96 protein-coding genes, 1 tRNA gene and 1 pseudogene (2 of these 98 only partly in view) are annotated in these 115,343 nt (G+C 35.3%); 74 read left to right on the top strand and 24 right to left on the bottom strand.

All coding sequences use genetic code 11. The features are described 5' to 3' along the window. The 9 genes from AC57AW_RS17845 to AC57AW_RS17805 all read left to right on the top strand — a co-directional run. Window positions 1-585, top strand: the final stretch of a protein-coding gene (locus AC57AW_RS17845; RefSeq protein WP_496352956.1) for an ATP-binding protein. Its footprint begins 732 nt before the window's first position; the window shows 585 of its 1,317 coding nt (coding positions 733-1,317); its start codon lies beyond the left edge, outside the window; it ends in the stop codon at window positions 583-585. A 77-nt stretch (window positions 586-662) separates the two neighbouring features. Further along, window positions 663-1,232, top strand: coding sequence for a hypothetical protein (locus AC57AW_RS17840; protein ID WP_496352955.1), 570 nt, complete (start codon window positions 663-665; stop codon window positions 1,230-1,232). Further along, on the top strand, window positions 1,229-1,669 hold the full coding sequence (locus AC57AW_RS17835; RefSeq protein ID WP_496352954.1) for a lysozyme: 441 nt from the start codon (window positions 1,229-1,231) through the stop codon (window positions 1,667-1,669). Before AC57AW_RS17840 ends, AC57AW_RS17835 begins: the two co-directional genes overlap by 4 nt. A gap of 311 nt (window positions 1,670-1,980) precedes the next feature. Next, on the top strand, window positions 1,981-2,820 hold the full coding sequence (locus tag AC57AW_RS17830; RefSeq protein WP_496352953.1) for a hypothetical protein: 840 nt from the start codon (window positions 1,981-1,983) through the stop codon (window positions 2,818-2,820). A 13-nt stretch (window positions 2,821-2,833) separates the two neighbouring features. Next, window positions 2,834-3,853 (top strand): hypothetical protein, encoded by a 1,020-nt coding sequence (locus AC57AW_RS17825; RefSeq protein WP_496352952.1) that lies wholly within the window; start codon window positions 2,834-2,836, stop codon window positions 3,851-3,853. Continuing rightward, window positions 3,853-8,343 (top strand): hypothetical protein, encoded by a 4,491-nt coding sequence (locus tag AC57AW_RS17820; RefSeq protein ID WP_496352951.1) that lies wholly within the window; start codon window positions 3,853-3,855, stop codon window positions 8,341-8,343. Before AC57AW_RS17825 ends, AC57AW_RS17820 begins: the two co-directional genes overlap by 1 nt. 794 nt (window positions 8,344-9,137) lie before the next feature. Then, a complete protein-coding gene (locus AC57AW_RS17815) occupies window positions 9,138-9,989 on the top strand; it encodes a hypothetical protein (RefSeq protein ID WP_496352950.1) in 852 nt (283 codons plus the stop codon). Window positions 9,990-9,991: 2 nt separating this feature from the next. Next, on the top strand, window positions 9,992-11,410 hold the full coding sequence (locus tag AC57AW_RS17810) for a hypothetical protein (protein WP_496352949.1): 1,419 nt from the start codon (window positions 9,992-9,994) through the stop codon (window positions 11,408-11,410). A gap of 1 nt (window position 11,411) precedes the next feature. Beyond that, window positions 11,412-14,039 carry a pyocin knob domain-containing protein gene (locus AC57AW_RS17805; protein WP_496352948.1) on the top strand — a complete coding sequence of 876 codons (2,628 nt, stop codon included), beginning with the start codon at window positions 11,412-11,414 and terminating at the stop codon, window positions 14,037-14,039. A gap of 305 nt (window positions 14,040-14,344) precedes the next feature. On the opposite strand, the gene AC57AW_RS17800 is transcribed toward AC57AW_RS17805, so the two are convergent. Next, window positions 14,345-15,061, bottom strand: a complete 717-nt coding sequence (locus AC57AW_RS17800) for a hypothetical protein (protein WP_496352947.1) — start codon at window positions 15,059-15,061, stop codon at window positions 14,345-14,347. Between the two features lie 763 nt (window positions 15,062-15,824). Here AC57AW_RS17800 and AC57AW_RS17795 point away from each other — a divergent pair. Continuing rightward, a complete protein-coding gene (locus AC57AW_RS17795) occupies window positions 15,825-16,496 on the top strand; it encodes a hypothetical protein (protein ID WP_496352946.1) in 672 nt (223 codons plus the stop codon). 85 nt (window positions 16,497-16,581) lie between these two features. Here the strand turns inward: AC57AW_RS17795 and AC57AW_RS17790 are convergent, their stop codons facing one another. Together AC57AW_RS17790 and AC57AW_RS17785 are read right to left on the bottom strand one after the other, a co-directional pair. Next, window positions 16,582-19,533 (bottom strand): type I restriction enzyme HsdR N-terminal domain-containing protein, encoded by a 2,952-nt coding sequence (locus AC57AW_RS17790; protein ID WP_496352945.1) that lies wholly within the window; start codon window positions 19,531-19,533, stop codon window positions 16,582-16,584. 164 nt (window positions 19,534-19,697) lie between these two features. Next, the gene (locus tag AC57AW_RS17785) at window positions 19,698-19,931 is read right to left on the bottom strand and encodes a helix-turn-helix domain-containing protein (RefSeq protein WP_002977873.1); all 234 of its coding nucleotides are present in this window, start codon (window positions 19,929-19,931) and stop codon (window positions 19,698-19,700) included. Between the two features lie 214 nt (window positions 19,932-20,145). Here AC57AW_RS17785 and AC57AW_RS17780 point away from each other — a divergent pair, with 214 nt between their 5' ends. From AC57AW_RS17780 to AC57AW_RS17770, 3 genes and pseudogenes are all read left to right on the top strand, one after another. Beyond that, a complete protein-coding gene (locus AC57AW_RS17780) occupies window positions 20,146-20,691 on the top strand; it encodes a hypothetical protein (protein ID WP_496352944.1) in 546 nt (181 codons plus the stop codon). A gap of 575 nt (window positions 20,692-21,266) precedes the next feature. Beyond that, window positions 21,267-21,779, top strand: a pseudogene (locus AC57AW_RS17775) (GNAT family N-acetyltransferase); the annotation flags it as partial. Next, window positions 21,762-22,238, top strand: a complete 477-nt coding sequence (locus tag AC57AW_RS17770; protein ID WP_496353890.1) for a GNAT family N-acetyltransferase — start codon at window positions 21,762-21,764, stop codon at window positions 22,236-22,238. The pseudogene AC57AW_RS17775 and the gene AC57AW_RS17770, both read left to right, overlap by 18 nt. Here AC57AW_RS17770 and AC57AW_RS17765 read toward each other — a convergent pair. Continuing rightward, window positions 22,230-23,087, bottom strand: a complete 858-nt coding sequence (locus AC57AW_RS17765; protein WP_496352943.1) for a LysR family transcriptional regulator — start codon at window positions 23,085-23,087, stop codon at window positions 22,230-22,232. The genes AC57AW_RS17770 and AC57AW_RS17765 overlap by 9 nt on opposite strands. Before the next feature lie 212 nt (window positions 23,088-23,299). Between AC57AW_RS17765 and AC57AW_RS17760 the strand changes: the two genes are divergently transcribed. The 3 genes from AC57AW_RS17760 to AC57AW_RS17750 all read left to right on the top strand — a co-directional run bounded on the left by AC57AW_RS17760 (window position 23,300) and on the right by AC57AW_RS17750 (window position 28,150). Next, window positions 23,300-25,804 (top strand): PIG-L family deacetylase, encoded by a 2,505-nt coding sequence (locus AC57AW_RS17760; protein ID WP_496352942.1) that lies wholly within the window; start codon window positions 23,300-23,302, stop codon window positions 25,802-25,804. Between the two features lie 100 nt (window positions 25,805-25,904). Further along, window positions 25,905-27,596 (top strand): sodium:solute symporter family protein, encoded by a 1,692-nt coding sequence (locus tag AC57AW_RS17755; RefSeq protein WP_496352941.1) that lies wholly within the window; start codon window positions 25,905-25,907, stop codon window positions 27,594-27,596. A gap of 35 nt (window positions 27,597-27,631) precedes the next feature. Beyond that, on the top strand, window positions 27,632-28,150 hold the full coding sequence (locus AC57AW_RS17750) for a DUF2911 domain-containing protein (protein ID WP_496352940.1): 519 nt from the start codon (window positions 27,632-27,634) through the stop codon (window positions 28,148-28,150). A 167-nt stretch (window positions 28,151-28,317) separates the two neighbouring features. Here AC57AW_RS17750 and AC57AW_RS17745 read toward each other — a convergent pair whose 3' ends face one another. Next, on the bottom strand, window positions 28,318-29,280 hold the full coding sequence (locus tag AC57AW_RS17745) for a LacI family DNA-binding transcriptional regulator (protein WP_496352939.1): 963 nt from the start codon (window positions 29,278-29,280) through the stop codon (window positions 28,318-28,320). 241 nt (window positions 29,281-29,521) lie between these two features. Between AC57AW_RS17745 and AC57AW_RS17740 the strand changes: the two genes are divergently transcribed. The 9 genes from AC57AW_RS17740 to AC57AW_RS17700 all read left to right on the top strand — a co-directional run bounded on the left by AC57AW_RS17740 (window position 29,522) and on the right by AC57AW_RS17700 (window position 41,708). Beyond that, window positions 29,522-31,939 (top strand): TonB-dependent receptor domain-containing protein, encoded by a 2,418-nt coding sequence (locus tag AC57AW_RS17740; protein WP_496352938.1) that lies wholly within the window; start codon window positions 29,522-29,524, stop codon window positions 31,937-31,939. Window positions 31,940-31,989: 50 nt separating this feature from the next. Further along, window positions 31,990-33,111 (top strand): glycoside hydrolase 100 family protein, encoded by a 1,122-nt coding sequence (locus tag AC57AW_RS17735; protein ID WP_496352937.1) that lies wholly within the window; start codon window positions 31,990-31,992, stop codon window positions 33,109-33,111. Between the two features lie 57 nt (window positions 33,112-33,168). Beyond that, complete coding sequence (locus AC57AW_RS17730; protein ID WP_496352936.1) at window positions 33,169-33,807, top strand: uridine kinase family protein; 639 nt, start codon at window positions 33,169-33,171, stop codon at window positions 33,805-33,807. Between the two features lie 3 nt (window positions 33,808-33,810). Beyond that, window positions 33,811-35,214, top strand: a complete 1,404-nt coding sequence (locus AC57AW_RS17725; protein ID WP_496352935.1) for an MFS transporter — start codon at window positions 33,811-33,813, stop codon at window positions 35,212-35,214. Window positions 35,215-35,702: 488 nt separating this feature from the next. Next, entirely contained in the window at window positions 35,703-37,133 is a 1,431-nt protein-coding gene (locus AC57AW_RS17720; RefSeq protein ID WP_496352934.1) for a phage tail-like protein, read from the top strand. Window positions 37,134-37,775: 642 nt separating this feature from the next. Next, window positions 37,776-38,207 carry a transposase gene (locus AC57AW_RS17715; protein WP_496352933.1) on the top strand — a complete coding sequence of 144 codons (432 nt, stop codon included), beginning with the start codon at window positions 37,776-37,778 and terminating at the stop codon, window positions 38,205-38,207. Window positions 38,208-38,371: 164 nt separating this feature from the next. Next, window positions 38,372-38,698 (top strand): helix-turn-helix domain-containing protein, encoded by a 327-nt coding sequence (locus AC57AW_RS17710; protein ID WP_496352932.1) that lies wholly within the window; start codon window positions 38,372-38,374, stop codon window positions 38,696-38,698. An 870-nt stretch (window positions 38,699-39,568) separates the two neighbouring features. Beyond that, window positions 39,569-40,591, top strand: a complete 1,023-nt coding sequence (locus tag AC57AW_RS17705; RefSeq protein WP_496352931.1) for a phage tail-like protein — start codon at window positions 39,569-39,571, stop codon at window positions 40,589-40,591. Window positions 40,592-40,676: 85 nt separating this feature from the next. Then, window positions 40,677-41,708: a phage tail-like protein gene (locus tag AC57AW_RS17700; RefSeq protein ID WP_496352930.1), complete on the top strand. Its 1,032-nt coding sequence runs from the start codon at window positions 40,677-40,679 to the stop codon at window positions 41,706-41,708. A 79-nt stretch (window positions 41,709-41,787) separates the two neighbouring features. Here AC57AW_RS17700 and AC57AW_RS17695 read toward each other — a convergent pair whose 3' ends face one another. The 9 genes from AC57AW_RS17695 to AC57AW_RS17655 form a co-directional block, all read right to left on the bottom strand. Then, window positions 41,788-42,402, bottom strand: a complete 615-nt coding sequence (locus AC57AW_RS17695; RefSeq protein ID WP_496352929.1) for a response regulator — start codon at window positions 42,400-42,402, stop codon at window positions 41,788-41,790. Between the two features lie 2 nt (window positions 42,403-42,404). After that, on the bottom strand, window positions 42,405-45,296 hold the full coding sequence (locus AC57AW_RS17690; RefSeq protein ID WP_496352928.1) for a sensor histidine kinase: 2,892 nt from the start codon (window positions 45,294-45,296) through the stop codon (window positions 42,405-42,407). 247 nt (window positions 45,297-45,543) lie between these two features. Beyond that, window positions 45,544-46,590: a serine hydrolase domain-containing protein gene (locus tag AC57AW_RS17685; RefSeq protein ID WP_496352927.1), complete on the bottom strand. Its 1,047-nt coding sequence runs from the start codon at window positions 46,588-46,590 to the stop codon at window positions 45,544-45,546. Window positions 46,591-46,747: 157 nt separating this feature from the next. After that, complete coding sequence (locus AC57AW_RS17680) at window positions 46,748-47,872, bottom strand: helix-turn-helix domain-containing protein (protein ID WP_496352926.1); 1,125 nt, start codon at window positions 47,870-47,872, stop codon at window positions 46,748-46,750. 324 nt (window positions 47,873-48,196) lie between these two features. Continuing rightward, entirely contained in the window at window positions 48,197-48,736 is a 540-nt protein-coding gene (locus tag AC57AW_RS17675; RefSeq protein WP_496352925.1) for a DUF3575 domain-containing protein, read from the bottom strand. Between the two features lie 89 nt (window positions 48,737-48,825). After that, window positions 48,826-49,509, bottom strand: coding sequence for a helix-turn-helix domain-containing protein (locus AC57AW_RS17670; protein WP_496352924.1), 684 nt, complete (start codon window positions 49,507-49,509; stop codon window positions 48,826-48,828). An 890-nt stretch (window positions 49,510-50,399) separates the two neighbouring features. Beyond that, window positions 50,400-50,840, bottom strand: coding sequence for a hypothetical protein (locus AC57AW_RS17665; protein WP_496352923.1), 441 nt, complete (start codon window positions 50,838-50,840; stop codon window positions 50,400-50,402). A 58-nt stretch (window positions 50,841-50,898) separates the two neighbouring features. Then, entirely contained in the window at window positions 50,899-51,627 is a 729-nt protein-coding gene (locus AC57AW_RS17660; protein ID WP_318849110.1) for a pirin family protein, read from the bottom strand. Between the two features lie 78 nt (window positions 51,628-51,705). Continuing rightward, complete coding sequence (locus AC57AW_RS17655) at window positions 51,706-52,281, bottom strand: isochorismatase family protein (protein WP_496352922.1); 576 nt, start codon at window positions 52,279-52,281, stop codon at window positions 51,706-51,708. A 588-nt stretch (window positions 52,282-52,869) separates the two neighbouring features. On the opposite strand from AC57AW_RS17655, the gene AC57AW_RS17650 reads away from it, so the two are divergent. After that, complete coding sequence (locus AC57AW_RS17650) at window positions 52,870-53,448, top strand: Crp/Fnr family transcriptional regulator (protein WP_318849108.1); 579 nt, start codon at window positions 52,870-52,872, stop codon at window positions 53,446-53,448. Between the two features lie 43 nt (window positions 53,449-53,491). Here the strand turns inward: AC57AW_RS17650 and AC57AW_RS17645 are convergent, their stop codons facing one another. Continuing rightward, complete coding sequence (locus AC57AW_RS17645; RefSeq protein ID WP_496352921.1) at window positions 53,492-53,890, bottom strand: winged helix-turn-helix transcriptional regulator; 399 nt, start codon at window positions 53,888-53,890, stop codon at window positions 53,492-53,494. Window positions 53,891-54,017: 127 nt separating this feature from the next. Between AC57AW_RS17645 and AC57AW_RS17640 the strand changes: the two genes are divergently transcribed. The 4 genes from AC57AW_RS17640 (at window position 54,018) to AC57AW_RS17625 (ending at window position 57,829) form a co-directional block, all read left to right on the top strand. Beyond that, window positions 54,018-54,455 (top strand): nuclear transport factor 2 family protein, encoded by a 438-nt coding sequence (locus AC57AW_RS17640; RefSeq protein ID WP_496352920.1) that lies wholly within the window; start codon window positions 54,018-54,020, stop codon window positions 54,453-54,455. A 139-nt stretch (window positions 54,456-54,594) separates the two neighbouring features. After that, window positions 54,595-55,473 (top strand): helix-turn-helix domain-containing protein, encoded by an 879-nt coding sequence (locus AC57AW_RS17635; protein WP_496352919.1) that lies wholly within the window; start codon window positions 54,595-54,597, stop codon window positions 55,471-55,473. 82 nt (window positions 55,474-55,555) lie between these two features. Further along, the gene (locus AC57AW_RS17630; RefSeq protein WP_496352918.1) at window positions 55,556-56,752 is read left to right on the top strand and encodes an MFS transporter; all 1,197 of its coding nucleotides are present in this window, start codon (window positions 55,556-55,558) and stop codon (window positions 56,750-56,752) included. Window positions 56,753-56,782: 30 nt separating this feature from the next. After that, window positions 56,783-57,829 (top strand): alpha/beta hydrolase, encoded by a 1,047-nt coding sequence (locus AC57AW_RS17625; protein ID WP_496352917.1) that lies wholly within the window; start codon window positions 56,783-56,785, stop codon window positions 57,827-57,829. Between the two features lie 4 nt (window positions 57,830-57,833). On the opposite strand, the gene AC57AW_RS17620 is transcribed toward AC57AW_RS17625, so the two are convergent. Next, entirely contained in the window at window positions 57,834-58,730 is an 897-nt protein-coding gene (locus AC57AW_RS17620; RefSeq protein WP_496352916.1) for a helix-turn-helix domain-containing protein, read from the bottom strand. Window positions 58,731-58,889: 159 nt separating this feature from the next. On the opposite strand from AC57AW_RS17620, the gene AC57AW_RS17615 reads away from it, so the two are divergent. The 5 genes from AC57AW_RS17615 to AC57AW_RS17595 all read left to right on the top strand — a co-directional run bounded on the left by AC57AW_RS17615 (window position 58,890) and on the right by AC57AW_RS17595 (window position 63,370). After that, the gene (locus AC57AW_RS17615) at window positions 58,890-59,651 is read left to right on the top strand and encodes an SDR family NAD(P)-dependent oxidoreductase (protein ID WP_496352915.1); all 762 of its coding nucleotides are present in this window, start codon (window positions 58,890-58,892) and stop codon (window positions 59,649-59,651) included. Window positions 59,652-59,668: 17 nt separating this feature from the next. Then, window positions 59,669-60,850, top strand: coding sequence for an NAD(P)-dependent alcohol dehydrogenase (locus AC57AW_RS17610; RefSeq protein WP_496352914.1), 1,182 nt, complete (start codon window positions 59,669-59,671; stop codon window positions 60,848-60,850). Window positions 60,851-60,887: 37 nt separating this feature from the next. Next, complete coding sequence (locus AC57AW_RS17605; RefSeq protein WP_318849101.1) at window positions 60,888-61,637, top strand: SDR family NAD(P)-dependent oxidoreductase; 750 nt, start codon at window positions 60,888-60,890, stop codon at window positions 61,635-61,637. 152 nt (window positions 61,638-61,789) lie between these two features. Then, window positions 61,790-62,299, top strand: a complete 510-nt coding sequence (locus tag AC57AW_RS17600) for a cupin domain-containing protein (protein WP_496352913.1) — start codon at window positions 61,790-61,792, stop codon at window positions 62,297-62,299. Between the two features lie 72 nt (window positions 62,300-62,371). Further along, complete coding sequence (locus tag AC57AW_RS17595) at window positions 62,372-63,370, top strand: carboxymuconolactone decarboxylase family protein (protein ID WP_496352912.1); 999 nt, start codon at window positions 62,372-62,374, stop codon at window positions 63,368-63,370. Window positions 63,371-63,382: 12 nt separating this feature from the next. Here AC57AW_RS17595 and AC57AW_RS17590 read toward each other — a convergent pair whose 3' ends face one another. Beyond that, a complete protein-coding gene (locus AC57AW_RS17590; RefSeq protein ID WP_496352911.1) occupies window positions 63,383-64,279 on the bottom strand; it encodes a helix-turn-helix domain-containing protein in 897 nt (298 codons plus the stop codon). Window positions 64,280-64,474: 195 nt separating this feature from the next. Here AC57AW_RS17590 and AC57AW_RS17585 point away from each other — a divergent pair, with 195 nt between their 5' ends. The 5 genes from AC57AW_RS17585 to AC57AW_RS17565 all read left to right on the top strand — a co-directional run bounded on the left by AC57AW_RS17585 (window position 64,475) and on the right by AC57AW_RS17565 (window position 68,923). Continuing rightward, a complete protein-coding gene (locus AC57AW_RS17585) occupies window positions 64,475-65,326 on the top strand; it encodes an aldo/keto reductase (RefSeq protein WP_496352910.1) in 852 nt (283 codons plus the stop codon). 180 nt (window positions 65,327-65,506) lie between these two features. Next, a complete protein-coding gene (locus AC57AW_RS17580) occupies window positions 65,507-66,493 on the top strand; it encodes an alpha/beta hydrolase (protein WP_496352909.1) in 987 nt (328 codons plus the stop codon). 21 nt (window positions 66,494-66,514) lie between these two features. Next, the gene (locus tag AC57AW_RS17575) at window positions 66,515-67,255 is read left to right on the top strand and encodes a carboxymuconolactone decarboxylase family protein (RefSeq protein ID WP_496352908.1); all 741 of its coding nucleotides are present in this window, start codon (window positions 66,515-66,517) and stop codon (window positions 67,253-67,255) included. A gap of 18 nt (window positions 67,256-67,273) precedes the next feature. Continuing rightward, a complete protein-coding gene (locus AC57AW_RS17570) occupies window positions 67,274-68,374 on the top strand; it encodes an alpha/beta hydrolase (RefSeq protein WP_496352907.1) in 1,101 nt (366 codons plus the stop codon). Window positions 68,375-68,461: 87 nt separating this feature from the next. Beyond that, the gene (locus AC57AW_RS17565) at window positions 68,462-68,923 is read left to right on the top strand and encodes a cupin domain-containing protein (RefSeq protein WP_496352906.1); all 462 of its coding nucleotides are present in this window, start codon (window positions 68,462-68,464) and stop codon (window positions 68,921-68,923) included. Between the two features lie 115 nt (window positions 68,924-69,038). Here the strand turns inward: AC57AW_RS17565 and AC57AW_RS17560 are convergent. Continuing rightward, window positions 69,039-69,115 (bottom strand) — tRNA-Arg (locus tag AC57AW_RS17560). 60 nt (window positions 69,116-69,175) lie between these two features. Between AC57AW_RS17560 and AC57AW_RS17555 the strand changes: the two genes are divergently transcribed. The 3 genes from AC57AW_RS17555 to AC57AW_RS17545 are packed head-to-tail and all read left to right on the top strand — an operon-like array spanning window position 69,176 to window position 72,954. Beyond that, entirely contained in the window at window positions 69,176-70,222 is a 1,047-nt protein-coding gene (locus tag AC57AW_RS17555; RefSeq protein WP_496352905.1) for an ABC transporter substrate-binding protein, read from the top strand. Window positions 70,223-70,265: 43 nt separating this feature from the next. Continuing rightward, complete coding sequence (gene mtgA, locus AC57AW_RS17550; protein WP_318845181.1) at window positions 70,266-70,910, top strand: monofunctional biosynthetic peptidoglycan transglycosylase; 645 nt, start codon at window positions 70,266-70,268, stop codon at window positions 70,908-70,910. A gap of 13 nt (window positions 70,911-70,923) precedes the next feature. Further along, entirely contained in the window at window positions 70,924-72,954 is a 2,031-nt protein-coding gene (locus AC57AW_RS17545; RefSeq protein WP_496352904.1) for a transporter-like protein, read from the top strand. A 59-nt stretch (window positions 72,955-73,013) separates the two neighbouring features. Here AC57AW_RS17545 and AC57AW_RS17540 read toward each other — a convergent pair whose 3' ends face one another. The 3 genes from AC57AW_RS17540 to AC57AW_RS17530 all read right to left on the bottom strand — a co-directional run bounded on the left by AC57AW_RS17540 (window position 73,014) and on the right by AC57AW_RS17530 (window position 75,297). Then, window positions 73,014-73,307 (bottom strand): hypothetical protein, encoded by a 294-nt coding sequence (locus AC57AW_RS17540; protein WP_318845183.1) that lies wholly within the window; start codon window positions 73,305-73,307, stop codon window positions 73,014-73,016. 151 nt (window positions 73,308-73,458) lie between these two features. Further along, a complete protein-coding gene (recF, locus tag AC57AW_RS17535; RefSeq protein ID WP_496352903.1) occupies window positions 73,459-74,538 on the bottom strand; it encodes a DNA replication/repair protein RecF in 1,080 nt (359 codons plus the stop codon). Between the two features lie 3 nt (window positions 74,539-74,541). After that, window positions 74,542-75,297, bottom strand: a complete 756-nt coding sequence (locus AC57AW_RS17530) for a UbiA prenyltransferase family protein (RefSeq protein ID WP_318845185.1) — start codon at window positions 75,295-75,297, stop codon at window positions 74,542-74,544. A gap of 18 nt (window positions 75,298-75,315) precedes the next feature. Between AC57AW_RS17530 and AC57AW_RS17525 the strand changes: the two genes are divergently transcribed. The 21 genes from AC57AW_RS17525 to AC57AW_RS17425 all read left to right on the top strand — a co-directional run bounded on the left by AC57AW_RS17525 (window position 75,316) and on the right by AC57AW_RS17425 (window position 97,302). Further along, window positions 75,316-81,225, top strand: a complete 5,910-nt coding sequence (locus AC57AW_RS17525; protein ID WP_496352902.1) for an alpha-2-macroglobulin family protein — start codon at window positions 75,316-75,318, stop codon at window positions 81,223-81,225. 144 nt (window positions 81,226-81,369) lie between these two features. After that, complete coding sequence (eco, locus tag AC57AW_RS17520; protein WP_318845187.1) at window positions 81,370-81,858, top strand: serine protease inhibitor ecotin; 489 nt, start codon at window positions 81,370-81,372, stop codon at window positions 81,856-81,858. Window positions 81,859-82,257: 399 nt separating this feature from the next. Next, window positions 82,258-83,676 (top strand): TolC family protein, encoded by a 1,419-nt coding sequence (locus tag AC57AW_RS17515; RefSeq protein WP_496352901.1) that lies wholly within the window; start codon window positions 82,258-82,260, stop codon window positions 83,674-83,676. A gap of 11 nt (window positions 83,677-83,687) precedes the next feature. Beyond that, a complete protein-coding gene (locus AC57AW_RS17510) occupies window positions 83,688-84,644 on the top strand; it encodes an HlyD family secretion protein (protein WP_496352900.1) in 957 nt (318 codons plus the stop codon). Between the two features lie 61 nt (window positions 84,645-84,705). Then, window positions 84,706-85,914: an ABC transporter permease gene (locus AC57AW_RS17505; protein ID WP_496352899.1), complete on the top strand. Its 1,209-nt coding sequence runs from the start codon at window positions 84,706-84,708 to the stop codon at window positions 85,912-85,914. Window positions 85,915-86,257: 343 nt separating this feature from the next. Beyond that, window positions 86,258-86,713: a DUF1569 domain-containing protein gene (locus AC57AW_RS17500; RefSeq protein WP_496352898.1), complete on the top strand. Its 456-nt coding sequence runs from the start codon at window positions 86,258-86,260 to the stop codon at window positions 86,711-86,713. A 10-nt stretch (window positions 86,714-86,723) separates the two neighbouring features. Then, complete coding sequence (locus AC57AW_RS17495; RefSeq protein WP_496352897.1) at window positions 86,724-87,194, top strand: hypothetical protein; 471 nt, start codon at window positions 86,724-86,726, stop codon at window positions 87,192-87,194. Between the two features lie 2 nt (window positions 87,195-87,196). Further along, entirely contained in the window at window positions 87,197-87,601 is a 405-nt protein-coding gene (locus tag AC57AW_RS17490) for a hypothetical protein (RefSeq protein WP_496352896.1), read from the top strand. Next, window positions 87,598-87,969, top strand: coding sequence for a VOC family protein (locus AC57AW_RS17485; protein ID WP_184555178.1), 372 nt, complete (start codon window positions 87,598-87,600; stop codon window positions 87,967-87,969). Before AC57AW_RS17490 ends, AC57AW_RS17485 begins: the two co-directional genes overlap by 4 nt. Window positions 87,970-88,026: 57 nt before the next feature. Beyond that, on the top strand, window positions 88,027-88,476 hold the full coding sequence (locus tag AC57AW_RS17480; protein WP_318845193.1) for a VOC family protein: 450 nt from the start codon (window positions 88,027-88,029) through the stop codon (window positions 88,474-88,476). Between the two features lie 168 nt (window positions 88,477-88,644). Next, the gene (locus AC57AW_RS17475) at window positions 88,645-89,037 is read left to right on the top strand and encodes a DUF1398 domain-containing protein (protein WP_496352895.1); all 393 of its coding nucleotides are present in this window, start codon (window positions 88,645-88,647) and stop codon (window positions 89,035-89,037) included. 131 nt (window positions 89,038-89,168) lie between these two features. Then, entirely contained in the window at window positions 89,169-89,846 is a 678-nt protein-coding gene (locus AC57AW_RS17470) for a DUF2490 domain-containing protein (RefSeq protein WP_496352894.1), read from the top strand. Window positions 89,847-89,922: 76 nt separating this feature from the next. Next, window positions 89,923-90,927: a bestrophin family protein gene (locus AC57AW_RS17465; protein WP_496352893.1), complete on the top strand. Its 1,005-nt coding sequence runs from the start codon at window positions 89,923-89,925 to the stop codon at window positions 90,925-90,927. 80 nt (window positions 90,928-91,007) lie between these two features. After that, the gene (locus tag AC57AW_RS17460; RefSeq protein WP_318845197.1) at window positions 91,008-92,621 is read left to right on the top strand and encodes a Na+/H+ antiporter; all 1,614 of its coding nucleotides are present in this window, start codon (window positions 91,008-91,010) and stop codon (window positions 92,619-92,621) included. Window positions 92,622-92,794: 173 nt separating this feature from the next. Next, window positions 92,795-93,220 carry an SRPBCC family protein gene (locus AC57AW_RS17455; protein WP_496352892.1) on the top strand — a complete coding sequence of 142 codons (426 nt, stop codon included), beginning with the start codon at window positions 92,795-92,797 and terminating at the stop codon, window positions 93,218-93,220. Between the two features lie 3 nt (window positions 93,221-93,223). Further along, the gene (locus tag AC57AW_RS17450) at window positions 93,224-93,730 is read left to right on the top strand and encodes a GNAT family N-acetyltransferase (protein WP_496352891.1); all 507 of its coding nucleotides are present in this window, start codon (window positions 93,224-93,226) and stop codon (window positions 93,728-93,730) included. Further along, a complete protein-coding gene (locus AC57AW_RS17445) occupies window positions 93,727-94,110 on the top strand; it encodes a VOC family protein (protein ID WP_496352890.1) in 384 nt (127 codons plus the stop codon). The genes AC57AW_RS17450 and AC57AW_RS17445 overlap by 4 nt, the downstream gene beginning before the upstream one ends. Before the next feature lie 35 nt (window positions 94,111-94,145). Then, on the top strand, window positions 94,146-95,168 hold the full coding sequence (locus AC57AW_RS17440) for a glutaminyl-peptide cyclotransferase (protein ID WP_496352889.1): 1,023 nt from the start codon (window positions 94,146-94,148) through the stop codon (window positions 95,166-95,168). 92 nt (window positions 95,169-95,260) lie between these two features. Continuing rightward, entirely contained in the window at window positions 95,261-96,223 is a 963-nt protein-coding gene (locus AC57AW_RS17435; RefSeq protein WP_496352888.1) for a hypothetical protein, read from the top strand. A gap of 24 nt (window positions 96,224-96,247) precedes the next feature. After that, window positions 96,248-96,862 (top strand): deoxynucleoside kinase, encoded by a 615-nt coding sequence (locus tag AC57AW_RS17430; protein ID WP_318845203.1) that lies wholly within the window; start codon window positions 96,248-96,250, stop codon window positions 96,860-96,862. 89 nt (window positions 96,863-96,951) lie between these two features. Then, window positions 96,952-97,302: an ArsC/Spx/MgsR family protein gene (locus AC57AW_RS17425; protein WP_318845204.1), complete on the top strand. Its 351-nt coding sequence runs from the start codon at window positions 96,952-96,954 to the stop codon at window positions 97,300-97,302. A 38-nt stretch (window positions 97,303-97,340) separates the two neighbouring features. On the opposite strand, the gene AC57AW_RS17420 is transcribed toward AC57AW_RS17425, so the two are convergent. From AC57AW_RS17420 to AC57AW_RS17410, 3 genes are all read right to left on the bottom strand, one after another. Next, window positions 97,341-97,811: a hypothetical protein gene (locus tag AC57AW_RS17420; RefSeq protein ID WP_496352887.1), complete on the bottom strand. Its 471-nt coding sequence runs from the start codon at window positions 97,809-97,811 to the stop codon at window positions 97,341-97,343. Between the two features lie 63 nt (window positions 97,812-97,874). Beyond that, window positions 97,875-98,180, bottom strand: a complete 306-nt coding sequence (locus tag AC57AW_RS17415) for a DUF493 family protein (protein ID WP_318845206.1) — start codon at window positions 98,178-98,180, stop codon at window positions 97,875-97,877. A 40-nt stretch (window positions 98,181-98,220) separates the two neighbouring features. Further along, window positions 98,221-98,892, bottom strand: coding sequence for a DUF4197 family protein (locus tag AC57AW_RS17410; RefSeq protein ID WP_318845207.1), 672 nt, complete (start codon window positions 98,890-98,892; stop codon window positions 98,221-98,223). Between the two features lie 365 nt (window positions 98,893-99,257). On the opposite strand from AC57AW_RS17410, the gene AC57AW_RS17405 reads away from it, so the two are divergent. From AC57AW_RS17405 to AC57AW_RS17360, 10 genes are all read left to right on the top strand, one after another. Continuing rightward, window positions 99,258-102,074, top strand: coding sequence for a SusC/RagA family TonB-linked outer membrane protein (locus AC57AW_RS17405; RefSeq protein ID WP_496352886.1), 2,817 nt, complete (start codon window positions 99,258-99,260; stop codon window positions 102,072-102,074). A 10-nt stretch (window positions 102,075-102,084) separates the two neighbouring features. Next, on the top strand, window positions 102,085-103,503 hold the full coding sequence (locus AC57AW_RS17400) for a RagB/SusD family nutrient uptake outer membrane protein (protein WP_496352885.1): 1,419 nt from the start codon (window positions 102,085-102,087) through the stop codon (window positions 103,501-103,503). 75 nt (window positions 103,504-103,578) lie between these two features. Beyond that, the gene (locus AC57AW_RS17395; RefSeq protein WP_496352884.1) at window positions 103,579-104,973 is read left to right on the top strand and encodes a glucoamylase family protein; all 1,395 of its coding nucleotides are present in this window, start codon (window positions 103,579-103,581) and stop codon (window positions 104,971-104,973) included. Window positions 104,974-105,012: 39 nt separating this feature from the next. Next, the gene (locus AC57AW_RS17390) at window positions 105,013-105,720 is read left to right on the top strand and encodes a carboxylesterase family protein (protein WP_496352883.1); all 708 of its coding nucleotides are present in this window, start codon (window positions 105,013-105,015) and stop codon (window positions 105,718-105,720) included. Between the two features lie 79 nt (window positions 105,721-105,799). Next, window positions 105,800-108,127: a beta-glucosidase BglX gene (bglX, locus tag AC57AW_RS17385; RefSeq protein ID WP_496352882.1), complete on the top strand. Its 2,328-nt coding sequence runs from the start codon at window positions 105,800-105,802 to the stop codon at window positions 108,125-108,127. Window positions 108,128-108,221: 94 nt separating this feature from the next. Continuing rightward, the gene (locus AC57AW_RS17380) at window positions 108,222-108,620 is read left to right on the top strand and encodes a hypothetical protein (RefSeq protein WP_496352881.1); all 399 of its coding nucleotides are present in this window, start codon (window positions 108,222-108,224) and stop codon (window positions 108,618-108,620) included. Between the two features lie 121 nt (window positions 108,621-108,741). Then, window positions 108,742-109,152 carry a hypothetical protein gene (locus AC57AW_RS17375; RefSeq protein ID WP_496352880.1) on the top strand — a complete coding sequence of 137 codons (411 nt, stop codon included), beginning with the start codon at window positions 108,742-108,744 and terminating at the stop codon, window positions 109,150-109,152. A 320-nt stretch (window positions 109,153-109,472) separates the two neighbouring features. After that, window positions 109,473-111,101 (top strand): T9SS type A sorting domain-containing protein, encoded by a 1,629-nt coding sequence (locus AC57AW_RS17370; protein WP_496352879.1) that lies wholly within the window; start codon window positions 109,473-109,475, stop codon window positions 111,099-111,101. A 4-nt stretch (window positions 111,102-111,105) separates the two neighbouring features. Beyond that, complete coding sequence (locus AC57AW_RS17365) at window positions 111,106-114,567, top strand: hypothetical protein (RefSeq protein WP_496352878.1); 3,462 nt, start codon at window positions 111,106-111,108, stop codon at window positions 114,565-114,567. A 13-nt stretch (window positions 114,568-114,580) separates the two neighbouring features. After that, window positions 114,581-115,343: the 5' portion of a hypothetical protein gene (locus tag AC57AW_RS17360; protein WP_496352877.1), read on the top strand. The gene runs 179 nt beyond the window's last position; the window shows 763 of its 942 coding nt (coding positions 1-763); the start codon lies at window positions 114,581-114,583; its stop codon lies off the right edge, out of view.

Below are 115,343 nucleotides of genomic sequence, written 5' to 3'. Positions count from 1 at the left end.
GCCAGTCTTTTAGGGAAATATACCAATCGCCCTGTTTTCAGAGTAGATGTTTCTATGCTGGTTTCAAAGTACATCGGAGAGACAGAAAAACAATTAGCGAAACTGTTCGACAAAGCGGAAAATAAAAACTGGATTTTATTTTTTGATGAAGCAGATGCTATTTTCGGAAAACGAACCTCTGTAAAAGATGCTCATGACAAATATGCCAATCAGGAAGTTTCTTATTTGCTGCAAAAGATAGAAACATTTTCAGGACTTATCATTCTGGCCTCCAACTTTAAAAATAATATGGATAAAGCCTTTACGCGACGCTTTCATAGCTGCATACAATTCAATAATCCAAAGCATGAAGAGCGTCTGCGTATCTGGCAGCAAAACGTACCTGAACAATTACAACTTGAAGATATTGATTTGGAACAAATTGCCCAACACTATGAATTAACCGGTTCTAATATTATGAATATCATACAGGATGTAAGTTTAAAAACAATTGCATTAGATGAACCTGGTTACAAAGTAAGTGTAGACATGTTATTAGACAGCATCAAAAAAGAATACGTAAAAGAAGATAAAATATTTATGTAAGAACTTGAAATTCAATCCAATTTCCTGGAATTGAAATCAAAATTATAAACCTGTTCAATTTTTAAAAACTAAAACTAATGAAAGCAAAGATTCTGCTATTGATCATATTGAGCAGCTTTATGCTGGGCTGCCGAAGCAAACACAAAATCACAACCACTTATAAAGAAAATACAAAAGAAACAGAAAAAGTGAAAGTTGATTCTTCAAGCTTACACAGCTCACAATCAACTCAAAGCAAATCCGCTGATGTGAAACTGGAGGAAAAGACCAATGAAATATCCGGAGATTTATTAATTAAAGGGAAATCAGATACATCTAATCCCTTTGTTTTCCATAATGTGATAGGACGTGATACCGTTCAGAGTATTTCCATCATGGGAAATGCAGAATACTCCATCAGCAACCATTATGCAAAGAGCAACCATGAAAAAGCAGAGGTTAGGAAAGAAGAATCTATCCAAGCTATTCACGATTTAACCCAGAAAGTGAGTTCAAAAGAAACCATCAGAGAAGTGGCTTCAAAAGTCTCGGAAGAAACAAAAAAAATTCAGTCAAATGGATTTGAAATCGCAGCCTGGATTTTCATTACAATCGTTGGAATCACTTTAATACTCATCTTTTTCACCTATAAATATTTTAAGCCATGAAAACATCACAAAAAGGAATCAACCTGATTGTATCATTTGAAGGATTCAGTTCAAAACCTTATCTGGATTCGGCAGGAATTCCAACAATTGGGTATGGGAACACCTACTATCCCGGAGGAAAAAAAGTAACCATGAAAGATCCTGCAATCAGCAAAGAAAAAGGAATAGAGTTATTTTCAGCAGTTTTACCGACTTATGAAAAAATCGTCAACAGTAAAATTAAAGTAATCCTTTCTCAAAATCAATTTGATGCTCTCGTATCACACACGTACAATACAGGAGGATCAGATGGACTATTTTCTCTGATTAATAAAAAAGCAGAAGAGCAGGCAATCAGAAATTGGTTTACCACGAAATATATTACCGCCGCCGGAAAAACATTAAACGGACTCATCCGCAGAAGAAAGGCTGAAGCTGATTTATTCTTCTCTAAATAAACAATTCCCACTTAATAGTTGGGGGACATTAAACCAGATATTATCATTGGAAATTAATCTCCAAAGTCACGCTGTTTCAGAGAGTGGCCTTTGTCGGCTTCAAACTGTTCATACAGCTTAAATTTCACGCAAAGATTTTAGAGCATCATTGTAATATGGGGATCAGTTTCATTGATTCTTTCTAGTGAATGTATAGCCAAACAACTTCATCAGCAACGATATTGCTTTCTGTGGCCTACTTTAAAATACCATGCAGCAGACATAACCTTTAGACCTTCCCCAATTATCAATTTATCAAAACTAATTATCAAATGAGTACACCATTACATACAATTTTCAGTTGGTTTGAAACTGGAGATTTCCCCACAGAAGCGGAGTTTAAAGAAACGTTTTTATCTTTTTATCATAAAGATGACCCAATCCCTATGAAAAGTATTGAAGGATTTGAAGAAATCTTTCAATTATTTGCCAGTGCAGAAGCATTTCAAAAACATTTAACAGATCCAGCAGCTCATTCAGAATATTTGGCTTTACTAAATGCCGGTAATCTAACCCCAACTCATGTTGAAAGCTGGAAAAATAAGCTTGGAATTAAAAATGCTGCTACGGTTGACAGTTATGATCAGCTAGGGAATGTATATACTAAAATACAGGTAGACGGCTTTGTGGATGAATTGAAAGATGCAGATAAAGACTTAGCATCTGATATAGAAAAGATTAAAAAGATATTGTTGTCTAATGACCTTTCTTTGGATGAACTCCAGGAAATAATCGATTTCATTAAAAAAAGTCGTGAGGATATTGAAGTATTAAAAGCTGTTTCAGGGCAGACTAGTGAAGATAAAGTAAAGCTGTTACTTGACTACAATGCATTAGGCAGCCCGAAAAATCAACAAGACTTTAATAAGCAGATCTATGATAAGGTTTTGCTCATATCAGAGACCCCTACAAGTGCAGTGGTACAAGTGGCAGGAAATGCAGTATTCCCTAATACCCTTGAAACGGAAAATGTGATCATTCAGGCCCGGGATAGTGTCACTGGTAAAAAAATAAATGTTGACGATTATGCCACCAATCAAACCATAGAGGTTAAGATGATAGGTGTCCTCGTTAATCCCATTAATATTCTCATTTTAAAAGTTAAACCATAAAAAATAAAAAACTATGAATAATAACGCAATAATAAGTAATAACGCACATCAGGATAATTTTTTTGGTGAGCTGCAACGTACCCGATTTCATTACCATACTTCATTTCCTGATACAACTGGAGTTCCTGCTGGTTGGATCATTGATTATAAGGGACAGTTGCATCAATGGAACGGAGCAGAATGGATTAACCTGGCTCAGAATTACGTACATCCTGAGTATCCGCTGACCAATAATCCGTTTCAGACAGATCAAACAAGCGGGCTTCTATTGCTAAGTCAGATCCTGACCAATAGTTCAGGACATGTTATTAAAGTAGCAGGCCGAAATCTTACCAATGCAGATATCGTTTCTATTTTTCTGAATGACGCGACTCAGTCAGGTACCTATACATGGTCATCCAATAAGATTAAAACTTATATTGAAAACTTAATAGGACAAAGTCTTACAGGAGCATTGATTTATCAGCCTGGAGGCTATATTCCTTCTACAGCTGAAGGTTCAATGACGACTCCGTTACCCGTGACATCAGCTACCATTAAAACAGGTATGGTGTGGGTGATTACAGCAAATGGCTGGGTAGGTAATGAGCCCGTTTCTGTTGGTGACCATCTTATTGCTAATACTGATAATGCTTCCAATGCGCCTAAAAATTATCAGATCATAGAAAAAGGTATTCCTGACATTGTAGATGCTACAGATTCGGTGAAAGGACTGATTCAAATCGCCACAGATGTTGAAGCTATTGCAGGATTCGATCCTACTAAAGCAATGACTCCAAAATCTACGAAAGCTGTTTTGGATGCAAAAATTAAATCCAAAACATGGCAAATCGGAGATGGCTCTTCCGTTACTTTTCCCATTACCCATGGCTGGAATACCCTGAATGTTGATTACATCTGTTATCGTAATACTGATAATAGAAAAATAAATGTAAGCTGTGTGGCTACATCGGCAAATGATGTAGAAATAGATGTGTTGGCACCTCTTACCCCGAATGAATATAGAATTACTTTAACTGCAAGATTAGACTAATGATTGCTCCTGAATATTTTAACAATCACATCGCTGTAGAAGGCGAAATAATTGTGAAAAGTGTTCCAAACGATGCAGGTTCTGTAATGGTTTGGAATTCTGTGACGAAAAAAATCAGCACAAGAACCCATGCGGAAATAGTTGCTGATTTAAACTTAGTGACAACTAATACCTATCAAGAGATACCAGTAAGAAAAACATTCTCAGGAGCTACAGGCAATGCTTACGATTCAGTTGCTTTAGAATTAAGAGGTAATGGCACATCTGATACAGTTTACCCCGCAATTTCTTTTCATCAGCCGGGGCTTTATGCTGCTACACTGCAGTATCGGTCAAATGGTTATCACTTTATGAATCTCAATGGTAATGCTTTTGATTACGTTAGGGCGGCTGGGTATTATAAAGACGGGTCAAATAATGAAAGATTTCTTACAGGTGGCGGCGGAGATTACGATTCCCGAAGAAAAGAAGACTCCTGGTATCATTCAGGAAGAAACTTTCCACAGGGAACATTCATTGAAACTGATGTAGACTATTCTGTAGACTATGGAGATCAATTCCTTTTAGAGATTAAAGGTAATATGTACGGAAGTGATCAGCCTTTAGATTGTAAGATCCAGGGTTATATCTATAACGGGACTATTATTTCTCATAGCGGCTATTCTACATTATATTACTGGAATGGGATTACAGCCTTAAATTTAAATGGTAAGCTTTGTTTTTGGTTTACTCAATTGTCATATTGGCAGGGATTTGATGTGAAATTAACTGTTGGGTATGGAGGTTTAGACCAGGGGAGAAACCGGGTTATTTCAGTTTCGGATCATCCGGACCCGGGAGGTACCAAAAGAGTTCAGATCAATCTTAAACATTTACTTACGAAAGAGGAGTTAGCTTCTGATGGTACATTTTGGGAGAAAAAAAATGTGGGAGGTTTTTGGGCATTAGATTCGGATAGGCCTATAGCTGGGCTCAATGGAAATGGAGCACAAGTAATGTTGTCCGGAGGATTGTTAGCATCAGATTCTTATACAGATAAAGATTATATCCCGGTTAACGGCCTTCATTCAAAAGGTTTTGTACAAACTGATGAAGGATTTCAAAACAGGTTCTACAAAGCAGATGAAAGAAATAGAATCTGGTCATTTGCAAACGCAGATACTTATGGTCTTTCCTATTATCAAGGAAGTGCCAATAGCTTGAATGAAGGTATAGGTTTCCATTTTGGAGATCCGGATCATCCTACCCATTTTCTCGGGCGGTCTGGTCAGATTTATTCTAAACAAGGTATTTATTCTACTTCATTTAATACAGGAAATAACCAGGTTTTAAATTATACTAGTCCATCTACACTCTATATAGGAAATCCTACTATTAATACTATTGTAGAATCTAATAACAGTGATATAATACATCATAAAAATGGAGTCAATGGTGTGGTTTGGGATGCTCATAATTTAGATCCGGCAACTTTTGTTAATGCATCAGCTTTAAATAATTATGTTCCCTACAATGGCGCAGCACAGGATGTTAATCTTGGGGCAAAGGATTTGGAATTTGAAGGAGGAGGATCTATAAATAAACACCAAAATAATGTAAGAATATTTAATAAAGTTTATCAGGGTAATTACGGTGATGGAGGACATACAGGTATTTTAGCCATTAAAATGCCTCAAGCTTCATCAGAGCATGCTATGTTTAGTATTGATATTAACATTTATGGATATGAAAGTCAGTACTTAGGTAAAGTGAATGTAGCTTTCTATAAATATGTATCAGGAACTATGGTTACTAATGGTTCAAAAGCGATATGGGAAGTAACTGATAATTTCCCTACCACTACCGCAAGAATCGGAATTGGAACTGATGGATACGTTAGTATTTTATTAGGAGAATCAAATACATTCTGGAATGGGTACTTTTCATTTGAAGTAGCTAAAGTGGAAGTTAAATACGGAAACTATAATCTGGATTGGAATGTAGGATGGTCTCATGCAATAGAATCTAACTTTGACTTATATCCTGCCAATATCATTGTTTTACCTTCTGATGTAGTCGCTACAAGAAGTTGGTTAACTAATTTTGCAGACAGCAGTTATATTCCTAAAGCAGTTCAACTGAATGATAACTTCAATAGCCTTGGAGGTCATTCCAATTCTGGAGTTTATAGAGCAAACAGTAACGCAGGAGGGGTTCAGCATTTATATAGTCCTATGTTGCACATGGGAGCTGAAGATACCACATCACAGTTGCAGATAAAATATAATGATGGTAATGCAGACGCAGGAGAATTAGCTTATAGAAGTGGGCACAATGGAAACTGGACACAATGGAGAAGAGCCTGGGATAATGTAAATTTCAAACCAGGTGATTACCAGACCAGAAATACGGATGAAATTATATCAGCAGCAAAATCCTATTATAACAGAATACCTTTCAAACTAAAGAATAGTTCATATAAATCCTGGTCAATACAGAAACCTACCAATAACAATTTAATATTGGCTCCTTCTGTTACAAAGAATGCGGAAGATTGGGATGTAAGTAATGGTATAGAATTCACGGATGCTGGCCAGGTTTTATCAAAAGGTTTTAATAAAGTTGGGTATAATGATAACTATATCTTAACAGCAGGCGGTGGCCAGAGATTGGCCTCAGATTTTGTATCATCTACAGACTTAGGAAACTATCTCAGAAAAGATGGCGGTACTATGACAGGTGCTTTTAATATAGAGTCTTCGGCTATGTTAGGTAAGTGGAAAAGTACAGCACAAACAGGGAATTATCTGACCTGGCAAAAATATGATGGGGCTAAAGATATAGCTTATATTGGAGCTGATGGAGGTGCTGCCACATGGGGTGGGACCGGAGAAAATTTTGTAGTTAGAGCTGTAAATGATGGTGATTTATTATTAAATTCGGATAATGGTGCTGTTAAAATTCAAGGAGGTATTCCCTGGACTACAAACAATTTTAATCCCGGAGAATACTTAGCGAAAAGAGGTAATCATCAGGATGCAACTGCAGTAAAAACAGATTTTCCTTTAAGTGTTACAGATTGGGCCACAGGTACCGGATTCCCTTCTACTTATGGTAACTCCTTACACATTGCAGGAAATAATAGTTGGTATCATAGAATAGATTTTCCTTTATTCAGCAATCATTTAGAGTATTGGCAGGCTGTAAATACAACAACCATGACGAAAAAAGGAAATATTCCTTTGCTGTCAGATGGAGAAGCGCTTTGGACTAATAATAATTTCAATCCTGATGCTAAGGTTAATTCCGCAGAAAATGCTCAGACACTAGGATTCTCAAGTGGTTTATCAGCAGGTGCCCCTTATATATACCATAAGACAGATGGTTATGTATTTCTGGCTACTCAATCTTGGGTGTCATCTAATTTTACGAGCCAGACTTTGTCAATTCAACCTGAGGAGGAAGGCGGTCAATGGATAAATCTAACCAATTCAAACGGAGTCTTTGCTACAAATTACTTTGTTACTTCAAGAGATGGTTCAAGAAACCCGGATACAGTTGTTACACCTAATGGAAATAGTCGTAGGGTTAGATTTGATTTTATTCAGGCCGGACATGTTGGAGGAACTGGAAATTATGCAGGTGTAATGACTTATGCTCCTTGGGATGGTACTTCTGCATCAACGGGGGATTCTTCATACCAATTAGCTTTTGCCAATCAAACTGAGGTCAATGGAGAAGGAATACCTATGCTTAAAATAAGAAAGGGGATTGATGATAAATGGTCTGGTAAGTGGTTTAAACTGTGGAGTGACGCAGATTTCTCACAAAGTAATATTGACAGCTGGAATTATATGTACAACAATGGTATTATTGTTAACAAACAATTTACTAATCAGACAGGTAACGGATTAATGGTTGTTGATAATTATAATGGTGGAGAATCCGGTATATATAATGAAAAGGATAAATACTATTTAGCGGTATTAAAAGATGAATATTATAAATATTCAAGCAGCTTTAAGGGTTGGGAAGGTATTAATTTCAATAGAGGAAATAAAAATATTGGTATAGGTACAGAAGCTAATGATGCAGATAAACTAAATGTTTCAGGATCGGTAAAAGCTACTGAAAACTTTAAATCAAAGGATGAAAAACCTAACACTTTATTTATTCCGGACGGAAGTTTATCACGTCTTGATGATGAGATTACCAATGAAAAATCCAGAATGAGATTATCCCATGGGATGATTGAGCAGCAGTCAGGAGTTCAATATTATGATTCTGACAATAGAATGTTGGTAATCAGATGTATATATGGTGAGCATTTTGTATTAGGAAAATGTTTCCGCGGTCAAAGAATATTGGTGTTAAATGCTAGTGATAATTGGCAGGGATTCGACATAGAAAGTGCAGGGTATTCATATAAAATACCACCATATAGCTCTATCCAATTGTTTGTCTGGGATGAAAAAACAGTTTATAAATATGCAGAAAATAAGATGTATTAAAACTGGAAATTCAAAAACAAAAGAATCTATATTCAAAGATGTGAAATACATCATTTGCTAACTTTTTCAATGCAGACTTTTTAGGCATAAATAATTCGAATAATTCAATGTTTTCTGGCAGATCTTGAAATGAATTGTATTGTACTGAAAACTTTCTCATGCATTTAGATTAATGTGTTTACAATGACTGGTCATAACTAATATAAATGACGTCACTTGCATTAGAGTGGCGTCATTTGGATGCTTGTGGTCAGGACGCATTATCTTCAAACACTTTGATTGATGATTAGATTTGTTTGAGCTTGTTGAATGGGAAGTTTACTGCAACTACAGAATGGAGAGACCAAAAAACTTTCACAGAAGCTTTAAAAACAAGAATTTTGAACATTGTAATTGCAGAACAATATCATTCCGTTTCACAAAAACAAGTCTACTGCAACTACAGAATGGAAAGGTCAAAAAACTTTTATAAGAGCAAAAGAAAAATGAAATTTGAGCTCTGAAGAATATGAATAATCATTGAATTCAAAAAATACTATACTAAGAGAGTGATCAGGAAGTATTGTAGAAAAAATGTAGTGATGCTGTTGATGTCAAATAAAGTTATAAGCATTGACAAAACGTATGGTTTTCTTGATGATGCATAAATAATTCACTAATTGACGGGGTGATAAAAGAAGAGCAAAACCAAAAATCACTCAAAAATATAGAATTCCATTCAAAATGATCAGCCTGTGAATAAAATAGGTTTCCGAATGATCAACTGTATCAAAAACTAATTTTCAATAATCAAAATGAGTATACCATTAAATATAATTTTCAGTTGGTTTGAAAAAGGTGATATTCCTACAGAGTATCAATTTAAGCAGACCTTTTCTTCATTCCGCCATTTAGATGAAAAAATCAAAATGGATGAGGTGGCAGGCTTATATGAAGCTTTTCAAAAAACACTGCCTGTCCTTACTTTTACTAATCATCTTGAAGATGAAAACGCACATATTTCAGTGCTGGCAAAACGTAATGCATCTAATCTTACGGATGCCAATGTAGAGGAATGGAAAGAAAAATTAAAAATCAGATTAGCCGCTACTATCGATGGTAGTGAAGAGACTGGGAATGTCTTTACAAAAGAGCAGATCAGAGAAATAGTCAATGTATTTCAGGCAAAAGATGATGAAATGCTTGAATATATTAGGAGAATTAATGAAATATTAGCTTCTGATGATGCCAATCTTGATGAACTTCAGGAAATCGTAGACTATATCAAAGACAACAGGGAACAGATAGAATTGCTTAAAGAGGCTGTTGCCAGAAGCATTTCAGATGATAAAATCAACCTTGTCGGGATTTATTCAAACTGGGGTGCTGTTACTTATCAAAATCAGTTTAATGATTTAGTCTACAGTAAAATTAAAAATATCGAAGACGCGGCCAGCGCCGAAAAAATTAAACATGAAGAGAGAGTTAGAGGAGACTCCAGGATAAAACATGATCTTGATACCCTAAGTTTTGTAATTGATGCTTACGACACTGTTACAATGTTTACAATACCCATTAAGGTAAGAAGAATAGACACCAATACTATAGAAGTGCTATTTGACTCATTACCACCCAATATAATTCAGTTAACAATTAAAAAAATATAATTATGGACATTAAATACGCTTATTATCGAAGCTCTGTTGGATATAAAATAGAGGGGAAAACAGACAATGATATTTTAACCGCTGGAGGCGGAACAAGAGGAATCAATTCTTTTTGGCATGATGGAAACTTAAATCCGTTAGATTACGTACCAAAAACGCGAACTTTAACAATTAACGGTACAGCCTATGATTTGTCAGCAAACAGATCATTTACAACACCAGATACCATTACCCGTCTGAAAGGGGGTACATCCGGTACATTGGTTTCCGGAGATGTTACCCTTGCAGCAGGTGCTAATATGGCCGTTAACCAGACCGGAAATACAATCACATTAGTCTCTACGGACACAACCTACAGCGCAGGGAATGGTTTGACATTGTCAGGAACTTCATTTTCCTTACCGGTTACTACTTCAGGTACAGGAAATGTGGTTACGGGAATTACCCAGACAACCAATGGATTAACGGTGAATCTGGGTTCTATGCCTACTTCATCAGATTTGGCTAATTATATTCCGGTATCACAAAAAGGAGCCGCAAATGGGGTTGCTGCACTGGATGCTTCAGGACTGGTACCTGCATCTCAATTGCCATCTTATGTAGATGATGTTTTGGAGGGATATTATAAAGCTGCTGACGGAAAATTTTACAAAGAAGCGGGTTATACTACCCTTATTGCTGGTGAGACAGGTAAAATTTATGTATCTCTTGATACCAACAAAACGTACCGATGGACTGGAACAACGTTCGTTTATATCACCTCTGGGGCTGTAGATTCTGTAAATGGATTAACGGGTGTTGTAGTCTTAAACAAATCTCATGTAGGCTTAGGGAATGTTGATAACACGGCAGATGCAGCGAAAAATGTTCTTTCCGCTACAAAATGGGCTACAGTACGAACGATTACACTTTCAGGTGTTACCGCCACGGCACAAAACATTGATGGTTCCGGAAATGTAACGGTACCTATTACGGCTGTTCCTGCGACATTATTAACTGGAACTGCAGCAGTCAATACAACCGGATCAGCTGCAAAATTAACAACACCAAGAACAATTTCTGCTTCAGGTGACGCTACATGGACAGCAACTTTTGATGGTTCAGCAAATGCTACTTCAGCGTTGACATTAGCTGCAACAGGAGTAACTGCCGGAACTTATGATGAGGTGACTGTTGACTCTAAAGGTAGAGTAACCGCTGGAAGTAATAATGTAAAATCATATACAACTGCTATTTCCGGAACAGCAGGTGTGGTACACAATTTAGGGACTAGAAATGTAGATGTTGCCATGTATGATACGGTAACCTTTTACAAAATAGATGGTAGAATAAAATTAACCGATCCGAATAAAATAGATGTTGAATTTGATTCTGCTTTACCTAATGCTGTATCCATAACAGTAACGCGTAAAGATATTTAACATGGATGTAAAATACGCATATTATAACACTTCTAAAGGCTATAAAGTAACGGGCGGCACAGCTGCCCAGTTTTTAAAGGCAGATGGTTCTCTGGATAACAACTCTTATGTTAATAAATCAGGAGACACGATGAGTGGCACGCTCACATTAAATCAGGCCGTAAGCAGTACAATAAGAAAAGATTTATCTTCGATAACGGCAGCATCAGGGTTTACCAGAGATATTTTACAGTTAGCAGGTTCTAATGGCGTAGTGGATACTGTTGCGTGGTTTGGCGCAGTAGAAGCAGATGGAACTGTAAAGATGTCGTATGGTTATTTCGGTGCAACAACTTACAATGCTACTAAGGCGCTCCTCTGGACATCAGATCAGAGAGTAGGAATTGGATTAAGTGGATCATCATTACCGCTGGATGGATATAGGCTGCATGTTTCCGGGAATAGTTATACATCCGGTAATATAGGAGTAGCAGGAATAATTAACAGTACAGCGGGTGAACTTCAGGTTCAAAGGCAGGGAGTAAACAGAATTAGAACAGGTTCTGCATTTACATTAATTTCAGGAGATGGAGCTTCGGGAATCGTTTATTTAAGACCTCAGGGAGATTCAACAAGTGCAGGTCAGGTAGTGATCAATGCTAATAACACTCAGTTTGTAGATGCTTATAATTTGTTATTTGGCAGTCAAACGGCTGCAGGATCTTCTATTTTCCATACTAATATGGCTAATTCTACCCATGGTTATGGGATGTGGTTAGCCCATAATTTACAATTTGATGGTACTGATTTTATCCAGCCAAGAGGATCATTAAATTCATTGGGACTTACAGTGAATAACCATAAAACTTTTTCATTTAATTATGGGAGCGCCACTGGTACCAATGGTAGTGTTCCTGCATTAACTGAGGTCGTGAAAATTAGTAATACCGGTAAAATTACAACGTTAAATGACGGAACTTCTTCTGATTGGATATCAGCATATAATACAGGTCTTGTTTACAGAGGTGTTTTAGGTCCTACCGTAGATTTAAACAGTATTACTTCTACAGGATGGTGGGTTCAGACAGGAAATGCAAATGCTACTTCTGCAAATAATTATCCTGCAGGTTTAGCAGGTCAATTAAGAGTTTACTATACTTCAACACATATCGTTCAGGAATATACTACTTATGCTAATAATAATGATGTGTACAGGAGGTACTACTTTAGTGGAACCTGGTATCCCTGGACAAAAGATTGGGATTCAAATGATTTTTCTGCAGCCAATATAAACAACTGGAATACCGCATTTAATTGGGGAAATCACGCTAATGCAGGATATCTTTCCAATGCTGTATTATCTAATTACTACACAAAAAGTGAGTCTTTAAATACATTCGTTGGGAAAAATGGAGTAGAAACAATAAGCGATACCAAGACATTTACCCATAGCCCTGTTATTCCGGCAGGAACTTTAGAGACTCATGCAGTCAACATAAAACAGCTAAATACAAAAGCTAATGGTCAGGAAAATGCTATGGCTGTGGGATTTTCGTCCGGAAATGTACCTACTTCAGATGGAAATGCATTTCCGTATATGTATCATAGCTCGGGATTATATGTAGCATTGGCAACACAGTCTTATGTACAAACAAACTTTTTAAGTACCCCGAATGGTACATCCGTTGTTATTTCAGGTTCAAATCTGAATAATTACCTTAAAACAGGCTTTTACAGGGGAGTGGGATTAGCCAATGCGCCTTTAAATAATAACGGCTGGTGGTATGTGGCCATTGAAACCCACGATGGTACCTGGGTAAAGCAGACTGCAACTTCATTTGGGTCAAGTAATACGGGGAATATAACCTACCAAAGGACTATGAGCGGAGGCAGCTGGTCTAATTGGGCGCAAATCTGGACTACTCAGGATTTTAGCATAGGAAGTATTCAGCAATGGAATTATATGGCTCAGTACGGATTACAGCTCAATTCGGACTTTACAGTAAATACCGGATCAGGTTTAGCAATTTCAGATAACCATATGAATACTGGTGAGTCAGGTATTGTAGATATTCATCAGAAAAGATTTTTAGCAACCAAACGAAATGAATATTATTTTTATGGTTCTGAGTATAATGGATTTGGAGGGTTGAATTTTCATACGGAGTCAAGTAGCTTCGGAATGGGAAGAGAGGCTAATAAGGATGATAAGTTAACAGTAGAAGGCACCATAAAAGCCAGTAAGAATTTTAAATCTGAGGATGAAAACCCGGATACAATGTTTATTCCTAATGGCAGAACAGCGAGTCTCAAAGATGAAATTATTAATGATCAGTCTGATCCTAAGAACTATGCCGTTAGATTAGATCCACATGAATATGAGTTCTCTTCCAGCAATCTTAGCATAGATGATAGAAACAGGCTTATCCATGTTATTGGAGAACAGATTAAAATGGTGGTTAATTTCAAAGAAATTTATCCCAAACAGCAGATCGTTATTTATAACTTTGACAGTGGAGGTACCATGGGAGTTGATGTATATGGCAAAAGAATATATAATATTAGCCCAAACTGTTTCCTTAGATTGTATGTAACAAAATCACGAAGAATAATTGCAGAACAGGAACAGGTCTGTAAGTTTATCTGGTAAGAAATAGAATAGTTATTCTACGGAATACAGATTAAAAACTTCTTACAATACTGTAAGATAAAACCCACAGTCAGAAGATGAAAGTCTTCAGATTGTGGGTTTTTGTGTTGTATTACATGAGAGCGGCAAATATAAAATGAGTGTTTTCTACTAGGGAATAAATTGCTTGAATAAGATTTTTTTGTCTCCCAAATTGAAGCACATAAAGAGCTATTAACGAATATAAAAAAATCACCACTTTAAATAAGTGGCGATTGTATTGTGTGCGGCCTCGGTGGGCTATCTTATACCTTATCTCTTTGTTTTTATTTTAGATCCTCAAATTCCAGATAGAGTATTTCAGGATTGCTAAAATTGATGTTTTTATATTCTTTAGTACCCGTACATTTTTCTGATAAAGATTGAGTTTCTTTAGCTTTACTGGTAACCATTGCTATTTCACCATTCTGTAATAAAGTTGCTACAGCCTTATTTTTGATATCTATTTTTGAAAGTTCATCAAAGTCCGGACGATTTAAGATCTGATGCGCTAAAAACTGCTGCTTTTGATCTCCAAATAAAATATAGTGGCAAGGTTGGCCTTCGCTTTTGTCTTTATTTAATTGATGGAAATACAGTACTTTGGTAATTTCCACTTGCGCATCCTTGATGATCAGCTCTCCGCCCCGTTCAAAATGACCACGGTAAATATTAGCTTTAAATGTTTTTATATCATTCATAATACCTGGAAGAACAAATTTTTCAGGTTCTATGGTATACAGTTTAACCTCAGGATGGGTCAGCTGATCTTTTTTATAACTTAAGGTAGAAGTCTGATCCAACTGAATTTTCAGAATGACCTGATAATCATGGGGAGCATAAAAAAGCGGAAGATGAGATGCATATTGAGTATCGTTTCCCAGTAAAACCATACCGTGAATTCCCGGATGGTCTTTCATATCATGTTGTTGAGAAAAAAGAGCCACTGAGCTGTTCAGCAGAAACATAAGGATAATGCGGGATAAAATAGGGTAACTATTCATTTCTTGTTTACAATATTTTTGCAAAGATACATTCGAAACCCCTATTAGAATCTCACTAAAAGAGTATGTTTTTATGATATTTCCCCAGAAAGAACATACAGCAGCCAAAGACCCCCTGGGATAAAAATGATCACAAGAGCCGAAGGATATGTTTGAAATTATTTTTTGAGTAAAAAGATTAGCCCAAAGTATAGGAATAATTCTGCTTTATTTTAAGTGATCAAAGTGATGAGGCTGTCCCAAGAGTGTCATTCTGAACACTGGTTGAAAATCTGCGAACGTAGTTCAGAAATGCAGTGAAGAATCTCATGTGTTTGGTTATCAATAAGATTCTTCCTTCGTTAGAAATCGAAGATTCGACGTAGTCAATGACAAAGCCAAATTATTTAACTTTTGAGACAGCCTCTAATGAAGCTTTATGATTATCCATACGCTTCAACGAATCAACATAGTTGATTCTATCCTTAGCTCCCTGAAGATATGCAAAATAAAGCTAAAACTTTGCGTTAGAAAAACACGTCACCAGTACATTATATTTTGAATCAAAAAATCCTTAAAGAATGTCATTTTAGATAAAGATTTGCAAAAGAAGCAGAATTAACATTTTTATAAAATAGAATCAGGCACATCCAGGTATTTCATGTTGTATTTTTTTCTATATTTAAAAAAAGTAAGTATCTATTTTACTAATGTTTAGAAAAATGGCCTGTGTTTGTATTCTGCATTCTAAAACATGCCTGTAAATATAATTTAAAAGAAAACAATGCCGATAAACTCATTACCTCCGGACGGAGGCCTGTTATATAAAGAAACAGATATGGCTCACTTTTTCCCTGAGCCCTTAAACGCAATAACAGCTGTATTTTTTTTAGCCATAGCCATTTTCTGGACCCTTAAACTGAAGGGTAATTTCAAAAAATATCCTTTTTTAACCTATTGCCTGGTATTATTATATATTGGTGCCATAGGAGGAACGGTTTACCATTCATTCAGACAGTGGCCGGTATTTATTATGATGGATTGGCTGCCCATTATGGTATTATGTCTGTCTGCCGGGTTTTATTTTATAGCGCAGAGTACCAGATGGTATTATGCTGCTGTAATGGTTCTGGGGTATGCACTCCTTATGTTCGCTTTAAGAAACTGGATTTTGGCAGATAACCCTTCTCTTTTTATCAATGTCAATTATGCAATTATGGCTTCTTTTGTAGTTTTCTCGGTACTACGATATTTGATCTATACCCAATGGAAAGCTGGCCAATGGGTGGGCTTTGCTGTTTTGTCGTTTGTTTTTGCATTAACCTTCCGTATCGCTGATAAATGGGAATGGTTCAGTTTTGGAACCCACTTTTTATGGCATACTTTCGGGGCAATAGCGACGTTTTGTATGTTTAATTATATCAGTCTTACGCAGAATGTAATGAGAAAAATATAGGTGGGTTTCCTATGTTGTGTTAAGTTTCCCGACTTTGGAGCAAGGGATATTGAAAAAAGTTAGAGATGATTAAAAAAGATGAATTTTAATCAGTATTTTTTTTAATGATCTTTTCTAAATCATATCTAAGCAATTTATAAACCCAATTTCTAACAATACAAAAATCATCTGCTTTTGGGATTTTTATACCAGGTATCAAGTTAACCTTATCTCGGTTTTCATTTACCAAAATGATATCAAGTGAAAAAGGTCTTAAAAAAGAAATTTCGTCTTCTTCAAATGCTTTTTCAAGTGACTTATTATCAGTGTAATGAAAGTCAATTACCCCATTCTTAGAGGGACGATAGCTGAACATACCCCATTTAATAATATCAGAATCTTGCATATAGAAAAAGTATTCATGTGGTATATTTTTATAAAACAAAAATTTTTCTTTAAAAGTTGGGAAAAAATCTTCAACGAATTTTTGATAAGCAAATTCTAAATGTTTAAAAAAAGTCTCTATATATAATTTTGCCTGATCTTCACTGTATTGAAAAACTCTTACTTTATTAAAATTTTGGCCTTTAATTTCTTCACAATATTCTTTTGTTTGAATAATTGTTTTGTCGGGATATGGCAAATGATGATTTTCGACTTTATCATATCCTCTTTCAAGTAAAATGTTTACGATTTTAAACATTTTTTCAAAAATCCCAATTTCGCCTCCAAAAAATAGTTCAGGAATATCAATATTTGTTCTAAAGGCTTCTTCAATTTTTTGTTCAAGTTGAGGTGTAGCTAACCCTTTCCTATATGCATAATGAGAATATATTCTAAGTTTATATAGTTTATCCCTTAAATCTTTCAAATCTATGGGATATATTAAATTAAACCTTGGAATAAAGTAGTCATTTAATTTAAAATCATATCCTAATTTTTTATGGTAATAATATAGTATTAATGATACCTTTTCTAAAAGTAAAATATCGGAATCATATGTAATTAATTTATCACTTTGGACAATAATTTCTTTTAATTGCTTAAAAATATTTCTTTTTATAAGCTTGTCTTGATCTGAAATTAAAAAAGAGTTGATACTTCCGTGTACAGTATTAATTCCTAATTTTAAAAAACCATCATTATTCAAATCTAAGAAAAGATTTCTTAAATTTTCAAATCTAATTTTTTGTAATGAATCGGATTTTAAATGGAATAGGGCGTAACCTTCGCCTTTCAAAAGATCTTTAGGAAGGACAATCCCAATATTACCATCTGTTTTTGGATCAAATAATTTTTTGAATTTTTTGAATTTTTTTTCTAAGTAGGAATTATAGCCACTTACATATTTAAAAGCCTTATCCTCTTTAAATTTTATCAAAGTATACCTATGGGAAGTTTTAGCATTTTCGATATAAAAATTGATGGCGCTCTGACCAATGTAATTTTCATGAAACTCTTCAAGGATATTATAAAACTGAGCATCATTTAATAGGTCAAGTTTGTAAGTGTGGAAGCAAATAATATAATCTCGAACTTTAGAATAATAAAAATTTACATTATAAGACTCCTCTTTATTAGACCTAATAAGTATGTTTCTTGAAAAGAACTCTTCTGGTAAGTTATCATCAATCGCAAAATTTAATTTTTCTAAGAGATTATTGACATCCAATCCGTCATCTTTATACTTTTCTAATGAAGTATTATGATTCATTAGTATTCTTCCAACTTTTGCAAGAATTCTTATACCAGATTGAAAACGTAATTCTGTTTTTTCAAGAGACTCCTTGATATAGTTTTTGATTAATTCTTTGTCGTCTATTTTATCAGGGATTTGTTTATGATTATAAACTTCACTGAATATTCTTAAGAAAAATCCATTTCTTAATTCATTTGATAGGAGTTTAGAAATATCTCCTTTTAAATTGAAGCTATTTTTATATAGTAGAGTGATATCTTTAAGTTCATCGTCATTAAATTCTTTCAATAAGAATCCAGGATTATTATTTACATCACTTATTCTCTGATGGAATTTACACAGTTCTTCAAAAAGATGGGTATTTGTTCCTTTTATCTTTAAAATGCCATCCCAAATGTTTGATTTACAACTTATACAAATCTTAACTTGACTTAAGTTTCTACAGATAAGAGCTATTTCACTTAATTCTAATGAAAGATTTGGGTTAGTACTTTCATCTATTGCATCAATGAATATTAAAATTTTTTTATTTAAAAACCTTCCTAATTCATCAAGCTTTTTTAAAATTAGGCTACTGTCGCTTTTACTCGAAAAAACTCCATTTAAATCTTGAGCAATATGTTCTAGTGGTGATTTATTAATTATAGCAGCATTGTAAAAGAATACAAATTTATCTTCTAAATTTTGGATAGCTAATGAACACATTACATTTGTTTTGCCAACACCTGCATGCCCTACTATTCCAAAAAAAATTGCATCCGAGCTAATAAATTTATTAAAGACTGTTAATAATTCCTGTCTTTGATGGTAAAGTTCTTTCACAAATTTAGAAGACGGAGTATTAATATCTCCAACAATCGGTCCCATTCTATCTTGAATTTGATTCTTACAAAAGAATTTCAGATTTTCAGAAGAGAATGAAACAAACTTTTTAAGTGCCTCATATCTTATTCTTAGCTCCTCATCACTTGAAAGTGTATAATCATTTTTCCAAAAAGCTGATTCTTCTGAAATTTTTTTACCGGTTAATTCAGATCTGGATACAGAATCAAAAATTTTTGTTAGTTTTCCATTAGTAATTATAGTGAAAGGTGCTATATCGTCCAAAAGAGATCTTGCATATGAGATACCTTGATCTATATCATTTTGAGTTATAGAAATAGAGTCATTTTTTAATTCAATGATAAATAGATTTCTACCATTTCTCTTACATAAAATATCTGATCTTCCTTTAATAGTTTGTTGAGTTTTGCCAAGTCTTATGGTAAATGATTTTTCCAACGAAATCTCAGACTGGTCAAAACCCAAGTCATTCAAAAATGGTAAAAGTAATTTTCCTCTAATCTCTTCTTCGTTCATTAGTCTATTTTTAAATCATCTTAATAACTATGGGAATTAAGATAATATTCAAATATACAAATACATAAATGTTGTTGCAATAAATATTTATTTGATCATTGGATAAGTAATTAATGTATAATTAGAAGATTCTCTAAGAAAAAAAATCCCAACTTTCGTCAGGATTATTCATTTATAAGTTTAAAGAAATCAGATAAACTAATTTTTCTTGCTTCACATATTTTAAAAAGTGTTTCAACAGGTATTCTGTAAGTTTCTTCACTTTTAATTTTTCTAATAGTGCTTTCTTCTACACCATGATTTTTAGCAAAGGAATTTTGTGACTTGCCTTCTTGAAGCCAAGGTATTAACCATTTTTTTGTAATGTATGAACAAATTTTTTCGTTTATATCTGTCATAGAACAAATGAAATAATTAAATAATAAAAAATTACGGTCGATCGACCGTAATTAAATTTCTTTTCTTACATTTATAAAAAAATAACCCATTAAGGAAATTGAAGAAAGATAAAGCACTTCGCTTGAAAATAGCTTCAGCTATGATCTTAATGTGTCTTAATCGCTTAAAAATCTTAATGGTTAAGAAAAATTTCAACAATAAAAAATACAACACATGAAAAAAAGCAGAACAAATTTTGATCCTCAGTTTCGGGCAGAAAAGAAGAACTCCGGGTTGCAGCTGATGGAAACTTTCTTTCAGTTCAATGAGCTGGATGTTTCCAAAGAAAGACTCAGCAACATTATGAATTATGCAGTAAAGAGAAATAGCTGGATCAATGAAGATCCGGCGGTGATCTTTGAGTTTTACCAGTCGATGAGGTCGTTGATCCGGGCAGGATATCTCATGATGCTAAAGGACAGAAAATGGACGGTTGATACTCAGCCGGAGAAGATTTCCCCATTGGTTCTTGGCTTGCTTTCGGAGAAGGAATACCGGAATCCTCTGTTGGTTTTCAAAACAGCATTTAGGGAATACACCATCAAAGAATTTGATTACTTTATGTCCGGAATTGTCTATTTCTCAATGGGTGTCTATGAAAATCTACCGGAAAGGAATATCGTGATGCCCTACATTCATACCGTTAAAATACTGGATGCCTCACACCTTATTCTTCAAAGGAAGAGAGAAAAGAAGATGGCTGACACTACTTTAGAATAGGGGCAAATGCAAAACTTAGGAAATAGCATTACTTGTAGTATTTAAACCATTAAGAAAAATGAAGAGGATAAGATAAGTTAAGATTCATCTTTGATGAATGAAGAAGACAGCTTTATCAATAGCTTTAGCTATATTCTTAACTTTTCTTAACGGCTTAAAAAATCTTAATGCTTCAAATATATTCAATCATTTTTGAAACTGTTGATTCGTCGAAGCGTATGGATAAGGATATCACTTCATCAGCGATAAAGTCGCCTCGCTTTGCCTCCTTACAATAAAGCAGAATTAGTAATGAAACTTTGCGTTTCATCTTTGTAATCAATCAAAAACAGCTGAGAATAGTTTAAATCTTTATTGCCATATAACCTCAATCAAAAGGATATCCATTAATGCAAAAATCAAATCAAATAATCAAAAAATAGCATTTTTTCGCATTATTCAACTCGCTAATTTTGCTGCAATAAATTGATTGAGTTGAGTTGCGCCTTGGAACGATGCTGGACAAAGATTCTATCATCGTCTTGGGGCAAAAGAAAATAAGGATGGGTTGAATTACGAATGGAATGTATAAAGAAATGGAAATTAGCATAACAAAAATTAAGGAAAACGAAATAGCAGTATTACAGGAGATTGGCAAAAAAACGTTCTCTGAAACCTTCGCTGAGAATAATACAGAAGAAAGTATGACGCAATATCTTGAAACAAGTTTTGCAACGGAAAAGCTTAGTGCTGAGGTGAGCGATAAAAACTCTGAATTCTACCTGGCGAGGGTAGATGATAAGGTTATCGGATACTTAAAGCTCAACACCGGATCTTCACAAACAGAAAGTAAAGGTGATAATGCACTTGAAATTGAAAGGATATATGTTTCTAAAGATTTTCACGGAAAGAAAGTGGGGCAGGCCCTTTATGACAAAGCGATAGCTATTGCTAAGGAAAAAAATGTAGATTATGTTTGGTTGGGCGTTTGGGAAAACAATGTACGGGCGATTGGATTTTATGAGAAAAATGGATTTAAAGAATTTGACAAACATATTTTCAGACTTGGAAATGAAGAGCAGACCGATATTATGATGAAACTGGATTTGAAAACCAACGCATCGAAAATTAAATTTTTTGTAAAATCATTCGAAGAATTATCCACTATTGAACTCTACAAAATATTAAAATTAAGAAGCGAAATATTTATTATAGAACAAAACTGTGTGTATCAGGATATTGATGATAAAGATTTAAAATGCCATCATTTGATGGGTATGGTGGATGGAAATCTGGCAGGATATACCAGAATTGTTCCTCCCGGTTTAACGTATGAAGACGCTTCAATTGGCCGTGTGGTGATCGGTTCGGAGTATAGAGGGTTGGGACTGGGAAAACAGCTGATGGAACATTCTATCCAAGGCTGTAAAGATATTCTTAAGGAATCAACCATTCGAATCAGTGCGCAATTGTACCTGTTGAAATTTTACAATTTTCTTGGCTTCAAAGAAGTAGGAGAGTCTTATGATGAAGACGGAATTCCGCACATAGAAATGGTTTTACACTAATTCCAGAATGTTTTTTAGAATTGGATTAGGGTCGTCTTTTCGCCATTGAATGTACAAATCAGTAACAAAGGGAAGCGGTATAAATCGGATTCCGGTATTTTGATGAAGATGATAAGAATGCGGCAGAATTGAAATGCCTAATCCATTTTTAATCAGTGAAATAATCGTAGATCCAAACTCACAGCGAATATAGGATCCAAGATTGATTTTATAAAAATTGAGAACTTCCTGAACCAGTACATCGTAGCTGCTGCCGTCATCGCCTGTTGTTAAAAGAAATTTTTGCCCTTTCAATGTTTCTTCAGAAATATCAGCAAGGGTTTTAAAATGATGATTTTCGGGAACAACGAAAGATAGATTTTCATGGCATAATTTCTTTTCATTAATCGCTGAATACGTATTGACATCCCGTGAAAATGCCAGATCTATCTTGTAATTTTTAAGATAATCTTCCTGGATGTCATTCGTCAGCTGAAACAATTCCAGATTAAGATTGGGAAAAGCTACGGAAACTTTTTTTATAAAATCAGGCAGCACCGAAGAAGAAATAGAGTCGGGATGCGCAATTCTTATCGTTCCGGATTCACCTAAATGAATCTGTCTGGCCAACTGATGAAAAGATTCCATCTGGCTCAGTTCTTCACCCCATTTTTCCTGCAAAAACTTTCCTGCAGGAGTAAGTTTCACATTTCGCTTATCGCGGTAAAACAACTGAACACCCAGTTCACTCTCTAAAGACTGAATGTGTCGGCTCAGAGCAGATTGTGTAATATTCATTTTCGCGGACGTATTCCAGAAATGAAGCTCTTTTGCCAATGCCAGAAAATATTTAAGCTGTTGTATGTTCATTAATGCAAATTAATCATTAGTTGAGCAAATTTAACAAGTAAATTGAATTAAAAACCAGTCAAGCAAAAATTTTCTTATTGATAAGACTTCTTGCCATTTAACTTTAGGCATTAAAAACAATCGAAGTTGACATAGCAAAAAGAGTGTTGCTTTTTCTTTTAAAGTTGAAAGAGAAACGATTTACTTATATTTACCCCGCAAAGCAAATTCATATGTTCAAAAGAGTAATTACTGTATGTGTCCTTAGCTTTTATACGGTTTTTTGTTCGGCCCAGCAGGTTCGGCCTTCAAAATCATCTGAAATTTACCGTGAAATCAAAACCCTTAAACACCTTCCTAAAGTTTTATACCTTGCGGCTCACCCCGATGATGAAAATACAGGATTACTTTCCTGGTTAATCAACGACCAGAATGTAGAAACGGGTTATCTGTCTTTAACCAGAGGGGATGGCGGTCAGAATTTATTGGGTACAGAGCAAGGTGCTGCATTGGGATTAATCAGAACGCATGAGCTTTTGGAGGCAAGAAAGTTAGACGGCGCCCAACAGTTTTTTACCCGAGCGATTGATTTCGGGTTTTCTAAAAATACGACTGATACCTTTAAACAATGGGATGCAGACAGTATTACAGCGGATGTGGTTTGGGTTATCCGTCAATTCCGTCCGGATGTGATCATTTGTCGTTTTCCTCCTACTGCTGCGGCAGGTCACGGACAGCATGCGGCTTCGGCTGTGGTGGCAGAAAAAGCTTTTAAGCTGGCAGGTGATAAAAATGCTTTCCCGGATCAACTAAAATATGTGAATGTATGGCAGCCAAAACGCGTATTGTGGAATACTTTCCGATTTGGCGGGGTCAATACAACTGCTGAAAATCAACTGAAAGTTACCGTTGGGCAATATGATGCGCAATTGGGAATGGGTTACGGTGAACTGGCAGGATTAAGCAGAAGTTTACATAAAAGCCAGGGTGCGGGAACACAGTCTGTAGCCGGGATCAGAACCGAATATTTTTCACACGTTATCGGCGATCCTGCAAAAACAACCCTTTTTGATGGAGTAACTAAAACCTGGACTTTACAAGGAAATGCTGATATTGACCAGTCATTGGATAAAATTATTTCCGATTTCAATTTCAATAAGCCGGACCAGAGCTTGCCTGCGTTGCTTGCTTTGCGAAAAAAGGTCATGGCGATCAATGATTCAGACCTGAAAAAGGATAAAATTAAATCCCTTGACAATATTATTTTAAGCTGTGCCGGGTTTATGGGCGAGGTCGTTACCAATCAGGCTGAAGCTGTTGCCGGGGATAAACACAATTTTAGGCTGAATTTGATTTCAAGAGCTGTCAATCCTGTCGTTCTGGAAAATGTAAAATGGTTAAGCCAATCTGAAAGCTTTAACAGAGCACTATCAAAAGATTCTTTAATTACTATTCAGCATGACATCCAGATTCCTGCAGATGCAGCGCTCACAGAACCTTATTGGTTAGCAAAACCAGCCAAGGATGCAGCTACTTTTTCAGTGCCGAATGATACTTTAATCGGTTTGCCAGAGGCAGAATCCCCACTCAATGTTTTGCTTGGTTTAAAAATCGGTTCGGAAAAGTTTCAGGTTAAACTTCCTTTATCTTTCAAGAAATTAGATCCGGTGCGAGGTGATGTGGTAGAAGCCTTGCGTATTGTTCCTGCATTGGAACTGAAATTTACACAACCCCTTTATCTGGTCAAAGAAAACGAAGATTTACATTTGAGCTTAAATGTTAAGGTTAATTCCACCAAACAGTTCAACAATGGTAAAGTAAACCTGATGTATAACGGAGAGCGATTAGGCGGCGGTGATTTAAAATCGATCAATGGGAAAGATTTTACCGTTGATTATGTTATTCCAAAAAATAAATTAGCCTCAATAAACTCATCTCGTTTACAATTGGATGCCAATTTTGTTGCAGATGGAGTTACTTATAATAAAAAACAAATATTAATTCAGTATCCGCATTTGCCTTCCTTACAATATTTTGCACCTGCTGCTGTAACCGTAATGAAAGGTGATATTCAGACGAAAGTTAAAAAAGTGGGTTATATAGAAGGTGCCGGAGATTTTATTCCTGATTTTCTGCGCATTGCAGGTATTCAGGTAGATGTCCTTAAAGACGAAGATTTTTATGGCAGCACAGATGAATCCGGCGGAAATGGCAGTCAAAACAAGCTGTCTCAATATGATGCCATCGTATTGGGTATTCGTGCCAATAACACGGAAAAAAAGCTGGGTCGCTGGATGCCGTTTTTATGGTCTTATGCAAAAGCCGGAGGGAATTTGGTGATGCAGTATAATACCAACCAGGATACAACCGTTGACAAATTGGGAATGTACAATTTCAGTATTGCCAATAAGCGTGTTACCGAAGAAAATGCTGAGGTTACGTTTTTAAATCCAAATCATAAATTACTGAACTTCCCAAACAAAATTACTGCAGATGATTTTAAAGGCTGGGTACAGGAGCGTGGCGCCTATTTCCCTGCTCAATGGGATGCTGCATATGAACCGCTTTTTGAAATGCATGATACCGATGAAGAGCCTCTGCAGGGATCAACTTTATATGCAAAATACGGGAAGGGGAATTTTATTTATACACCGTTGGCATTTTTCAGACAGTTACCTGCTGGAAATGTTGGGGCGGCACGTCTATTTTTAAACTTTTTATCTGCACAGAAAAACTGATGAATAAGAAACTTAAAAATTGGAATACCTGGTATATACTATTGGCAGCTGCATTAGTATTACAGATCGCATTTTATTATTGGTTTACTAAATTCTGGGCATGAGTACTATAGATTGGACAGTTCTTATTTTTACACTCGTTGTAGTGGTGGTGTATGGCGTATTCATCGGCCGTGGCCAAAAAAGCAATGAATCCTACCTGAAAGCAGATAACAAAATGCCCTGGTATATTGTGCTTATTGGTATTATGGCGACGCAGGCAAGTGCTATTACATTTCTTTCAGCGCCGGGCCAGGCTTATACGGACGGGATGCGTTTCGTTCAGTATTACTTTGGGCTGCCTTTGGCGATGATTGTGATCTGTATTACTTTCATACCGATTTTTCAGCGCTTGAATGTTTATACGGCTTATGAATATTTAGAAAACCGTTTTGATAAAAAAACAAGAGTACTTACTTCACTGCTTTTTCTTTTTTCCAGAGGCTTATCAACGGGAATCAGTATTTACGCTCCAAGTATCATCTTATCAAGCGTTTTAAACTGGAATATTTATTTAACCAATGTTTTAACAGGGGGAATTCTGTTGATTTATACCTATGTTGGCGGTGCCAAAGCAATCGCTCACACCCAAAAATTACAGTTTCTTATTATTCTGGGAACAATGGCTTTTGCAGGTTTTCTGCTCATTCAGAATATGCCTAACGGAATTGGGTTTAAGGATGCGCTTTATCTGGCGGGGAAATCCGGGAAGCTTAATGTAATTACTACAGAATTTGATTGGAAAGATAAATACAATATCTGGAGTGGCTTAATTGGTGGTTTTTTTCTGGCACTTTCTTACTTTGGGACGGACCAGAGTCAGGTGGGCAGGTATATTACTGCGAAAGATAATACCAACGCCAAAATGGGCTTGCTGTTGAACGGATTGGTTAAAATTCCGATGCAGTTTGCTATTCTTCTGATTGGTGCTTTGCTTTTCGCATTCTTTTCTCTGAAACCGGCTCCGATTTATTTTAACGAACGCTCTTATCAATATTTAAAGGAAACAAAACCAGAACAGGCTGCCGTTTTTGAAAAAGAACATCAGGATTTGCAACTAAAATTTAATGCAGAATCGAAAGAAATTCTAAAGCTGAAAGAAACTCATTCTCCCCAACTTAATAAAACAATTCAGGATTTTAAAAACACACAAACCCAGGTGAAAGCACTTCACGGCAGGGTAGAAGAAGCTATTAATCATTCAAACTATAATGCGGAGAAAACGGATACGAATTACATTTTCCTGTATTTTGTGAAAAATACCTTGCCTGTAGGAATGATCGGATTACTGTTTGCCGTCATTTTTCTGGCCAGCTGGGGTTCCATTTCGGCAGCACTGAATTCTCTTGCCGCCTGCTCATTGAAGGATGTACATTTGATATTCAGAAAAGAAATGCCTAATGATGCAACCGAATTGAAGTACAGCCGTCTGCACACGCTGGCTTGGGGGATTTTCTCAATTGGTGTAGCCATGTTTGCCACGCAGATGGGTTCCCTTATCGAAGCGGTGAATGTATTAGGTTCTCTTTTCTACGGCCCGATATTGGGGATTTTTCTGGTTGCATTTTACTATAAAAAAATCACAGGCTCAAACGTATTTATTGCTGCAATTTTATCAGAAATTACGGTTATTGCCGTATATCAGTTTGATATCGTTTCTTTCCTTTGGCTTAATGTAATTGGGGCGGCAGCGGTCATTGTATTTTCTGCAATAGGGTTGCTGTTTTATAAGCAGAAAACAGTAAATTCGTAAACAAATAATAACAAAAACAAACAAATAAAAATATTATGAAAACGATTATTAAATCTGCTACTGTACTTTTTGCTGTAATGGCACTTTCAGTGAATGCGTTTGCACAGGATACTAAAAAACCTGCCAGCCCTCCGGCTACTGCTACAGGAAAAATTAAAGATGCAAACATTACCATAGCCTATAGCAGTCCTTCTGTTAAGGGGCGTACAATCTGGGGTGGTTTAGAAGCTTATAATAAAGTGTGGCGTGCAGGTGCTAATGAAGCAACTACTTTCGAAACGGATAAAGACGTTACCGTTCAGGGTAAAAAACTTCCTGCAGGTAAATACAGCTTTTTCTTAATCCCTAAAGAATCCGGAACCTGGACTGCAATTTTTAACAAAGAGCCAAAACAATGGGGTGCTTATAAATATGAAGAATCCAAAGATGCTTTGCGTGTTGATGTAAAAACAAAGGCTTTACCAGCAACACAGGAAACTTTAGTGTATAAAATAAACAATAATGGATTCACAATGGATTGGGATAAAATCTCAGTTCCTGTAGAAGTAAAATAAATGTAAATACAAGAAATTAAAATCCCGTTAATCCGGGATTTTTTTTGTTTGAAATTTTGATATGGTATCAAAGATTATCATTGTAATTTCAGTGATATTGACTGTCCTGTCTTACTTTGTAAACTGTATGTCATTTTAATTGATACATCATAATCTTATCAGGTAACTTATAGATGAAAAGTAGTATTGGGAGATTCGCCCTCCTTATTATTGATTAAGCTAATCAATTTTATTGTCGCAGAAGATCCCATTTCATATCCGTTATTAATTTGATATTCGTAGGTTTCATCAAGATATTTAGGAAGAGTTCCTTCGCTTATTGCGACTACTTTTTTATTGGTATTGTTGAGATTCCTTTTAATTAGTGAACTGTGAAGCCCCATTAATGTTTCATCACTCATTGCAAAAAAGCCATCAAACAATTCAATGTCTGATAATAAATCTAATTTCTGCTTGACGATGTCAGCTGACTTACCAAACACAATTTGTAATGAAATCTCCGTTTCTTGCTGGATTACTGCTCTGAAAGATTTTAATCTGCTTTGGGTTATTTCAAGATTTTCGTCACCAAAAATAGCCAATACATTTTTACAGCCATGATTGATCAGTTTCTTGGCAGATTGCTGAGAATTTTTCACATTGTCAAAAATTACTGTTTGAAAGAGATCCTGGGGAACGGTTTTATCAAAAATTACAACCGGAATATCCATATCTTTCACTTTTCTTAGATGTTCGCAATCTTTAGTTTCATTGGTTAAAGAAATTAAAATGCCATCTACTCTGGAATTAATGCAGGTTTCGATATGACCTTTTTCAGTCTCAAATGAATCGTTGGATGACAATATAAAAAATCTGTATCCCTCACCGTTTAATACCTGTGATATGCCATTTATAATTGATGGTACAAAAAACATGGTTATTTCTGGAACAATAAGACCAATTATTTTGGATGATTTCTTTCTGAAATTGATGGCAAAATCATTGGGAACATAATTAAATGTCTCTGCTGCTTCTCGTACTTTGATTTTCACAGAACTACTGATATCAGGATGATCCTTCAATGCTCTCGAAACAGTGGAGGTACTAATATTAAGCATTTCAGCAAGGTCTTTTATAGTCGTTCTTTTCATTTTGATTGTTCATCTCAATTATCGGGAGAAATTAGGAATAATTAATCATTAGTATTTTGTTAATATCTGTTAAATTAAAGCGATTAATTTCTTAATTAAATGTTAATGTGTTTAAAAGTTATCAACCGCAACCGTTTGCGCAACCGTTTGAAATTAATAGACCGTTAACAGTCTGTTTAAAATGATTTTTTGATACCCTAAAAAAAATACTTTTGAGACATAACAAAAAGCTCAGATAATTATGGAATCAAAGATAATAAAGAAATTACTGATTTTAGGGACGATGAATGTGGCAGCATTTATGTTTTCTCAGACTGCGGTAACGGATACGGTATCTACCAGAAACAAGACTATAGATGAAGTAGTCATAACGGGTAATTCTAATCCTAAAGCTTCAATCAAAACCAGTACTTCAATTTCTACTTTAAAGCAGGCAGATATTATCAATGCTGCACCAAGAACCACTGCCGAAATTTTCAGAACAATTCCCGGAATACGTGCTGAATCTTCGGGAGGTGAGGGAAATTCCAATATCACGGTAAGAGGTGTTCCTGTTTCTGCAGGAGGTTCGAGGTATCTTTTGATTCAGGAAGATGGTCTTCCGGTGATGCAATTCGGGGATATTGCTTTTGGAACTCAGGATCAGTTTACAAGATTTGATTCTTTTGTATCCCGTGTTGAAGCCTTGAGAGGAGGTTCTGCCTCTGTTTTTGCATCCAATTCACCGGCTGGGATCATCAATTTTATTACAAAAACCGGTGAAAAAGAAGGTGGAAGCATTACGCAGCAGGTGGGATTGAATTATCAAAACTTTAGAACAGATATAGACTATGGAAGACCTCTCGGTAAAGATTTTTACATAGGAGTGGGAGGCTTCTACAGAGCTGGTGACGGCCCCAGAAAAACAGGATACACTTCCAATAACGGGGGACAGTTCAGGTTATCTTTATTAAAGAAATTTGAAAAAGGAAGCATCAGAATTTACGGTAAATATCTCGATGATCGTACAGCCGCTTATATGCCTATGCCTGTAGCTGTTTCCGGCTCAGATTCTAATCCGGATTACAGTTCTCTCAGCAATTATAATATTCTGACAGGTGCTCTGCAGTCATCCAATTTCAAAAATGATGTTACTTTTGGCGGAAACGGACAGATATTGAAAAGCGATATCCGTGACGGAATGCATTCAGTATCCAAAACGATTGGACTGGAATTTAATTATGATCTGGGATCCAGCTGGAAAATAGAGGCCAAGGCAAGATATGCAGCAAATGATGGTCAGTTTTTAGCTCCTTTTCCGGCATCGGTGGGAAGTAAGTCAGAAATTTTAGAATCTGTGCCGGGATATGGCAGCGCAGTATATGCGGGAACCAATACGGCAGTTGATAGTAATGCAAAATATATGAAGACTGTATTATTCAACACAAAACTGAATAATCTGAACAACTTTTTCAGTGATGTGAATATCAGCAAAAGATGGAAAAAGATAAAGTTGAATACAGGAGTTTACAACAGTACACAAAACATAAATCTTTCATGGAATTGGAATACCTATCTGATGGAAGTTTCTGATAATAACGCTCGTTTAGTAGATGTTGTAAGCAACACAGGAACTAAAATAACAGACAATGGACTTCTTAACTATGGTGTACCTGCTTTTGGTGGTGTAAACAGAAATTATGATACCAAATACTCAGTGGTTGCTCCGCACGTTCAGGTGGAAATAAATCCAATTGAAAATCTGACTTTGGACCTTGGAGCAAGATATGATTTCGGAAATGTTTCAGGGAGCTTTTCAGGGACACAAAATATAAAGAGAGCAATAGATATTAATCAGAACGGTACTTTGGAAACTCCGGAATTACAGGTAGAAGTTGTTAACGGAACTGTTCCTGTTGATTATAAATATGGTATTTTCGGATACTCATTTGGAGCTAACTATTCTTTAAATTCTCATAATGCAGTTTTTGCAAGGGTAAGCAGAGGGGGAAGTGCTTCGGCAGACAGAATTCTTTTTGCAGGCTATAACTATACAAATAATAATGATCCTGCTTTAGATGCTGTAAAAGTGAATAAACTGAATCAGATTGAAGTAGGGTACAAATTAAGAGGCTCAAACTATTTCTTAAACACAACCTTATTTCAGGCAAGAACGATTGAAGCAAATTACGAAGCTACAACGCAGCTCAGAACAGAAAATAAGTATGAATCATTTGGAATAGAGCTGGATGGATTTTATAAAATCAATAAGAATTTTGATATCAAAGCCGGATTAACCTATACTCATGCTGAAATTAAAAATGCGATTGATAGAACCATCATAGGAAATATGCCGAGAAGGACTCCGAAATTTATGTATTCATTCAATCCCAATGTGAATATTGAAAAATTAAGTTTCGGTTTCTTTGCCGTCGGATCTACAAAAGCTTTTACTCAGGACAGCAATAAGCTTATTATGCCGGGTTATGTGATCATAAATCCTTACATCTCGTACAGATTACTGAAAAATGTAACGCTTAATGTCAATGCTAATAATGTATTCAATGCACTGGCTATCACAGAGGCCGAAGAAGGAACTTTACAGGGAACCAACGGAATCATCAGAGCGAGAACATTACCAGGCAGAACTTTCGGGGGAAGCATAAAATTTGATTTCTAATTAATTGAAACGCTTCATTACAAATTATTTTCATTTTATAATAAGATTACATGTTTACACAACAAGCCTTACAAGTCATAGAACAAGCTATTTCAGAACAAGGGATTCTTGCATCTTCCGAGAAGAAAGATAACTATGCAAGAATCTGGTCCAGAGATTCTATGATGACGGGAATTACGGGGATTTTAATTAAAAACCAAATGATCATTGATGGTTTGGAGAAATCAATAAAAACACTTGCAGATCATCAGGCACAAAACGGACAGATTCCTTCCAATGTTTATGGGGAACAGAGAAGTTATGGTACTCTTGTCGGCAGAACAGATGCAACAATCTGGTGGATTATCGGAACCTGCGAATACATCATGTATTCTAAAGATGAAAATCTTAAAGAAACTCTAAAGGAAAAAATATACAAAGCTTTTTCATGTCTGAAATCGTGGGAATTTAATCAGAGAGGCCTTTTGTATAGTCCGTTAGGTGGAAACTGGGCAGACGAATATGTTACATCAGGGTATGTTTTGTATGATAATGTTCTTCGGTATTGGGCCCTGAAAGTTGCATCGGAAGTATTTGAAGATGACCATCTGAAGTCTCTTGCCGTGACAACCAAAAAACTGATCGAAAATAATTTCACGAAAAATAACTTTAAAGACCCTAAATACCATGAAACAGCCTATCAAAAAGCCAAAGCAAAACCTTATTTATGGGCATCTTTAAATGCCAATGGTTATGATGAACGTTTTGATCTTGCAGGAAATGCTTTAGCAATTCTTTTAGGATTTGATTTAGAGCTGGATGGTTTCAATGAATTTTTAAATCAGTTAAATCAAGAGTTTGATCACTGGATGCTTCCTGTATTTTACCCGATTATCTTTCCAAAAGCCCCTGACTGGCGTTTGCTGGAAAACAATTACAGCTATGAATTCAAAAATCAACCCTATCAATTCCATAACGGAGGTTCTTGGCCCATTTATCTTGGGTGGCTTTGTCTGGGATTAAGGAAAAGAGGGTATAACGAAATTCCTGACAAAATTATTAATCAATACGAAACACTTCTCAGTGAGAAGGGCTCAAGTTTCAGAGAGTATTATTCGACGGATCAATTGATTCCATTAGGAACAAATCAATTATGTTTTTCAGCTTCAGGGTATCTTCTGATGAAGATTTAATGCTAGAAATTAATCAATTGTAATAGAAAACTATTTATTTTTAAAACAGATTAAGAGATGATTGGAGATGTAATTAATTTGGAGCAGAAGCATTTGGATACTGCGGGAAATATCTACAGAATTATAAAGCAAAATGATAACCACACTGAAAAATATGTGATAGGAATTTGCGGAGAAAGCGGCAGTGGGAAATCGGTCACCGCCTTCGCTTTGAAAAAAGTTTTGGAAGAAAACGGGATTAAAACTTTCGTGATTCAGATGGATGACTATTTTAAACTTCCTCCTAAAACCAACCATGAGAACCGGCAGAAAAGTCTGGATCATGTGGGAATACATGAAGTTCATTTAGATGTAATTCAGGAAAATATAAAAGCATTTAAAAAAAGAAAATCTATTATTGAAAAACCTTTGATTCATTATCAGAATAATTCTGTTTCTAAAGAAATTATCAATACAGAAGATGTAAAGGTTCTTATTATTGAAGGTACCTATATATTGAGTATTGATGAATTTGATTTTAAAATTTTTATCGATCGGAATTATAAAGATACCTATAAAAACCGAATGGAAAGAAACCGTGATGAACAGAGTGATTTTGTAGAAAAAGTATTAGATATTGAGCATAATATTATCCGTAAGTTCAAAGAAAAGGCAGATATTGTTCTTGGAAATAATTATCAAATTGTAAAGCCGTAAATTATGAATAAGAAAATAATTCCTAAGCTTAGTTTTTGGCAAATCTGGAATATGAATGTCGGTTTTTTCGGTATTCAATACAGTTTTGGACTTCAGCAGACCGCTGTAAATCCGCTGTATTCTTTTTTGGGTGCTCATGCAGATCAGCTTCCAATTCTCAATCTGGCGGGACCGGTTACGGGATTATTAATTCAGCCGCTTATAGGAGCTATAAGTGATAAAACCTGGAGCGTGAAATGGGGGCGTAGAAAACCTTTCTTTTTGCTTGGAGCTATTTTTTGCAGTTTAGCTTTGTTTGTCTTTCCATTTAGTTCCTCAATTTGGATGGCAGTAGGGCTATTATGGATTTTGGATGCCGCTAATAATACCGCAATGGAACCGTACAGAGCTTTTATTGGAGATAAGCTTCCGGAAGCGCAGCAAACTTATGGCTTTCAGATGCAGAGTCTTTTCGTAGGGGGTGGAATTACCCTGGCCAATCTGTCATTATTTGTTTTTCAGAAATATTTTGGAGCAAGTTCAGAAGCTGGAGGCATTCCTGCATGGGTTTATTATTCGTTTTTTTTAGGATCGTTTTGTTCCATAGCTTCTGTGGTGTGGTCGGTTTATAAAACTCCTGAGATACCACCAACCAAAGAAGAGCTTATACAGTTGAAAGCCGAAAAAGAAAATGATACGGTTTTCACACCGTTTACGGATATTTTTAAAGCTATTGTCCATATGCCAAAAATACTTTGGCAGCTGGCTTTAGTCTATCTTTTTCAATGGTATGCACTATTTTGTTATTGGCAGTTTGTGACTCCAATGATTAAACAAACCTTATATCACGTTTCTGAAACTGATGAACAAAAAGCCGGTCATTTTATTGAGCTTTCAAAAAAAGGACTTTCTGTGGCTCAGAGTGATGTATCCTGGGCAAAAAACATCCTGCATCTGGTAGAAACAGCTGTTGGTCAGACGGGACTGATGAACGGCTTTTATAATTTTATCACCATGATCTCAGCATTGCTGCTGATTCCGTTGGCATTTAAATATTCAACCAAAAATGTATATGCTTTTTGTCTCCTAGCAACGGGAATTTCACTGTTGATTTTACCCTTTATTCATAATGAGTATCTAATTTTATTACCAATGGTTCTATTTGGAGTAGGCTGGGCTGCGATGATGGGATTGCCTTATTCTATGGTTTCTCCTTCCATACCTTCAGAAAAAAGAGGGGTGTACATGGGGGTTATCAATATGATGATTGTTATTCCTATGCTGATCCAGACGGTGTCATTTGGGTTTATCTATAAAAATTTTCTGGGTAATAATCCTTCAAATGCTATTATCATGGCTGGTATTTTATTCTTATTGGCATCTTTATCTTTAACCCTGATTAAGATAAAGAAAAGACCTCTTGTTTAATTAGTAAAACTTCTACTTTATAAAAAACGAAACTCTTAATAAAAAATGGCGCTACTTTTCTTAAAGTGGCGCCATTTGGCTGTTTAAATCTAGAAAGACATGGGTGAGAATAGGCATTCTTGTCAATCGTGTCTTTTTTTTAATACAAAATGTGTCTTTATTTTATTATATCGACGTCTTAATCTTCATACAAGCTGAATTCTTAGAAAAAAGCAATTAATAAATATCTTTGACCAGTTGAAACAATGCTGTTGAAAAAAGATTTATTCCCTTATGTTGCTTGTAGGATTTGCATTTATTTAACTGTTCCCATAGATATAATAGATGCAAAGCCTGCGCAACAATTATAATTATTGAGACTGAATTCGGGATAATTCTGACCATATATTTTATACTATGAAATCTGAAACGGATAATCAATTTCAAGACAAAACAACTTGTCTTAAAGGGTATTAAATCAATTTATTAAAATAATAACACGAACTTAAATGAAAAAAAATGTTTACTTTCTATTAACAGCCATTATTTTTGGTTGTAATATTCATGCACAAATAGGTATCAATATCAGTAACCCCAATGCAACTCTTGATGTGGTTGCCAAGACAACAGACGGAAGCAAAGCTGAAGGAATTCTTACTCCGAGACTGACAGGAGATCAAATACAATCAGCTGATAGTCAATATACCATATCCCAAAAAGGAATGTTGATATATGCTACTGTACCGGTCACTTCCGCAAGTCCTAAAACGGTTAATATTACCTCCGATGGATATTACTATTTCGATGGAAATATTTGGCAAAAAATGACGGGAGGAGGATCAGCCGGTACCAACCCCTGGGATTTAGAAAACACAATAACAACAGCGACACTGAACAATCAGAATATTTATCAAAGCGGCAATGTTGGAATAGGTAATTTCTCTTCGGCTAAGCCCATTGCAAAATTAGATGTGCGTGGTGCTGTACGAGGCGGGGCACCACATGCAGATGAATTAAGTGGTACTTCGCTAATCGGTACAAACTCTGTTGCATTAGGTTTTGAAAATAAAGCTTCCGGTCCAACTTCATCTACAATTGGCTGGAAAAATATTGCTAGTGGAGACAGGTCTCATGCAATAGGAACTTTAAGTATAGCGAGCGGCGATTATTCTTTCGCTGCAGGACCCCAAAGTTCAGAAGCCAGCGGATATGTATCAACGGCAATTGGGTTTTTTGCGAAAGCTAGCGGCTATGGTTCAACAGCAATTGGTATACAGCCTGAAGCAAATAATATTTACAGTGTTGCTATTGGTTTGAATGCCAAAGCTAGTGGTACTTATGCGATGGCTTTAAGTACGCACACTGCAACTGCAAGTGGAGGGCAATCGATAGCAATTGGTGGAGACACAACGGCCAGCGGAGAATTTGCAACAGCGATGGGGCGAATGACCACTTCCAGTTCTTTGAATGAAACGGTTATGGGTACAAGAAATGCTATTGCTACAGGAACGGCAGGCAGCCCGGTGCTTACAGATGCTTTGTTTCAGCTTGGTAATGGTGCTCTAGGTTCTTTTCCGACATTTAATAATGCACTTACCATACTTAAAAATGCACATACTGCAATAGGTGTAAATGGTGCAGAAGATACAGCAAAACCAACCGAATTGTTAGATCTCGGTGGTAATGCAACATCTGGTAATGGAGGTTTAAGAATTAGAAATATTAATTCTGTCGCTTATACAGGAACCTCGACAGACAGAATCGTGGTAGCAAATGCAACTGGTGTATTAAAAACAGTGGCAACAGCTTCACTTTCTGCAGCCGATTTTAGTTTTAGCTCGCTTCCTACTTATGCTAATGACTCTTCAGCCGGAGCTGGTGGCCTAGAAGCAGGTAAGTTATATAAAACTGCCAGCGGAGAGATCAGAATTAAATTATAGTGAGATATTCTACTTTTCTGACCTTTTAGAAAATTATACTATTTAAAAACTCAGTAGTTTGTCTTTCGTTTAGCCAAATGTTTTGACAAAGATAAGCTGCTGGGTAAGTACAGTTTACTTTCTTTTTATGTGGATAAAGCTTTCTACAGAATCAGTTTTCATATAGCAGATGAGGCAGTCTTGGTTTTGGTGTATTGGGATATGTTTTTGTATAGCTTCAAAGATAATTCTGCTTTTATCTCATGTTTATCCAATATTACAATCATCAATTAAATACATCAGTAAGCCATGGGGATATAAGTTCTTTTAAATCTCACATAATATCTTATATGGTAGGCTATGGAGAAACTGCAATGTCTATAAATATCCAGCTGGCAACATTAAATACTAATTTCTTTGTTTATTTAGGACACTAAAATAATTTAATGTACAATCAGTATCAACTCGAAGTTAATGTAAAAGCTGTTAAGTTCAAACTGTTCCATTTATCTTTTCTTGTATAGAAACCATATTCCAACTTGTTGGTAATAACTTGTACTGCACTGCTTAAACAAGCACTCGCAGGTGATTTTAACAACACTGTATTGGTGGGAATCTAGATTATTCAAGATTTAACATTGTAAAAAAATAAAAATAAGAAGAATGAACTTTAAAAAGATCCACATTGGTTCAATCATCTACAAAAGAGTCACAGAGTCCGGAATAGAAACAGACCGTATTTGCAATTTTTTCAAATGCTCAGACGATCAACTTACAAAAATGTACAAAGCTGAGACTCTAGATAGCGGATTTATTTTAAAATGGAGCAAGCTCCTGGAATATGATTTTTTTAGAATATACACACAACATCTGATATTATATGCACCCCATGGCCATACTTTCTATAATAATGTTGATCAGAACAAAACACAGGATCTTCCCATTTTTAGAAAAAACATCTATACTAAAGAACTAATAGATTTTATTTTGGAACTTATCTCAACTGGTGAAAAAACTAAACAACAAATTATGTCAGAATACAGAATTCCTAAAACAACACTTTATAAATGGCTGAGTAAATATAAAGAATATTAAAAATTGATCAACAAACAACATATATGAAAAAACGAGCTGTCTTTTTGTCTCTCTAATGATAAGCAGTATGACCTTTTACAAAGTTAGCAATGTATCATTTGGATATCTTATCATAATAATTTCAATAGGGCTGTATAGCTAAATATAATCTATAAAAATACCCAATGGAAGATATTACTCCAGATTACAAACGTATCTACCAAGATCTCCTTGATAAAAAATACCCGGATAAAAAACAACAATGCAATAATTTGCTGGATAAAGAAAAACTTACTTCCTTAGATATTATCGAATTAAATAGAAGAATTTTTGGAGTAGTAAATCAATCGGCTGAAATGTTTAATCAAAGACATCGCTCCTACACCCAATCAGATATATTAAAAATATTGGATTATCAAAAGAAGAAAAATATAAATAATTCTCAGTTAGCACAACATTTCAAGCTCAGCAGAAATACGATAGCCAAATGGAAGAAACTTTTTTCAATATAGTATTATTTGATGTTCTTACTGTAGTTAAATCAATACTGGCTACAACGGATACTCTGGTATTTGATAAGTTTATTCCTGCTGAGTAAATAGATGTAGTAAAGTAACAGATTGCGGAAGTAGTACCGGCTGGTAGGATTGGGAGAGTTGCCGTATTTCTAGCTTCAAAAGGCTCTTCATTTTATGCTTGGTGCTGAACTACTTGTCGATGTAGGTATGACTTATTTGGTAAAATAATATTCATTAAGTCATTTGCCCGAGATGATTGAGTTCCGGTAATTCGCAAAATGCTATTTCAAATATCAAAAAATGCCGAATAACGATAAAGTTATTTGGCATTTTTTATTTAAACAAGCAAAATCCAAATTGGGAGTAAAAAGCTTTATTGATCTTTTTAAAATCTACAAAAATAGGGGATGAGAATAGATATTCTTGTCAATCGTGTCTTTTTTTTAATACAAAATATGTCTTTATTTTATTACAGTAATGTCTTAATCTTCGTACAATCTAGATTCTTAGAAAAAGCAATTAGTCAATACCTTTGACCAGGTTAAAACATGTTACTGAGAAAAAAATTATTGCCTTGTGTTGCTTGTAGGATTTGCATTTATTTAACTGTTCCCATAGATATAATAGATGCAAAGCCTGCACAACAATTATAGTTATTGAGCCTGAATTCGGGATGATTTTAATGATACATTTTATACTATGAAATCTAAAATGGATAATGAATTTTAAGACAAAATCACTTGTTTTAAAGGTTTTTAAATCACTTGATTAAAATAATAACACGAGCTAATACAGGACATTTATCCTTATCTAACGATCAAGTTAATGAAAATAATTTCTATTAAATATTTCAAATTCCGTATTATGAAAAAAACAATATTTCTTATCTGTGCCTTGGCTACAAAAATTTTGTTTTCGCAAATAGGTATCAATACCAGTACCCCCAATGCAACTCTTGATGTGGTCGCCAATACAACAGACGGAAGTAAAGCTGAAGGAATTCTTGCCCCAAGACTTACAGGGGATCAAATACAATCGGCTGATATTCAGTATACCATATCTCAAAGAGGAGTGTTGGTATATGCTACCGCACCGGTCACTTCTTCAAGCCCGAAAACGGTTAATATGACCTCCGATGGATATTATTATTTCGATGGGAATATTTGGCAAAAAGTACTGAATCAAAATACAAATATCTATACTTCCAATGGGACTCTTGAAGCCAATCGTACGTTGGCAATGGCAGATAAAACCTTGGCTTTTACTTCTACGGCTACTGCCGGAACAAGTCACTTTCAGGTTGATGGAAATACGTTAAATATTGATGCCGTTGCTCATAGAGTAGGACTGGGCGTTGCAGCGCCTACAACAAAATTACATATCGATAACGGAACAACTCCCGGAGCCATCAGAATTGTTGACGGGACACAAGGTGAAGGGAAAATTCTGGTATCAGATGTAAATGGAGTAGGAACGTGGCGTGAAAGCAGTGGATCAGCAACAGTTATTCAATCAAATTCTGGGTCGGTTACAAGTCTTTTGCCAGCAGGAACTTTAATATATACAGGAGCTAATGCAGTTGTTACTATTCCCGGATATTATATGATTTCAAGCCGTCTTATCACAGATAAAGCGCCTATAGGATGCGGAGGTTTTTTAGCTTTTAATTTAAGCCAAAGCCCGACAGCAGCAGTTAATAATGCTTTTCCTGTTCAGGATGTGCATGTAACTGGTTCTTTTGCTAACGACTTTATTTATACATCCAATATCGCTCTTCTTCAGGCGGGAACTTACTATATGCGGGTACGTACTGCGGGTGGTTGTACATCAAATAGCACAAGAGGTACTTTAGCGCAAAACGGCTTTACGCTTACTTTATTGAAATAACTATATCATCAGTACATCAATACAATGTCTTCTTATAAAATTCTTTTGAAGAATTATTTCTTGTACCTAATATTAAATTAAGATTATGCAAAAAATCATATTATTAATAAGTATTGTAAGCTCTCAAATCTTTTTTTCACAAATAGGTTTTAATAATACTGCTCCAAAGTCAACTTTAGATATTACATCAAAAACATCAGATGGCAGCAGGCCTGAGGGGCTTATTGCACCCCGTCTCACCGGAGATCAGATAAAAATAGCTGATAATCAATATAATGCAGTTCATACTGGAACATTGATATATGCTACGGCAGCTCCCACTACTTCAAGTATAAAAACAGCCAATATAACTTCGCAGGGTTACTATTATTTTGATGGAAACATCTGGCAAAAAATAGTTAATCAATCTGACAATCTGTATAATTCTAATGGAATTCTTCAATCTGACCGTACCGTAACAATGGCTGATAAAACTTTGAATTTCGTCTCTAATGCAACTGCCGGAACCAGTCATTTTCAGGTAGATGGCAATACATTAAATATAGATGCTGTCAACAATAGATTGGGATTAGGAACTGGAAGTCCTACCACAAAATTGAATATTAATAATGGTACAACTCCCGGAGCAGCCAGAATTGTAGATGGTACACAGGCAGAAGGAAGAATTATGGTTTCGGATGCAAATGGAACGGGAACCTGGCGTGAAAGTACAGGATCAGGGGCATCGGTAGTCATCAATTCAAACGTAGGTCCTGTTACTCCCATTCCTCCATCAGGTGCTATGCAGTATGTAGGAACCAATGCTGCCATTACCATACCGGGATATTATATTGTTACTACACGCTTGATTACGGATAAAGCACCTGCTGATTGTGGCTTTTTTATAGCTTTTAATTTAAGCCAGAGCCCAACAGCATCTGTAAATATTGCATTTCCAAATCAGGACATCCATCTGGCATCGGGATATACTGGTTTTGATTTTATATATACTTCTCAGATCGCTTATCTGCAGGCTGGAACTTATTATATGCGTGTCCGTAGTGGCGGTGGGTGTACATCCAATGTAGTAAGATCTAATTTCGGAGAAAATAGTTTTACTTTAACTTTATTAAAATAAATTCAAAAGATCATAAAAGAAACACCGCAAGAAAATTTTGCGGTGTTTTTTTTATGATTTGTGTTCCAGAATCATAATTTTAGTCTAAGCTTTTGTAAATCTTAAAAAGATCAATGAGATTATTTATTCCTAGTTTACTATAGATTCTTTTTTTATAAGTACTCATTGTGCCGGCTTGGATTTTAAGTTCATTAGCAATTTCCAGATTGCCGTTTCCCTCACCTAAAAGCTTGAAAACTTGAAATTCTCTTTCTGATAATACTTCTTTAATATCTTTTTTTTGTGGTTCGTTTGAAAGAAGCTTCACAATTTGAAAAGGATAATAATAACCTTCTTCGAAAATTGATTGCGTTGCTTTGATTATAGTTTCATCATTGCTCAACTTATTTAAATATCCTTGTGCTCCTTCCTGAACATATTCCAGGGCAATATTTTCTTTAGATGATGAAAAAATCATAATTTTAATATCATCCTGAATTTTTTTTAATTCTTTGATCATATGTTTAAATATACTGCCCTCCATTTCAATGTCCAGCATGATCAGATCAAACCTCTCTGCGATAAGTTTTTCTTTTGTTTCGTGGTAATTTTCAGCAAAATCAATGAAAATATTAGGGAATTTGGATTCTAAAGCCATTTTGGTTCCCAATCTTACGACATAATGATCGTCGGCAATTAGTATTTTTTTATTCATAATCAATCAATTTTTAAGAAAATTTTTACGATAGTTCCTTTAGGGATATTGTTTTGGAAACGGATCCCTGCATTTATTTTTTTGATGAGTTGAAGGACCATGTGTAATCCTAATCCATAATTTTTAAAAACAAAACCTTCTGTTTTTGTACTTTCAAAGATTTGAGAGTAATATTTTATCTGACTTTCGGACATTCCTGTACCTGTATCTAAAATAGCAATTTCAACGGTGTCATTTTGTACAATTGAGGTTATACGAATTTCACCGTTTTTTGTGTTTTTTACAGCATTATCTATTAGATTATGTATAATAGCTGAGAGTATATTTCTATTGGTTTTGATTTCGAGATTGGGATCACAAAGGTTACTGATAATTGTATTAGTACCTAAAGCAACTTGTTCAAAAAGAAGTTTTTTATCTTGGATAAGATCATACAGCGAATGTTCCTCATCTAAAACGTTTTCTTCTTTATACAATTCATTGTATTCTTTTAATTGTGATGTGAATCTGAACAATTGCTCAGAAGTTTTATATATCCCATCAAAATATTGCTTCTGAATTGTTGTATCATCCGTATCACGAAGTCTTTGAGATATTGAAGCCAGGAATCTTATTGGGGTTGCAATATCATGGCTGATGCTCTCCACAATTTTTTGCTGATATTCTGATTCATTCTTAAGCTTATCAGTCGTGATTTTTAATTCCTCATCTCTGCTTTCTAAATTATGTTTTAATGTCCTGACCATTCTTTTTAGAAAGTTTGTCTGTATCTGAATCAGGATAATTAACGCAACTCCTAAGATGATCAGTAAAGCTTTAAACCATATTGTTTGATAAAAGAAAGGTTTAATTTCTATAATAATTTTTTTATAGGCAAATTTTCCATTTTTAGAGATTAAAAACCTGATATTTAAAGTATAATTTCCCGGAGGAATATTGCCTAAGATAAATTTTCTGTCAGTTTTTATTTCTTCCCATTTGCTGTTTTGGCTATTTTCAAGCTTAGATTCTATGTAAAGATTTTTAATATTTTGATAATAAGGGAAATCCAAAAAAATATCAGCACTTGTGTAATCACTTTTCAAACGCAGTGTGTCCTTAAAATGAATTTTTTCTTTCCCAACCTTAGCTCTTTCTATAAAAAGCTGATTGTTTTTCGGATAATAGGTTTTAATTTTATCAGGATTAAAAAACACAAAGCCCACCATTGAAGGCAATACAAATTCTCCATTTTTCAAGATATTTCCGCTTGGGTTGGCGCTTCCGTTGAATTCGTTATTCAGTAGACCATCTTCTTTGGTGTAACGATAATACGTTACTTTTGAGTTTTTATTTTGGGCATAATTTAAAAGTGCTTTCTCGGAAACTTTAAATAAACCATTATTTGAAGAAATCCAGAAAAAGCCGTAGCGATCTTCCAGTATATGATGGGCACTGGAAATATATCCGTCTTTATCATCAGGCATTCTGATGGCATTTCCGTTTTTAATAAGATAAAATCCTTTATTGTGAGTAGTAAACCAAAAGTTTCCATTTTTCGTCTGTTGAATTTCCTTTATCGGTAAATCTTTAGCAAAATACTTTAGAATCTTATTGTTAGAAATAGAAAGAAGATAAATTCCCTGAGTTGTTCCTACATAAATAGAATCTTTATTCAATTCTTTAACAAAGTTAATATTGGCTTTAAATCTAAAAATATTTCTTGCTTTTTTGAATTGGTCATTGGCAAATATGTTGAGGTAATAATATTCATATTGACTATCCGCCATGTTTACTGCAAAATTGCTGTTTATTTTAAAAATTCCTTCAACATTTCTTCTGGGAAAGACTATAGAATCGTGTGTTTGGTAGTGTGAAGATTTGTATCTCCGGTGTATTTTATTAAACTCTACATACAGCAGATTATGTGAGTTATCATACAAAAGATAACGTCTGTCATAGTTGAAATCCGCAGCATAGATTTTATTTACTTTGTCTTTATAATATTCGAATCCTTGTTTTGAAATAATTGAATGAGGGGTAAAAGGCAAAGCTTCATAAACAAACTCACCAGAAAATGGGACATTTTTCTGTGGAGTATAAAAATCTGATAGGGTTATGATTTTCAGGCCTTTCAAAACATTTCCAAGATAAAGCTTATTGGATTCTTCGTCATAAAACATACAATATAAAAGCTCTTTTTCAATTTTTTTATACTGCATAAGAAATGTAAGGGTAAGTATACCATTAGATATTTTACTTCGATAAATATTACCGTTATTGATGACAAAAACCTGCCCTGTACCCTGATGCCAATATATTTTAGATTCAGGATCATTGTATAATGAGGGTTGGTTATCATACGAAACAATTCCGTTTTTTAATATAATCGTTTTTCGGTTTTTTTGATCTGGCAGGAAAATGGTATTTTCATGTTTAAAAGCATTTCTAAGCTCTTTCATGAGAAAAGGGAACAGAATTTTTTTTTCCGGTTTATTTTCTTTCTTATAAATAATGTTGTGATTATTAAAAAAATATGTTCCTGAATTTGAGATGATATAATAACAATTGGTCTCCGGGAAAAAATTATTAATAAAGCTACTTTTATAATATCTTTTATACTGTACATTATTACCCATTGAGTACGTTTTGGAAATCTTTCCAGTAGGCAGCATTTTTACAGTTCTGTCTGATATTAATACACAATTCTCATCATTATTATTAAAACAAATTAAATCTCTGCTTTTAGTACCAAGAAAGCTTCCGAAACTGAGATTACTTGTTTTAAAGTTATTATACAATAAAAAATTGTTTCCATCATATCTCAATATACCACCATCAGTTGATAACCATATAAAACCATATTTATCTTTTGCAATATCCTTTATACTGTTTTGAGGGAGTCCCTGATCCATACCAAATGATTGGAAAGTATATCCTTGTGCTGAAAAAAAAGTGTTAAAAAAAATAAGGATAATGCAGGCTAGCTTCACTAACGGTAGGTTTAAATTATGCAACAAATATATTATAAGTTTTTGTTATTTGTCATTATTATTGCGTCATATAGAGGCTTATCATAATTATGAAAGGTTTACCTTAGACAGCTTGCTTAAAAACTGTAAATGTTCAAATCTCATTTCGTAAGCAATTGTTATGTGCTGTTTATTTTACCCTTATATCGTCATACAAGTTATCAACTACTTTTTCTAAAACTTCTCCTGTTTCATTAAAGCTGGTGTTTGTCAATATGGCTATCCCTATATTTTGTTTGGGATAGATCATAAACCAATTTTGCATTCCATAGATACCTCCGTGATGTCTGTAAATTAATTCATTACCATTTTCTATGATATACCAATGATAGCCTTCCCAAAAATCAGAACTTTCTTTATATAATTTTTTATGAGATTCATTGACAATAAGATTTGACTTGTCGAGTTGCAATTTCATATATTTCACCAGATCTGTAGTCGTAGAGTGCAATCCTGAAATTCCACCCCATAAAGTTCTATTGAAGTTAGGCATTATCTCATTTTTATCATTATAACCTTTTACCAATCTTCCTCTATCATTTTCATTGAGTATAAACTTAGTTTGGCTCATTTTATTTGGTTTCAAAACAAATTCAATTACTAATTCCTCAAAAGATTTTTGATACACTTTTTCAAGTATATAGGCTGTTAACTCTGGAGCTGTGTTAGAATAAGAATATGTTTCTCCGGGTTTCGTTTCAATTTTGATTAGTTTTAATCCCTCAAAAAAAGCCTCTTTATTTTCACTTTTTATGGGGAAATTAGGAAATCCACTGGTATGGGTGATGAGGTGCTTGATTCTTATAGGTTCATCTTTAAATTCTAAATTGGGATAAGGCCCATTAAGATAGATTCTAATGTCATCATCTAAATTTATTTTTTTATCAAGTACGGCTTTAGCAGCCATGTAACCTGTAAAGGTTTTGGTTACAGAAGCCAATTCATAAAGTGTAGAATTGTTGGGTTTGTTTCCTTTTCCAATAGTTAATTCTCCAAAATGTTTTATTGTGGATTTTCCATCTTTAAGCACTGCAATGGAAACAGAATGAAATCTTTTATCCTTTAATAACTGAAGAGCATTTTTTGTAATCGCATTTTCAACATTCCGCTTATTAATAAGTGAATTACTTTTACAGCCCAATAAGGCAAAAAATAAAATAGGGGTTAAATATTTCATATTTTCTAAGTTTTAATTTAACATTCATAATCTGATGCAAATGTGCTGTAGAGAATCATGAAAAAAGTCCGTATAAAAAAGTAGAACTCATTTTAATGAATAAAATGAGTCCGATTATCTGCAATCCAGAGTTCGAGTATTTACAATCGTTTAATTGTCAATTGTTTCTGTATGCTGTTGGGGTTTGGTTTGTATATTTTTTAAAAGAGGTATGAAAAGAAGATTTTGAATTGAAACCCACTTCATATAAAATTTCTAACACCGTATATTCTTTTTTCATGGGATCTTTCAGAATGGTCATTGCTTTTTTAACACGGTATTCATTCACAAAATCAAAAAAATGCTGATTGATATGATGGTTAATTAAAACAGACAGCTCACGAACAGGAATGTTCACCTGATTTGCCAGTTCCTGAATCGTTAATGAAGGCTCTAAGAAGGGTTCTTTTTCAACCATGAATTTTTTAAGCTGTTCGATCTGAAAACTTTTTGTTTCGTCGGTTTTATTTTCTGCTTCCAGGGTTTCCGCAAAATTATTTGTCGGTTGTAAAGTAGAATCAATTCTTCGGAAAAGCTCAGGATAATTTAATGCCTTTAATATAAACCAGCACGCAGCCAATAAGAAGGAAGTTCCCGCCACAATATGTATCCAAATAAATAGATCGTTATATGTTGTATATCGTATGGTGTTTTTAAAAATAATACATATATGGATGAAGAGTAAAATCATTGTAAACTGAAACAGCCATTTATATAATAAGGTGTTTGGATTAGTATAATTTTCAAGATAAATCTTCCTGTATTTTTTAAGGACAAGAAATACACCGACGATATAAAAGAAATACTGCAGTTCTCCGATGAGTTGATAAAAAAACATTTCAGGAGAGTGCCACATACCTTTAAAAAAAACTTCTTTAGCAGAACCTTCTGCAAGATAAAGTCTTGGAACTAAAATTAAATTGGCAACAATGAAAGGGATTAAATGCAGTAAATGCTTTCTTTTTAAAGTGAAATCAGTGTAGCAAACTGCATTAACGTACAGATAGAAAAGAGGCATTACCAATAAGTAAGCAGATATTTTGAAGGTTTTCAGATTATAACTATCAACAAAAAGGTGCATGAAAATTCCGCTGATGTCAATGGCATTAATGATAAGGAATGCTGCAAATAATCTGTTTTCTAGTTTTCTTTCTGTTTTTACCGTTAACAAAAATACGGCAAGCAGCAGCGATACAAAAACGGCAATCGCAGCAATAACTTCCAGAAAACTTAATTTGTCCATTTAATCTTTTTTGTAAAAATAGGATATAAGTAACAAAAAGAAATGATTGTCCATCATCATTTCTCAAGTATTGTATTTTGATTATGTTTTCATCACCTAAAAACAAGTATTCTCTTAGATAAAAAAGGCGCCAACGATATTGATTTGGCGCCATTTGGTTGTGGTGACAAAGACGAGCGTATCTTCAAAGACTTTTATCAATGATTTGGTTCAATTGCTTTATCCTCGCACGAATATTTTACGAATAATATGATTTAATTTGTATCAAGGTAATAGGATCTTTGTGGAAAATAAAAGTCTCGTGATACTTAGACGTATTTGATTTTAAAATCGGTAACCAATACTCAGTCCCAGCTTTAAAACCTGATCGTGATCTGTTTTATTTGCATTGAAAATAAGTCTTCCGTAGGCTGTATTGGCTTCAAAAACAAATCCTTTCTTTGTAATCAGTTTCCATCCAAGACCCGCACCTAATGCAAGATCATAAACATCTTTACCTTCGGTGAAAGTCACGTTGTCTGCGGCATATATTTTTTTTCCATCAATTGAAGTAAGCATTCCAAATCCTTCGACAAAGAAACCGGATGCATATTTTTTTCCAAAATAATACCTGTAGTAGGGGGAGATATAGTAATTCATATCATCATTTGTTGAATACCCATATACCTTGAATGCAGAAATTCCTAATGATGAATTTTTGTTGAGAAACCGTTCATAACCAACTTCGAAGGCACCGGATAAGGGCGCGAGTAAATTTAATTTAATTTCATTGTTTTTCTGATAAGGATTTGCATCAGCTTCACTTTGAGCATTGACAGAATAAAAAGCAAACAAAATAATGAGCTGTAAAAGTTTTTTTTTCATAAAAAAGTTATTTGAATTATTTCGATGCAAAACTCAAATAATAAAAATTAGAACGGGTTTCAAAAGCTTAAAAATGTACAAAATGGTACTTATTTGATGGTATTTTTATATTCATTAGGTGTCTGACCGGTAACTTTTTTAAATGCTTTAAAGAAAGTTGTTTTTGAAGTAAAGCCGGCTTCCAATCCCATTGTCAGCAGATTATAGTTTTCATATTCCGGATTTGATATCATTTCCTTCACGGCTTCCACCCGATATTGATTGATATAATGAGCAAAGTTATCTCCTGTTACTGTGTTTACAATTTGTGAAACATATCCAGGGCTGATCCCTAGTTTTTCAGCTACTTTTTCTCTGTTTAAAGTACTGTCGGTATAAATGTGCTCGTCTTTACAAAGAAGTTCCAGTTTTTGAAAATAAAGATTGTCAGCCGTTATAGATTCTCTGGATTCTTCTGCCGTGTTATGTTCTTGCGTTATACTATTTTCTGCAACTTGCAGATCGGGATGTATAATAACCAAATCGTTGTTTAGAAAATGGTAGACAGCATCTTTGTTTTTGGCAAGCTTGTATTTATAAATGCCTATATAGGCTGTCCAGTGCATGATAAATGTTGCTGATAAAGCTAGCCCACTCATGGTAGAGGAAATGTCTATTCCAAAAAAGAAGCCAGTCATATACGTTATGAGCCAGGTAGATAATAATAAATAGAGAGTAGTTAATAAGGTAAGTACCCATTTTTTCTCTTGTGGGTCTTTTAAGTGCCTTATCATAAAATAAGAGTAAAAAGGTGGAAACAGGATGATGATAAAGGCAAATAAAAGCTGAATTACTCTAAGTATATTCATTATGAAAAAGCCTGAATCTGCGATTTTATAAATTCCTAGAATATCATTAAGATGGTATATAATAGTAAAAGTAGAGGAGTAGGCAAACGGAATGTAATACAAATAAGTTTTTTGTCTGTTCTTTACAGTATCATCAATTCGGTTTATTATAAAAAGGAAGATGAAAACAGGTAGTAAAAATATCCACTCAATATAGTCCAGAAAACATAGCAAAGGATAGGACTTAAATGCTCCTTCAATTTCAAAAACATAATTCAGTAAAACAATGGACAGTGTAAATAGTAAGCAGGCTAAATATTTATTTGAATTACTATTGAATAGAGAGGACTTTAAAATGACTACGCCTAAGACTATTCCCTGAAAAATAGCAATATTTAAAAGTGTTGTATAAATCAATTTTTTATAAAAGTTGTTTTAAAGATTTTGTTTGGCATACCATGGTTAAATATAGCTCTTTCGTACGAATTGATAAAAAAGAATTTTTTATGATGCGGATAGCTTTTGTTCTGGTGAATAAAAAAAAGCACCACCTTTATTAAAGTGGCGCCATTTGGCTTTTGGTGACCAATACGAGCGTATAGTCAAACACTTTTATTGATGATTTGGTTCGTTTGAGCCAAATTAAAAAAGAATTAGCTATCTCCAATCTAGTATTTAACTTCTTGTAGCTATATATTCTATTTCATTTTTTTCTTTAAGTGAAACCTAGTAATAAGGGGTTAAAAACACTTATTTACTATTGTCTTTTTTTATTTCTAATCTTAATGAATTTCTTTTACAAAATTTCTTTTAGTGAATTCCTGATTACTTTTCTTTTAATCTATACTTTTGATCAAATCATTAAATTCTTTTAGTTTAATAGGTTTGAACAGTAGAAGAGAATCATTGAAATAAATTGTTCCATCCATGTAATAAGGTATTGACATGTAGGAGGCAGGATCTCCGTTTCCTAATTTCAAATCTTTTCCAACCACTAAAAATGCTATAGGGTCGACAGTCTTTATATTATGCCTTGATATATAAGTATATCGACCTTTTAACGTATCTCCAAATATTGATCCAGTTATAGTGCCACTATCTTTGGTGTTATCGTGATGTTTAACTTGATATTTTCCGTAAAAAGAACTTTTTTCAATATTTACATTTAGTACAGCTGTATCTTTTTTATTTTTAGAGATAGATTTGTAATAATTATCTTGTTTCTCATTTTTACAACTAACGAGAGTAATTGCAAGTAAGATATAAATTAACCTCATAATTAGAATTTTTAATTAATAGATTTAAGGTGATTATAACTGTCAGATTAAGTATTGACTAATTCAATTTATTTCCGCTGAACATCCCCGTATTACTGTATTTGGCTTCTTTTTTTATCTGAAATAAAACCAAGTCACTTTCTTTAATGGCTTCAAGAAACAAATTTTCTTCCAGAATTACACTGTCTCCTTTTGCAATGATTTCATTTCCGATTTTAATTTCGCCGTTAAAGCAATAAATAAAATTGATGACTTTCTCATTCCCTTCAGGAACTTCCACTATTTTATCCTTTTGCAGCCTGATGTCAAAAATATTAGTTTCCACTCTTAATTTCAAAGAAGAATCAGCTCTGTTTCCGGCAACCAGCCTCCAGATGTTTTCACTGAAAATACTTTCAAATTGATGAAATTGAACTTGCGGTGGTAAATCATTTTCAGAAGGTCGCATAAAGATTTGAAGCATTTCAACATCTTCTTCGGCACTTTCTTCGTGTGACACTCCACTTCCGGCATTCATGAGCATCATATAAGAATTGTTCAGATGTTCTTTTTTATCCGTGCTGTCAAGATGAACCATCTTGCCGGAACGGATATAAGAAAAGATCTCATCATTCTGATGTGGATGCATTGGAACTAAACCGGGAGGTTTAAATAAAGCATGATCAATTCTTCCAATGGTTAAAAATCCAGTATCGTTTTTTCCGAGATTGGTTCCCGGATACAATATTTCAACGTGAAATGTCTGGTTGCCGTGTGTATGTTTTTCTGAAGCTCTAATGATTTTCATAAGATAAGTTTTAATTTTAAAAACAAAGAAACACCGCTTTTATATTTTGAAACGATGTTTCTTTTTGTAAATCAAATTTTATTGATAGTTTAAAATTCCAATTAGTTTTCCTCCGTTCAGGCTTGTCCAGTCAATTGCCAGCTCCGAAATAATCTGGTCAACAGTAGTGATAATTGCTCCCGCCTGTCTCATTCTTTCCAAAGCTAAATTATCTCCATATTGGGTGTAAGAAGCCGATGCATCTGCAGAAACCTGTACTTCATAACCTTCATCCAACATCTGTAGAACTGGGAAAGTCACACAAATTTCTGTCGTAACACCTGCTACGAAAAGTTTTTTTCTACCTAGGGCCTTTACAGCTTCATTGAAACCTTCGTGATGCATTGCATTTACTATTCCCGGACGTTTGATTCGGGCGTCATACGCTTCAGGTAATATTTCCTGTAATTCAGGAATCAAAGGCCCCTGAGCGTGGTCTTCCATACTTGATGTCAAAATAACAGGAAGATTTAAGGCTTTTGCAATTTTTGCCAGTTTAATGGCATTTTGCTTTACCAAATTAATGTCGTGAGAATGTGTCCACGCCATTGTTCCTACTTGATGATCGATAAGAAGTATCGCTGCGTTTTCTGGGTTGAATGCTTTTGTGTGCATAGTAAATGTATTTAAATTAATATAATTTTATTCTGTACTTCAGCAGCATAAGTGCTTATTGTACAGGACAAAATTAGGCTGAGTTGATTCCTGAAAACGATGATATTTGATACAAAAAACCTGTGACAAATGTCAATGGGTTTTATTAAAGTTTTGATTTTTAAATATTTAATGGGGTTGTATGCTATTGGAAGTTGGTTTTAAAAAAAAAGAATAGAAAAATCATTTGAAATAAAAATTGCCAACTCTTTGAGAAATGCTGCCTAACTGTTGCTTTGTTCCAAGCTGCAACTTTCTACCGTGAATAATGACAAACAATTTTAAAACATATTATTATGGCAGGTATTAAAGCATTAAATCCGGGAAACTATCGGAAAAACAAAAAAACTTTTCCGAAATTGGTGTTTATTTCTAAAAATTAATCATATTTAGATTAGAAATTTAATTCTGAATAAAAATCGCCCTGAAAATCGAATAGGGTGATTTTTTAGTTTTTGTATTTTCAGATTAAATATAATTGATGACAATAAAACGAAATTTTTTAAATTTGGTAAATAATGATTTTCTTAATCGCCCCAAGAAACTAAAATGCACGAACCACTTTTTGATTATATAGAGCGCTACAGCAATTCAAGTCTTTCCTCAGAGGAAAAAGAAAATATCCAGTCGCTGTTGTTGCCCAAAAAATTAAGAAAAAAACAATATTTTCTTGAAGAAGGAAATGTTTGTCAATATACAGGTTTTATCCTAAAAGGTGCAACGAGACAATTTAGCGTAGACAGTCACGGGATTGAGTACATTCTGCAATTGGCGGTAGAGAACTGGTGGATTGTTGACCGACAAAGCTTTATGAATCTGACACCTTCCAAATATTATATCGAAGCTTGGGAAAACACTGAATTATTGATTTTACCAAGACCTAATCTTGATGCTTTTCTGGAGATTCCGTCAGTGAGAGATATGTTCTGGAAAATGAGCGAAAATAACCATATTGCTTCCCAAAAACGTATGGATGATGCGATAAGCCTCAATGCTTTGGAACGCTATGAAAGTTTTGTTCAGCTTCATCCCGATATGATTCAGAGATTTCCTTTGCATCAGATTGCTTCTTATTTAGGAATTTCCCGTGAAACGCTCAGCAGAATCAGAAAGCAGAGTCTTCGATAATTGAGTTCTGTCCCATTGATTGTGGCAAATTTTAATAATTGGATTATTTCTCTTTCGATTTTTCCGAACCCATTTCAGCTTTCACCTTTTCCCGATGCTGAATTCCCCATCGTGTCATTGCACCAACCAATTCTTCTAAAGTCTGACTGTAGGGTAGGAGCTCATATTCAATCGTTACAGGATAACCGTTTTCAACTTTTTTGACAATAAATCCATTCAGTTCCAGGTCTTTCAATTCGCTGGAAAGTACACGTGCCGAGATTCCGATGACTTGCTTCTGAATTTCTGTAAATCGCTTGTTTCCTCGCGCCATTGCGATAATTATCATCAACTTCCATTTTCCGCCGATAACATATAAAGCATCCGAAACTGCTGTTAAAACGGTATGGCATTCTTCCGTGAATGCCTTGTTATCTATTTGATTTTCTGTTGGTTTTTTCATTATTTCTGCAATTGTTAGTTGGTAACCTTTAGGTAACAACTAATAAAATGTAACCAAATATAATATAATTTTGTACAAGAATAATTACAGAAAGTAATTTTAAAATTTAATTTTAAACAACAAAATTATGACATTAGAAGTTTTAAAAACCAAGCAGGATTTAAGAGACTTAATTGACAATTATGCTTACCTGGGTGATGAGTGGAAAATCTCAGAAGTTATGGATTTATTTACTCCGGACGTTATTTATAAAGTTTATATGAATGGGGCTTTGGTTGCAAACGTTTCGGGTAGAGAAAGTATGGAGAGTGATTTTAATCTGCACGCTTCACAAGTAAAAACCTATTTCACATTAAACGGTCAGCATTCTACAAAAATCGACGGTGAAATTGCAATGGGAATTTCATTTTCTCAGATTAAAATGATTCGGGAAAATGAAGGTAAGGATGTTTTAACAGATTATAGCGTGAAATATGAAGACATATATGTTTTCCAAAATGAGAAATGGCTGATTAAAGAAAGAACCGGGTATTTCGTAATGATCGAATCGAGAACTATTTCATAATACGAAATTGTAAAGTATTAAGTCTTTTCAAGATTTTTTTTAAGCGATAGAATTTTTTGTTTCGACAGAGAATTCTATTGGCGTTTTACTTCTATAATTATTTTAAAACTGATTAGTTTGATTTTCTTAACTTTGAAAAATGAAAGAAAAGGTAGAAAGAGTTGTTTCGGAGTTTAATACTGAATTAAAACTAAAAGGTTTCCGTGCATTCCAGATTGAGCAGGACGGAAGCGAAACCCGTGTCTACAGCAGAAAAGAATTCTATAAAATCTGCCTTACGACTGGGAAAAGTAAGATTCATTATTCTGATAAAAGTTTTGAGCAGGAAGGAACGGTGCTTTTTTTCGGAAACCCGCATATTCCATATTCATGGGAAACCATTTCAACAACTTATAAAGGCTATACCATTCTTTTTTCGGAGGAATTTTTTAAAAATTCTGAACGCTCCGAAAGTTTACAACAGTCTTCTTTCTTTAAGATCGGGGGAACTCCCGTTCTGAAAATTACGGAAGAGCAGAGACTCTTTCTCAATACCATTTTTCAGAAGATGATTGCAGAGCAGGAAAGTGATTATGTATACAAGGATGAATTGATACGCAATTACATAAGTCTTATCATTCACGAATCTCTGAAGCTGGAACCTGCAGAAGATTTTGAGCAGAATAAGAATGCGGCATCAAGATTATCATCCGTTTTTCTGGAGCTGTTGGAAAGACAATTCCCCATAGAAACTACAGACCAATCTCTGTCACTGAAATCAGCTCAGGATTTTGCAAAAAACCTGAATGTTCATGTCAATTATCTCAATCGTGCGGTAAAAGAGGTTACCGGAAAATCCACAACGGCACATATCACGGAACGCATTCTCACAGAAGCAAAAGCATTGCTGCAACATACGGATTGGAATGTGTCAGAAATAGCTTTCGCTCTTGGATTCGATTATCCGACTTATTTTAATAATTTCTTTAAAAAACAGACCGGAACTAATCCAAAAGCATTTCGTTTGACGGAAGTTTGAATTTCTTAATTTTTGGTTTGATAATCGTTATCCTCTGAAAGCAATCCGAAAGTAACTTTGCTCTATCATAATGAGAAGTTATATGGAAAGTAAAAATAGCGGGATTGGGATCAAAAAAATAGCTTACGCAGGTTGTCTGGGTGCGGTCAGTATCATAAGTACCGAGTTTGGGATCATTGGTATTTTACCACAAGTGGCCTCACATTACAAGATCGGAATTGACACCGCTGGTTTATTGCTCAGTGCGTTTGCCTTGACAATCTTTCTTATCGGACCCTTTCTGGTTCTTCTAACGTCTGGTATTGATAGAAAAAAGATGATGCTTTGGGCCATTTCTCTTTTTCTAATATCCAATATTATTTCAGCATTTGCACCACCTTTTTGGCTTTTGGTTGTGTTGCGAATCTTTCCTGCAATTTTGCAACCTGTCTTTTTTTCGGCGGCAGTTGGAACTGTTATCCGTTCTTCATCAAAACAAGAACAGCATAAATTGATGGGAATTGTAATTGGCGGAATTGCTTTAGCGCAGGTAACCGTTATTCCATTGAGTACCTATGTGTCGAGTCTTTACGGATGGCAAATCAGTTTTGTTATTCAGGGAATTATTTCACTCATTGCTTTAGCAGGCATTTTTACCTTCATTCCATCAATGCCTGTAAAAGAGAAACTATCCTATGGAAGCCAGTTACTAATCTTAAAAAAACCAAAATTTATTATCAGTATTGTATTCAATGTACTGTTGATTTCGGCTTGGTTCTCAACGTATAGCTATTTCGCCGACTATTTAGGAAAAGTAAAAATGATGAATGGTCAACAAGTAAGTTATATGCTTTTGCTTTTCGGTATAGCTGGAGTAATTGCCAATTGGTTATCAGGAAAATTACTGTCAAAGAATATTGTTCGAACAACCGCATTTTTCTTATTAGGAACCATAGTATTACCTGTGATTTTGCAGTTTTCAGGGGAGAATTTTTATGTACAACTTGTTGTGGTTGCAATTTGGGGAATTATGTACGGTCCAGCTTTCTTAACTGCAATTTCTTATATGATTGATGCCGCGCCAGAAGCGCCGGAATTCGCAAATAGTCTCCAGTCTTCTTTTGGAAATCTGGGGGTTTCCACTGGAACAATTGTTGGCGGATGGTTTATTGCCAATGTGGGAATTTTTTCTATTCCGTGGGTGGGAGCAGGCTTTGGAATATTAGCCATTTTAACTATGGTAGTCCGAGAAATATTCGATAAGCAAACAGAGATAAAACTAAAATCTGCGACTTCATAAAGCTTACCTAAAAAATTAACAAAAATAAAAATGAAAAAAACAATTCTATTCACCGTGCTTTTTTTGGCAATCGTCGGGAAATCTTTCGCACAAAATAAAAAATCAGATTCAAAGAAAATGGAAACAACAGAACATTATACATTCAAACTAAGCGATAAGGTAACAAGAACCGCTGTAACTTTCAAGAATCGCTACGGAATAACACTTTCCGGAGATTTATACCTTCCAAAAAATGCTGGAAACGAAAAATTGGCAGCATTGGCAATCAGCGGACCGTTTGGTGCGGTGAAAGAGCAATCTTCCGGTTTGTATGCCAATCAAATGGCGGAGAGAGGTTTTGTAGTGATTGCTTTTGACCCTTCTTACACAGGTGAAAGTAGTGGTGAACCAAGAAATATAGCTTCGCCAGATATAAATACCGAAGATTTCAGTGCGGCAGTTGATTTCTTAGGACTTCAAAATAATGTCGACCGAAATAAAATCGGAATCATCGGCATTTGTGGGTTTGGAGGAATGGCGCTGAATGCTACTGCGATAGACAAACGAATAAAAGCCGTTGCGACTACAAGTATGTACGATATGACGAGAGTGATTTCAAAAGGATATAACGACATTGTCACACTAGAACAAAGAACAAAAACGCTTGAAGATCTGAGCCAACAAAGATGGAAAGATGCAGAAACTGGCGAACCTGAATATCCGAAAAGTCATTTACCTGAAAAATTAAGCGGCGATGAACCTCAGTTTGTAAAAGAATATTATGATTATTACAAAACGCCAAGAGGATTTCACGAGCGTTCGGTAAATTCAACAAAAGGGTGGAGGTTAACAAGCGCTATTTCCTTTATGAATATGCCGTTGTTAAGCTATATTAAGGAGATTTCACCAAGACCAATGTTGCTTATTGCAGGTGAAAATGCACACTCAAAATATTTTTCTGAAGATATTTATAAAATGGCTGCGGAACCAAAAGAATTGATGATTATTCCGAGTGCAGTGCACGTCGATTTATATGATAAAATGGATGTGATTCCTTTTGATAAGTTGGATACTTTCTTTAAAACAAATTTGAAATAGTTTATCAGTTCAGACTACGATACTCAATAGGCGATAGTCCGGTACTTTTCTTAAAAGCCCTTGTAAAATGTGCCGGATATTTAAAGCCCAAATCGTAAGCAATTTCGTTGATTGTCTTTTGGTTTTCAATAATTTTCTGCTTTGCCAAAGCCATTACTTTCAGGTGGATGTATTCTAAAGCCGTTTTGCCAGTGTCTTTTTTAATTAAATCGCCAAAGTAATTGGTAGAAAGATTGAATTCATTGGCAAAATGAGCCACAGATGGAAGTCCGATTACTTGAGGTTTATCAGATTGAAAATAGTCGTTCAGTAGCTTTTCAAAACGCACAACGACATCATTATTGACTTCAGTTCGGGTGATGAATTGCCTGTCGTAAAATCGGACACAATAATTTAAAAAAAGTTCAATATTATCGACTAAAAGCTTTTTGCTGTGTCGGTCAACGCCTTGTTCCAGTTCGTAAGTGATTTTCTCAAAACAGTCCAGTACAATTTTTCGCTCTTTTTCAGACAAATGCAAAGCTTCGTTTGATTGGTAGGAAAAGAAGGCGTAATCATCTATATGACTGCCCAAAGAAGTACCTCTTATCAAATCGGGATGAAAAAGTAATGCATAGCCTTGAGGTTTATAGTCGGTATTGATGTCCACATTAATGACCTGACCTGGAGCAACAAACACCAACGTTTTATCCTGATAATCATAGGTGTGTTTACCATATTTTAAATCACCGCAAACAATGTCTTTTAAATAAATGGTGTAAAAACCAAAATTCATTCTGGATGCATAGATTTCCGGCACACGTCCGTCAAAATCCATAATACTGACCTGCGGATGCAGATTTTGTTTATGATAAAAAGCATCGTGTTCACTTACGGTATCAAGTCTTAGTATTTCGTCCATTTTTTATAATTAAACAGTACAAATTTATCAAAATATCCCTTCCTTGAGTTGCAATCAGTAAAAGTGGTAGCACAATCCGTGGAATGTGTAAGTGCTGTAAACTAATAACATAGGAAATTTGCATTATAGTTTTTAATAACAACATTAAATATGGATTTTATGAAATCAATGGAAGGTAAAGTTGCCCTTGTAACAGGTGCAGCACAAGGAATAGGATTTGCAGCGGCAAGAGCTTATGCAGAGGCAGGAGCATCAGTTGCGTTGGCTGATTTGAGTGAAGAGCTTTTGAATAAAGCAACAGAGCAATTAAAATCAGAAGGTTATGATGTGATTGCAATCGTGTGTAATGTTTCTGATGATGCACAAGTTGAAGCAATGGTCAATAAAACGGTGGAAACCTTCGGAAGATTGGATGCGGCATTCAACAATGCGGGAATTCAAAATGAATTGGCAGGAGCAGCTGACCAGACAAGAGAAGATTTTGACAGAGTAACAGGTGTAAATCTTGGTGGTGTTTGGAGCAGTATGAAATATGAATTGCAGCAGATGAGAAAGCAAGGCTCAGGTGCTATTGTAAACTGTTCGTCAATTGGGGGAATTCTAGGCGGTAACCAAAGAGGTACTTATCACGCAGCAAAACACGGTGTAATTGGATTGACTAAAAGTGCGGCGATTGAATATGCTAAACAAGGAATTCGCATCAATACCCTTTGTCCCGGAATTATCCACACGCCAATGTTGGACGGAATGATCAACGGTGGCCAACAGGATGTACTTGATGCTATGTTGGAAACTGTTCCCAGCGGTCGTTTGGGTCGTCCCGAAGAAATTGCCAATGCAGTAGTTTGGTTGAGCAGTGATGCGGCTAGTTTCGTGGTGGGTCACACAATGGTTGTTGACGGTGGTTTCAGCATTCAGTAATTTAAATCAATATAGAAATGGAAAAGGATAATAAAAGTTCAAGAAGAAAATTTATTCAGCAGACTGCGTTAGCAAGTGCAGGTTTGATGCTGATAAATCCGCTCGACATTTTAGCACAAAATAATCCATCAAAAAGTATGAGTAAAAATATAAAATCCAGAGGCTACGCAGGAAAAGACGAAAACGGAAAACTTGAAAGTTGGAATTTTGAACGCAGGTCTGTTGGTGACAATGATATTTTAATAGAAATCAAATATTCAGGAATCTGCCATTCGGATATTCATACGATTAAAGGTCATTGGGGAAAACAAGCCTATCCGCAAGTTCCGGGTCATGAAATTGCAGGATTTGTGACGGCTGTCGGGAAAAACGTAACCAAATTTAAAGTCGGTGACAAAGCAGGCGTTGGCTGTATGGTCGATAGCTGTATGAAATGTGAAAGCTGTAAAAATGGCGAAGAACATCACTGTGAAACTACAGGCATGATAGGAACGTACGGCGCACCGGATAAAACATCGCCTTCCAGAATTACGCAAGGTGGGTATGCCAACAACATTGTTGTAACAGAACATTTTGCTATTAAAATTCCAGAAAGTATGGATCTGAAATATGCTGCACCATTGCTTTGCGCGGGGATCACAACGTATTCGCCAATGATGAAAATCAATTTCAAAAAAGGCGACAAAATTGGTGTAATTGGCATTGGTGGTTTGGGACATCTTGCTGTGAAATTGGCGGTTTCAAAAGGTGCTGAAGTGTACGCTTTTACCACTTCACCTTCAAAAGTACACGACATCAAAAGTTTTGGTGCGAAAGAAGTGATTGTTGTGAAATCGGCGGAAGATTTAAAAGCTTACAATGGCAAGTTAGATTTTATGATTTCCACGGTTCCGTATGCTTATGATATGTCGCCTTACATCGATTGTGTGAAAAAATACGGCTATTTTACACAGGTCGGACAACCGATAAACGGAGAATTAACGATTAATAATTTTAATATGATTTTCAATCGTGTCAACTTTAACGGTTCTCTGATTGGTGGCATTCCGGAAACGCAAGAAGTAATGGATTACTGTGCAGAAAACAAAATCTATCCTCAAATACAAGTTATTAAAGCCAGTGAAATCAACGATGCATGGAACAAAGTTGTGAATAAAGAAGCACGTTACCGATATGTGATTGATGCGACAACTTTCTAAGTTTAAATGAAATATAAATTACAAAATCAAAAATAAAATGGAAAACCAAGTAATATTCATAACTGGTGGCGCAATCGGAATGGGACAAGCAGTTGCTGTTATGGCAGCTGAAAGAGGTGCAAAAGTAGTGGTTGCAGATATTAATGAAGATGCGGCACAAAAAACAGTCGAAAAAATAAAAGCTTTTGGAGGCGAAGCTTCCGCGGTGAAATGTGATGTTTCATCCGCCAAAGATGTAGAATTTGCCATTAATTTTGTGGTAGAAAAATACGGAAGACTGGATGCTGCATTCAATAATGCAGGAATTCAGCCGCGTCCTTCTAAACTTGCAGACTTACCAGAAGATGAATACGACAGAGTAATGAGCATTAATCTAAAAGGTACTTTTCTAACGATGAAATATGAGCTTTTGCAAATGCAGAAACAGGGAAGTGGTGCTATTGTCAACAATTCTTCTATCGGCGGATTGGTTGCAGGAGCGGGAAGAGCAGCTTATCACGCCACAAAACACGGTGTTTTGGGATTGACGAAAAGTGCAGCCGTAGAATATGCGCCAGAAGGAATCAGAATCAATGCGGTTTGTCCCGGAACAATTGAAACGCCAATGGTCGAAGAAATGTTTGCGTTGGGCGACCTTGACGAAAGTGCTTCTAAAGATTGGGCGCCCATTAAAAGATTAGGCAAAGCAAGTGAAGTGGCAGAAACAGTGCTTTGGTTGTTCAGTCCGGCTTCCAGCTATATTATCGGTCAGCCGATTTCTGTTGATGGCGGAATCAGCATTACATAAAATTAGAAGGGTTTGTTTCGGCAAGCCCTTATCTGTTTATCCACTCAAATCAGTAAAAATGGTAAGCAATTCCGTAATCAATATAACTAAAAATGATTGTATTGTCGGAACTTTGTCATACGGCTGATTTTGAGTAAATTATATTCGAAATAATGAAATATTTAACCATCATTCTTTTAGCGCTCAGTCCAACTGTAATCGCACAAAATAAAGTAAATTCAAACAAAATAAAACTTAACAAAATGAGTTCAAACATTCCTACAATAAGTGATTTTCCGACAGGTGAAGAAAACACTGGTTTTGCACAATATTTTATTGGTAAATCATATCTGGCGCCTCTTACAAGCAATAAAGAATTGAATGTTCCCCTTTCCAATGTCACTTTTGAACCGGGTTGTCGCAACAATTGGCACAGTCACACTGGCGGACAGCTTTTGATTGTTGTAGGTGGCGAAGGTTTATATCAGGAAAGAGGAAAATCCGCACGACGTTTAAAAGCTGGTGATATTGTGGAAATTGCTCCGAATGTTGAGCATTGGCACGGTGCAACTGCCGAAAGCTGGTTCTCGCATTTAGCAACGAATGGTAATCCGCAAACCAATCAGAATACTTGGCTGGAAGCTGTCTCTGATGAAGAATTTGCCCAAGCCAACAAAAAATAATGTTTTACAATGAGCAAAAATAAGTTTCTACCATGGATCATTCTTTTTGTTCTCACATTAAGTATAACAAAAATGAATGCACAAGAAAATAAAACCAATCAAAATCTGAATGCTAAAGAACAAAATCTGGTAAAGATTTCTTCACTTACAGCAACTGGAAATCTTGAAATTTTGAAAGTTCAATTGAATGCCGGTTTAGATTCAGGTTTGACGATTAATGAAATTAAAGAAGCGTTGGTTCAATTATATGCATACTGTGGCTTTCCGAGAAGTCTGAATGCGATAAATACTTTTAAAACAGTTTTAGACGAAAGAAAATCAATAGGTATTAATGATATTGAAGGAAAGAAAATCATCATTGAAAATAATGTAGCCGATAGATACGAACAAGGCAGAAAAACACTTGAAGAACTCACAAAAACTCCACAATCCAAACCGGCATCAGGTTTTGGAGAATTTGCTCCAAGAATTGATGCTTTTCTGAAAGAACATTTATTTGCTGACATTTTTGTGAGTGATGTTTTAACTTATCAGCAAAGAGAATTGGTAACGATTTCTGCTTTGGCTTCCTTGGATGGAGTAGAAGGACAGTTGCAATCGCATATTAATATCGGAAAGAATACCGGAATTACTGAAAATCAATTAGGACAATTGGTTGATTTGATCCAAGAATCTGTCAGTAAAACGCAGGCAAATACGGTTCGGAAAATTATCGAAAAACCACTTGTTCAGATTATCGAAAATGATATGATGGTTCGTATTTCCGAGATTGAAATTGTTCCTGAATTTTTGAAAGAATATAATTCTATTCTGAAAGAGGAAGCTTCTACTTCAGTAAAATCAGAGAAAGGTGTAGTTGCTATTTTCCCAATGTATCAAAAGGAAAATCCAGCTCAGGTAAGGATTGTAGAAATCTATGCTGACAAAGAGGCGTATCAGTTTCATTTGCAGACACCCCATTTTTTGAAGTACAAGTCGTCAACTTTAAAAATGGTAAAATCCCTAAGATTAATAGATATGGAAAGTCTTGACAAAGAGACGATGTCTAAGATTTTTAGAAAGATAAATTAAAATTAATGCATTTCAATTCAAACTTCTATATTCATTAGGTGTAACTCCAGTTCTTTGTTTGAAAAGTCTGATAAAATGCTGTGGATATTTGAATCCTAGTTCGTAAGCAATCTGAGCAATAGATTTATCAACGTTGAATACTCTTTGCTTGGCTACATCAATAATTTTATTTTGTATATATTCCTGTGCTGTTTTTCCTGTTTCTTTCTTGATGAGGTCTCCGAAATAGTTGGCTGAAAAATGTAATTCATCTGCACAATATGCCACAGATGGAAGTCCTACAGTATTAGGTTTCTCAGATGAAAAGTAGCTGTTTAATAATTCTTCAAATTTTTGTAAAGTACCTTTATTCACATTTTCCCGGGTAATAAACTGGCGGTCATAAAAGCGGTCACAATGATTAAGAAAAAGCTCAATATTTGATGTGATGACTTTTTTACTGTGTTTATCTACTGGGCGGCTCAATTCAAATTGAATATCAGCGAACATTTCCAAAACCATTTGTTGTTCTTTTTTAGAAAGGTGTAACGCTTCGTTGGTTTGATATCCGAAGAAACCATATTCAAAGATGCTCTTACCTAAAGAAGTTCCCTTGATTAAATCCGGATGAAAAACCAACCCGTGTCCCAAAGGCTGGTAAATGTCTACTTTATTTTCTACATCAACAACTTGACCCGGAGAAACAAAAACCAATGTTCCTTCCTGATAGTCATAAGTTGCCCGACCATATTTCAGATCACCACATTTTACATCTTTTAAAAAAATACAGTACAGATTAAAATACATTTTAGATCCTGTTCTTCTATGCGCTTTCGAAAAATCTATCACACTTACCAAAGGATGAAGTGTCTCGTGATTATTAAATTGATTATAATCGTTTACTGTTTCAAAATAGAATGATTGGCTCATAACGGTATCATTTTCTAATGCAAATCTAAAGATAAAAACAACCTCTTTTTTACATTCAGAGTCAGAACAGTAATATTGGTTATCAATTCCGTAATCTGTCTACCGATATGCTTATCAATAGGTTGGAAATTTGCAATAACAAGTTGATTAACCAATTTTTATTCTTTGTGAAATAAAAATTAAATAAGATAAAAAATGAAAAAAGTAATATTGAACAACGGTGTAGAAATGCCAATTTTAGGATTTGGAGTATTTCAGGTGCCAAATCCTGCAGAATGTGAAAAAGCTGTTATTGATGCAATTGACACAGGTTATCGATTAATTGATACTGCTGCATCTTACGGTAATGAACAAGCGGTTGGTAATGCCATTAAAAACAGCGGAGTTGCAAGAGAAGATTTATTTATCACTACAAAACTGTGGGTACAGGATACAGGATATGAAAAAACGTTAAAAGCTTTTGAAAAATCATTGAATAAACTTCAGTTGGAATATCTGGATTTATACCTTATTCATCAGCCATATGGAGATATTTTCGGATCTTGGAAAGCAATGCAGGAATTGTATGAGCAAGGAAAAGTAAGAGCAATAGGTGTTTCCAATTTCCATCCAGACAGGATTGCAGATTTGATTGCCAATAGTGGATTTACACCAGCAATCAATCAAATTGAGACCCATCCTTTCCATCAACAGGTTGAAACACAAAAATTTCTAATTGAAAATAACGTACAAATAGAATCCTGGGGACCTTTTGCAGAAGGAAAGAATGGTATTTTTAATAATGAAGTTTTAAAAACAATCGCAGAAAAATATAACAAATCTGTAGCTCAGGTCATTTTGAACTGGTTGACGAGTAGAAATGTTATCGTTATTCCAAAATCTGTAAGAAAAGAAAGAATGACTGAAAATTTTGACATTTTCGATTTTGAGCTTTCTTCTGAAGATATGAACGCTATTGCAACTTTAGATACTGCTTCCAGTCTTTTCTTTGACCATAGAGACCCTAATATGGTTAAATGGTTAAGTGAAAGAAAATTGGATTTGTAGTAAAACTCACCCATTGTAAAATTTAAATTTTACCGAAAGAAATTGTATTCATTTTCTTTTCTAAATTATTGATAATTAACTTTAAAAGAATGAGCAATGACAAATAAAATAATGAAATATTTAAGCTTAATCATCTTAATTTTAGTCTCCAATTTCTTTGTTAAAGCACAACATAAGGTGATGCAAAAACCTATTACTATTGCATCACAAGGCAATTTCTCAGCTGGAGGGACGATTATTAAGAGTGACGGGATTTTCGATCCGTTACAACCATGGAATGTTGCCCAAGGTGGACAGACGAGGCATGGAGATCACGCTGATGTTTTTTACCAAATTCCTGTAAAACCTAAAAGACTTTCGATGATTTTTTTGCACGGTTATGGACAGTCTAGACGAAGCTGGCAGACAACAGCGGATGGAAGAGAAGGCTTTGCTAATATATTTTTAAGAAACGGTTATAGTGTTTATCTTGTCGATCAACCAGGTCGTGGAGAGGCCGGGCAGACTACAAAACCCGGACAAATTAGCGGTTTGCCAGATGACCAGACTTGGTTTACCCAATTTCGAATTGGTCTGTACCCCAAATTCAATGAAGGAGTTCAATTTCCAAAAGACAGCATTTCTGTGGATCAATTTTTCCGTATGATGACACCGAATACAGGAAATATAGATGAAGTAGCGATTGTGAATGCAATGTCTTCAGTTATGGATAAATCCGGAAACGGAATTCTTTTCACACATTCGGCAGGAGGTTCACCCGGATGGAAAACAGCCATTAAAAATGAAAAAATTAAAGCTGTCGTTGCTTATGAACCTGGAGGATTCACCTTTCCGGAAGGCGAAGAACCTGAAGGAAACCGAGGAGGAAAAGGTGTTCCGATGCAAGATTTTATGAAGCTAACCAAAATACCAATTGTAGTTTATTACGGGGATTATATTCCAACTGAAGAAACTAATGCAGCATCACTAAATTTTTGGAGAAATGTTTTAGCAACTGCAAGGCAATGGGCAAAAGTTGTCAATAGTTACGGTGGTGATGTTACTATTGTACATCTTCCTGAATTGGGAATCAAAGGAAATACTCATTTTCTAATGTCTGATTTGAATAATGTAGAAGTTGCAGGGCTATTATCAAAATGGTTGAAAGAGAAAGGTTTGGATAAGTAATTAATCTTTAAAAGTAAAATAATGAAACAATTCAAGTATTTCACTCTAATAATCCAGATAATGATTGTTTCACTTTTTGTAACCGATATGAAAGCACAACAATTGCCAGCACAAAACAATCATTTAAATGAAAAGGATAAAAGTACCATTGCTATTTCCTCATTTACAGCACAAGGTAAATTAAAGGAATTAAAAGGTAGCTTAAATTCCGGTCTTGATTCGGGTCTGACTATTAATGAAATAAAAGAAATTTTGGTACATACTTATGCTTATTGTGGTTTTCCGAGAAGTATAAGAGGTTTACAGACTTTTATGGAAGTTCTTGATGAAAGAAAGGCAAAAGATAGTAATGATATTGTTGGAAAAGGAGTTTCTATTGTTGATAGTGAAAACAACAAGTATGAACGGGGAAAAGAAATTCTTGGTCAACTTACTCAAACAAAGCAACCGGATAAACTTTCGGGCTATTCAGCATTTGCACCTGGAATAGATACATTTCTAAAGGAACATCTGTTTTCTGATATTTTTGAGAGAGATGTCTTGACTTATGCACAAAGAGAATTGGTAACGATTTCTGTAATCAGTGCTATTGGTGATGCAGAACCAATGTTGCAATCTCATTTAGGTATTTCATTAAACGTCGGATGGACACCACAACAGTTGAATGAATTTGTTGCTGTTGTCAGCCCCACTATTAATAAAGAAAAATCAAATGCAGCAAAATTTGTTTTGGATCAGGTCTTAAAAAATAGATCAAAATAAGCTGCCAAATATTGAAAAATGAAAAAGATAACATTGTCATTGACAGTATTAATTATTGTAGCAACAAGCTTTAATATTAATGCACAAACAAAAAATAATACTCAAATTAAAAAGCCAAAAATGGAAAAAATTGAAGTAATCAAACGTAATAATCCTTTTGGATTGGTTTATGATGGTGCGATCACAGAAAATGTAACAGGAAAAGTAAATATCCATCCTGTAAAATATAAATTGAATGGAATTGATATTGCAGCCAATGTTTACACGCCGGCAAGTTATGATCCTTCAAAAAAATATGCTGCGATCACTGTTGCACACCCAAACGGAGGTGTTAAAGAACAAACAGCGGGACTGTATGCACAACGCTTAGCAGAAGCAGGCTATATTACCATTGCAGCAGATGCGTCTTATCAGGGAGCAAGTGGGGGAGAACCTCGTCACACCGATAAACCTGTTTATAGAACAGAAGACATTCACGGAATGGCAGACTTTATTTCCCAATATCCCGGAGTTGATATCAATCGAATCGGCGCATTCGGTATCTGTGGCGGCGGAGGCTATACTTTGAAGGCAACTCAATCAGATAAAAGATTTAAAGTGGTTGCTACTTTAAGTATGTTTAACTCCGGTGAAGTACGAAGAAATGGATTTCAAAATTCGGGATTGAATACTATTCAGGAGCGTTTGAAACAAGCTTCCGATGCAAGGGCAAAGGAAGGAGCAGGTGGTAAAATAATATATTCAGGCGTGGCAAGCATTACCGATGAAGAAATTCAGAAAACAAATACTGATCTCTATCGCGAAGGGTATATTTATTATTATCGAACCAATGCTCACCCAAATTCGACTTTTTTATATCCCACAAGCAATTTGTTAGATTTAATGACTTGGGATGCTGCGGACAATATGGATTTGATTAATCAGCCTTTATTGATGATAACTGGAAGTAAAGCTGACACCAAATATATGACCGATGAAGCTTTTCCGAAAGCAGTCAATGTAAAAGAGAAAGAACTCTTCATTATCGATGGTGCCACGCATATCCAAACGTATTGGAGACCTGAATATGTTGCAAAAGCGGTAACCAAACTGACGGAATTTTTTGGAAAAAATCTATAAAGACATGAAAGTTTTACTATTAGTTACAGCAGAATAAATTAAGACAAGCCCTCTATTTATTAAAGAATTAAGATTAAATATATAAATATGAAACAAATAGTTACATTACTTTTATCAATATTAATTGTATCGAGCTGTTGTAGTAAGTCCACATTAGAAATCAGAACGCCCACTATTTTCCCGAAAGGTGAAAAAGTAACCAACAGCAATTTTACAGGCAATGTCTGGTTGCAAATGCTGGGTCAGGATGAGCAGTCATTTAATACGGGTGTGGGTAATGTAACTTTTGAACCCGGATCGAGAACCAAATGGCATCTCCATCCCGGTGGACAGATTATCCTCGTAACTGATGGTATAGGATATTATCAGGAAAAAGGACAGCCGAAAAAGATTTTACACAAAGGCGATGTTATCAAATGTCCGGCAAATGTTGAGCATTGGCACGGTGCAACTAAGAATTCATATTTTGTTCAGGTTGCAGTTACTGATAATAAGAATGGTTCGGTAATATGGTTACAACCTGTGACAGAAGAAGAGTATCATAAATAATGGAGAGAAGATTATTAAATTCTAAGAAATATTTATCTCTTATATTTAGAAATGATGTACTGTCAATTATAATAAAAACGGCGCCACTTGTTTAAAAGTGGCGCCATTTGTCTTTTGGTGACCTCGACAGGATTCAAACCTGTAACCTTCTGAGCCGTAATCAGATGCGCTATTCAGTTGCGCCACGAGGCCTTGTGTTACCTTGTCGTTTAAAGGTTTGCAAATATAGCACTTTTTTCCGTTCTTTGAAAGATGAAACAAAGAATTTTACTTTTATTGACGGTTTTTGCGCTAACAGCTTGTAAAAGAGAATCAAAAATTTCGTCCTCAGATTGGACCAATATCTCTGCCCGTACTCAGTTTAAGGAACACGATGGTACCTTGGAGCTAAAATCAGGGAATTTTACATATAATTTCAAACAAAATCAAACTCCATTTAAGAAAATCATTTTGTTGAATGCGAGTATGGCAGGATATATTTCAGAGCTTGGAGCAGAAAATTTAATCATAGGAGTTTCCAGTCCGGAGTATATTTATTCAGAAAAAATTCAGAATCTGCTTAAAGAAGGGAAAATTCAAAATGTAGGTAGCGAGCAGAAATATGATGTAGAAAAGATTATCTCCATGAAACCGGATGCTATTTTTACCAATCATATTGCCAGTTTTGACAATACTTACGAACTGTTGAAAAATAATGGTATTCAAGTGGTGTTTTTGGATGAATACATGGAGCAGAAGCCTTTGGAAAAAACGGCTTATATCAAACTTTTTGGAGAATTTTTAGGAAAAGAAAAAGAGGCGGAAACAAAATACCAGGAAGTTGAAAAAAATTATAATGATCTGAAACAGCTTGCATCAAAGGCTAAAGAAAAACCTGTGGTACTTGCGAATGAAATGTATGGGAATGTCTGGTACCTTCCAGGTGGAAATACCTCTGTTGCCCATTATATTTCAGATGCCAATGCCAATTATATCATGAAGGACAATAAGGATGAGAAAGCATTGACAATGAGTTTTGAAGAAGTATATGCTAAAGCAGGAGGCGTTCAGTATTGGGTGAATGCAGGAAGTCATGTTTCAAAAAAAGAAATGCTGAGTATGAATCCTTTCTATGGGAAACTGGATGTATTCAATAAAGGGAAAATTTATACCATAGCAGGAAAAGAAAAACTGAAAGCCAATGATTTCTTTGAAAGTGGTGTGGTAAGAGCAGATTTGATCCTTAAAGATTATATTAAGATCTTTCATCCTGAACTTTTACCGGATTATCAGCTTACTTACATGAAAGAATTGCAGTAACTCGTACTATTTCCTTATTTTTGCCTTTCCTTTTTATAAAATTATGTGGAAAAAAATTAAACAGCTTATCTTCATCATTCTTGTTCTGAATGTAGTTTTTATTATCTGGGGCAGATTCTTTAATCCGCCCATTACCCTTACCCAGATAGGAGGTCTTTTTGAATACGGAAAACTGCACAGGGATTATATTTCCTATGACGAAATGGGAAACAATGTGAAAAAAGCCGTAATAGCTTCAGAAGATCAAAAATTCTTTGATCATGATGGTTTCGATTATACAGCGATCGAAAAAGCGATGAAATATAATGAGAAAGGTAAAAAAGTAAGAGGAGGAAGTACCATTTCCCAGCAGACTGCAAAAAATGTGTTTCTTTGGCAGGGAAGAAGCTGGGTGAGAAAAGGGCTGGAAGCAGTGTATACTTTTATCATCGAAAAAGTGTGGAGTAAAGATATTATTCTTGAAAGATACCTGAATTCTATTGAAATGGGGCAAGGCGTATTTGGAGTAGAAGCGGCAGCGCAGTATTATTTTGGAAAGTCATCTAAAGATCTAAGTGCTTCAGATGCAGCCTGGATTGCCGCGGTATTGCCTAATCCAAAAAAATATGACCCTAAAAGCCCATCTCCCTATTTGAGAAAGAAACATAATTGGATTATGAGACAGATGAGGAATGTGAGTTTGAAATAGTATCTTTGTACTAATGAAATTCTTTAATTCCAGCACAAACTTTGAGTCAGTTCTTAAAAAATATTTTTCTTTTAAGAATGAAACCCTTTCTTTAGAACCCTTTGCAGAGTTTTTAGAGAGTATCAAAGAAGCAGACTTTACAGATGTGCTCAATTTTTTCAGAAGCAATCCTAATTTTGCTGAGAACTTTAAACATTACATCCATAATATTTTTAAAGGAAGACCTTTTAATCTTTCACTGACAGAAGCTAATATTCTTTCAGAAAATGCCTTCTTTCCTGAGCTTAAAAAAAGAATCCTGAACAAGGTTTTACCACCCGTTGAAAATGAAAAGACGGTATGGTATATGATCGATAATGTGAGTCTCAGACCAAAGAAGGATTTGAAATATCTGCATAATCTCCCTGAAAACGAGATTGATGAATTTTTAAACATGCTGGGAGCTTCAGATTTTATTCTGAAACCCAATGTGAAAAAAGAACTCATTTTCTCTATGAATATTCTTTCCTGGAGGGTTACAGGGATGGCTATGGAGGTGGAAGTGGTGAGAATGGCTCCGCAGTACAGAAATTTGGACAATCCGTTTCTTGCCCTTCAGAATGAGCTGGAAACATTAGCTGAAGACCTGATAAAAGATCCTCAGTTACAGCTGCATTCCAAAGACAGCAGATATAAGCAGATTAAAATCTATGCAGAACAATGCCTGGAATTTGTGAATATTGCGTTTAAAAATTCTGCCAAATATGGTATTTCCGGAAAGATTAACCAATCCCTGCTTAAGATCCGTCAGCAGACTGAACGAATTTATGATATCGTACAATTGTTGGTCATTGATACTGATGAAGATGTCCTGATAAAATCTAAGCAGTTGATCTTTAATATTCTGAGCTATAAATCTCATAAAAATAATATTTCTGATCTCATTAACGATAGTACAAGGCTTATTTCTCACCTTATTACCAATCATACCGCAGAAGCGGGGGCTCATTATATTACTTCTACCCGGAAGGAATATATGACAATGTTTTACAAGGCGAGTGGCGGAGGGATTATTGTAGGAGCACTATGTGTTCTGAAAATGCTGTACGGATATATCCCGGGAAGTGATTTTTCACACGCTTTTCTATACTCAATGAACTATGCAATGGGATTTGTGATGATCTATCTGATGGGCTTTACCCTTGCTACAAAACAACCGGCTATGACTGCTGCTACCATGACGAAAGTATTGTCTGAAGAAGGAAATGCCCAAAGAAATAATACTGAGTTTGCCCATTTGGTATCCAAATTATTCCGAAGTCAGTTCATTGCCTTTGTAGGAAATGTATTGCTTGCCTTTCCGATAGCGCTTGCTATTATTTACGGGCTGGATGTATTTTTCTCACAAAATCTGGCGGTAGACAGATCTGATAAATTATTAAAAGATCTTGATCCTTTTAAATCAAAAGCAATTCTGCATGCAAGTATTGCTGGGTTTTATCTTTTTATTTCAGGGATTATTTCAGGAAATATCGGAAACAATTCCGTGTTTTACCAGATTCCGGAAAGAATTGCTAAAAACCTTTCAATCAGAAGCTTTTTCGGAAAGAAATTCGCAAAAGGACTTTCAAAATATTATGCTAAAAACTGGCCTGGAATTGTTTCCAACTTCTGGTTCGGTGTGTTCCTTGGGGCAACAGCTCCGGTAGGGATGTTTTTTGGCCTCGATTTAGATATCAGACACATCACCTTTGCAGCTGGTAACTTTGCATTAGGGCTCTATGGAAAAGATTTTTCAGTAGATTCCTATACCTTCTGGATGTCTTTTGTAACCGTTTTCCTGATCGGTTTCTTCAACTTCCTGGTAAGTTTCAGCTTATCCATGTTCCTGGCATTCCGATCCAGAAAGATGAATTTCGGACAGGTAAGTGAGATCTATAAAGAAATTTTCAGATACTTTATGAAGCATCCACTGAAATTCTTCCTGCCATTAAGCTCCAGACTGGATAAAAAGGCAGATGATCTTATGAGCAGTACCATTTCTAATAAATCTGAAGAACATTAATTAAAATAAAAAATGCTACCCGATGGTAGCATTTTTCTATAGGTATGCATTTTCTGCCTTTATAAAATCTGAAGGTCATGAAATTTATCTTCTCCAAATTTATCCTGAAACTTTTTGAGATAAAAGCTTTTACGCATTTTAAAATCATGTTTCAGTAAAGGGGAATCAATTTTAATAATAATACATTGGTTTTCTATATTGACACTTCTTATTTCCTTGAAAAGACTTTCGTCAAGATACTCTTCAAGGAAGTCTTTAATGTCAAAAGCTACAAGTTTATGTTCAAAACCATAAATTCTGGCAAAAGATTTTACCAGTTCAGAGGATTGATATTCACGTTTTTTCTTCTTCATTGTCGTGGTGCGGGGTTGGATGCGTGATTCGGGTTTTAGAGTTCCGTGATTTGGGAATGATAAGTTAAGATAAAAAATACTATAGAATGAGAATCAAATTCAAATGTTTCTTTTTTTGATTCAAAATTCGGGGCTTACCTATCTTAAGTAGTTATACCTCAAAAATTATACTCTCCTCATTAATTTTCTTTACTACACTTTCAGTACGTTCCCTATGAGTATCTGTAATGAATATCTGTCCAAAGCTTTCTTTGTTGACCAGTTCAATCAGCTGCGAAACTCTAGTGTCATCAAGCTTATCAAAAATATCATCAAGCAGAAGAATAGGCGTCTTTTTGGTAAGTTCTTTTACAAGACTCATCTGAGCCAGTTTTAGAGAAATAAGAAAGGATTTCTGCTGTCCCTGAGATCCTATTTTTTTGATCAGAACATGATCCATTTCAAAAAGAAGATCATCCTTATGAATTCCCTTCGAGGTATAAGTAACCATACGGTCTCTTTCAAGACTTTCTTTTAAAAGAGTTTCAAAAGAATCTTCCAGCAAATGAGATTCATAAATGACAGATACCGTTTCTTTTCCGCCGGAAATAATCTCATAGAAATTCTGAACAATAGGGTTGAGCTGTTCTACAAATTCTTTTCTTTTATTAAAAATTTTAGTTCCGGATCGGGTAATCGGGTCATCATAGATTTCCAGTGAATCTTTATCCCATGTTCTGTTCTTGGCAAAATATTTCAGTAAAGCATTTCGCTGCTGAATCGTTTTCTGATACTGAATCAGATCAAAAAGATATTCAGAATCCGTCTGGCAGATCATAGCATCCAAGAATTTACGTCTGCTTTCTCCGGAATCTGAAATAAGATTAGAATCATAAGGGGAAATCATAACACTTGGAAGATAACCGATATGATCTGCAAGTCTGTCATAGCTTTTATCATTTTTCTTGATCACTTTTTTAGCTTCCTTCGGCTGGGTAACTCTGATGATATCTTCACTGTCCTCATTCTGAACTTCAGCATCAATGGTAAAAAAATCTTCCTCTATTTTGATATTGTTGAGATCAGTATTTCCTAAAAAACTTTTCCCTACGGATAAATAATGCAGAGCATCCAGAATATTGGTCTTTCCCACACCGTTATTGCCCACAAAACAGTTGATTTGCGGGGAAAATTCAAATTTTTTCTCAGAGTGGTTTTTGAAATTGTAGAGGGAAAGCTTTTTGATAATCATTCGTCAAAAATACTCCATTATTAGTAAAAATAAAAAAGGAAGTGCAGAACAAGTTTCCACCCCGAATGAAAAATAGGTGTCATCTCTTTTATTTTCAGAGAAATAAATAAAAATATAAGTTATAATGCTTGCCATAAAAAAAGCCAGAGCATATTGTAGATCGAGATAAAAAATTCCGATGAAATTGCTGATGAAAACAAGTGTGTAGGCAATGTATTTGGTATTTTGTACCCCTATCAGCATAGGAAAAGTTTTTACCGTGTCACTGTTCATGTCCCGGATATCAAAAGGAAGCACAAGCGCAGTGATAAAGAAAAAGCTGATCAGAAAAATGGGAATACTGAATTCCGGAAGGGTGAGCCAGCAGTTGACCAAGGCCCAAACTAATCCAACATAGAAAACTTTTAGCAGGGGGATTTTCCGGATATAAACATCAAGAAAAAAGCTGTTATAAAGCAATCCCAATACTACAATAATGAACCACTTCAAAAGCCTTATTTCATTATGGTTGTGAATGATTAAAAAGGCACAGACAATTCCGGCTATTGCATTTACAATGACTATTTTAAAAAAATATTTTGTGTATTGATATTTAGTATACAGATAACCACTGAAATAAGTGATGAAAATAAACAGAACCGTAGGTAAACGGAATGTGTTTTGCTCTTTCATGAAAAATACTGCAAAAAGAGTTCCCATAAGAGAGACATAAAGCTGGCTGTCTATGACAGTTTTTTTCAGTATTTTTAAAATGTTCATTTATCAAAATTAATATATATGAAAAGATTTTCCAAGATTTTTATGCTTTTGCTTCTAATGCTAAGCTTTTCAACGGTATCCGCACAGAAATATTACGATACCCAATGGAAAAAAATTGTTGAAAACACTACGAAAGGAGCTTATAAATCTAATCTTCCCATTATTTTAGACATACAAAAACAAGCCATGAAAGAAAATAATGCCTTCGAACTGATCCGTTCTCTGAAAGCGGAGTTCAGTATTGTAAACCAAACGGTGGACGATGACCAGAACGATTCCGCTTCTCAATTTTTTAAAAAACTTAAAGATGCAGAAGGCAAACTGAGTGGGGAAGGGAAATTGGTATACAAAGTTTTACTGAATGGCTTTTTTATGGATCATTACAACCAGAACTCATGGAAAATAAACGGAAGAACCAATATCAACTCTCAGGATGTTGCACAGATTGAAACCTGGAGTAAGCTTGATTTTAAAAACTATTTGACAAAAAGTTACCAGGAACTTGATCAGGAAAAACCTGAAATGAAAAAGATTTCCCTGGAAAAGTATAAAAATATATTTTCTGGAGCGAGTGATATCGCCTATTTTCCAACATTGGCTGATTGGTATGCAGTGAAGAAAGTAGAATTTTTATCTGAAAACAATATTTTCACAAAAAATGAACTGACAGCAAATCGTACTACAATTAATGCCATTTATGATGAATTAATTGCTCAGAATACCGGAAATGCTAAGCTGTATTTCATGAAAGAAAAGATTACAGAGAATTGTAATTTCAATCACTGTAAAGATAAACTTCAACAGCTTCAGAATTTGTTGAAATCTGATGTAGAAGGAGATTACAAAGTGATGATTATGGGAGATATCATGGATGAACTGACTGGTCAGAAGAAATCTAAAGAAGCTATTGCAGTAGCTGCCCAGGCTAAAAGTGAATATCCGAAATCTCCATTCATTGAGAATATCAAAAGTAAAGAAGCGCAGATTGTAAATCCATATCTGACTTTAAAATATGAAGCTCAGACTCAGAATAACCTTCCGATTCATTTTGTTGCCCAATATCAGAACGTGTCAGAATTTACCCTGAATATTTATGAAGTAAAAGATGATTTTACTTCACTGCTTCAATATGTTCAGAACTCTTATTCCAATACTTTCGGAAAACTAAAAAAGAATCTGGTAAGAAAAGAAATATTTCAGCTTCCTGACCCTAAGGATTATCAGAACCATAGCACTTCAGTGGAAGTGAAACCACTTCCTTCAGGCGTATATGTAGCAGAATTTACGGTTGCCGGAGCTGACATGAAAGATTCAGACTCCAGACAGAATTTTTACTTTCTGGTGTCCGGAAACAGAATTATTTATCAGTCTAAAACAGACAGAAAGCCCCTTTCTGATGAGTTGAAGCTGGTGAACAGTGAAAACGGTAAACCTGTGACGAATGAAGGACTTAGATTTTATGAATTTGTTTCCAATAAAACTTTAAATAAAATTGAAGGAACAACCAATGGAAACGGAGTATTTAAATTTCCTGCTACAGAAAGCAAAGATTATTACAGAACTTTTCTGATTCAACAGCCTAAGACGAACGATTTCCAGATTATGCAGGTCTATGGAAACAGAGGATCTGCTGAAGATTATAATCCTAACAAACAAACCCGTTCAACAGCTCAGATTTTCATTGACAGAGGAATTTACCGTCCCGGACAGACTGTTTATTTCAAGGTTATTAATACGAATCTCAATAAAGAAGTTGAATCTGTTCTTTCAGGATTAAAACAAAAAATAACTTTACTGAATGCCAATAGTGAGGAGGTTTCTTCTCAGGAATTGACCACCAATGAGTTTGGTTCCTATCATGGCAGCTTTATCCTTCCGAAAGGAAAACTGAACGGTAATTTTTACCTGAGAATAGACGGAGAAAGCCAGGGATATAAAAATTTCAGAGTAGAAGAATACAAAAGACCAAAGTTTGAAGTAACGTTCGATCCTGTAAAAGATGAATACAAATACGGACAAACCATAGAACTGAAAGGAAAAGCAGTAATGTTCTCTGGTGTTGCACTGAACAATACCACAGTAAACTATGAAATTAAGAAACAGAATATCAGATGGAGATATTTCAGCTGGTATCCACAGGACAATGATAATGAAAATTCAATTCTTGGCGAAGCAAAGACCAATGACAAAGGGGAGTTTACCATTCGCCTGGAGCTTAAAAAAGATGAAAAACTGGAAGGAATACAAATTGATAACTATGCCATCAACGCATCTGTTACAGACATCAACGGGGAAACGCAGACCGCGAATACCCAATTGAAAGTAGCTTCAGTTTCTCATTACATTCAGGCAGAAAATATTGCCAATACTTTTGCTGATGAAAATGTAAAAGTAAAGGTAGAAACCAAAAATTATAATGAACAGAATCTTAAAAAGGCCTATCAGGTTAAGTTATCAAAACTGACCACTCCGGATAGAATTTTCAGAGATAATTTCAAATCTGATGTTCAGAACCTTCCGAAATATTCGAAAGAAGAGTTCATCAGCAAATTTCCACATGATCTGTTTGATAAAAACGATGAAATCAAAAATTGGAAAACGGAAAAAATATTGGTTGAAAGACAACAGCAGCCGTCTTCTGACAATTCTCAGCTTGCTACCAATCTTGAATTAGGAAAACTGGAAGCTGGTGATTATCAGCTGGAACTTTTCAATATCGAAGGGAAAGACACGATAAAAAGTGCTCAGTATTTCAGTGTTTGGGATAAAACCTCTTTAAAGCCTTCTCAAAAGCCTTTCCTGACGGTTATTGCTCCGAAAGAAGAATTGTTAAGAGGAGAAAAAGCTAAAGTATATGTTTTCTCAGCAATTCCTGATGCATTGGTCAACGTGTTTGTGCAGGATGGATCTGGAAAAACGGTTTCAGAAGTTCATCAGATGAAAAAAGGAATATTGGAATATACCACTGAAATTCCTAAAGATAAAAGTGTATCAGACCTGAACCTTCAGTTTCAGCTGGTAGCATTCAATGATGTGAATACAGAATCTGTTTCTTTAAAAATAAAAGACACAGAAAAACCTTTAAAAATTGAAACGGTAACTTTCAGAGATAAACTGGAACCAAATTCTAAAGAAAAATGGACGGTAAAAGTAACCGGAAATGATAATGAAAAGATCAATGCTGAGGTATTGGCCAATATGTATGATATGTCTCTGGATCAGTTTGCTGCAAATAGCTTTAGTTGGAGAAAATTGTACACACCATTTGTGATCGTTACTTCTTATGGCATTAACAATTACCTGCAACAGCAAAACTATCAGAAAAGACTGAGATATTTTGAAGACAGAAATGTGCAGGTTCCACAGTTCAACTGGTTTGATGGTGACTTTAACTATTATTCTATTTCAAGAGAAACAGTTGTTGGAATTAGTAATCAGGAAGGAGTGAAATCTCCTGCTTATGCACCACCGCCATCACCCATTGCAGGAGCGAAATTTAAAACAGCAAGAGCTTCCGTTGCAGAAGATAAAATTGAGGTTATGCAGAATGTTGTTCCTGAGCCTTTAAAAGCTCCAAAAATGGATGCAGCAAATGAGGAAGTTTTGGATAAAGTAGCTGTACGTAAAAATCTGAACGAAACCGCGTTCTTCTATCCGGATCTGAAAACCGATGACGAAGGAAATGTAAACTTTGAGTTCACTTCTCCGGAAGCGTTGACAAAATGGAAACTGATGTTCCTGGCTCATACTAAAGATGCAAGAGCAGCCACATTGGAAAAAGAAGTGGTAACACAGAAAGAATTCTCTGTGACGCCAAACTATCCAAGATTCCTGAGAGAAGGTGATGAACTGAATCTGCAGTCAAAACTTTCAAACCTTACAGATAAAAAACTGAATGGTTCTGCCGAGCTACAAATTCTGGATGCCTTTACCAATGAGAATATTTCTTCAAAATTTGGAATGAGTTCAGGAGTACAAAACTTCAGTTTAAATGAAAAAGGAAACAGTGCATTAACATGGAAATTGAAAGTTCCGGATAATGTTTCCTCTGTTATTTTCAAAGTGGTTGCTAAGGCTGGTCAATATTCTGACGGTGAGCAGCAGGCAATTGCTGTATTGCCAAACAGAATGTTGGTGACGGATGCTGTTCCTGTTTTTGTGAAAGAAGGAGAAACCAAAACATTTGTATTGGATAATCTTAAAAACAATACATCCACAACAGCTTCTAATGTTTCCAACACGTTAGAATTGACAACCAATCCGATCTGGGAGATCATGTTTGCGCTTCCAAGTTTGAAAAATGATCAGAATAACTCAGCAGATGTAATCTTTAACAAATGGTTTGCGGATGTGCTGGCTTCAGAAATATTCAAAGCTAATCCGAAAATGAAAACGGTTTTTGAAGAATATCAGAACAAAGGATTATTACATTCAAATCTTGAAAAAAATCAGGAATTGAAACAACTATTGCTGGAAGAAACCCCTTGGGTACTGGAAAGCAAAAATGAAGCAGAACAGATGCAGAAACTGGCATTATTATTCGATGTCAATACGATGAAAAATTCGATTAATCAGGATTGGGACGATTTCAAAAAACTACAAAACCCTGATGGTGGATTCTCATGGTATCCCGGTTATCCAAGTTCTTACGGTACTTCATTGTACATCCTTAAAAACTTAGGAAAAATCAATTCATGGTTAAAAGATAATGTGAAAGATTACCAAAGTGCCGATCAGAATGCTATTACAGCCAAATTGATTCAGTATGTAGATAATGAGGTGAACAAATATTTTGATGCGAAAAAAGGCAATGTCTGGAACAACTGGACGATGGATTATCTTGATACCAGAAACTATTGGGAAAAGCAATATCCTTTAAAAGGAAAAGGGGCTGCTTTGAAAACATTAGTAAAACAAAAAGCAAAAACAGCGAAGATCACAGATTTCACATTCTTCGGACTTCACCGTGCAGCATTATTAATGAATGATTATGGTCTGAAAGAGGTGTCTGATAAATTGATGACCTATCTTAAAGAAACGTCTACAGATACAAAAACACAAGGGGTTTACTGGAAGCAAAACCTGAATGACTGGGGATGGTTTGGTTCTAAAGTCGTTAATCATGCCGGAGCATTAGAAGCGTTCAATAAGTTGAAGTCTAATGACCAAAATTTTATTGAGGATATGAAAATCTGGCTGGTAACACAGAAAGAAGTCAACTCCTGGGGAAGTTCAAGAGGAACTGCAGAAGTGATCTTTACTATTTTAAATTCAGGAAAATCATGGACCGGAGCAGAAAGTGATAAAGCTACCATCATTTGGGGCGGAAAAGAACTCGTTCCTCAGACTCAGGCTACAGGATATGTGAAGTCGGCAGTAACAACAGATGCTGTAGATAAAAACTTAGCAACAGTAACTGTTACAAAACCTGGTCCCGGAATTGTTCAGGGAGGATTGTTCTGGCAGTATTACGAAGATCTCGATAAAATCAAATCTTCTGAAAATTATATTTCCGTGATGAAAGAACTGTACAAAAAAGTAAAAACCGTAAACGGAGAAGAACTTCAGAAAATCTCTTCTGAAACGCCGTTGAAAGTAGGAGATAAAGTAACGGTAAGAATGATCCTGAACACAGACAGAGCCATGGAATTTATCCATATTAAAGATATGCGTGCGGCAGGATTTGAACCTACGGATGTATTGTCCGGATATCAATGGAAAAATAATCTTGGATACTATCAGTCGACCAAAGATGCTTCTACCAACTTCTATATTCAGTACATGCCAAAAGGAAAATATGTTTTTGAATACGATGTGGTGGCCAATGCATCAGGAAAATTTTCCAACGGAATTACAACGATGCAGAATTACTACGCACCACAGATGAATGCGCATACAAAAGGAAGTAATGTAACAATTTCAGAATAATTTATAAAAACTGCAGTAGAACTTACTGCAGTTTTTTGTTTACAGATTTCAAATAAAAATAGAATTAAATCGAAAAATCAAACAATTGTTTAATCTTGGAATGGTTTTTGAAATTAGGTTAGTATAAATTAAAAAATTATAAAGATGAAATTTTCTAAAACTTTAATTACAGGATTGGTATTGATGGCTGGAGTAAATGCTTTCGCACAAAAGAAAGCAGAAAAGTTTGAAAAACTAGAGATTGAAATGTTCCCAAAAGCTAAAGAAGGATATAAACAAGTCTATATTCAGCTTCCCGTAGCAAAAAACGAAAACGATTTAAAAGTTGAGCTTTTTGTAGGTGCTGAAAAAATGTTAGACTGTAACAACTATTTCCTGATGGGTGAAATGAAAACTCAGGATCTTCAGGGATGGGGATACAACTATTATGAAGTAGAGTCTAAAGGAGAAACTGCCGGAACCCTGATGGGCTGCATGGATAAAAAAACTACTAAAAAGTTTGTTACCCTAAAACCTGAAACAGTAAGATACAACAGTAAACTTCCATTGGTATTCTATGTGCCAAAAGACATTGAAGTACGTTACAGAATTTTACGTCCGGATGCTGCCATGAAAAAAGCAGTTCAAAAGTAAATCAGCTTATTATAATTATACAGAAAACTCCTCACAGCAATGTGGGGAGTTTTCGTTTTTTTATTAGTATCAATTTGGAATTAATTGAAGATGTTGTTTTGTCATTCCGCAGGAATCTAAATTTTAAATCTCAGAATAAAATACTAAAACTTGTTTTTCCGATCGAATCCTTTTATTTCCTGATAAAATTGCTTTAGAATTATTGTTGAAAAAGTAGAGTTATAATTTTTTTCAAAATTTTTTGGGTTTTAATTAACATTTAAACGCTTTGCCCAAAACTTTATTTTGTAGCGCTTTAAACTTAAACATATTTTAAACATACTTTAAATTCACCGTATTGTAGAATTATCTTGAAGGATTTTACTTTTTTTTGCATTATATTTGTTGTAAACATAAACCATGAAAAACAATTTATTGATTTTTACGTTTAGTTTTTTTGCGTTCCCCGCTTTTGGTTGGGCACAGTCTGCGCCGGATTTTAAAGAACTTCTGGATAGTGCTATGGTTCGGGACTCGAATCTCAAAATGCAGGTTACCCAAAACAAACTTACCGATCTTGACGAACACAAACTGAAAGACATCTTTCTTCCTACCCTGGAATTGAGTGGTAAAGCCGGGTATCTCAACGGAACAGCAAGACTGACGTCACCGGAACTCAATCTCGCTCCCTTTATCAATATTCCGGAAGGAGCGTTTAACAATAATTTCAATGTATCAGGATTTTCAGGTATTGCCAAGGCAGATGCCAAAATGCTTCTGTATTCAGGAGGGAAGGTGAAGTACATGAAGAAGGCTGTTGAAGAAAAGAAGAAATCTGAAGATATTCTGCTGGAGAAAACAAAAGATGAGGTGATTGCCAGTATTTCCAGAGCATATGATCAGCTAGCCCTGATTCATCAGTCTAAAAAAGTGTTGGATGAAAGCAAAAAAAGGCTTGATATCAACAGAAAAACGGCAGATAAAGCGCTCGGTTACGGTTTGATTACTCCTTATGATCATAAGAAAATAGAACTGGCTCAGGCCACCTTAGATGCCAAAATGGTAGAATATGAAGGGAAGAAAGAACTGCTTCTCACCCAGCTTTATATTTTAACAGGAATCAGCAGAGACAGACTCAGAATGATTGATCCGATATTGTCTCCGGTAGAATTGCTTGCCGCAGAAAGAGGAATAGAGCAAAGAGCTGAAATCCGTGCACTGGAACATGGAATCAGTGCTGCAGATTATAAAATAAAAGCGGAAAGAACATGGATGATTCCTAAAGTACAATTGATGGCTTCCGCCTATTATATCGGCTTGTATGGAAACAGAATCAAATCTTCAGAAAATGTAATCCCGGCCGTTCCAATACTTGGATATGAGGGCAAAAAACTAGACTGGAGACCCAATAATATTAACATATTTCCCTTGATTACAGCAGGTGTAGGATTTAAATGGGAAATTTTTGACGGAAAAGAAGGAAAGCATGCTGAAGAAACAGCCAAAGTCGGAAAAGAAGTATTACAGAACCAGAAAGAAGACGCATTGAAAAAACTGACTTTGAATCTGGCTAATAATCAGACCAATTATGATATAGCTTCCGCCCAGATCACCTTAAAAGCCAAAGAAAAAGAATTGGCGAAAAGCGCACTCGTACAGGCCGAAAAAGAATTCAGATACGGAATGAGCAAATCTTCACAGCTTATTGATGCGGAAAATGATCTTGAAGCTTCTGAACTGGAATATCAGAATGCCATTTTCAACCAGAGAAGAGCGGGAATAGAACTAATGAGGTCTACCCAGGAGCTGGATATCACCAAATTTTATTTAATCCCTTAAAAATTTAAATGATGCATAAAAATATATCTATACTCTTCGCTGCTCTGTTTTTCTTGGGGAGCTGTGACAAAAAAAATGAAAAAATCAAAGAACCCGAAGGAAAAACTAAAAAGGATGTGATCTCTTTTGCTCCTAAAGTGACCGGAAGGATTGTAAAAATATATGTTTCCGAAGGCCAGACTGTGAAAAAAGGTGATACTCTAGCACAGCTTGATGTACCGGAGGTTTCTGCTAAAATAGCACAGGCTCAGGGTGCGGTAAGTGCGGCCACGGCTCAGGAACAAATGGCTAAAAATGGAGCTACAGCCGATCAGCTGAGACAGCTTCAGGCCAAATATAAAGGTTTAAAAGAACAGTATGAATTTGCCCAGAAATCTTACAAAAGAGCAAACAATATGTTCCGCGATAGTTTAATGTCGCCGCAGGCTCATGACGAAATCTACGCAAAATTGCAAGGTGCAAAAGCTCAATATGATGCTGTAGTCGCAGAACTGGATGACGTAAATAGAGGAACCCGCTTCGAAAAAATAGAAATGGCAGCAGGACAGGCGTCACAGGCTAAAGGTGCTTTACAGGAAGCTAATGTAGCGTATTCCGAAAGGTATATCATTGCCACCAATGACATGGAAATAGAAACGATCAGCCTAAACACTGGAGAGCTTGCAACAGCTGGTTTTGCGCTGTTCAACGGATATATTCCAGAAAGTACTTATTTCAGATTTACCATCCCGGAAAGTGCTATTTCAAAATATAAAAAAGGGCAGGATGTTTCTATGCAGATCGTATACAATAAAGAAAATCTTATGGGAAATATTGTATACATCAAACAGTTGACAAAGTATGCGGATATTACAACGGCTTATCCGGATTATCAGCTGCAGGATGCGATCTATGAGATCAAAGTAAAACCTAAAGATATGAACAAAGCCAAAAGTATTTTGGTCAATGCCAATGTCATTCTGAAATAAACAGAAACAGAGTCTGAACTTGTAAGTTTCATGTTCCTCTTCAAAATATAAAAATATACAGATGAAAGAATTTTTCCGTCTTTTAAAACGTGAGTTCAAGCTTTTTATCGGCAATTCTACCTTAAGGACGGTGTTCTTTTTGGCCCCCGTTTTCTATGCCACCTTGCTGGGGTTTGTCTACAAAAGCGGAAAAGTTGAAAATACTCCTGTATTAGTGGTAGACAGAGATAATACTCCTTTGTCTAACCAATTGACGGAAATGCTGGATGATAATAAAAGCATCAAAATTATCAGATACCTGCAGGAACCTCTGAGCATCAAAGATGAGGTAATCAGGCATGAAGCAGCAGCTGTAGTGATTATTCCCTCAAGATTTGAAGGAGATATGCTCCAGAAAAAATATCCCGAACTGAATGTTTATATCAATACCGGAAACGTCTTAACGGCAAATTTTGCCTCCAAAGCCCTTCAACTGACCATAGGAACCTTCTCTGCTGGAGCTTCCATCAAGGCTCTTCAGAAAGCAGGGATGCCCGCTGCAAAGGCAGCTACGCAATATGAACCTTTCAAAGCCAATTATATTACCCTTTTCAATACTACCGGAAACTATCTTATCTTTATGTGGCCGGCAATGCTGGCGGTAGTACTGCAGCAGGTAATCCTGCTGGCGATGGCCGTAAGTTTTGCTGCTGAATTTGAAAGAGGATCTTTTGTGAAAGAATATCTGAAAATGAAAAAATGGGCCTTCCCAACCATGCTGATAAAAGTGATTCCTATCTGGGTATTTTCTATTCTCATTGTAGGTATTTATTACTTTATGCACATGATTTTCCACGTTCCGATGCCCGAAGGAATACTCAACTTTATTCTTTTGACAGCAGTTTTTGTAGGATCAGCTTCATTTTTGGGAGTATTCATCAGTATCCTGATTCCTGATGCGCTGAAGGCTACACAAATCCTTATGGTTATTGCTTCACCGGCTTTCATCATCAGTGGTTTTACATGGCCTTTGAACGCAATGCCTGCTTTCGTTCAGTTTATCGCCAATATAATTCCGTTAACCCCTTTTTTACAGGCTTTCAAAATCTTATTAATTCAAAAAGGTTCGATAGAACTTACATTCCCTTATCTGAAACATTTAAGTATTCTTTTAGTGGTGTATACTGTTATAGGCTGGATTGCTTTAAAGATCAAACTTTGGTTTATTTTCAAAAAAGCTGCGCCACAGGAAATAGCAATTGAGAATACTTCTCTGGAGGAGAGCGAGTAGTTTTTGGTTTGTTTAGTTGCTTGTTAATTTGTTTGCTAGTTGCTAGTTGCTAGTTGCTAGTTGCTAGTTGCTAGTTGGCTGGATGCTGGTTGCTTATTGATGATATATTGGTTTGTTGATTTCAGCATTTGTGGTAAACAATTCAAAATAGTATTGAAGAAATAATCCGTATTACCTAAACTCTACCTAACATAACTCCACAACTAGCAACTCGTAACCCGCAACTCATAACACCAAAACCCTGCAATTCGAATTTCGCAATTATCTCCCTTCAATTTTTTCAACGGACTATAAAATCAAACAAAAAAACTGATATATTTGTCTATAGTAAAATAGAAATTATATGGAAAATGTATTTGATGCAAAAGATGCTCAAAACTATATTGATAGAATAAATAAATTGGTGGAAGACACCCATGGTTTGTGGGGAAAAATGACGGTAGATCAAATGCTGGCACACTGCTCTATAACCTATGAAATGATTTATGAGCCGGAAAAACATAAAAAACCGGGATCTATTGCAAAATTTATATTAAAGACCTTCGTGAAACCTAAAGTTGTAGGAGAGAAAGCATATCCGAGAGATTCCCCTACGGCTCCACAGTTTTTGATTACCACCAGAAAGAATTTTCACGAAGAAAAAACAAGACTGATTGGTTTTATTCAGAAGACACAGCAATTGGGGGCAGAGGCTTTTGATGGGAAAGAATCTTTTTCTTTCGGAAAATTAAAAGCTCAGGAATGGAACAATATGTTTGCTAAACATCTGAACCACCATCTCTCACAATTTGGCGTTTAAAAATCACTGCATGAAAAAACTTTTATTACTCTTCATCCTGGCGGCCAATTTTGTATTGGGGCAGATGCCGGATATATCAAATACCTGGCTGAACAATAGTAAACCTTATCTGGGAACTATCGGAAACAAAGGACAGGAACTGAAACTGAAGATCAATATTTCTGAACAGAATAAAAAAAATGATCAGGAGTATTTTGTTTCAGGATATTCCCTTGTGGATACCAACTACGCAAAATTTGAAGGTAAGATTACCATTTCAAAATATAAAGACTCAAAAAAGCAGGGAACGGTCTTTGGAGAATATGAGCTGGCAGAAGAGAATAAAGGAAAACATTCAGGACTTTTTAAGGGAAGATTTGTCTATAATTTCAAATGGAATAAGAAAACAGAAAAAATTGATGGACAATATATTGAGCTTATAGGAGACTGGAAAAGTTATGATGGAACGATAGCGTTTAAAACCCATTTAAAAAACCAATAACCATGCTAAGAAGGATATTAGCAGCGTTGGTGGGACTTATTGTGGGTTCTGTCTGCATTACAATTGTAGAAAAAATAGGACATTATGTGTATCCTCCCCCTGCAGAAGCTGCTGCCGGAGATATGGAGGCGTTGAAGATGTATATTAATGAAGCTCCGTTTATGGCTCTGTTTTTTATCATTATTGCTTATGCTTTAGCAGCGGTTGCCTCCGGATTTACAGCCTCAAAAATTTCAAATAACGGAAAATCTACAGCAGCTATAATCTGTGGAATCATTTTTTTACTCATAACCATTTATATGATGGTGTCTTTACATACTCCAATCTGGTTCTGGATTTTAGGAATCCTTGTTTGGGGTTTGGTTTTCGTAGGACATAAACTTGCTTTAAAAACAAAAAAAATATGAAATTAGGAGCATTTTCAATCAGTTTAAGTGTAAAAGACCTTCAGAAATCCAGGGACTTTTATGAGAAACTGGGCTTTACAACGATGGCAGGAACTGCAGAGAGTAACTATCTGATCATGAAAAACGGTTCTACACTCATAGGCCTTTTCCAGGCTATGTTTGATGGGAATATGCTTACTTTCAATCCGGGATGGGACGAAAATGCACAGAATCTTGAATCTTTTGAAGATGTGCGCGAAATCCAGAAAAGATTAAAAGAAAGCGGAGTCGAAATCGGAAAAGAAGCTGATGAAACAACCTCAGGACCTGAACATATCTATCTGAAAGATCCGGATGGAAATATGATTCTAATAGATCAGCACAGATAACCATCTGGAAAACGTACAAAAACTACTTAAAACAAACTTAACTAATAAAAAACAACTATGGCATCAGTAAACGTTTATTTAACATTCAACGGAAATTGCAGAGAAGCATTCGATTTCTATAAGTCGGTTTTCGGGGGAGAATATCCTTATATCGGAACATTCGGAGAAATGCCTCCAATGGAAGGGAAAGAAACTCCGGAAGAAGATAAAAACAAAATTATGCACGTTACCCTTCCTATTTCTAAGGAAACTATGTTGATGGGAAGTGATACAGGAGGAGAGTGGTCTTCCAATTTCAAGGCGGGAAACAATTTCTCTATTTCTGTAAACGCAGAATCCAAAGACGAAGCAGATAAATTATTTGGTGGTCTTTCTGCGGGCGGACAAGTGACAATGCCAATGGCAGATACTTTCTGGGGTGCTTATTTTGGAATGTTTACCGATAAGTTCGGGATCAACTGGATGGTAAACTATGATGATCCTGCTAAAATGCAGCAGCATCCATAAGATTAATATTTTGTATTTAAAATATAGTTAGAACTTACCGGCAATCACTTTGCCGGTTTTTTATTTACTCTATATTTGCATCCCAAAATTTTTTAAATTTGATAAAAAAGGATCATCAGAATAATAAAATGATGGAAGACTTTACATTTAACACAAAAATATAAAACGATGAAATTTACAATTGAAAACATTAAAACCGAACATCAGAAAGTGAAAAGCGGAGCGGATTTTCCGGCTTATATCCAGGCTGTAAAAAAGTTAGGAGTTTCTCATTATACAACATACGTTTCTGATGGAAATACAGAATATTTTGACCATGAAAATCAATCTGTCCAGACAGGAAGTAAGTATAATTCCCTTACAGTTTCAGAAAATCTAACCCTTGAAAATTTTAAACTGAGACTCAAACTTCACCAGCAGGGAGGTACAGATTATATGACTTTCTGTAATGACTGTGCAGAAAATGGAGTTAAAGGCTGGAAGATGGATCTCCATGCGATGACCTGTACTTATTTTGACCAAAATGAAACTGATGTACTGACAGAACAGGTTCCGGGATAATCTTTTAAAGAAAATCTGATGAAAATTATAGTATCCGGTTTTCTTTCAATCATGTTGTAAAATAGTATTTGCTATTATTGATTTAAAATATTAATTTTGTTAAAAACGATAGATAATAGTAATTAACAGGCATGAGAAAGGTTTTTACGAAGTTGGCATTCACAGTATTAAGTTTGGGGTCCATATTGACATTTGCTCAAAAAAGTGATCTGGGAGCGTGGTATATGTATTTTGGAAATAATAAGATCAGCAAGAAACTGAACTGGCATAATGAAATTCAGTACCGTAATTTTGATGCAGTGGGAGATCTGGAGCAGTTACTGATCCGTACTGGGATTGGATATGATCTTACAGAAAATAATAACAATGTTTTATTGGGATACGGTTTCATTCTGAGCCAGCCTTATGCAAACGGGGAGAAAAAAGAGAATATTGAGCACAGGATTTTCCAGCAGTATATTACCAAGCAGAAATTCGGACGTTTTTACCTTCAGCACCGTTACCGTCTGGAAGAACGTTTTCTGGAAGATGACTTCAGGATGAGGTTCCGATACATGTTGGGAGTTAATATTCCGATTACTCAGAAAGAAATGCTGCCGAAAACCCTTTATGCATCAGTATACAATGAGATTTTCCTGCACTTCAACAGTCCGGTTTTCGACAGAAACAGAGTCTATGGTGCTTTAGGATATGTCATCAATAAAAATATGAGGATTGAAGCAGGTTACATGAACCAGATTCAGGAAAACAGAAACCGCGGCCAGATTCAGATTGGTTTTTACAATAATATTCCTTTTACCAAAAACTGATTATAAGCGCTGCTGAATGCCTGATGAAGACCATTATTTGGAAAATAAAAAATAATAAACACAAAAATAAACACTTATGCATTCAGGAAAAAGATTTGGAGCCTGCGAGTTCATTATCTGGACCAGACGGAGTATTTATGCTCTGATCGTATTATCAGCTATTCCCACAGTTCTGTACTTTTTGGGTTGGACATTCCTTTCTGTTCCCTGGCAGCCGATTGCCATTATGGGGACAGCAGTTGCTTTTATTGTTGGTTTTAAAAATAATGCCAGCTATAGCAGACTCTGGGAAGCAAGACAGATTTATGGAGCGATTATTAATGACAGCCGTAGTTTTGGATATATTCTGAGAGATGCATTGCTATCCAAAGATTCGGGTAAAGTAAAAGAGATGTTTCTTCGTCATTACGCATGGCTTACTGCATTGAGATTTCAGCTTCGTGAGCCAAGAGCATGGGAGAATATGGGGACAGCCCAGTTTGATGAATATGCCGGAAAATATGACATTCCTGAAAGACTTTTCAAGCTGGATGAGGAGTTGAAAAAATACTTGTCCGAACCTGAAATTCAGTATATTTTAAGCAAAAAGAACAGGGCAACACAATTAATGGCCAGCCAAAGTAAAGCACTGTCTGAAGCCTATGAAAAAGGAGAGTTGAACGATTTTCAATGGACACAGATCAATCAGCAACTGGTAAAGTTTACCGATAGTCAGGGAAAAGCTGAAAGAATTAAAAACTTTCCCTACCCGAGAAATTTTTCTTCCATTACCACTTATCTTTTGCTATTATTTATTGTCTTTGTGCCTTTCGGATTACTGAAAGAATTTGATAAATTAGGAGAAGGAACGATCGTTGAAGGATGGGCAATATGGTTTAATATTCCGTTTTCTTTACTGGTAACATGGTGTTTTCATACCTTAGACAGTGTAGGAGAAGCTTCCGTAAATCCATTTGAAGGAAGCCCTAACGATGTTCCAATCACTCAGATCAGCCGTACCATAGAAATTGATATGAGAGATATGCTGGATGAATCTGACCTTCCGCCAGCCATCACTCCAAAGAACAACATCGTACTCTAACTGAAATTAAAGATTACGATATTTTCTGTAAAAATCAGAAAGTTTTAATCAAAAAATAACACTTAAAAAACTTACTTAAAATGATTCACAGCTATGTTATAATATCCATTGCAGTACTGCTGTCTGTGATGATATTGGTAATGATCGGCCAGAAATTAAAAGTTGCTTACCCCATTTTTCTTGTCATTGCAGGATTGCTGATAAGCTTTGTGCCGGGAATGCCGCGTATAGAAATAGAACCTGATCTTGTTTTCCTTATTTTCCTGCCGCCTATTTTGTTTGAAGCCGCATGGTTTACCTCATGGCAGGACTTTCATAAATGGAGAAAACAGATTTTTTCAATGGCTTTTGGTTTGGTGTTTTTAACATCCATCGTTGTAGCCTATCTTTCGTCTTCAATTATTCCGGGGCTTACAGTAGCAATGGGATTCTTGCTGGGAGGTGTAAACTCTCCACCGGATGCGGTAGCAGCCACTTCGGTACTGAAGCATATGAAAATACCTAAAAAAATCACCAGTATTCTGGAAGGAGAGAGTCTTATCAATGATGCATCCAGTTTAATTGTATTTAAATTTGCCCTTGCAGCGGTTATTTCAGGACAGTTTATCTGGAGAGATGCCGTTCAGGATTTCTTCACGATGGCGGTCGGTGGAATTGCTATGGGGGTAGCGGTCGGCTTTTTATTTGGTGCATTGCTTAGGATTATTCCTACCAATTCTAATATTGATACCATTATTACCCTTATTGTGCCATACATTATGTATGTGGGAGCAGAGCACTTCCATTTTTCAGGAGTGCTGGCAGTAGTGGCTGGAGGATTGCTGATGTCTTATAATTCACATTGTTACTTGAGTCACACCTCTAGAATACAGTCCGGGAACGTGTGGAGTGTATTGATATTCCTGATGAATACCATCATTTTTATCCTGATTGGCCTTGAACTTCCCATTGTAGTGGAGGGAATGAAAGAATACACCATTTCTGAGGGTATTTTCTATAGTGTAGTGATTGGTGGAGCGATCATCGGGACAAGAATCTTGTATAGCTATGCATTAATGTATTTTCCAAGAGTTTGTTCCAAAGAATTAAGATTAAAAGTTCCGAAACCAGATTGGAAGGAACCTTTCATTATCAGTTTTGCGGCCATGAGAGGAGTGGTTTCACTGGCTGCTGCATTGTCTATTCCTGCCTTTTTGCCAAACGGAGAGGCATTTCCGCATCGGAACATTATTTTATTCGTAACTTTCGTTATTATATTGATTACGCTGGTAGGACAAGGGTTATTATTGAGCCCGATCCTTAAATTATTGAATATTCAGGATTCCGGAAGTGAATTGCCGGAGGAAAAACAGGAAGTGATTTTGATGCGTAAGCTTAAAGAAACAGCATTGCACAAATTGGATAATGATTTTTCTGAACTGGCAGTGACAAACAGCTTAGTGCGTCATCAAAAACATAAGCTGGAAAACGAAATGATGCTGATGGCAGACAAAGCTCAATGTATGGCTTCTACAGGAGATTATGTATCGGCAGTCAATGAAAATAAAGATGTCTTGCGACAGATCATTCAGGCACAAAGAAATGAGCTGCACAGAATGAAAAGAGAAAAGATATTTGATGATCACGTGATGAGAGCTATTGAAATGCAGCTGGATTTTGATGAGGCGAAAATCACTGGTTTTTCACATGCATAATTAAGACTTAAAATAAACCACAAAAGTCACAAAATGAAAAATCTCACATTTTTCAGAACTTAAGTGTACTTTTCATGAGTAGAAACTTTGACTTTAAACAATTAAGAGATAAAACTTTTGTGACTTTTGTGGTTAAATATTACAGACAAAATGTTTAAATTTAAGCCCATAATATGAGCACACCCATCACTGTTCAATACACAATAAATGCTCCGGCTGAAAAGGTCTGGCAGGCATTAACCGATAAAAATGAAATGAAATCCTGGTATTTTGATATCCAGGATTTTGAATTAGAAATAGGTAAGCAATTCAATTTCTACGAGCCTGGAGGGGAAAATAAATATCACCATCAGGGTGAGATTTTAGAAATAATACCCAGTCAGAAACTGAAATATACATGGTCATATCCTGATTTTTCAACACTTAAGACCGTTGTAACCTGGGAATTGCTTCCGAAAGATGGGCAGACTCTGGTAAAGCTGACTCATGAAGAAATTGAAAACTTCAAGGATTTAGGAGAAGGTTTTTCAAGAAAAAACTTTACAGCAGGCTGGAATACGATTTTGGGACAGAGCTTAAAAGAATATTTAGAAAAGTAGACAATGATTACACTGCAACACTTTACGATTCAAGATGCACCGCTGCTGATATCAAAGATAGAAGATGAAAGAATGCTTCTTCAGTTTGCCGGACCCGCATATCGTTTTCCACTCACAGCAGAACAATTGGAAACTGATTTATCCGATGAAAACAGAACGTTGTTTAAAATAATAGATCAGATCGGAAATATAATCGGTCATGCTCAGATTTTTGTAAAGGAAAAAACTTTTCTGCTGGGAAGAATTCTGATCTGGGATGAAAACAACAGAGGAAAAGGCTATGGGAAAAAGGTGATGCAGGAACTTCTGAAGTATGGATTCAGTCATTTTGATAAGGAAACCGCAGAACTGAATGTGTACGACTGGAATACCGGAGCTATTGAATGTTACCGGAAAGTAGGCTTTGCTTTTGATCCTGACGTTAAGAGTGAAGCGAAGATTGATACAGAAACCTGGATTTCCCTTAATATGAAAATCCATAGAAATACTTTTGAACTGCAGGAATCATGACACAGTTTAGCTCACTTCGTCCTATTCTCTGGACAGAAAACCTTGATGAGACCATAGGATTTTATATGCGTGTTCTCGGTTTTACCCTGATGGATAGGAATGATGATTGGCAATGGGCTTCCCTTCGTAAAGATGAAATATACATCATGCTTTCGCAGCCCAATCAGCATGAAAATAATACTTCAATCGGGTTTTCCGGCTCATTTTATTTCAATGTAAATAAGGTGGATGAGCTTTGGGAAGACCTTAAAACAAAGGCCAAAGTCTGCTACGAGGTTGAATCTTTTGAGTGGGGAATGAGGGAGTTTGCAATCTATGACAACAATGGTTATCTCCTGCAATTTGGTGAACCCATAGATAATATTGGCAATACGGAATAAAATTTGCTATTTTTGGGGAAATATTTAGAAATTCAATGAAAAAAAATATAATAGTAGGTTTCGCAGCGATTTTATTACTGGCATCTTGTAACAAGGATAAAGAGATTCTTGATACACTGAATACTTATAATAATTCAATGGAGGCGAAGGGCTACCATTTCGGAGATAAGCTTGAGCTTCCGAAAGAGGTAACGGAAAATGCAGAAAGCGTAACCATCAGCTTTGGAGATAAAGAAACAACAGATTTAACCGTTGATCCTAAATTTTTCACATTAGGTGATAATGCGGTTACCTTCAACGTCAAAGCAAAAGGAGGAGAAGTGTTGAATCAGGATGCAACCATCAATGTATTTGCAAAAAATCCTGAAAAAAATATTCCTTACCAGATTGTAGCAGAATATCCTCATGATCCTAAAAACTTTGTACAGGGTTTCCAGGTGGAAGGAAATACCATTTATGAAAGTGATGGTCAGAACGGAGCTTCCCAGATTTTAAAATATACATTGGGAACTACCACTCCGCTTGCTTCTACCAAACAGGCTCAGGAAGATTTTTCTGAAGGAAGTACCATTGTAGGAGATAAAGTATATCAGCTGACGTGGCAGAGCAAAAAAGGATATATCTATGATAAAAGCTCTTTAAAACTGCTTTCAGAATTTGCTTATCCAAATGTATTGGGTGAAGGCTGGGGACTGACGTATGATGGGAAAAACCTGATTGCTTCTGACGGAAGTAAGCTTCTATATTTTCTGGATGTAAATAACCCTTCAAAACTGATAAAATATATCGCTGTGGCCGGTAGTGCTCAGGCTTATGATCAGTTGAACGAGCTGGAATACCACAACGGATTTATCTATGCCAACGTATGGCAGAAACCGATTATTTTGAAAATTAATCCGGCTAACGGTGAAGTAGTGGGAACTTTTGATTTCACAGAAATCGCAAAACAGAACACGAAAGGAAGTGATGACGTATTGAACGGAATTGCTTTCAAAGGCGAGAATATGTTGGTGACAGGGAAGAACTGGCCGAAGATTTATGAAGTTGTAATTAAATAACAAAAGTTTAATAACAATTTCTATCGGAATAAAATAAAGTATGTAAATTGGTAGCGTTCCATGAGGAGCGCTATCTTTAGTAAAAAAGAATTTTGAGATTACTATATCTGATATTGACTTTTGCTTTCTGCACATTTTCTGCGCAGAATATTCTCCCTTTAGATACTTTAAAATTGAAGGAAGCTAAAGATATGCTTGCCGATGACTACGGAAATCTGTATATCTATAAAAACAAAGATTTTAGTTTTACCAAATATGATTCCTTAGGAAAACAGATTGGAAAAATGATGCTTACTGTTCCTTACAAGGTGCAGAACGTGCAAAATCCTTTGAATGTACCTTTGTTTTCTGAAAATGCACAGGAAATGAAGTTTGTAGATCAGAATATGAATGAAATTCAAAGGCTTGATTTTAAGCAGAAATTTGGTTTCATCAGAATGGCTTATGCCGAAGATCTGCAGCAGCTGTGGCTTTTGGATGACAGTACAAAACGATTGATACAGTATAATTTCAGAAATGACACCACAATCAATTCATACCCGTTTGATATCAGTTTTGAAGATATGATGGATATGCTGGTCTACGAAAATAAGGTCTATATTTTAACACAAAAACATATCAGGATTTACAGCCTGAAATTTGAAAAACTTTTTGAATCCCCTTTAGAAAACGGAAAACGCTTTAGAAGAGAGAATGATGCAATTCTGGTTGTTGCCAATAATTTCATTTCACAATACGTTCCTGAAAAAGGGATGGTGACGGTTTTTGAAGATACGGAGGCGCAGATTGTGGATAAAAACATCCTTTCTTATTTTGAAATCAAGGGGAACAAACTCTATCTTTACAGCCTTGAAAAAGTAAAGAAAGCCAAACAGCAGAAACAGCTTGAAGCTCAGCCGGAATCTCTACAGCAATCTACAGAAAAACCCGTAGAAAAAACTGAAGAAAAACCCAATGAGAATACAGAAGAGAAACCTTCAGACAATACATTGCAGAAATTGCTTGAAGACACTTCTAAAGTTCAGACTGAAGGGATAGAAAAGCTTATCAATTAATCAGTAAATACAAGGAAAAAGAATATGCATATTGCGGTTACAGGAAACATTGGAGCAGGAAAAACAACTTTGACGACAATGCTTTCCAAGCATTACGGATGGGATGCACAATTTGAAGACGTAGATCATAATCCTTATCTGGAGGATTTTTATTCAGATATGAGTAAATGGAGTTTCGCACTGCAGGTCTATTTCCTGGGAAGCAGATTCCGTCAGGTAAAGGAGATCAGAGAAAGTGGTAAGAACATTATTCAGGATCGTACCATTTATGAAGATGCTCATATTTTTGCAGAAAACTTAAATGATATGAATCTTCTTTCGGACAGAGATTTCAATAATTACTCATCAGTTTTTGATCTGATGAAGTCTTTTGTATCGGCTCCGGACTTGCTGATCTATCTGAAATCAGATGTTCCTAATCTGGTTAAAAAAATCTATAAAAGAGGTCGTGAATATGAAGCTTCAATAAGTATTGAATACCTTTCTAAACTGAATCAGAAATATGAAAAATGGATATCCAACTATACAGAAGGAAAACTTCTGATTGTAGAAGTGGATGATCTTGATTTTGTTGAAAAACCGGAAGATTTCGGATTTATTCTGGAGAAAATTGAGGCTGAGCTTAATGGATTGTTTTAACATACTTTTATTAGAATATTAAGACATATTCAGTGAGATTCTTCCTAAATTTGGTAAAGAGAATTTAATTTTTTTTGAATAATTATATCATGGTAGTTAAAGTTTTACATAACGGGAACTGTTCAAAGTCAAATGCTGTATTGGAGTATCTTGACGAAAACGGAGTGTCTTTTGAGATCATTAATATCATTGAAGATCCACTAAGTATTCTCGAAATCAGAACTGTCTTGAAAAAGCTTAATCAAAGTGTTTTTCATATCATCCGTAAAACAGATAAACTATATATTGAGAATTATGCAGATAAAAATTATTCAGAAGAAGAATGGTTGAAGATTCTCTCGGAAAACCCGTCTCTGATACAAAGGCCAATTCTGGTAAAAGGTTCAGTCGCGATGCTGGGAAGGCCTATTGAAAATGTAAAATTCTTTATTGAAAAATAAATAAAAAATCCGTTCTGTAAATAGAGCGGATTTTTGTTTTATTGGGTTTTCGTTTTCTCAGTCCCGTTGATCGCATTATATAAAACTTCCAGTTCTTTTGGCGGATGCCCGGAATCAAAACTTGAAGAGGTATACTCTTTTCCGTTGGAGGTAATAATAATGGACGCAGCCATGGCACGGTCAGAATGCCTACCTGTAGTAGGGGATTTCAGCTCTGATATCTTAGATAGGTCAATAGTTTCAGCCAATTGGGAAACGGCTTTCCATTCAGCAGAAGATACTTTAGTATTTACGATGTCTTCGTTGTTATTTGTTGTTTTTGATGAAGGAGTAAAAATAATGCTTTTACTGAACCCTCTTGTTCTTTCTGCTAACTGAATCTGTTCAATCTTTTGTTGCTGCACTGCAGTGGTGATATTCGTTGTGGTATTTTCACTGTTATTTTTGTGAACACAGCTTGTTGCAGATGTGATTACAAGAATATTAAATAGGATCAATTGGATGTTCATAGTGTTTTTTTTGTTTTTGAATAATAAAAAACCGCTTCATTACTATGAAACGGTTTCTGTTTTTTACAATAGAATAACGCCTTCTATTTTTGCTACTTCTTTATAAATGTTCACAACCTGATTGGCATCCAAAACAAATGCATTGATGTTGCAGGCAGTGTATTTTCCATTTTTACTTTCTCTGTTTCCCAGTGTAAACTTGATGCCGTCAAAAACTCTATATATTTCAGTAAGCTTTGACTGATCTGTAGGAATAATAAATTTAAATAAATAATCTTCCGGAAAATCATGCTGATCTTCCAGTTTATCCTTCAAAGACTTGTAAAAATCTTCAGGGCTTGCGTGTTGATTTCCTTGTAATATATCCATCTGCAATTATTAATATAATATAAATATAACGAAATTTCTCCTATTTTCCAAATGGTCCCAGAAGAGATTTGGAGTTCTGATGCTCGTAATCTTCAATGATATTGAATAGCCCGTTCACCAGTTGTTCAGAAGCCAGCTGGCTCAGTCCACCTGAATTGACCGTGTTTTTATTTCCTCCTAAAAGACTGCCCAGAAAATTACTTCCTGACAACGCAGAGTTGATGGTTTTTACAATCCCGTATTCATTCAGTTTCTCATCCACTTTAGGAGCAATAGCTGCAATAAGCTGCTGGGATGTTTTTTCTTTCAGAACCTGTGTTGCAGTAGTTCCCTGCATAATTCTTGTTACATCCTGTGCGTTCAGACTGTTTACAGCACCTTCCAGAATAGGTTTTGAAGTATTTACCGTATAAGCTGCTGCCTGTGCAATAAAATCTCTTTCTTTAGCAACCAATGACGGAGCTATCTTTTCCAGCGTAGAATTGATGTCTCTCAGCTCTTTGGGAAGCGCTTTGTCTACCATATTATTCTGCAGAAAGGCTTCCTTGTTTCCGTAGATGCCCATTCCTTTATCAATACCATTAAGCAGAATTCTTTTAATAATAGAAAGCCCCATATCCGATGTGGCCAGGGTGGTACATGATTGTACACTGGTGGTAATAACAGCACCGGTTCCTATAATAAGAGCGGCTGCAATAATATATTTTTTCATTGATTTTTCTAATTTATTTCTAAATGCTTTTTTGTCAAAAACTGCACCAAAGGTAATTACTATTCTCTATTTAACAAAATATTAAATTCAGAGCTTGATTTGGTGATTTTTTGTGTTAAAAATGTTAATTTATAATTAATAAAATGTTAGGGAATTGATAATAATTTTAAATAGAAAATTATAAAATTTAAATCTTTATCAGTTTTTGTACAATAAAACGTCATAATTTTTAAATGTTTAAGATAGTTTAACATTGTTCGATATTTTTTATATTTTTGGCTAATGTCTTTTTTTGAGATTTTAAATAACTCCACTATTTAGAGACAGGTACAAATTTGAATTTATTTGAATAAAATTGAAACTATATGAAACAAAGTAATTTAAAGTATTCATGTCTCATTGCTGTTTTGTACTTCGGTATGAACGTCAATGCTCAGACTACTCCAAAAGATACTACTGCCAAAGAGCAGAAGATCGAGGAGGTAGTTTTGATCGGATATGGATCTCAGAAAAAAGAAAACGTTACGGGAAGTATCGGAATGGTTTCTGCAAAGGACCTTGCTGATAAACCTAACGCTAACCCAATAAGCTCTATACAGGGTAAATTATCTGGTGTACAGATTTTAAATTCTGGTACGCCGGGAAGCTCTCCGAGAGTAGATATTAGAGGGGTAGGTTCCCTGACTGGTAAAACAGTATTCATCGTTGATGGAATGATCACGGATGATATCTCTTTCCTTGGTCCTCAGGATATTGAGTCTATGAGTGTATTGAAAGATCCTTCCAGTTTAGCAATCTTTGGAGCAAGAGCTGCTAATGGAGCTGTAATTATTAAAACAAAAACAGGAAGAGGGAAACCCATATTTAATTTTAATTCTTATTTAGGAATCAAGAAGGTTACCAATGTTCCTAAAATGACTAATTCTGATCAGTATATTGAGCTTTATAATGAAAAGCTGATGAATGATAATGGAAATCTTAACGGAGCACTTTCCAGAGCTAATTTCCCTGCAGATACAGATTGGTTTAATGAAATTTTCAGAACAAGTATCATTAACTCTAATGATTTCTCTGCTTCAGGAAGCTTAGGAAAACTTAATTATTATGCAAGCATAGGAAATCTTCAGGATGAAGGGAATATTGCTGCAGGACAAGGGATAAATTCTGGTTCAGGATTTAACAGACTTAACACGAAGTTAAACCTTAGCTATAAGATTACAGATAACCTGACCATTGGGAACAATTTTACATTCTCTAAAATGCGTACCGATCAGGCAAAAAATCCTTTGCTAAATGCTTATAATGCGCCTCCTATTTTCTCTGTGATGAATCCTGGAACAGGTGGTTATCAGTTTTTTAACGGATATTCTATTCCTAATTCACGAGCTGTATTAGACTTATACCGTTCTCAGAGCAGACAAGAGAGGTTATTGAATAATATCTGGGGTGAATATAAATTTTTAGGAGACTTTACTTTAAGAGTAAGTTATACAACTGATAACTATAATACAAATCTGTACGAATATACACCCACATTTGATTATGTACCTGTTTCTGATCAGAAACCAAATAAGCTGATCACAAGAGACTCAAGAAACAGAAATTATATTTGGGACAATACATTAAGCTGGAAAAAATCATTAGGAGATCATAACCTTGAAATCCTTGCGGGATACTCCAGAACAAGAAACTCTTATTCTCAGACTTATCTGGAAGCACTTAACGTTAATTATGACGGAACAAATGCTTCTATGAATATTTTCAACGGGACTAATATTATTATGATTGATAAGGATGTAGTAGGATATGATGTAGTCCCTTATCAGGATAGAATTGAATCGATGTTTGCCAGAATCAACTATGATTATAAAGGAAAATATTTGGTAAACGGATCTGTACGTAGAGATGGTACGTCGAAATATTCATCAGGAGACAGACACAGAGTATTCCCTGCGGTAAGTGCCGGATGGGTAATTTCTAAAGAGAACTTTATGAGCAATCAGAATGTATTCAGTCTTTTGAAGTTAAGAGCAAGCTGGGGGAAACTGGGTAATCCTGATGTAACAAGAGCTTATACTTTAAGGACTACAATTCTTAAAGAGGGAGCATATTATGGAAATTCAGGATCTCCTGCACAAACTATAGATCAGGTTATTGACCCAAATATTGGTTGGGAAACTACTACGGGTAGAGACATTGGTTTAGAAATGGCCTTATTCAATAATAAATTGAAAATTGATGCTACCTATTTTGATAAAGATACTAAAGATGTAGTATATGGTGTTGTACAAGGAACTGTTTCTGGAGCAAGCAACTGGAATAATTTTATTACCAACGCCTATTCATTCAATAACAGAGGTTTTGAAGTTTCTGTAAATTATGATACAAAACTTTCAGATAAAGTAAAATTGGGAGTATATGGTAACCTTACTACTCTTAAAAATAAAATTACTTCCGTATATGAAGGTTCTTATCTGAATACAGGAGCAAGTTTGTTCGGAAATTCTATTGTAAGACTACAAAACGGACAGCCTGTAGGAGCATATTATGGTTACCAGGTTCAAGGGGTATTTCAAACTGACGCAGAAGCTGCTGCATCAGGTCAAACCGGAGCTAAGGCAGGATGGCTCAAATTCGAGGATGTAGATGGAAACGGTGTTATTGATACTAGGGACAAAACATTCTTAGGAAGTCCGATTCCGAAAGGAACCTATGGTTTTGGAGTTAACTTAAATGTCTATGACTTTGATATTGCTGTAGACTTCCAGGGAGTATTTGGTAATAAGATTTATAACTATAACCGCGAACAGCGTTATGGAAATGAAAACTGGGATCTTGATTTCTATAACAACAGATGGCATGGTGCAGGAACATCTAATGCATATCCAATGACTACCAACAACCAGTCTGTTATTCTTCCAAGCAGTTTCTTTGTGGAAGATGGAAGTTATTTCAGAATCAGAAATATTACAGTAGGGTATAATCTGCCTAAAGACTTTGCAAAATCTTTACTGCTTACCAAATTCAGACTGTATCTAAGTGCTCAGAACCCTTGGACGAGCTTTAAATACAATGGATTCTCTCCAGAGATCATGAATACGGATAGAGTGCAAATGGGAGTTGATAATAATATTTATCCAATTTCAGCCATTTATACAGTCGGTATGAATTTAACATTTTAATTAGAAGAACATGAAAAAAATATTTTTATCAATCGCTTTATTTTCACTTGTAATAAGTTGTAAAGACGATTATCTGGATATAAAACAGGAAGGAGTAACAGAAGCAGATTCTTTTTTCAAAACTAAGGATGATGCTATGCAGGCAACGAATGCTATTTACGTATTTTTGAGAAGCTGGGAAAACTCTGCATTTCCTTATCAGTTTATATTTGGAGTACCGGCAGATGACGTTGTGAAAGGGTCTAACCCTGGGGATGCATCGTTTATTAATGCTTATGACCAATTTACCTACACAGTAAGTGATGATGGAGTTAGAGGATACTGGATCGGACAATGGCAGGCAGTGAACAGATGTAATCAGGTGATTACAAATGTTCCGAAAATAGATATGGATGCCACTTTAAAAACAAGATTGGTTGCTGAAGCAAAAATGCTGAGGGCTTATTTCTATTTTAACTTACTGAGAATCTACGGTGGGGTACCCATTTTTGACGGAATTCCTTCTACTTATAAGATCCCAAGAAACTCTGCAGAAGAGGTGTATAACTTTATTATTTCAGATCTTACCAGTGCAGCAGAGATACTTCCTCAGACTTATGCTGCAGGAGATCTTGGAAGAGTAACTAAAGGAGCAGCTTTGGGATTGCTTTCAAAGGTTTATCTGTATAAAAAAGACTGGCAGAAGGCATATGATACTTCTAATCAGGTGATGTCTATGGGATACGATTTGGATCCTGATTTCAACCATGTATTCAGAATTGGAGGTGAATTTGGAAAAGAATCTGTATTTGAAGTAAACTGTGAATGTTCCACGCAATTCGGAGGTAGTCAGTATGCAGAAGTGCAAGGGGTAAGGAACCAATTCGGATGGGGATTCTTTACACCTTCTCAGGCATTGGAAAATGCATTTGAGCCGGGAGATATCAGAAAAGAACTTACCATTCTTAGAAACGGGGAAACCACTCCGGAAGGTGACCTTATTGCAATGGGAGATCCAAACTCTGTAACGACATTCAACCAAAAAGTGTATGTTCCTAAAGCTTTGAATAATAATGCATGTGCTTACGGGTCAAAACAAAATATCAGAATTTTGAGATTTGCTGAGATTCTTCTGATCAATGCAGAAGCAGCCAATGAGCTAGGAAACACAGCAACAGCAGCTACTAACCTTAATAGAGTTAGAAGCAGAGCTCAGTTAACAGGAACTACAGCTGCAACGCAAGGAGCATTGAGAACAGCAATCTGGCATGAACGTAGAGTAGAGCTTGCTATGGAAGGCGACCGTTTTGTAGACCTTGTAAGAACAGGGCAGGCGGCTACGGTACTTGCTTCTTATGGGTTCAAAGCCGGGAAGAATGAATTATTCCCAATTCCGTTGGATGCAATGAATGAAAGTACAGGATTGTTTACACAAAACCCTGGATACTAAAATAAACCATAAACATTAGAGGAGAATGAAAGTTCTCCTCTTCTTTTAGTTAGAAACCCTATAAAAAGAGACCTCATGAAAAGGAACGTATTATCAATTGCTATCACCTCTTTATTTTTTGTGTATTCATGTAAAAATGCTCCCGCTGCCAAACAGGAAGTTGGAAAAATTGAAGCTGTAAAAAGTAATATCACGGATGAACAGCTTATGGATAGAGTACAGAAAGATGCTTTGAAGTATTTCTGGGATTATGCAGAACCTAATTCAATGTTAGGAAGAGAGCGTTATCACGAAGATAATATCTATCCAGATAATGATAAACATGTTATTACTACAGGAGGTTCAGGCTTTGGTCTGGCAACTATTCTTGTGGGGACAGAAAGAGGATTTGTTCCGAGAAAAGAAGCCGTGAAAAGGTTGACTCATATTATGGATTTCCTGGCAAAGGCAGACCGACACAAAGGAGCCTGGCCACACTGGATCAATGGGGAAACCGGAAAGACGGTTCCTTTTGGCAAAAAAGATAATGGCGGGGATCTTGTGGAAACCGCATTCCTTACTTCGGGAATATTGATGGTTCGTGAATACTTTAAAAACGGAAACGCAGAAGAAAAAGCACTCGCCGCAAAATGTGATGAATTATGGAAAGGAATTCAGTGGAACTGGTATACAAAAGGTGGTGAAAAAGTTCTCTATTGGCATTGGTCACCAGAATACCAGTGGGAAATGAATTTTCCTCTGGAAGGATATAACGAATGTCTTATTACCTATATTCTGGCCGCATCTTCACCTACATATTCCATTGATGCTGAAACGTATTACAAAGGCTGGACGAGAAACGGAACCTACCTTACAGACAAAACAAAATACGGATTACCTCTGTATGTAAAACACAATTACGCTGAAGAATATGGCGGACCGCTTTTCTGGGCGCAATATTCATATATCGGATTAGATCCTAACGGGTTATCTGATAAGCTTGTGAAAAACTACTTTGATATCAATAAAAATCAAACCCTTATTGATTACAAATACTGTGTTGAAAATCCAAAACAATGGAAAGGCTACGGACCCAACTATTGGGGACTTACAGCCGGTTATACCAGAAATGAGGATGGAAGTACCGGTTATACAGCTCATATGCCGGGCAATAATGACAACGGGACAATAACGCCTACAGCAGCGCTGAGCAGTTTTCCTTATACTCCAAAAGAATCAATGGCTTTTCTGAGATTCATCTATACCCAAAAGCCTGAATTTATAGGATCTGCAGGGCCTTATGATGCTACGTCTATCAATTACAACAATTGGGTTACGCCAAGATATCTGGCGATAGACCAGGGAACAATAGCACCAATGATTGAAAACTACAGATCGGGATTCCTTTGGAAACTGTTTATGAATGCTCCTGAAATTCAGCAGGGATTAAAAAAACTAAGCTTCCAGTCACCAAAATATGGAATAAAATAACACCAGATCTAAAGACTTTGGTCAAAACCCGAAATCAATATGAAATTAAAACTGAAACATATTCCTCTTTTGCTTCTGCCGCTTTCATTACAATTGAACGCACAGGAGATAAAAGCAGAACTCAATAAAGAAATTAAAAGACAGGAGAAAATATCCTATATTCTGGATTATCCTCAGAATACAAAAGGAAACGTACCGTTAATAGTCTTTCTTCACGGTTCAGGAGAGCGCGGGACAAATCTTGATTTAGTCAAAGCACACAGTCCGTTCACCTATAAAAACCTGATCAAAGAACCAGTGGCTATGCTGGCACCTCAATGTCCGGAAGGAATGTGGTGGGATACGGTTACCATCTATAATCTGATTAAAGAAATTCAGAAAAAATATAAAATTGATGCTTCCCGTATCTATCTTACAGGACTTTCTATGGGAGGATGGGGAACTTTGAAGCTTGCCATGGAGCATCCGGAAATGTTTGCAGCAGTAGCTTCAGTTTGTGCTCCTACAGATCAGGTAATGACAGCGAATATTGATAAATTTAAAGATTTGAATATGAAAATATTTCATGGCGGAATGGATGATATTGTTTTACCTGCCAATGCTTTTAATTTTTATCAAAAACTGCATCCGGTAAATCCATCCGCAGAATTGGTTATTTTCCCGAATGATAATCATAACTCATGGGATTCTGCCTATTCAAACCCGAAGCTCTATGAATGGATGCTGTCTAAAAAGAAAGAAAAATAATCTGACACACAATGATCGAAAGATAAACCCATCGAATTAAAGCAAAAAAATATAAACAATAATTTAAGAAGATAGATTTATGAAAAAGTTAATTGTAATTGCCACTTTAGCATTGGCACCTGCGTTTTCCGCGCAGGAAATGGTAACGAAGCCCGTTCAGTCTTATCAGACGGCTCAATATCAGGCTAAGAAGAAATCTTTTGTAGATAATCTTTTATCTAAAATGACGTTGGATGAAAAGATCGGCCAGCTTAACTTACCCAGTTCAGGTGATTTTACTACAGGCTTGGCTAAAAGCTCAGACATCGGTAAAAAAGTGGAACAAGGTTTAGTAGGTGGACTATTCAATATAAAAGGAGCTGAGAAAATCAGAGCCGTTCAGAAAGTAGCAGTGGAAAACAGCCGTCTGAAAATACCTTTAATCTTTGGAATGGACGTGATCCATGGTTATGAAACTACTTTCCCTATTCCTTTGGGACTGGCTGCTTCATGGGATATGAATCTTATTCAGCAGTCTGCCAAAGTAGCCGCCAGAGAAGCTGCTTCTGACGGAATCAACTGGACATTCTCTCCAATGGTAGATATTTCCCGTGAACCGAGATGGGGGAGAGTATCGGAAGGCTCGGGTGAAGATCCGTATTTGGGAAGTGAAATTTCCAAAAATATGGTATATGGCTACCAGGGGAAAGACCTTGCAAACGGAACTAATATCTTAGCATGTGTAAAACACTTTGCATTATATGGAGCGGGAGAATCCGGAAGAGATTATAATACCGTTGACATGAGTCATGTAAGAATGTTCAATGAATATTTTCCTCCTTACAAAGCAGCGGTAGAAGCTGGTGTAGCTTCTGTGATGGCTTCTTTCAATGAGGTGGATGGTGTTCCTGCGACAGGAAACAGATGGCTTCAGACCGAAGTATTGAGAAATCTATGGAAGTTCAAAGGCTTTGTTGTAACAGACTATACCGGAATCAACGAAATGGTGGACCACGGTATGGGAGATCTTCAGCAGGTTTCTGCTTTAGCTTTAAAAGCAGGTGTTGACATGGATATGGTTGGAGAAGGTTTTTTAACAACATTAAAAAAATCCTTAGCAGAAGGAAAGGTTACACAATCTGAAATTGATATGGCGGCAAGAAGAATTCTTGAAGCAAAATATGACCTTGGTTTATTTGATAATCCGTACAAACATGGAGATGCCAAATTAGCTGCAAAAGAAGTCTATAATCTGGAAAACAGAAATATAGCAAGAAATACAGCTGCCCAATCAATGGTTTTGTTGAAAAATGAAAATCAGGTATTACCTTTAAAAAAATCGGGAACGGTTGCGGTAATCGGACCATTGGTGAACAATTCACTTAATATGGCCGGAACATGGAGCGTTGCTGCAAAGCATGATAAAGCTGTAAATTTGATGCAGGGGCTTCAGGCCAACTATGGTAAAGAAGTGAAATTCCTTTCTGCTAAAGGAGCAAATATAGATTATGATGCTAAATTAGAAGATATCTATGCAGCTCATGGGAAGAAAACAGACAGAGATAACCGTTCAAAAGAACAACTGTTAAAAGAAGCAGTAGATGTTGCCAACAAAGCTGATGTTATTGTTTTGGCAATCGGAGAATCTGCGGAAATGAGCGGAGAATCTTCTTCAAGAACAGAAATTACCATTCCTCAGTCTCAGGTTGATTTATTAAACGAATTAAAGAAAACCGGTAAGCCTATTGCAATGGTTCTTTTCACCGGACGTCCATTGGCTTTAACCAACGTAAAAGATACTCCGGATTCTATTTTGAATGCATGGTTTGCAGGATCTGAAGCTGGAAATGCAATTGCAGATGTTCTATTTGGAAAAGTAAATCCATCAGGAAAGCTTCCAATGACTTTCCCAAGAAGTCTTGGACAGGTTCCAATCTATTACAATGCTAAAAATACAGGCCGTCCATTAAGTCAGGAACTTACAGACAAATGTGAGTACCAGAGATTCCGTTCAAATTATATGGATGAATGTAATACGCCATTGTATTCCTTCGGATATGGACTGAGCTATACGAAATTTAATTACTCTGATATTGCAGTATCCAATACCAATCCGAAAGGAGACCAGACTATTCAGGCATCCGTTACGGTAACCAATAATGGAAACTATGATGGTGCTGAAGTGGTTCAGTTGTATATCAGAGATATGGTGGGAAGTATTACAAGACCAGTAAAAGAATTGAAAGGCTTCCAGAAAATATTTTTGAAAAAAGGAGAATCTAAAAAGATTACTTTTGATATCAACCCGGAAAGCCTCAAGTTTTACAATGGAGATCTGAAATATGACTGGGAATCAGGTGACTTTGATATCATGATCGGAACCAGCTCAGACAACGTTCAGCATTCAAAAATTAACTGGACTAAATAACAAAGAAAAGTTAATCACAGAAATGGGTGTTAAGGTTTATTTGGCATGATTTTTAATAATAACTCGATAACTATTATTATATAAAAAATCAAAAATGAAAAAAACAATTTTCCTTAGCGCAATGTTCCTGGGTTCTTTAATGTTTGCACAACAAGAACATATTAAGGGCGGAGACAGAGATGCACATGGATGTATTGGTTCGGCAGGATATACCTATTCCCAGATTAAAAAGGACTGTGTAAGAACTTTTGAACAGAAAATTAAACTAACAGAAGTGTCTCCGAAAGAAAGTTATACTTCAATAGCTGCAGTTATTTTTAGCAAAGACATGAAAAAAGCTGAGGTTTTCATTAAAGATGCTGAAACAGGAAGTATTATTCTTACCAGAGCAGGAGGTAAAGCCAAGGCCTGGAAAAAGGATGGTTATGTATTGGTACCTTACAAAAAAAACGGATATCAGCTTAAAAAGGATAATATTGTAATCTATCAATAAGATCAGATTTCAAAAAATGAAAAGCCACTCGGAAGAGTGGTTTTTTTTGTACCTTAGAGGAATTAACTAATACTCTATTTAGGGATATAGTTCTACTAATCAGAAAACAAAAATTTTACATATGAAAAAAACGATTTTATTCAGTGCAATGTTCCTTGGTACTTTAATTTTTGCACAAAAAAAAACACCTGTTGTAGGAGGAGATAGAGATGTTCATGGCTGTATTGGCTCTGCAGGATATACCTATTCACAGATTAAAAATGACTGTATAAGGGTTTTCGAACAGAAACTAAAACTGAAAGAAGTAAACTCAGATAAAAGTTATACCTCAATGACAGCAATAATTTTCACAAAAGACATGAAAAAAGCTGAAGTTTTCATCCCGGATGGAGCGGCAAAAAGTATTATCCTGAATAAAGAGGGAAAAGGGAAAATCTGGAAAAGCGGATCTTATATTAAAGACAGCTATGTTTTAACACCTTATAAAAAAAGCTACCAAATCAAAAAGAATGATGAAGTAATTTATCAGTAAAATAAAATTCAAAAAAATAAGAAGCCACTCGGAAGAGTGGCTTTTTTCGTATAATATCAATTGATATGTTTAAAATGCTGTTATTTTATTTATGGAACTTATTTTTTCTGATAAGTATATTTGTAATACGACAGGTTTTGTCGTTGTCCATAGATAATTTTGCATCAGGATAAGGCACATAAAGATATTTATGATAATAATTTAATAATAAATAGTAAGATTTATGTTAAATCGCATGTTTGTGATTTTCATATCTTAAAAAGTGTTAAATTCACGCAGTTTTCAATAAACTAATTACTAACTCAGAAAACAACATTGGAATGAAAAAATTCTATATCAGTGCATTCACTTTATGCACGGTCTTGGGTATCTCTGCCCAGGAAGTGGTATGGCAGAAAGATATCAAATCCTCTACCCAGGATTTTCTTAGCCAGATCACTACAACAATCGATCAGCAGTATCTTATTACAGGAAGCTCTATACAATCTAAAAGCCAGTCGCAAGCTGCCAATAGCAAAAAGCAGAATAACGGCTATGATTTTCATCTGGTAAAACTAAACCAGCAGGGAAATGAAGTCTGGGAGAAATACTTCTCAGGATCAAACCATGATTATTTATCAGCTACTGTTACCACGCAGGATGGAGGATTTTTATTAGCCGGAACCTCTTATTCCGGAAAAGGATTGGATAAAAAAGAGGATTCCAAAGGAGGCTCAGATATCTGGCTGATCAGAATCAATGAATTTGGTGATGAATTGTGGCAGAAAACCTTAGGAAGTTCATCAGATGAAGAAGCAAGAGCGGTTATTCAGACTACAGATTTAGGATTCTTTGTCGCAGGAAATGTACAGAATTCTTCAAAAGGATATGGTTCCAAAGATGTCTGGATCACGAAACTGAATAAAGACGGAAAAGAGCTCTCCCAATTAATCTTAGGCGGAAAAGGCTTAGACGAAGTTGAAAAGATGATTCCAACGAAAGATGGAGGGGCATTATTGGGAATTTATTCCAGAAGCGGAGCTGTTAAAACAACTCATCAGCAATCAACGATCAATACCAATACTCCGTCTGACAGACCTGCAACCCAAAACCTGCTATCTGCAACCTCAAAGCAAAGCGACAATTTCGGTGAAGGCGATTATTGGATCATCAAGTTAGACAAAAACGGAAAAGTAGAATGGGAAAAGAACTTTGGAGGAAAAGATGATGATCATGTCAGAACTCTGGCATTAACTTCAAATGGCTTTATCATTGGTGGAGAATCCAGATCCGAAAGATCAGGAAATAAAACGGTTGGAATTGAAGAAGGGACTGATCTTTGGCTGATTTCTTTAAATGAAAGAGGTGATGAGCAGTGGCAGAAATCCTACAATTTCAAAAACAGAGATATCCTGATGGGAATGAGCATAATTCATTCAGCAGATGATAAATCTTCCAAAGGAATTTTATTAGGAGGTTACACCCAGGCTGAAGGAAGAATACAAACCGATGATGAAACTTTCTGGATGCTTTATTTGGATCAAAATGGTAATGAGCATTGGAGAAAACATGTGAAAGGAGAATCCAGAAAGAAGGAAGAGAGACTTTCAGATTTAAAACTGAACAGAGACGGTTCAATTGTATTGGCAGGAACCAGTGCAGAAGAATTAGGCAAAGAGAATTGGAAAATTGTAAAGCTAGGAGATAAGCAGGTTGACCAGTTGATTGAAAAATACGATATCAAAATCTATCCAAATCCAGTTTCAGACTATGCTTACGTAGAAATAGGCTTTGATTTTAAGGATGCTGATATTCTGTTGTATGATATGAGTGGAAGGCAGCTTCAAAATATAAAAACTAAGAACAATGTGACTAAAATCAACACTCAGGCTTTGGTTCAGGGAGCATATCTGGTGACGATAAAAACGGATACGAATAAAACAGTAAGTGCTAAACTAATAAAAATATAGAAAAATGAAAAAAGTATATTTATCACTGTCATTATTATTGTCGGTCGGTATTTTTGCACAACAAAATAATAAAACACCTTATACTCCTAATGTTCATGCTCCTGAAGTTTCAAATTTAGGAAAATATTTAGATTATCCTGTAGACATATCAACAGGAGTTCCAAAAATTGAAGTACCATTATATGAAGTCATTAGTGGTAAGCTTAAATTACCCATAAGTTTGTCATATCATGCAAGTGGTATTAAGGTAAATCAAGAGGAATCAAATGTAGGATTGGGGTGGAATTTAAATGCAGGGGGTTCAATTATCAGAAATATTAAAGATGTTCCTGATGATTATAGTGGTTTTGGGTTTTTATTTACTGGGGGAAGTATCCCTGTTGTTAATGATATAGTTGATTTTCAGGGACCTGTTGGTACTACGGGAAATAATGATCTTTTAAAAAGCTATTATGGATTTTTAAATTATTCTCCACTTCATATAGATACACAGACAGATTCTTATACAATTAACACAAATGCAGGAATATTAGGTGAATTTTATATTAATAATAATTTACAATTTGTAAGTGCTGAAATTGATCCAATAAATATTAATGCTAATTTACCGCTTAATACAATAGAATTAAAAGATGAAAATGGAAATATTTATCGTTTCGGGAAGAGTCTTCAAAATGAAAATGCTTATGATAAAATAACAAGTTCTTATACTCCAGATCCATCAGATGATCCAAATTCAAACCCAGGCCCAAGTATGCCAAGTAATTATTTACCTTATAATTCTGCATGGCACTTAACTGAGATTATTTCAGCTGATGGATTAGATGTAATACAAATAAAATATAGAAAAAATTCTGATTATGGGATAGCCTCATTAATAGAGAAACGTTCATATACTCAAGGAATTGTGTATCCACAATCCGAAAGAAAAAATGGGGCTTATCATCAAATAAGTTCAGAATATACGATTGATAAGATAATATCCAAAGATGCTGTTATAAAGTTTGATTATGCTTATGATAGACAGGACAGACCCACAAACTCTGATGCTTCAATTAATATTCCTAGAATTTCTGGTCTAACGATTTATAATAAGAATAATGTTACTATTAAAAAGATTATTCTTGAAAATAATAGTTATTTTGATCGTTTTTCTTCAAGTCTTTATTATAATCATTATCTTCAACCTTTACCATCTTTTTTCCTTAAAAGTTTAAAACTTAGTGGAGTGAAGTTTTTAGATAAGAATGATAATCTAATAAATAAATATCATTTTGATTATGATTCTACTCAATTACCAACGAAAAATTCAGCATCTATCGACTTTTGGGGATATTATAATGGAAAGAATAACACAACTTTGTTACCAACTCTAGCATCTGATCTTGTATATACTCCAGAATCAATGAATTATGATAGTCGAGAAACAAATTTCAATTATATGAAAGCTGGAATTTTAACCAAGATTACATATCCAACGGGTGGATCTACATCTTATGAATATGAACCAAATTACTTCCTCACATCAAAGCAGGAGCAAGGTTTAGGTATTTATGATAAAAGTTTTACTTATTATGCTCTCAAAAGTAATGCTAATTGTACAGAAGGTCAAGAATTAATTTCACAACCGCAAATAATCAAAGAATTTATAGTAACAGAAGATATTGCAAATGTTGTTATAAATTTCGGAGTATTTTTTTCCGACTTTTATCCACAAAATGTTGGTGGAAATTTCATAGCTCCTAAAGCAATTATAAAAGTCGATGGTTGGCAGAAAATACTAACACACGGACCAACAGGATCAAACACACCAAAAACTGAATCCTTTTCCTTCCCTGTTCACAAAGGTTCCGTAATAAGAATAGAACTTTATACAAATAATGCGTTTCCCCCTTCCATGTCTTCACCATGTAATAGTCCTTTTATTTCAGTACAAGGTAATTATAAATATTATGCTTCAGTACCGACACAACAGATTGAACCTAAACAAGCAGGAGGGTTAAGAGTAAAGTCAATTTTAAGTTATGATAATAATAATTCATTGGTTTTGCGAAAAGCCTATGAGTATGGTTCAAAGAAATCTGGATCTAATAGTATTGGAATAGGTAAAATTATATCCAATCCGTATGAATTAGAAAATTATTACAAATCTTTAGAACTTGAGGCAATCAATAAATTAACGGGAATTTGTGCGGGATATGAACATAAAGAAAAGGTTTGGTTAAATACGAATCCATTAGTAGAATTAGGATATAATAATGGGGCACCCGTTTATTACGATAAAGTAACAGAGTATGTTGAAGATCAGAATAATATAGGGAATAGCTTAGGGAAAACTGAATATTTTTATTCTTCACAAGGAATTGATTTTCTACCATCAGCTAATTATTATAAAACATATAACACTTTTATATATCCAAAATGGAAAAAAGGTAACTTATTAAAAAAAATCGATTATAAAAAGGAAAATATTCAGTTTCTGCCAACTTATTCTGAAGAAAATAAGTATATAGATCTTATAGAAAACAGAATTAGGAATTTTAATATTTTTGAAAAAGATTCTGAATATCAGAGTCCGGTATGTGTGCAAGGACAATTATTTGGATACTTAGATAATAACCCAAATAGGTTTTTATATTTTAATGATTATGTTTCTGTTGGAAAAAGAGTACTAGATACAAAAATAATAAAGCAATACTTATACAACAATGGAAATGTAGCAGAACCAATAACATTAATTAGATATGAATATGCCAATCCATCTCACTATCAGTTAACAAAAGAAATAGTAACCTCTCCTGATGATATAATAAGTGAGACGAGCTATAACTACGCTTACGAAAAGAATAACCAAAAACTAATAGATGCTCATATAATTGGGATTCCATTGGAAACGATCGTAAGAAAAAAACAAAATTTAACAGATGTAGGAAAAATTATTTCTAAGAATGAAACAAGATATGACAATCCTGCCAATTTATTCCCAAGTTCTGTACTGTCTTATGATATTCAAAGTAATAATTCGATAACAGAAGCAACTTTTGATCAATATGATACTAAGGGTAACCTAATCCAATATACGGCAAAGGATGGAGTTTCCACGTCAATTATTTGGGGTTATAACGGTACCCAGCCGATTGCCAAAATAGAAGGAGCTAAATTATCTGATATTCAACAGTTCTTAATAGATTCCATTGTTACAGCTTCCAATACAGATGCTTCTGCAGCGGCTAATAATGATGAAACCTCACTTTTATCTGTATTTAATACCTTCAGAAATAGTTTGCCAAACTATCAGATTACAACCTATACTTATGATCCATTAATTGGAGTAAGAAGTATCACTCCTCCAACAGGTATCAGTGAAATATATATATATGATTCAGCCAACAGGCTAAAAGAAATCCGAGAAAAAAGCTATACAGGGAACCTATTAAAAGAATTCAAATATAACTATAAACAATAAAAAAACTTAAATTATGAAAAAAATAATATTCATTGCAGGAATTTTAGCGGCTCAATTATCTTTTGCACAACAAGGAGCATTTTCAGAAGTAACCATTGAAAACCCTTCTCCTATATTATATTTAAAAAGAAGTACCAATGATGGAGGATTTATCCGTGGAATTCAAACCCAATATCTTAATGGTACTAATGGTTGGTTTTTCGGTGATTTGCACGGCAGCCAGTGGATCGTTTCCAAAGGAGATTATACCAACCCCAAACTTGTTATTAATGACAGTAACGGAAATGTGGGAATAGGAGTTGCAAGTCCCGATGCTAAATTGCATATAGCTCAGGATAATATTAATGACCAAAATTTAGTTTTAGGAAAGTTTTCATCTTCTGGACCAACCGGAGGCAGTGCTATAGTTCGTTTAGTGTATAATAGCACTATTGCTAATCTGGAAGTAAATTCTACATACTCAGGCAATAACTTCAGATATGGAACTTATGGTGACTTTAATATTGAAAATGAGATTTCATCCCCAGATTTTGGAGCGATTAACTTTATTACAAACAAGAAAGTGCAGATGGCTATTAAGCCTAATGGAAATGCTTCACTACAAGGTAAGCTGGAAGCAAAAGAATTAAAAGTAACCCTCACTCCAACTGCTGACTTTGTATTTGACGAAAGTTATAACCTTCCTAATTTGGAAGAAGTAGCAAAACATATTAAGGAGAAAAAGCACCTTCCTGAAATTGCTTCCGCAAAAGTGATGGAAAAAGAAGGAGTAAATG

Source organism: Chryseobacterium sp. BGA-UO-ETr-SB22 (assembly GCF_059567885.1).
This window is presented reverse-complemented; position numbering and strand designations above follow the sequence as displayed.

What these genes read in the sequence shown, in the direction of transcription:
- AC57AW_RS17450 (WP_496352891.1), top strand. Translation starts at nt 93,224, where the DNA reads ATGATTACACTGCAACACTTTACGATTCAAGATGCACCGCTGCTGATA.
- AC57AW_RS17565 (WP_496352906.1), top strand. Translation starts at nt 68,462, where the DNA reads ATGAAACAAATAGTTACATTACTTTTATCAATATTAATTGTATCGAGC.
- AC57AW_RS17690 (WP_496352928.1), bottom strand. Translation starts at nt 45,296, where the DNA reads ATGGATCAGGGACTCCCTCAAAACAGTATAAAGGATATTGCAAAAGAT.
- AC57AW_RS17760 (WP_496352942.1), top strand. Translation starts at nt 23,300, where the DNA reads ATGTTCAAAAGAGTAATTACTGTATGTGTCCTTAGCTTTTATACGGTT.
- AC57AW_RS17600 (WP_496352913.1), top strand. Translation starts at nt 61,790, where the DNA reads ATGAAATATTTAACCATCATTCTTTTAGCGCTCAGTCCAACTGTAATC.
- AC57AW_RS17735 (WP_496352937.1), top strand. Translation starts at nt 31,990, where the DNA reads ATGTTTACACAACAAGCCTTACAAGTCATAGAACAAGCTATTTCAGAA.
- AC57AW_RS17655 (WP_496352922.1), bottom strand. Translation starts at nt 52,281, where the DNA reads ATGCACACAAAAGCATTCAACCCAGAAAACGCAGCGATACTTCTTATC.
- AC57AW_RS17370 (WP_496352879.1), top strand. Translation starts at nt 109,473, where the DNA reads ATGAAAAAATTCTATATCAGTGCATTCACTTTATGCACGGTCTTGGGT.
- AC57AW_RS17635 (WP_496352919.1), top strand. Translation starts at nt 54,595, where the DNA reads ATGAAAGAAAAGGTAGAAAGAGTTGTTTCGGAGTTTAATACTGAATTA.
- AC57AW_RS17485 (WP_184555178.1), top strand. Translation starts at nt 87,598, where the DNA reads ATGAAATTAGGAGCATTTTCAATCAGTTTAAGTGTAAAAGACCTTCAG.
- AC57AW_RS17680 (WP_496352926.1), bottom strand. Translation starts at nt 47,872, where the DNA reads ATGGACAAATTAAGTTTTCTGGAAGTTATTGCTGCGATTGCCGTTTTT.
- AC57AW_RS17805 (WP_496352948.1), top strand. Translation starts at nt 11,412, where the DNA reads ATGGATGTAAAATACGCATATTATAACACTTCTAAAGGCTATAAAGTA.
- AC57AW_RS17400 (WP_496352885.1), top strand. Translation starts at nt 102,085, where the DNA reads ATGAAAAAAATATTTTTATCAATCGCTTTATTTTCACTTGTAATAAGT.
- AC57AW_RS17710 (WP_496352932.1), top strand. Translation starts at nt 38,372, where the DNA reads ATGGAAGATATTACTCCAGATTACAAACGTATCTACCAAGATCTCCTT.
- AC57AW_RS17465 (WP_496352893.1), top strand. Translation starts at nt 89,923, where the DNA reads ATGCATTCAGGAAAAAGATTTGGAGCCTGCGAGTTCATTATCTGGACC.
- AC57AW_RS17640 (WP_496352920.1), top strand. Translation starts at nt 54,018, where the DNA reads ATGACATTAGAAGTTTTAAAAACCAAGCAGGATTTAAGAGACTTAATT.
- AC57AW_RS17675 (WP_496352925.1), bottom strand. Translation starts at nt 48,736, where the DNA reads ATGAAAAAAAAACTTTTACAGCTCATTATTTTGTTTGCTTTTTATTCT.
- AC57AW_RS17685 (WP_496352927.1), bottom strand. Translation starts at nt 46,590, where the DNA reads ATGAAATATTTAACCCCTATTTTATTTTTTGCCTTATTGGGCTGTAAA.
- AC57AW_RS17375 (WP_496352880.1), top strand. Translation starts at nt 108,742, where the DNA reads ATGAAAAAAACGATTTTATTCAGTGCAATGTTCCTTGGTACTTTAATT.
- AC57AW_RS17730 (WP_496352936.1), top strand. Translation starts at nt 33,169, where the DNA reads ATGATTGGAGATGTAATTAATTTGGAGCAGAAGCATTTGGATACTGCG.
- AC57AW_RS17530 (WP_318845185.1), bottom strand. Translation starts at nt 75,297, where the DNA reads ATGAACATTTTAAAAATACTGAAAAAAACTGTCATAGACAGCCAGCTT.
- AC57AW_RS17785 (WP_002977873.1), bottom strand. Translation starts at nt 19,931, where the DNA reads ATGACAGATATAAACGAAAAAATTTGTTCATACATTACAAAAAAATGG.
- AC57AW_RS17705 (WP_496352931.1), top strand. Translation starts at nt 39,569, where the DNA reads ATGAAAAAAACAATATTTCTTATCTGTGCCTTGGCTACAAAAATTTTG.
- AC57AW_RS17840 (WP_496352955.1), top strand. Translation starts at nt 663, where the DNA reads ATGAAAGCAAAGATTCTGCTATTGATCATATTGAGCAGCTTTATGCTG.
- AC57AW_RS17770 (WP_496353890.1), top strand. Translation starts at nt 21,762, where the DNA reads ATGATGAAACTGGATTTGAAAACCAACGCATCGAAAATTAAATTTTTT.
- AC57AW_RS17455 (WP_496352892.1), top strand. Translation starts at nt 92,795, where the DNA reads ATGAGCACACCCATCACTGTTCAATACACAATAAATGCTCCGGCTGAA.
- AC57AW_RS17800 (WP_496352947.1), bottom strand. Translation starts at nt 15,061, where the DNA reads ATGAATAGTTACCCTATTTTATCCCGCATTATCCTTATGTTTCTGCTG.
- AC57AW_RS17660 (WP_318849110.1), bottom strand. Translation starts at nt 51,627, where the DNA reads ATGAAAATCATTAGAGCTTCAGAAAAACATACACACGGCAACCAGACA.
- AC57AW_RS17445 (WP_496352890.1), top strand. Translation starts at nt 93,727, where the DNA reads ATGACACAGTTTAGCTCACTTCGTCCTATTCTCTGGACAGAAAACCTT.
- AC57AW_RS17750 (WP_496352940.1), top strand. Translation starts at nt 27,632, where the DNA reads ATGAAAACGATTATTAAATCTGCTACTGTACTTTTTGCTGTAATGGCA.
- AC57AW_RS17740 (WP_496352938.1), top strand. Translation starts at nt 29,522, where the DNA reads ATGGAATCAAAGATAATAAAGAAATTACTGATTTTAGGGACGATGAAT.
- AC57AW_RS17365 (WP_496352878.1), top strand. Translation starts at nt 111,106, where the DNA reads ATGAAAAAAGTATATTTATCACTGTCATTATTATTGTCGGTCGGTATT.
- AC57AW_RS17595 (WP_496352912.1), top strand. Translation starts at nt 62,372, where the DNA reads ATGAATGCACAAGAAAATAAAACCAATCAAAATCTGAATGCTAAAGAA.
- AC57AW_RS17610 (WP_496352914.1), top strand. Translation starts at nt 59,669, where the DNA reads ATGGAAAAGGATAATAAAAGTTCAAGAAGAAAATTTATTCAGCAGACT.
- AC57AW_RS17575 (WP_496352908.1), top strand. Translation starts at nt 66,515, where the DNA reads ATGAAACAATTCAAGTATTTCACTCTAATAATCCAGATAATGATTGTT.
- AC57AW_RS17755 (WP_496352941.1), top strand. Translation starts at nt 25,905, where the DNA reads ATGAGTACTATAGATTGGACAGTTCTTATTTTTACACTCGTTGTAGTG.
- AC57AW_RS17500 (WP_496352898.1), top strand. Translation starts at nt 86,258, where the DNA reads ATGGAAAATGTATTTGATGCAAAAGATGCTCAAAACTATATTGATAGA.
- AC57AW_RS17715 (WP_496352933.1), top strand. Translation starts at nt 37,776, where the DNA reads ATGAACTTTAAAAAGATCCACATTGGTTCAATCATCTACAAAAGAGTC.
- AC57AW_RS17590 (WP_496352911.1), bottom strand. Translation starts at nt 64,279, where the DNA reads ATGAGCCAATCATTCTATTTTGAAACAGTAAACGATTATAATCAATTT.
- AC57AW_RS17510 (WP_496352900.1), top strand. Translation starts at nt 83,688, where the DNA reads ATGCATAAAAATATATCTATACTCTTCGCTGCTCTGTTTTTCTTGGGG.
- AC57AW_RS17390 (WP_496352883.1), top strand. Translation starts at nt 105,013, where the DNA reads ATGAAATTAAAACTGAAACATATTCCTCTTTTGCTTCTGCCGCTTTCA.
- AC57AW_RS17430 (WP_318845203.1), top strand. Translation starts at nt 96,248, where the DNA reads ATGCATATTGCGGTTACAGGAAACATTGGAGCAGGAAAAACAACTTTG.
- AC57AW_RS17410 (WP_318845207.1), bottom strand. Translation starts at nt 98,892, where the DNA reads ATGAAAAAATATATTATTGCAGCCGCTCTTATTATAGGAACCGGTGCT.
- AC57AW_RS17620 (WP_496352916.1), bottom strand. Translation starts at nt 58,730, where the DNA reads ATGGACGAAATACTAAGACTTGATACCGTAAGTGAACACGATGCTTTT.
- AC57AW_RS17630 (WP_496352918.1), top strand. Translation starts at nt 55,556, where the DNA reads ATGGAAAGTAAAAATAGCGGGATTGGGATCAAAAAAATAGCTTACGCA.
- AC57AW_RS17700 (WP_496352930.1), top strand. Translation starts at nt 40,677, where the DNA reads ATGCAAAAAATCATATTATTAATAAGTATTGTAAGCTCTCAAATCTTT.
- AC57AW_RS17645 (WP_496352921.1), bottom strand. Translation starts at nt 53,890, where the DNA reads ATGAAAAAACCAACAGAAAATCAAATAGATAACAAGGCATTCACGGAA.
- AC57AW_RS17475 (WP_496352895.1), top strand. Translation starts at nt 88,645, where the DNA reads ATGAAATTTACAATTGAAAACATTAAAACCGAACATCAGAAAGTGAAA.
- AC57AW_RS17810 (WP_496352949.1), top strand. Translation starts at nt 9,992, where the DNA reads ATGGACATTAAATACGCTTATTATCGAAGCTCTGTTGGATATAAAATA.
- AC57AW_RS17585 (WP_496352910.1), top strand. Translation starts at nt 64,475, where the DNA reads ATGAAAAAAGTAATATTGAACAACGGTGTAGAAATGCCAATTTTAGGA.
- AC57AW_RS17555 (WP_496352905.1), top strand. Translation starts at nt 69,176, where the DNA reads ATGAAACAAAGAATTTTACTTTTATTGACGGTTTTTGCGCTAACAGCT.
- AC57AW_RS17815 (WP_496352950.1), top strand. Translation starts at nt 9,138, where the DNA reads ATGAGTATACCATTAAATATAATTTTCAGTTGGTTTGAAAAAGGTGAT.
- AC57AW_RS17505 (WP_496352899.1), top strand. Translation starts at nt 84,706, where the DNA reads ATGAAAGAATTTTTCCGTCTTTTAAAACGTGAGTTCAAGCTTTTTATC.
- AC57AW_RS17525 (WP_496352902.1), top strand. Translation starts at nt 75,316, where the DNA reads ATGAAAAGATTTTCCAAGATTTTTATGCTTTTGCTTCTAATGCTAAGC.
- bglX (WP_496352882.1), top strand. Translation starts at nt 105,800, where the DNA reads ATGAAAAAGTTAATTGTAATTGCCACTTTAGCATTGGCACCTGCGTTT.
- AC57AW_RS17835 (WP_496352954.1), top strand. Translation starts at nt 1,229, where the DNA reads ATGAAAACATCACAAAAAGGAATCAACCTGATTGTATCATTTGAAGGA.
- AC57AW_RS17490 (WP_496352896.1), top strand. Translation starts at nt 87,197, where the DNA reads ATGCTAAGAAGGATATTAGCAGCGTTGGTGGGACTTATTGTGGGTTCT.
- AC57AW_RS17395 (WP_496352884.1), top strand. Translation starts at nt 103,579, where the DNA reads ATGAAAAGGAACGTATTATCAATTGCTATCACCTCTTTATTTTTTGTG.
- AC57AW_RS17425 (WP_318845204.1), top strand. Translation starts at nt 96,952, where the DNA reads ATGGTAGTTAAAGTTTTACATAACGGGAACTGTTCAAAGTCAAATGCT.
- AC57AW_RS17515 (WP_496352901.1), top strand. Translation starts at nt 82,258, where the DNA reads ATGAAAAACAATTTATTGATTTTTACGTTTAGTTTTTTTGCGTTCCCC.
- AC57AW_RS17650 (WP_318849108.1), top strand. Translation starts at nt 52,870, where the DNA reads ATGCACGAACCACTTTTTGATTATATAGAGCGCTACAGCAATTCAAGT.
- AC57AW_RS17790 (WP_496352945.1), bottom strand. Translation starts at nt 19,533, where the DNA reads ATGAACGAAGAAGAGATTAGAGGAAAATTACTTTTACCATTTTTGAAT.
- AC57AW_RS17825 (WP_496352952.1), top strand. Translation starts at nt 2,834, where the DNA reads ATGAATAATAACGCAATAATAAGTAATAACGCACATCAGGATAATTTT.
- AC57AW_RS17780 (WP_496352944.1), top strand. Translation starts at nt 20,146, where the DNA reads ATGAAAAAAAGCAGAACAAATTTTGATCCTCAGTTTCGGGCAGAAAAG.
- recF (WP_496352903.1), bottom strand. Translation starts at nt 74,538, where the DNA reads ATGATTATCAAAAAGCTTTCCCTCTACAATTTCAAAAACCACTCTGAG.
- AC57AW_RS17380 (WP_496352881.1), top strand. Translation starts at nt 108,222, where the DNA reads ATGAAAAAAACAATTTTCCTTAGCGCAATGTTCCTGGGTTCTTTAATG.
- AC57AW_RS17695 (WP_496352929.1), bottom strand. Translation starts at nt 42,402, where the DNA reads ATGAATAAAAAAATACTAATTGCCGACGATCATTATGTCGTAAGATTG.
- AC57AW_RS17440 (WP_496352889.1), top strand. Translation starts at nt 94,146, where the DNA reads ATGAAAAAAAATATAATAGTAGGTTTCGCAGCGATTTTATTACTGGCA.
- AC57AW_RS17420 (WP_496352887.1), bottom strand. Translation starts at nt 97,811, where the DNA reads ATGAACATCCAATTGATCCTATTTAATATTCTTGTAATCACATCTGCA.
- AC57AW_RS17830 (WP_496352953.1), top strand. Translation starts at nt 1,981, where the DNA reads ATGAGTACACCATTACATACAATTTTCAGTTGGTTTGAAACTGGAGAT.
- AC57AW_RS17495 (WP_496352897.1), top strand. Translation starts at nt 86,724, where the DNA reads ATGAAAAAACTTTTATTACTCTTCATCCTGGCGGCCAATTTTGTATTG.
- AC57AW_RS17665 (WP_496352923.1), bottom strand. Translation starts at nt 50,840, where the DNA reads ATGAGGTTAATTTATATCTTACTTGCAATTACTCTCGTTAGTTGTAAA.
- AC57AW_RS17795 (WP_496352946.1), top strand. Translation starts at nt 15,825, where the DNA reads ATGCCGATAAACTCATTACCTCCGGACGGAGGCCTGTTATATAAAGAA.
- AC57AW_RS17615 (WP_496352915.1), top strand. Translation starts at nt 58,890, where the DNA reads ATGAAATCAATGGAAGGTAAAGTTGCCCTTGTAACAGGTGCAGCACAA.
- AC57AW_RS17460 (WP_318845197.1), top strand. Translation starts at nt 91,008, where the DNA reads ATGATTCACAGCTATGTTATAATATCCATTGCAGTACTGCTGTCTGTG.
- AC57AW_RS17470 (WP_496352894.1), top strand. Translation starts at nt 89,169, where the DNA reads ATGAGAAAGGTTTTTACGAAGTTGGCATTCACAGTATTAAGTTTGGGG.
- AC57AW_RS17745 (WP_496352939.1), bottom strand. Translation starts at nt 29,280, where the DNA reads ATGAAAAGAACGACTATAAAAGACCTTGCTGAAATGCTTAATATTAGT.
- AC57AW_RS17570 (WP_496352907.1), top strand. Translation starts at nt 67,274, where the DNA reads ATGAAAAAGATAACATTGTCATTGACAGTATTAATTATTGTAGCAACA.
- AC57AW_RS17480 (WP_318845193.1), top strand. Translation starts at nt 88,027, where the DNA reads ATGGCATCAGTAAACGTTTATTTAACATTCAACGGAAATTGCAGAGAA.
- AC57AW_RS17625 (WP_496352917.1), top strand. Translation starts at nt 56,783, where the DNA reads ATGAAAAAAACAATTCTATTCACCGTGCTTTTTTTGGCAATCGTCGGG.
- AC57AW_RS17405 (WP_496352886.1), top strand. Translation starts at nt 99,258, where the DNA reads ATGAAACAAAGTAATTTAAAGTATTCATGTCTCATTGCTGTTTTGTAC.
- AC57AW_RS17720 (WP_496352934.1), top strand. Translation starts at nt 35,703, where the DNA reads ATGAAAAAAAATGTTTACTTTCTATTAACAGCCATTATTTTTGGTTGT.
- AC57AW_RS17765 (WP_496352943.1), bottom strand. Translation starts at nt 23,087, where the DNA reads ATGAACATACAACAGCTTAAATATTTTCTGGCATTGGCAAAAGAGCTT.
- AC57AW_RS17580 (WP_496352909.1), top strand. Translation starts at nt 65,507, where the DNA reads ATGCAAAAACCTATTACTATTGCATCACAAGGCAATTTCTCAGCTGGA.
- AC57AW_RS17415 (WP_318845206.1), bottom strand. Translation starts at nt 98,180, where the DNA reads ATGGATATATTACAAGGAAATCAACACGCAAGCCCTGAAGATTTTTAC.
- AC57AW_RS17605 (WP_318849101.1), top strand. Translation starts at nt 60,888, where the DNA reads ATGGAAAACCAAGTAATATTCATAACTGGTGGCGCAATCGGAATGGGA.
- AC57AW_RS17820 (WP_496352951.1), top strand. Translation starts at nt 3,853, where the DNA reads ATGATTGCTCCTGAATATTTTAACAATCACATCGCTGTAGAAGGCGAA.
- AC57AW_RS17725 (WP_496352935.1), top strand. Translation starts at nt 33,811, where the DNA reads ATGAATAAGAAAATAATTCCTAAGCTTAGTTTTTGGCAAATCTGGAAT.
- eco (WP_318845187.1), top strand. Translation starts at nt 81,370, where the DNA reads ATGAAATTTTCTAAAACTTTAATTACAGGATTGGTATTGATGGCTGGA.
- mtgA (WP_318845181.1), top strand. Translation starts at nt 70,266, where the DNA reads ATGTGGAAAAAAATTAAACAGCTTATCTTCATCATTCTTGTTCTGAAT.
- AC57AW_RS17545 (WP_496352904.1), top strand. Translation starts at nt 70,924, where the DNA reads ATGAAATTCTTTAATTCCAGCACAAACTTTGAGTCAGTTCTTAAAAAA.
- AC57AW_RS17670 (WP_496352924.1), bottom strand. Translation starts at nt 49,509, where the DNA reads ATGATAAGGCACTTAAAAGACCCACAAGAGAAAAAATGGGTACTTACC.
- AC57AW_RS17540 (WP_318845183.1), bottom strand. Translation starts at nt 73,307, where the DNA reads ATGAAGAAGAAAAAACGTGAATATCAATCCTCTGAACTGGTAAAATCT.